Annotated in this window: 103 protein-coding genes, 1 rRNA gene, 1 riboswitch and 1 other annotated feature (1 of these 106 running past the window's edge); of the genes, 50 read left to right on the plus strand and 54 right to left on the minus strand. The window is 52.7% G+C overall.

Going from position 1 to position 115,343, the window contains the following annotated elements; genetic code table 11:
* Nucleotides 1-1,685: 1,685 nt before the first annotated feature.
* Nucleotides 1,686-3,128 (minus strand): hypothetical protein, encoded by a 1,443-nt coding sequence (locus VFA09_25500; protein HZU70655.1) that lies wholly within the window; start codon nucleotides 3,126-3,128, stop codon nucleotides 1,686-1,688.
* Nucleotides 3,129-3,326: 198 nt separating this feature from the next.
* On the opposite strand from VFA09_25500, the gene VFA09_25505 reads away from it, so the two are divergent.
* Nucleotides 3,327-3,812 carry a peroxiredoxin gene (locus VFA09_25505; protein HZU70656.1) on the plus strand — a complete coding sequence of 162 codons (486 nt, stop codon included), beginning with the start codon at nucleotides 3,327-3,329 and terminating at the stop codon, nucleotides 3,810-3,812.
* On the opposite strand, the gene VFA09_25510 is transcribed toward VFA09_25505, so the two are convergent.
* Together VFA09_25510 and VFA09_25515 are read right to left on the minus strand one after the other, a co-directional pair.
* A complete protein-coding gene (locus tag VFA09_25510) occupies nucleotides 3,813-4,397 on the minus strand; it encodes a TetR/AcrR family transcriptional regulator (GenBank protein ID HZU70657.1) in 585 nt (194 codons plus the stop codon).
* 49 nt (nucleotides 4,398-4,446) lie between these two features.
* Nucleotides 4,447-5,169 carry a glycine/sarcosine/betaine reductase selenoprotein B family protein gene (locus VFA09_25515; GenBank protein ID HZU70658.1) on the minus strand — a complete coding sequence of 241 codons (723 nt, stop codon included), beginning with the start codon at nucleotides 5,167-5,169 and terminating at the stop codon, nucleotides 4,447-4,449.
* A 160-nt stretch (nucleotides 5,170-5,329) separates the two neighbouring features.
* Between VFA09_25515 and VFA09_25520 the strand changes: the two genes are divergently transcribed.
* The gene (locus VFA09_25520) at nucleotides 5,330-6,652 is read left to right on the plus strand and encodes an MFS transporter (protein HZU70659.1); all 1,323 of its coding nucleotides are present in this window, start codon (nucleotides 5,330-5,332) and stop codon (nucleotides 6,650-6,652) included.
* A gap of 120 nt (nucleotides 6,653-6,772) precedes the next feature.
* Here the strand turns inward: VFA09_25520 and VFA09_25525 are convergent, their stop codons facing one another.
* From VFA09_25525 to VFA09_25555, 7 genes are all read right to left on the minus strand, one after another.
* The gene (locus VFA09_25525) at nucleotides 6,773-8,209 is read right to left on the minus strand and encodes a DUF4129 domain-containing protein (GenBank protein ID HZU70660.1); all 1,437 of its coding nucleotides are present in this window, start codon (nucleotides 8,207-8,209) and stop codon (nucleotides 6,773-6,775) included.
* Complete coding sequence (locus VFA09_25530) at nucleotides 8,163-9,527, minus strand: DUF58 domain-containing protein (GenBank protein ID HZU70661.1); 1,365 nt, start codon at nucleotides 9,525-9,527, stop codon at nucleotides 8,163-8,165. Before VFA09_25530 ends, VFA09_25525 begins: the two co-directional genes overlap by 47 nt.
* 12 nt (nucleotides 9,528-9,539) lie before the next feature.
* A complete protein-coding gene (locus tag VFA09_25535) occupies nucleotides 9,540-10,535 on the minus strand; it encodes a MoxR family ATPase (GenBank protein ID HZU70662.1) in 996 nt (331 codons plus the stop codon).
* A 1,210-nt stretch (nucleotides 10,536-11,745) separates the two neighbouring features.
* The gene (locus VFA09_25540) at nucleotides 11,746-12,306 is read right to left on the minus strand and encodes a TlpA disulfide reductase family protein (GenBank protein HZU70663.1); all 561 of its coding nucleotides are present in this window, start codon (nucleotides 12,304-12,306) and stop codon (nucleotides 11,746-11,748) included.
* 39 nt (nucleotides 12,307-12,345) lie between these two features.
* Complete coding sequence (locus tag VFA09_25545) at nucleotides 12,346-12,876, minus strand: MauE/DoxX family redox-associated membrane protein (GenBank protein HZU70664.1); 531 nt, start codon at nucleotides 12,874-12,876, stop codon at nucleotides 12,346-12,348.
* Nucleotides 12,877-13,045: 169 nt separating this feature from the next.
* Nucleotides 13,046-14,305, minus strand: a complete 1,260-nt coding sequence (locus VFA09_25550; protein ID HZU70665.1) for an ISKra4 family transposase — start codon at nucleotides 14,303-14,305, stop codon at nucleotides 13,046-13,048.
* A complete protein-coding gene (locus VFA09_25555; protein HZU70666.1) occupies nucleotides 14,259-14,681 on the minus strand; it encodes a hypothetical protein in 423 nt (140 codons plus the stop codon). The genes VFA09_25550 and VFA09_25555 overlap by 47 nt, the downstream gene beginning before the upstream one ends.
* 658 nt (nucleotides 14,682-15,339) lie before the next feature.
* Between VFA09_25555 and VFA09_25560 the strand changes: the two genes are divergently transcribed.
* Both VFA09_25560 and VFA09_25565 read left to right on the plus strand, forming a co-directional pair.
* On the plus strand, nucleotides 15,340-16,788 hold the full coding sequence (locus tag VFA09_25560; GenBank protein HZU70667.1) for a nodulation protein NfeD: 1,449 nt from the start codon (nucleotides 15,340-15,342) through the stop codon (nucleotides 16,786-16,788).
* A gap of 15 nt (nucleotides 16,789-16,803) precedes the next feature.
* Nucleotides 16,804-17,658 carry a slipin family protein gene (locus VFA09_25565; GenBank protein HZU70668.1) on the plus strand — a complete coding sequence of 285 codons (855 nt, stop codon included), beginning with the start codon at nucleotides 16,804-16,806 and terminating at the stop codon, nucleotides 17,656-17,658.
* Between the two features lie 83 nt (nucleotides 17,659-17,741).
* Here the strand turns inward: VFA09_25565 and VFA09_25570 are convergent, their stop codons facing one another.
* Nucleotides 17,742-18,407 carry a phosphoribosyltransferase family protein gene (locus VFA09_25570; protein ID HZU70669.1) on the minus strand — a complete coding sequence of 222 codons (666 nt, stop codon included), beginning with the start codon at nucleotides 18,405-18,407 and terminating at the stop codon, nucleotides 17,742-17,744.
* 290 nt (nucleotides 18,408-18,697) lie between these two features.
* Between VFA09_25570 and VFA09_25575 the strand changes: the two genes are divergently transcribed.
* Nucleotides 18,698-20,431, plus strand: coding sequence for a hypothetical protein (locus VFA09_25575; protein ID HZU70670.1), 1,734 nt, complete (start codon nucleotides 18,698-18,700; stop codon nucleotides 20,429-20,431).
* Between the two features lie 74 nt (nucleotides 20,432-20,505).
* Here VFA09_25575 and VFA09_25580 read toward each other — a convergent pair whose 3' ends face one another.
* Nucleotides 20,506-21,897, minus strand: coding sequence for a CUAEP/CCAEP-tail radical SAM protein (locus VFA09_25580; GenBank protein ID HZU70671.1), 1,392 nt, complete (start codon nucleotides 21,895-21,897; stop codon nucleotides 20,506-20,508).
* Nucleotides 21,894-22,232, minus strand: coding sequence for an oxidative damage protection protein (locus tag VFA09_25585; GenBank protein ID HZU70672.1), 339 nt, complete (start codon nucleotides 22,230-22,232; stop codon nucleotides 21,894-21,896). The genes VFA09_25580 and VFA09_25585 overlap by 4 nt, the downstream gene beginning before the upstream one ends.
* A 63-nt stretch (nucleotides 22,233-22,295) precedes the next feature.
* Between VFA09_25585 and VFA09_25590 the strand changes: the two genes are divergently transcribed.
* A complete protein-coding gene (locus tag VFA09_25590; protein HZU70673.1) occupies nucleotides 22,296-23,225 on the plus strand; it encodes a formyltransferase family protein in 930 nt (309 codons plus the stop codon).
* Between the two features lie 35 nt (nucleotides 23,226-23,260).
* Here the strand turns inward: VFA09_25590 and VFA09_25595 are convergent, their stop codons facing one another.
* The 3 genes from VFA09_25595 to VFA09_25605 all read right to left on the minus strand — a co-directional run bounded on the left by VFA09_25595 (nucleotide 23,261) and on the right by VFA09_25605 (nucleotide 25,825).
* Nucleotides 23,261-23,680: a response regulator gene (locus VFA09_25595; GenBank protein HZU70674.1), complete on the minus strand. Its 420-nt coding sequence runs from the start codon at nucleotides 23,678-23,680 to the stop codon at nucleotides 23,261-23,263.
* Between the two features lie 370 nt (nucleotides 23,681-24,050).
* Nucleotides 24,051-24,503, minus strand: a complete 453-nt coding sequence (locus tag VFA09_25600) for a universal stress protein (protein ID HZU70675.1) — start codon at nucleotides 24,501-24,503, stop codon at nucleotides 24,051-24,053.
* Between the two features lie 11 nt (nucleotides 24,504-24,514).
* Nucleotides 24,515-25,825: an ArsB/NhaD family transporter gene (locus tag VFA09_25605; protein ID HZU70676.1), complete on the minus strand. Its 1,311-nt coding sequence runs from the start codon at nucleotides 25,823-25,825 to the stop codon at nucleotides 24,515-24,517.
* A 166-nt stretch (nucleotides 25,826-25,991) separates the two neighbouring features.
* Between VFA09_25605 and smc the strand changes: the two genes are divergently transcribed.
* Both smc and rrf read left to right on the plus strand, forming a co-directional pair.
* Nucleotides 25,992-29,774 (plus strand): chromosome segregation protein SMC, encoded by a 3,783-nt coding sequence (gene smc, locus VFA09_25610; GenBank protein ID HZU70677.1) that lies wholly within the window; start codon nucleotides 25,992-25,994, stop codon nucleotides 29,772-29,774.
* Nucleotides 29,775-29,892: 118 nt separating this feature from the next.
* A 5S ribosomal RNA gene (rrf, locus tag VFA09_25615) occupies nucleotides 29,893-30,009 on the plus strand.
* 24 nt (nucleotides 30,010-30,033) lie between these two features.
* Here the strand turns inward: rrf and VFA09_25620 are convergent.
* Nucleotides 30,034-31,197 (minus strand): aminotransferase class V-fold PLP-dependent enzyme, encoded by a 1,164-nt coding sequence (locus VFA09_25620; protein ID HZU70678.1) that lies wholly within the window; start codon nucleotides 31,195-31,197, stop codon nucleotides 30,034-30,036.
* A gap of 156 nt (nucleotides 31,198-31,353) precedes the next feature.
* Here VFA09_25620 and VFA09_25625 point away from each other — a divergent pair, with 156 nt between their 5' ends.
* On the plus strand, nucleotides 31,354-31,674 hold the full coding sequence (locus VFA09_25625; protein ID HZU70679.1) for a TIM barrel protein: 321 nt from the start codon (nucleotides 31,354-31,356) through the stop codon (nucleotides 31,672-31,674).
* A gap of 83 nt (nucleotides 31,675-31,757) precedes the next feature.
* On the plus strand, nucleotides 31,758-32,297 hold the full coding sequence (locus VFA09_25630) for a GNAT family N-acetyltransferase (protein ID HZU70680.1): 540 nt from the start codon (nucleotides 31,758-31,760) through the stop codon (nucleotides 32,295-32,297).
* Here the strand turns inward: VFA09_25630 and thyX are convergent, their stop codons facing one another.
* From thyX to glnA, 7 genes are all read right to left on the minus strand, one after another.
* The gene (thyX, locus tag VFA09_25635; GenBank protein ID HZU70681.1) at nucleotides 32,298-33,218 is read right to left on the minus strand and encodes an FAD-dependent thymidylate synthase; all 921 of its coding nucleotides are present in this window, start codon (nucleotides 33,216-33,218) and stop codon (nucleotides 32,298-32,300) included.
* 91 nt (nucleotides 33,219-33,309) lie between these two features.
* Nucleotides 33,310-33,531, minus strand: coding sequence for a helix-turn-helix domain-containing protein (locus VFA09_25640; protein ID HZU70682.1), 222 nt, complete (start codon nucleotides 33,529-33,531; stop codon nucleotides 33,310-33,312).
* Nucleotides 33,532-33,755: 224 nt separating this feature from the next.
* Nucleotides 33,756-34,751 (minus strand): GTP 3',8-cyclase MoaA, encoded by a 996-nt coding sequence (gene moaA, locus VFA09_25645; protein HZU70683.1) that lies wholly within the window; start codon nucleotides 34,749-34,751, stop codon nucleotides 33,756-33,758.
* 76 nt (nucleotides 34,752-34,827) lie between these two features.
* A complete protein-coding gene (locus VFA09_25650; GenBank protein ID HZU70684.1) occupies nucleotides 34,828-35,760 on the minus strand; it encodes an LLM class F420-dependent oxidoreductase in 933 nt (310 codons plus the stop codon).
* Between the two features lie 116 nt (nucleotides 35,761-35,876).
* Nucleotides 35,877-36,185 carry a hypothetical protein gene (locus VFA09_25655; protein HZU70685.1) on the minus strand — a complete coding sequence of 103 codons (309 nt, stop codon included), beginning with the start codon at nucleotides 36,183-36,185 and terminating at the stop codon, nucleotides 35,877-35,879.
* Between the two features lie 109 nt (nucleotides 36,186-36,294).
* Nucleotides 36,295-37,785, minus strand: coding sequence for a carboxylesterase/lipase family protein (locus VFA09_25660; protein ID HZU70686.1), 1,491 nt, complete (start codon nucleotides 37,783-37,785; stop codon nucleotides 36,295-36,297).
* A 182-nt stretch (nucleotides 37,786-37,967) separates the two neighbouring features.
* The gene (gene glnA, locus VFA09_25665) at nucleotides 37,968-39,398 is read right to left on the minus strand and encodes a type I glutamate--ammonia ligase (GenBank protein ID HZU70687.1); all 1,431 of its coding nucleotides are present in this window, start codon (nucleotides 39,396-39,398) and stop codon (nucleotides 37,968-37,970) included.
* Between the two features lie 307 nt (nucleotides 39,399-39,705).
* On the opposite strand from glnA, the gene VFA09_25670 reads away from it, so the two are divergent.
* On the plus strand, nucleotides 39,706-40,338 hold the full coding sequence (locus VFA09_25670) for a hypothetical protein (protein ID HZU70688.1): 633 nt from the start codon (nucleotides 39,706-39,708) through the stop codon (nucleotides 40,336-40,338).
* Between the two features lie 9 nt (nucleotides 40,339-40,347).
* Here VFA09_25670 and VFA09_25675 read toward each other — a convergent pair whose 3' ends face one another.
* The 5 genes from VFA09_25675 to VFA09_25695 form a co-directional block, all read right to left on the minus strand.
* On the minus strand, nucleotides 40,348-40,554 hold the full coding sequence (locus VFA09_25675; protein ID HZU70689.1) for a PfkB family carbohydrate kinase: 207 nt from the start codon (nucleotides 40,552-40,554) through the stop codon (nucleotides 40,348-40,350).
* 63 nt (nucleotides 40,555-40,617) lie between these two features.
* Nucleotides 40,618-41,733 carry a glucose 1-dehydrogenase gene (locus VFA09_25680; protein ID HZU70690.1) on the minus strand — a complete coding sequence of 372 codons (1,116 nt, stop codon included), beginning with the start codon at nucleotides 41,731-41,733 and terminating at the stop codon, nucleotides 40,618-40,620.
* A 94-nt stretch (nucleotides 41,734-41,827) separates the two neighbouring features.
* Entirely contained in the window at nucleotides 41,828-43,909 is a 2,082-nt protein-coding gene (locus VFA09_25685; protein HZU70691.1) for a glycogen debranching N-terminal domain-containing protein, read from the minus strand.
* Nucleotides 43,906-44,265 carry an SCP2 sterol-binding domain-containing protein gene (locus tag VFA09_25690; GenBank protein HZU70692.1) on the minus strand — a complete coding sequence of 120 codons (360 nt, stop codon included), beginning with the start codon at nucleotides 44,263-44,265 and terminating at the stop codon, nucleotides 43,906-43,908. Before VFA09_25690 ends, VFA09_25685 begins: the two co-directional genes overlap by 4 nt.
* 42 nt (nucleotides 44,266-44,307) lie before the next feature.
* Nucleotides 44,308-44,808: a DUF1269 domain-containing protein gene (locus VFA09_25695; protein HZU70693.1), complete on the minus strand. Its 501-nt coding sequence runs from the start codon at nucleotides 44,806-44,808 to the stop codon at nucleotides 44,308-44,310.
* 93 nt (nucleotides 44,809-44,901) lie between these two features.
* On the opposite strand from VFA09_25695, the gene VFA09_25700 reads away from it, so the two are divergent.
* Nucleotides 44,902-45,264, plus strand: coding sequence for a hypothetical protein (locus VFA09_25700; protein HZU70694.1), 363 nt, complete (start codon nucleotides 44,902-44,904; stop codon nucleotides 45,262-45,264).
* On the opposite strand, the gene VFA09_25705 is transcribed toward VFA09_25700, so the two are convergent.
* From VFA09_25705 to cofE, 5 genes are all read right to left on the minus strand, one after another.
* Nucleotides 45,248-45,652 (minus strand): PPOX class F420-dependent oxidoreductase, encoded by a 405-nt coding sequence (locus VFA09_25705; GenBank protein ID HZU70695.1) that lies wholly within the window; start codon nucleotides 45,650-45,652, stop codon nucleotides 45,248-45,250. The genes VFA09_25700 and VFA09_25705 overlap by 17 nt on opposite strands.
* Nucleotides 45,653-45,680: 28 nt before the next feature.
* Nucleotides 45,681-46,319, minus strand: coding sequence for a 2-phospho-L-lactate guanylyltransferase (gene cofC, locus VFA09_25710; GenBank protein ID HZU70696.1), 639 nt, complete (start codon nucleotides 46,317-46,319; stop codon nucleotides 45,681-45,683).
* Nucleotides 46,320-46,385: 66 nt separating this feature from the next.
* A complete protein-coding gene (cofD, locus tag VFA09_25715) occupies nucleotides 46,386-47,318 on the minus strand; it encodes a 2-phospho-L-lactate transferase (GenBank protein ID HZU70697.1) in 933 nt (310 codons plus the stop codon).
* An 8-nt stretch (nucleotides 47,319-47,326) separates the two neighbouring features.
* Nucleotides 47,327-47,977, minus strand: coding sequence for a nitroreductase family protein (locus tag VFA09_25720; GenBank protein HZU70698.1), 651 nt, complete (start codon nucleotides 47,975-47,977; stop codon nucleotides 47,327-47,329).
* A gap of 147 nt (nucleotides 47,978-48,124) precedes the next feature.
* The gene (gene cofE / locus VFA09_25725; GenBank protein HZU70699.1) at nucleotides 48,125-48,880 is read right to left on the minus strand and encodes a coenzyme F420-0:L-glutamate ligase; all 756 of its coding nucleotides are present in this window, start codon (nucleotides 48,878-48,880) and stop codon (nucleotides 48,125-48,127) included.
* A gap of 152 nt (nucleotides 48,881-49,032) precedes the next feature.
* Here cofE and VFA09_25730 point away from each other — a divergent pair, with 152 nt between their 5' ends.
* The 8 genes from VFA09_25730 to pcaB all read left to right on the plus strand — a co-directional run bounded on the left by VFA09_25730 (nucleotide 49,033) and on the right by pcaB (nucleotide 57,181).
* Nucleotides 49,033-49,983 (plus strand): metallophosphoesterase, encoded by a 951-nt coding sequence (locus VFA09_25730; GenBank protein ID HZU70700.1) that lies wholly within the window; start codon nucleotides 49,033-49,035, stop codon nucleotides 49,981-49,983.
* Between the two features lie 130 nt (nucleotides 49,984-50,113).
* Nucleotides 50,114-50,467 (plus strand): DoxX family protein, encoded by a 354-nt coding sequence (locus VFA09_25735; protein ID HZU70701.1) that lies wholly within the window; start codon nucleotides 50,114-50,116, stop codon nucleotides 50,465-50,467.
* Between the two features lie 104 nt (nucleotides 50,468-50,571).
* Nucleotides 50,572-51,306: a PIG-L deacetylase family protein gene (locus tag VFA09_25740; protein ID HZU70702.1), complete on the plus strand. Its 735-nt coding sequence runs from the start codon at nucleotides 50,572-50,574 to the stop codon at nucleotides 51,304-51,306.
* Nucleotides 51,307-51,371: 65 nt separating this feature from the next.
* Nucleotides 51,372-51,533: riboswitch (FMN riboswitch) on the plus strand.
* Nucleotides 51,534-51,783: 250 nt separating this feature from the next.
* Nucleotides 51,784-52,650, plus strand: coding sequence for an ABC transporter permease (locus VFA09_25745; protein HZU70703.1), 867 nt, complete (start codon nucleotides 51,784-51,786; stop codon nucleotides 52,648-52,650).
* Between the two features lie 50 nt (nucleotides 52,651-52,700).
* Nucleotides 52,701-53,813 (plus strand): ABC transporter substrate-binding protein, encoded by a 1,113-nt coding sequence (locus VFA09_25750; protein ID HZU70704.1) that lies wholly within the window; start codon nucleotides 52,701-52,703, stop codon nucleotides 53,811-53,813.
* 172 nt (nucleotides 53,814-53,985) lie between these two features.
* Complete coding sequence (pcaH, locus tag VFA09_25755) at nucleotides 53,986-54,714, plus strand: protocatechuate 3,4-dioxygenase subunit beta (protein ID HZU70705.1); 729 nt, start codon at nucleotides 53,986-53,988, stop codon at nucleotides 54,712-54,714.
* 2 nt (nucleotides 54,715-54,716) lie between these two features.
* Nucleotides 54,717-55,298, plus strand: coding sequence for a protocatechuate 3,4-dioxygenase subunit alpha (pcaG, locus tag VFA09_25760; protein HZU70706.1), 582 nt, complete (start codon nucleotides 54,717-54,719; stop codon nucleotides 55,296-55,298).
* A 14-nt stretch (nucleotides 55,299-55,312) separates the two neighbouring features.
* A complete protein-coding gene (gene pcaB / locus VFA09_25765; protein ID HZU70707.1) occupies nucleotides 55,313-57,181 on the plus strand; it encodes a 3-carboxy-cis,cis-muconate cycloisomerase in 1,869 nt (622 codons plus the stop codon).
* Here the strand turns inward: pcaB and VFA09_25770 are convergent.
* The 3 genes from VFA09_25770 to add all read right to left on the minus strand — a co-directional run bounded on the left by VFA09_25770 (nucleotide 57,178) and on the right by add (nucleotide 60,846).
* A complete protein-coding gene (locus VFA09_25770) occupies nucleotides 57,178-58,014 on the minus strand; it encodes a GNAT family N-acetyltransferase (protein ID HZU70708.1) in 837 nt (278 codons plus the stop codon). The two genes, pcaB and VFA09_25770, sit on opposite strands and share 4 nt — an antisense overlap.
* A gap of 8 nt (nucleotides 58,015-58,022) precedes the next feature.
* On the minus strand, nucleotides 58,023-59,708 hold the full coding sequence (locus VFA09_25775) for a serine/threonine-protein kinase (GenBank protein ID HZU70709.1): 1,686 nt from the start codon (nucleotides 59,706-59,708) through the stop codon (nucleotides 58,023-58,025).
* A gap of 97 nt (nucleotides 59,709-59,805) precedes the next feature.
* Complete coding sequence (gene add / locus VFA09_25780; GenBank protein HZU70710.1) at nucleotides 59,806-60,846, minus strand: adenosine deaminase; 1,041 nt, start codon at nucleotides 60,844-60,846, stop codon at nucleotides 59,806-59,808.
* Between the two features lie 307 nt (nucleotides 60,847-61,153).
* Between add and VFA09_25785 the strand changes: the two genes are divergently transcribed.
* The gene (locus VFA09_25785; protein HZU70711.1) at nucleotides 61,154-61,495 is read left to right on the plus strand and encodes a hypothetical protein; all 342 of its coding nucleotides are present in this window, start codon (nucleotides 61,154-61,156) and stop codon (nucleotides 61,493-61,495) included.
* On the opposite strand, the gene VFA09_25790 is transcribed toward VFA09_25785, so the two are convergent.
* The gene (locus tag VFA09_25790; GenBank protein ID HZU70712.1) at nucleotides 61,492-63,291 is read right to left on the minus strand and encodes a glycosyltransferase family 39 protein; all 1,800 of its coding nucleotides are present in this window, start codon (nucleotides 63,289-63,291) and stop codon (nucleotides 61,492-61,494) included. The two genes, VFA09_25785 and VFA09_25790, sit on opposite strands and share 4 nt — an antisense overlap.
* Before the next feature lie 128 nt (nucleotides 63,292-63,419).
* Nucleotides 63,420-64,022 (minus strand): TetR/AcrR family transcriptional regulator, encoded by a 603-nt coding sequence (locus tag VFA09_25795; protein HZU70713.1) that lies wholly within the window; start codon nucleotides 64,020-64,022, stop codon nucleotides 63,420-63,422.
* A 338-nt stretch (nucleotides 64,023-64,360) separates the two neighbouring features.
* On the opposite strand from VFA09_25795, the gene VFA09_25800 reads away from it, so the two are divergent.
* The gene (locus VFA09_25800) at nucleotides 64,361-64,933 is read left to right on the plus strand and encodes a YceI family protein (GenBank protein HZU70714.1); all 573 of its coding nucleotides are present in this window, start codon (nucleotides 64,361-64,363) and stop codon (nucleotides 64,931-64,933) included.
* Nucleotides 64,934-64,979: 46 nt separating this feature from the next.
* Here the strand turns inward: VFA09_25800 and VFA09_25805 are convergent, their stop codons facing one another.
* Nucleotides 64,980-65,831: a dihydrofolate reductase family protein gene (locus VFA09_25805; GenBank protein ID HZU70715.1), complete on the minus strand. Its 852-nt coding sequence runs from the start codon at nucleotides 65,829-65,831 to the stop codon at nucleotides 64,980-64,982.
* 299 nt (nucleotides 65,832-66,130) lie between these two features.
* Between VFA09_25805 and VFA09_25810 the strand changes: the two genes are divergently transcribed.
* Nucleotides 66,131-66,706, plus strand: coding sequence for an XRE family transcriptional regulator (locus VFA09_25810; GenBank protein HZU70716.1), 576 nt, complete (start codon nucleotides 66,131-66,133; stop codon nucleotides 66,704-66,706).
* A gap of 45 nt (nucleotides 66,707-66,751) precedes the next feature.
* A complete protein-coding gene (locus VFA09_25815; protein ID HZU70717.1) occupies nucleotides 66,752-67,216 on the plus strand; it encodes a YbaK/EbsC family protein in 465 nt (154 codons plus the stop codon).
* A 7-nt stretch (nucleotides 67,217-67,223) separates the two neighbouring features.
* Here VFA09_25815 and VFA09_25820 read toward each other — a convergent pair whose 3' ends face one another.
* The 3 genes from VFA09_25820 to VFA09_25830 form a co-directional block, all read right to left on the minus strand.
* Nucleotides 67,224-67,670, minus strand: a complete 447-nt coding sequence (locus tag VFA09_25820) for a DUF4440 domain-containing protein (protein ID HZU70718.1) — start codon at nucleotides 67,668-67,670, stop codon at nucleotides 67,224-67,226.
* 96 nt (nucleotides 67,671-67,766) lie between these two features.
* Nucleotides 67,767-71,063: an isoleucine--tRNA ligase gene (ileS, locus tag VFA09_25825; GenBank protein HZU70719.1), complete on the minus strand. Its 3,297-nt coding sequence runs from the start codon at nucleotides 71,061-71,063 to the stop codon at nucleotides 67,767-67,769.
* Between the two features lie 24 nt (nucleotides 71,064-71,087).
* Nucleotides 71,088-71,807, minus strand: a complete 720-nt coding sequence (locus tag VFA09_25830; GenBank protein ID HZU70720.1) for an alanyl-tRNA editing protein — start codon at nucleotides 71,805-71,807, stop codon at nucleotides 71,088-71,090.
* 55 nt (nucleotides 71,808-71,862) lie between these two features.
* Nucleotides 71,863-72,198 (minus strand) — a binding site (T-box leader).
* 111 nt (nucleotides 72,199-72,309) lie between these two features.
* On the opposite strand from VFA09_25830, the gene VFA09_25835 reads away from it, so the two are divergent.
* From VFA09_25835 to VFA09_25860, 6 genes are all read left to right on the plus strand, one after another.
* Nucleotides 72,310-75,096, plus strand: coding sequence for a 2-oxoglutarate dehydrogenase E1 component (locus tag VFA09_25835; GenBank protein ID HZU70721.1), 2,787 nt, complete (start codon nucleotides 72,310-72,312; stop codon nucleotides 75,094-75,096).
* 5 nt (nucleotides 75,097-75,101) lie between these two features.
* Nucleotides 75,102-76,427 carry a 2-oxoglutarate dehydrogenase complex dihydrolipoyllysine-residue succinyltransferase gene (gene odhB / locus VFA09_25840; GenBank protein HZU70722.1) on the plus strand — a complete coding sequence of 442 codons (1,326 nt, stop codon included), beginning with the start codon at nucleotides 75,102-75,104 and terminating at the stop codon, nucleotides 76,425-76,427.
* A gap of 168 nt (nucleotides 76,428-76,595) precedes the next feature.
* Nucleotides 76,596-78,035 carry a protein kinase gene (locus tag VFA09_25845; GenBank protein ID HZU70723.1) on the plus strand — a complete coding sequence of 480 codons (1,440 nt, stop codon included), beginning with the start codon at nucleotides 76,596-76,598 and terminating at the stop codon, nucleotides 78,033-78,035.
* Between the two features lie 80 nt (nucleotides 78,036-78,115).
* Nucleotides 78,116-78,655 carry a DUF6391 domain-containing protein gene (locus VFA09_25850; protein HZU70724.1) on the plus strand — a complete coding sequence of 180 codons (540 nt, stop codon included), beginning with the start codon at nucleotides 78,116-78,118 and terminating at the stop codon, nucleotides 78,653-78,655.
* A gap of 97 nt (nucleotides 78,656-78,752) precedes the next feature.
* Nucleotides 78,753-79,625 carry a sulfurtransferase gene (locus VFA09_25855; protein ID HZU70725.1) on the plus strand — a complete coding sequence of 291 codons (873 nt, stop codon included), beginning with the start codon at nucleotides 78,753-78,755 and terminating at the stop codon, nucleotides 79,623-79,625.
* Between the two features lie 28 nt (nucleotides 79,626-79,653).
* The gene (locus VFA09_25860) at nucleotides 79,654-80,736 is read left to right on the plus strand and encodes a phosphotransferase (GenBank protein ID HZU70726.1); all 1,083 of its coding nucleotides are present in this window, start codon (nucleotides 79,654-79,656) and stop codon (nucleotides 80,734-80,736) included.
* A gap of 373 nt (nucleotides 80,737-81,109) precedes the next feature.
* Here the strand turns inward: VFA09_25860 and VFA09_25865 are convergent, their stop codons facing one another.
* Both VFA09_25865 and VFA09_25870 read right to left on the minus strand, forming a co-directional pair.
* Nucleotides 81,110-81,421, minus strand: coding sequence for a hypothetical protein (locus VFA09_25865; GenBank protein ID HZU70727.1), 312 nt, complete (start codon nucleotides 81,419-81,421; stop codon nucleotides 81,110-81,112).
* Complete coding sequence (locus VFA09_25870) at nucleotides 81,422-81,769, minus strand: hypothetical protein (protein ID HZU70728.1); 348 nt, start codon at nucleotides 81,767-81,769, stop codon at nucleotides 81,422-81,424.
* A 233-nt stretch (nucleotides 81,770-82,002) separates the two neighbouring features.
* On the opposite strand from VFA09_25870, the gene VFA09_25875 reads away from it, so the two are divergent.
* Nucleotides 82,003-83,571, plus strand: coding sequence for a hypothetical protein (locus VFA09_25875; protein HZU70729.1), 1,569 nt, complete (start codon nucleotides 82,003-82,005; stop codon nucleotides 83,569-83,571).
* A 17-nt stretch (nucleotides 83,572-83,588) separates the two neighbouring features.
* Nucleotides 83,589-84,311, plus strand: a complete 723-nt coding sequence (locus VFA09_25880; GenBank protein HZU70730.1) for a PKD domain-containing protein — start codon at nucleotides 83,589-83,591, stop codon at nucleotides 84,309-84,311.
* Nucleotides 84,312-84,321: 10 nt separating this feature from the next.
* Here the strand turns inward: VFA09_25880 and VFA09_25885 are convergent, their stop codons facing one another.
* The 4 genes from VFA09_25885 to VFA09_25900 all read right to left on the minus strand — a co-directional run bounded on the left by VFA09_25885 (nucleotide 84,322) and on the right by VFA09_25900 (nucleotide 88,801).
* Nucleotides 84,322-85,221 (minus strand): 2-dehydropantoate 2-reductase, encoded by a 900-nt coding sequence (locus tag VFA09_25885; GenBank protein HZU70731.1) that lies wholly within the window; start codon nucleotides 85,219-85,221, stop codon nucleotides 84,322-84,324.
* Between the two features lie 10 nt (nucleotides 85,222-85,231).
* Nucleotides 85,232-86,200, minus strand: coding sequence for a hypothetical protein (locus VFA09_25890; protein ID HZU70732.1), 969 nt, complete (start codon nucleotides 86,198-86,200; stop codon nucleotides 85,232-85,234).
* On the minus strand, nucleotides 86,166-88,103 hold the full coding sequence (locus VFA09_25895; protein HZU70733.1) for a serine/threonine-protein kinase: 1,938 nt from the start codon (nucleotides 88,101-88,103) through the stop codon (nucleotides 86,166-86,168). Before VFA09_25895 ends, VFA09_25890 begins: the two co-directional genes overlap by 35 nt.
* A 173-nt stretch (nucleotides 88,104-88,276) precedes the next feature.
* A complete protein-coding gene (locus tag VFA09_25900) occupies nucleotides 88,277-88,801 on the minus strand; it encodes an Lrp/AsnC family transcriptional regulator (GenBank protein ID HZU70734.1) in 525 nt (174 codons plus the stop codon).
* Between the two features lie 191 nt (nucleotides 88,802-88,992).
* Between VFA09_25900 and VFA09_25905 the strand changes: the two genes are divergently transcribed.
* A complete protein-coding gene (locus tag VFA09_25905) occupies nucleotides 88,993-90,132 on the plus strand; it encodes a class II histone deacetylase (protein ID HZU70735.1) in 1,140 nt (379 codons plus the stop codon).
* A 129-nt stretch (nucleotides 90,133-90,261) separates the two neighbouring features.
* On the opposite strand, the gene VFA09_25910 is transcribed toward VFA09_25905, so the two are convergent.
* The gene (locus VFA09_25910; protein HZU70736.1) at nucleotides 90,262-91,086 is read right to left on the minus strand and encodes a GNAT family N-acetyltransferase; all 825 of its coding nucleotides are present in this window, start codon (nucleotides 91,084-91,086) and stop codon (nucleotides 90,262-90,264) included.
* Nucleotides 91,087-91,475: 389 nt separating this feature from the next.
* Here VFA09_25910 and VFA09_25915 point away from each other — a divergent pair, with 389 nt between their 5' ends.
* The 6 genes from VFA09_25915 to VFA09_25940 all read left to right on the plus strand — a co-directional run bounded on the left by VFA09_25915 (nucleotide 91,476) and on the right by VFA09_25940 (nucleotide 96,263).
* Nucleotides 91,476-91,799 carry a hypothetical protein gene (locus tag VFA09_25915; protein ID HZU70737.1) on the plus strand — a complete coding sequence of 108 codons (324 nt, stop codon included), beginning with the start codon at nucleotides 91,476-91,478 and terminating at the stop codon, nucleotides 91,797-91,799.
* A 37-nt stretch (nucleotides 91,800-91,836) separates the two neighbouring features.
* Nucleotides 91,837-92,844 carry a M48 family metallopeptidase gene (locus VFA09_25920; protein ID HZU70738.1) on the plus strand — a complete coding sequence of 336 codons (1,008 nt, stop codon included), beginning with the start codon at nucleotides 91,837-91,839 and terminating at the stop codon, nucleotides 92,842-92,844.
* Nucleotides 92,845-92,846: 2 nt separating this feature from the next.
* Nucleotides 92,847-93,767, plus strand: coding sequence for an EamA family transporter (locus VFA09_25925; GenBank protein ID HZU70739.1), 921 nt, complete (start codon nucleotides 92,847-92,849; stop codon nucleotides 93,765-93,767).
* A gap of 75 nt (nucleotides 93,768-93,842) precedes the next feature.
* The gene (locus VFA09_25930; GenBank protein HZU70740.1) at nucleotides 93,843-94,889 is read left to right on the plus strand and encodes a proline racemase family protein; all 1,047 of its coding nucleotides are present in this window, start codon (nucleotides 93,843-93,845) and stop codon (nucleotides 94,887-94,889) included.
* A gap of 103 nt (nucleotides 94,890-94,992) precedes the next feature.
* Nucleotides 94,993-95,643 carry a GNAT family N-acetyltransferase gene (locus tag VFA09_25935; protein ID HZU70741.1) on the plus strand — a complete coding sequence of 217 codons (651 nt, stop codon included), beginning with the start codon at nucleotides 94,993-94,995 and terminating at the stop codon, nucleotides 95,641-95,643.
* Nucleotides 95,644-95,666: 23 nt separating this feature from the next.
* Nucleotides 95,667-96,263: a hypothetical protein gene (locus VFA09_25940; protein HZU70742.1), complete on the plus strand. Its 597-nt coding sequence runs from the start codon at nucleotides 95,667-95,669 to the stop codon at nucleotides 96,261-96,263.
* Nucleotides 96,264-96,327: 64 nt separating this feature from the next.
* On the opposite strand, the gene VFA09_25945 is transcribed toward VFA09_25940, so the two are convergent.
* The gene (locus VFA09_25945; GenBank protein ID HZU70743.1) at nucleotides 96,328-97,233 is read right to left on the minus strand and encodes a TIGR00730 family Rossman fold protein; all 906 of its coding nucleotides are present in this window, start codon (nucleotides 97,231-97,233) and stop codon (nucleotides 96,328-96,330) included.
* Entirely contained in the window at nucleotides 97,220-99,247 is a 2,028-nt protein-coding gene (gene glgB, locus VFA09_25950) for a 1,4-alpha-glucan branching protein GlgB (protein HZU70744.1), read from the minus strand. The genes VFA09_25945 and glgB overlap by 14 nt, the downstream gene beginning before the upstream one ends.
* A gap of 225 nt (nucleotides 99,248-99,472) precedes the next feature.
* Here glgB and VFA09_25955 point away from each other — a divergent pair, with 225 nt between their 5' ends.
* From VFA09_25955 to VFA09_25995, 9 genes are all read left to right on the plus strand, one after another.
* The gene (locus tag VFA09_25955; protein HZU70745.1) at nucleotides 99,473-100,534 is read left to right on the plus strand and encodes an L-erythro-3,5-diaminohexanoate dehydrogenase; all 1,062 of its coding nucleotides are present in this window, start codon (nucleotides 99,473-99,475) and stop codon (nucleotides 100,532-100,534) included.
* A 16-nt stretch (nucleotides 100,535-100,550) separates the two neighbouring features.
* Entirely contained in the window at nucleotides 100,551-101,639 is a 1,089-nt protein-coding gene (locus VFA09_25960; GenBank protein ID HZU70746.1) for a hypothetical protein, read from the plus strand.
* Between the two features lie 219 nt (nucleotides 101,640-101,858).
* A complete protein-coding gene (locus tag VFA09_25965) occupies nucleotides 101,859-102,413 on the plus strand; it encodes a hypothetical protein (protein HZU70747.1) in 555 nt (184 codons plus the stop codon).
* A 182-nt stretch (nucleotides 102,414-102,595) separates the two neighbouring features.
* On the plus strand, nucleotides 102,596-102,994 hold the full coding sequence (locus tag VFA09_25970) for a TraR/DksA family transcriptional regulator (GenBank protein ID HZU70748.1): 399 nt from the start codon (nucleotides 102,596-102,598) through the stop codon (nucleotides 102,992-102,994).
* 95 nt (nucleotides 102,995-103,089) lie between these two features.
* On the plus strand, nucleotides 103,090-103,701 hold the full coding sequence (gene lspA / locus VFA09_25975) for a signal peptidase II (protein ID HZU70749.1): 612 nt from the start codon (nucleotides 103,090-103,092) through the stop codon (nucleotides 103,699-103,701).
* A complete protein-coding gene (locus VFA09_25980; GenBank protein ID HZU70750.1) occupies nucleotides 103,688-104,641 on the plus strand; it encodes an RluA family pseudouridine synthase in 954 nt (317 codons plus the stop codon). The genes lspA and VFA09_25980 overlap by 14 nt, the downstream gene beginning before the upstream one ends.
* 280 nt (nucleotides 104,642-104,921) lie before the next feature.
* Nucleotides 104,922-105,737, plus strand: a complete 816-nt coding sequence (locus VFA09_25985; protein ID HZU70751.1) for a hypothetical protein — start codon at nucleotides 104,922-104,924, stop codon at nucleotides 105,735-105,737.
* 857 nt (nucleotides 105,738-106,594) lie between these two features.
* Nucleotides 106,595-109,651: a Tn3 family transposase gene (locus VFA09_25990; GenBank protein HZU70752.1), complete on the plus strand. Its 3,057-nt coding sequence runs from the start codon at nucleotides 106,595-106,597 to the stop codon at nucleotides 109,649-109,651.
* Nucleotides 109,652-109,682: 31 nt separating this feature from the next.
* On the plus strand, nucleotides 109,683-110,528 hold the full coding sequence (locus VFA09_25995) for a hypothetical protein (GenBank protein ID HZU70753.1): 846 nt from the start codon (nucleotides 109,683-109,685) through the stop codon (nucleotides 110,526-110,528).
* A 1,366-nt stretch (nucleotides 110,529-111,894) separates the two neighbouring features.
* On the opposite strand, the gene VFA09_26000 is transcribed toward VFA09_25995, so the two are convergent.
* Nucleotides 111,895-112,848, minus strand: coding sequence for a tyrosine-type recombinase/integrase (locus VFA09_26000; protein HZU70754.1), 954 nt, complete (start codon nucleotides 112,846-112,848; stop codon nucleotides 111,895-111,897).
* A 283-nt stretch (nucleotides 112,849-113,131) separates the two neighbouring features.
* Nucleotides 113,132-113,296 carry a hypothetical protein gene (locus VFA09_26005; GenBank protein HZU70755.1) on the minus strand — a complete coding sequence of 55 codons (165 nt, stop codon included), beginning with the start codon at nucleotides 113,294-113,296 and terminating at the stop codon, nucleotides 113,132-113,134.
* Here VFA09_26005 and VFA09_26010 point away from each other — a divergent pair.
* Together VFA09_26010 and VFA09_26015 are read left to right on the plus strand one after the other, a co-directional pair.
* Nucleotides 113,284-114,204 carry a hypothetical protein gene (locus tag VFA09_26010; protein HZU70756.1) on the plus strand — a complete coding sequence of 307 codons (921 nt, stop codon included), beginning with the start codon at nucleotides 113,284-113,286 and terminating at the stop codon, nucleotides 114,202-114,204. The genes VFA09_26005 and VFA09_26010 overlap by 13 nt on opposite strands.
* Nucleotides 114,205-114,217: 13 nt before the next feature.
* Nucleotides 114,218-115,343, plus strand: the 5' portion of a protein-coding gene (locus VFA09_26015; protein ID HZU70757.1) for a hypothetical protein. It continues 17 nt past the right edge of the window; only the first 1,126 of its 1,143 coding nucleotides appear in the window; it begins with the start codon at nucleotides 114,218-114,220; its stop codon lies beyond the right edge, outside the window.

A 115,343-nucleotide genomic window follows, 5' to 3' on the forward strand; every position in this document is an offset into this window, starting at 1 on the left:
AAGCTTTTAGCCGTATCCGTGGGTATTTGTCCACGTTGCGCAAACAAGGGCTTCCTCTCTTGTCGGCTTTGCAGACCACGCTCTCTGGTCATCCGCTTCTTCCCTCTTTTGAGGCAACTTGAGCGAACCTAGGCAGTTACGTTTCCAGTCGCGCTAACAGTCAGAAACATAATGAAATTTGGATACGTTTCGCCTGTTAAGTGGTGATTTGTATAGTGGCAAACAACACAACCAACCTGGTCGGTGTAATACGCTGTATCAGTATCCTGCCATGAAATTTCGAATTCGTCGTAGAGAGTAGATGGACCGGTTCCATATGAACCCTCACAACCATTGGTAACGAGCATTTTCTGATTAACATTCGTAACGACACCGGGACCACCACAAGTACTATATGTAGAACCTGAGAGTAATATTTCATTAGGTCCATCATATGATATACCCGCAGCTTCAGAGAGACAGGGGGAAGTATAAACAAATTGATGGGGGTGCTTGGCGTGAGGGTGTGGCTTGGTAGTTGCAAGGGCGGATGATACTCCCGTGAAATCCAGAGGAAGTGTAACAATGCATGCTAGTAGTAAAGCGAACAAAAAGCTCTTCATGATAGTGCGAGTAGTTTTGAACATTAGAGTTTCCTTTCTTTGTGTCCACAGGGTGTGGCGTGTAAATGTTTAAGGTTTCCCGGCAAAAATGCAGGCTAGATGAGCGGCAAGGGTTAAGTTTAAAGATTGCTCTACACCTTACCCGTTCTGCTAAGCAGAGCCAATAGGCAAAGGATACTTGAAAATTCTACGAAAAAGAAGAGGAAAAAAGCCCCTCTGAGGGGAAAAAGCCCCCCAAAAAAGAGGATGTATTGGGGAAGCAATCAAGCAAATAGGCAGAAAAGGCAAAACAAAGATCAAGACTGGGCAGCGAGGAGTAAATAGCCATATCTCGAAACACGATGTATACTCAGTCCTGCAAGCTGCAATTTATTGCGAATCTTATCAATATGCTTATTCAGTCTCTTTTGAGTACTTCGATCTAATTCACAAGAAAACGCTTCTCGGGCAAGTTGAGAATCCGCTACAGGGTGCCCACTCAGCAGGGATAGAAGCAACTGATACTCGATAGGAGTAAACTTTATTATAAGTGAGTCTACAATCAGGATCCCACTCTCATCATTCCGGTAAATGCGACGTGTTCCAATGGAGGGGCAAGAAACAAGCTCCGATGATATAAGGCACTCTCTCATCATAATAAATTTCAAATTCCGGGTCGACGAAAACCAGCTTGCTCTCTGCATCAACGGGCGAGCTTAAGGCTCTAATCAGTAGGGTTCGTGCGTATGCAAGAGAGAAGAAAAGTTGAAAGTTATAGATTCACTTTCTTAAACGAAAGGTTATATGGCTGTATTTATCATAATATACTTATCGGGTGATTGTCAATGGTATTTCTATTAAAATAAGAAAATCTAGAAATCTTGTTCAGGACAAGCATAAAAAATTTCTCTGAACTTTTGTAACATACTCGTGGATATATGGTGGTTAAGGAGAAGTTCCAGATGCTAAATTGACGAATTTTTTCCGGGAGGTGAAGAACTGGCACGATATTTACCTATTCTTCCTGCTTTGACCTAACGTGAGAGCAGTTCTGTATGTAATCAGCCTGGTCCCTCTATTCTAAAGGGAAGTTAGACGTATTGGTCATGGTACGGCCAGGGGCTGTGTCTCTTTTCCCGTAAATACCGGTGGCAATGGCTTGCGCCGGCGTAGCTGGAACCAGTTGAAGAGATAGGCGAGGGTCAATAGCAGAAGTAGCCCGTCACGCAAGGCAACCGCCGGAATGAATCCCGGGACATAAGGTGCCAGAGTAGCGTCCGCGGTACGCAAATAGAAGTAAGGGTAAATCACGGTAGTGAGCAGCGAAATAGTGGTCCAGCTAAGCACCCAGAAGCGATTGTATGCGCCGCTGTAGGCCAGCAGGGGAATGATCCATATCAGGTATTGCGGGCTGAACACTTTGCCGGTGACAATGAAGACAAGCAATATGGCAATAAAGGCCTGCACAACATCAATTTTCCCGCGCCACTGCAGCCAGATTGTGTAGACGTAGCCCAGCACTAACAGTACATCAAACAGGAGTGATACGGGTTGGCCTAGAACACTGACCAGGTTGACCGAGCCATAGGTGTAGACGACCTGGACGGGAAAGCCGAGTTGCGTTCCTAACCAGACGAGTGTGCTGCCGGTAGCCTCGACTTGAACAGGGCGGTTCGCGAAATAGCTCAACTGGCTCAATACGGCTCCATTGAAATCAAAGAGCGCGAAGAATCCGGTAATACCTATAATAACGGCGAAGAAGATGAGCGTATTTTTCCAGCGCCAGTGAGGTATGCCTCGCACTAAACGGCCCAGTTCACCTGGCAGAGTTTGTATTGTCAACGATCCGGGTGGGATAGAGAGCATCTGCGCGTCATGTTGTTCAGCAATAAAGAGCGCGGGCAGGAGCAAAATAGGATAGATTTTGAGCAGGAAGCCGAAAGCCAGGGCAATATATGCCGCCGTCCAATGCTTGCGTTCTGCCGCGATGAGACATAGGAGTGTGAGCACGGCGGGTACGAGGTCAAAGCGCGCCTGGGCGGTGGCCCATGCACCAATTAACAGGAAGACCGCGAATGCCAACGCCGCCCCGCGTGGAGCGTAACGCAACAATAGCCAGTAAATCAGCACGGACATCAGCGCCATGAGTATAGCAAACATGAGCTGGTAATAGTAGAGCGGCGCGATGAGGGCTAACGAGAAGACCACGACGGTGAGCGGGGGGTACTCCAGGGGAAGCATATGAAATGGTGGCTGCGACTGGGCTACGGAAGAGGTATTCAGAAATGCGCATTGAACACCAGGCAGTAACTTCTCGCCGCTGCTGCCTAGCCAGTAGGTGAGGGCGTAGCATTCGTAGCGCGCCCCATCGGTATGAGTCCAGAAAAATTGCCAGGACGCGCCCAGAAACATCAGGATAATTACTACGATAATGGGTAGATAGGCGATAATACCCCTTCGCGCTACCAACGCATTCCAGAAAATAGTAAGGGGTCTGTCATTATTCGATTTGACTAACGCTTTCTCCGAGGCTTTTTCTTGTATCATTTTGAATTTCGCTCGTGCAATAATCGGTTTGACAAGATCTTCCGGGCGGTGCTAGAATACTGGACGATAGACCGTCGTGTCGCTTGTGCGTTTATTTCATAACTTCGCACATTGTGCAAGACGATTTGCCGGCTTAGCCAGTAACGTTTCTATCCGCTAAGTTTCACACTAACAATACGTCTGGAAGGATACATGCGAATGAGTACTGCTACCCATGCAGAGACAAACACATTAAAAGTTGGTGATGTCGCACCCGATTTCACACTGAAGACGAATAACCGTGAAGATTGGCGTTTGAGCGATTTTCGTGGCAAGAAAAATGTCGTACTTGCCTTCGTCCCTTTTGCTTTCAGCAAGGTTTGCTCGGCGCAGCTACCATCATATGAGGCCGAACTGGATCGCTTTAAGGACTTTGACGCGGAAGTCGTCAGTATCAGCATGGACAGCACCCATGCCTTAAATGCCTGGGCTAAATCGATGAATACCTCGTTTCCCTTGCTCTCGGATTTTTACCCCCAGGGAAAAGTGGTCGATTTGTATGGGTTGCGCAACCCGGCTGGAATGTCGAATCGAGCGGTGCTCGTCATCGACAAAGAAGGCATCATCCGCTTTATCGAAGTGCAGGACAGTCCCGGCAATATGCCAGACAATGAGAATTTGTTCGAGGCGCTGCGCAAGCTGTAGCTAAACATTCTCCGGGTTCAACGAATTCGGACTGAATGCTATCGAAAGGGTGGGCTGGAAGACAAGCTCATGGAAAATGATGCCCATGCGCTCGGGTGGATAAGGCATATCGTGTTCCAGCCACCATTGGAGCAGGCCGATGGAAGAGTTGACAAGATGGTAAGCCGCGACCTCAGATGGTACAGCACTTCCCTCTAAAGGAATGTTCTGATTCAATACTTCATCGGTAGCGATATCGATGATGTGTTCCATCAGGGGAGTGCTGCTGCGACTGCTCAGTAAGACGCGGATTATGCTATTGTTTTCCTGTACATAATGGAACAGGGTTTTGCCGAGAGCAACCGCATCCTCGCCCGGACCCATTGGTAAAAGATTTTTTAGCTCGGCAAGCACTACTTCCGATACTTCTTGCAGCAAGGCATCCTTATCGTGGTAGTGGCGGAAAAACGTGGCGTATCCTACATCAGCCTTGTCGGTAATATCACGGATGGTGACGGCATCATAGCCTTTCTCCAGCGTCAAATCGATGAGAGCTTTCGCCAGCAGATGCTGTGTCCGTTTTACTCGTCTATCCTGCACATCCATGTCAAAAATTCCTCCCAGAAGTTTATTTCATAACATCATATCATGTTTTTCAGTTACTTTCCTGCTGGCGGATTGGTTGCCAATCGCTGCTGTCATAATCTGGATAGGTGATTTCCCAGGGATGCCCTGGTTCTTCGCGCGCTTCCCAGCGCCTGAGCGCATCCAGCAATACTTTGCGCTGCAAGTTGTTCTGGTGTGGCCCACCGAGGCTATTGCCCAGCTTGAAATGATATGGTGCGATTGAGCGAGGCGGCCCGGCCTGCTGCGATTGTTCGGGGGCGACGGTAATCAGGACGGTCGGAATGCCAACCATCTCTATTTCGCGCTGGATGATGGCGCTTACCCTGTGGCAGAGGGGGCAGCCTGCCGTAAGCACAACACCATCGGCTTTGGAGCGTAAGATTACTTTAGCCATCTCAGGAGCCGCTCGCTCATACAGATCGCGGAAGTTCTGTGTGTAGCCCATGAATCCGAGGTGCTTATCGCTTACTCCGGCGATGATGCCCTCTTCTGCCAGTTCGCGCAAACGGTCGATGGGAAAAACGACATTGATGTCCTCATCAGCATCGTGGTGGTCGTAATGATCGTGCGTAACCATTAATTGCTCGCTCCGCACATCTCCCGGTATAACACGCCAGCTATTATCGCCGTCAACATTGAACGGTTCCTGGTCTTTTAAATGAACGCCTGCCGTTGTAACGAGCGCGAACGAGGTCTGATTCAATTCGCGAGAGCGTGGGGTATAAGGAATGCAGCGTTTTGACATTGCCATGATTTGATCGTCCTTTACCGAATTTTTTGCTATAGTCAGGTGTTCCTAATAGTATATATCAGTTTTGCCCGCGATTGCTTTTTTGTGCTACTATAAAACTCGCAGGCACTATTTTTCTTTCTCCAATGGTGCCGGCAAACAGCTTGAGAAGGCAGGTTCTATGGATGTGTCTAATGCTCCTCGTAGACTGACGGTTCGCCAGCAACTGATCCTCAGCGTCTTCTGGTTCTCACTCAATGCGCAATCTGCCGCCCTTTTGCCGATTGTAATACCGCTCCAGATTTTGCTATTTGTGCCGCGGGGTGAGGTAGGAAATGCTCAGCAGGCGGTGCTGCTGGGCTGGATTTCGGCGGTGGGAGCGGTTGTCTCGCTGGTTCTACCACCGGTCTTCGGCATGTTGTCCGACCATACAACCAGCAGGTATGGGCGCCGGCGGCCCTATATTGTTGCTGGAACTGCACTGCTGTTGCTGAGCGCTTTGTTACTGGCGCTGGCCGGTAATGTCATCATTTTTGTCCTGGCCCTGGTCATCAATCAGATTGGCAGTAATGCAGCCAATGCTGCTTACCAGGCGCTTTTGCCGGATCGCGTGCCAAAGGAGCAGCGCGGTGAGGCTTCCGGGTACGTAGGCCTGATGACGATCATCGGCAATGTCGGCAGCCTGGGAGTGGCGGCGTATCTGCTTGGCTCGGTCAGTTTGACTTCGACGAGCGCCGGTATTATACGGCAGGGAGCCGGCCTCTTTTATTTGCTGACTGGCATCGCCCTGTTTGTGGGTTTGGTCATTACAGTTATCGGGGTGCGAGAAAAACGCTACGTACTCCCACCAGCTGAAATGACACTTGGGCAAGAGAAGGCTTTAGTCCGTTTTCGCCGTTGGTTTGCGCATAACTGGATCAAACCGTGGCGTGATTATAATTTTTCGCTTATCTTTGTGACGCGCTTCTCCGTCATGATGGGGCTTTCCTTATTTATGACCTTCATCGAATACTATTTTGCGAATGTAGCCCACGCGACGAATTTCGTGCAGGCAACGGCGGGTGTGGCAATACTTGCGCTGGTGGGAGCGCTTTGCAGCGCCCTGGCACTGGGCATTTATTCTGATCGAGTGAAACGAGCGCCTGTGGTTTGTGCCGCTACCGTATGTATGGCGCTGGCCTCATTTTCTTTTGTGATTTCGCCCGGCAGCTTCCCTCTCTGGACGTTGGGTCTGCTCTTTGGTGTTGGCTACGGCGCCTATAGCAGCGTCGACTGGGCTTTAGCGATTGACGCTATGCCTTCGCTGCAATCCATTGGGAAAGATTTAGCGTTGTGGGGCGCGTCCGATAATTTGCCATCGATCCTTGCTCCTCTTTTAGGAGGCATCATTATCGCCCAGGTGAGCATCTTTGCGGCAACTGCCCTGGGTTATCGCGCTATCTTCGCGGTGGCAACGCTCTTTCTCCTTTTTGGCGCGGCCCTGGTGCTGAAAATGCGCATGTAGGGGAAATGCGCGATACTGGCATGAAGTGAGAGTAGCTGCTCACTTGCTTTCCTCATCATCTGAACCATTTCTCCTACAAGCTGCTTCTTACTTGCCTTTTCCGTGTTTGCAAGCTACACCCTATTTTCTCAGTTGCTTATTTCGTAACCTGGGTATCAGTCTCTTGATCAAAAGCGGTACCCATCTGCGTAAATAGGTCAGCTTCCGTGGATCCACATCCTTTTCGCCATACCGTTCTAACAAGTACGCCTGCGTCAACTCCTCTAGAATCATCGCATCATCAGGTGACTTGCCTGCATATGTTTGTCTCGTCGGTTCTAGAGCGGCCAAAAGGCGATATTGATACTCGAGTGGCGTTTCGTTAGCGCGTCGTCTGCCTGCATCTTCACCTCGCCAGGCCATTGCTTGCAGAAATTCACGATAGCGGGCGCGCGCCGATGCGGCGTTGAGCGGTTCGCGTGCTTTTCTGACTTCCTTTGGCGGGCGGCGTCTCGCGCTAGCTGGTATGCTTTTTTGTATCTCATTCTCATCAATGCGACCTCGCAAGATGTGCAGTATCATCCACACCACAGCTACCAGCACAACCAGCGTCAACAAGGCAATGCCTATGATCGCCAGTAATCGCAATGCCTCATCAACAAGAGGAGAAACGGGTGGCGCATGCTTTTCTGGTTGCGCATCTATCCCCGGCGTCGGAGTGAGTTTGAGTTTGAGAGGGCGGGGCGGGGGTCCCGGCTGCGCAAAAAGGAAACCTAGCAGCCAGAAATACCACGCACGCACTATCGTGAGCAATGGCGCAAACAACGCTTCAAGCGGTCCAAATGCTGCCACACTCAGGATCATCGTGAAAGCCGCGATTGCCGCCAGGAAAAACAGCGTCAACAGCCCCGTTCTCGCGAACTGTGTACGCAACCCTCTGCTCGCGTTCGGGCTGCTATACTTCGTATTCAAATAACTCACCGAAAGTGCCGCGAAACCGCTCAGACCAAACACCGGCAGAACCATTCCGAGCGCATCAAATAGCGGTGTATGAGAAAACGCGGGATAGACTACTACTAACAGCAGCAGGGCCAGGAGCGTTCCAAATCCGATCTGAAAAATAACCAGCAGCGACTCTTCCTGCCCACCTTTTTCAACACGCACCTTCCCACGCCACCAGAAGCTGAGGCTCAGAATACCTGTAGCAATGAGCTGTGGAATACCTGCCGCAAACGGGGGATGCAGGCCCACTACCAGGAGATAGATCACTGGTAACGCAGGAACATAGACCAGCTGAGCGCGCTCTTCCCCTAGCCGTGGCTGGATCCCTCGTTTTACCACGAACGCCCACCAGTAGGTACTCCACCAGATGAGTATCACGCCACCCTCGAGTAGAAGTGGTGGTTCGCTCTTGCCTGTAAAAAGCAGCGCCCCGATCACAAATCCCAGCACCCCGAACTGCGCTTCCATCACTCCCACCACCATCGGAACAGCCATGGTGTCCAGCCAGTTGAAACGGGCAGGCCTCCGTTCAGTCAGGCGCTCGCCTTTCGTTAGCAATGGCGTGAATAAGCGCATGCCATCTCTCACTTCCTCCCACAGCATATATGGGGAAATCAACCGCCTCAGCAAGGGTCAGCATATCCTGGTCACCTACCAGTACACATTGGACAACACTCCCTTTTGAACGCACTTCCTGAAGCCGTTCGATGGTGACCGGAGACAAGGTCTGTACCGCACTTACGAGTATGACGGATGTTCCTCTGGTGAATATCTCGTCTTGCCTCTCCAACACCTCTTCCATCGGCACGTTCAGGTAAGGCACGAGCCGCGCAAAGGTGGTCAACAACCGCTCGTATTGTCCTGCGTCACGATCAAAAGGCACATATATCCCTTCAGGAACAAGATCAGCCGCCATACCTGGTTCTCCCCAGTGCTGCTTCGCTTGCCCGACAGTCTGGCCGCTCAACTCCCGCCCGGTCAGCGCGGCACAATTTGTCAGCAGGCCTACCATATAGCCTTCATCGAGCGAGTAGATCGCAACCGAGGCAGCCACTGCTATCGCAAACTCCTGCATCTCCCAGCTCAAAGCGACCAGTGTTTTCTCCGGCGTTCCCATCTCCAATATGACAAGCACCCGGCGTTGATAACTGTACTCGTACACTTTACTACGTAACTCGCCAGCGCGGGCGCTGGTCTTCCAATGAATGCGGCGCGGATCGTCATCCAGTTGATACTCACGCACGCCTACTACATAGAGCGGATCCTCGAACAGTCCATGTGTCGTATGTGCTTCTCCCATCAGATGCAGCCCTGGCAGTCCCAGGTCTTCCAGGGAAGCCAGAGGCGGGTAGACCAGCAGCGTGTCATACAGCGGCAACGTGATCCGTCGTTTCATCCAGCCAAACGGATCACTGATTTCTAAGGTAAACGGCCCCACCATGTAGAAGCCACGCCCAAAGCAACGCAGATGATAGCGACGAGTCGTTCGCTCAAATCCCCACAGGCTTCCAACATAATCTATGGCCCCCAGCGTCTCGCGTTGCGCCTCTTGCAGAGAGAAAAACGGCAGCGGGGGTCGTAACGGCACCTGACAGGCCAGCCCGATCAGGGGCAGTCGTTTCTGGTTCTCAATCGTCACCGTGAGTGCCACATCTTCCCCAAAAAAGAGGCGTTGCGGGTGGACCTGTTGGCGCGCTTCAAGCGAGCGCAATGCATAGCGATACCACCAGGCAGGCACACAAGCGATAACCAGCGCGAACAGCGCGGCCAGGAACAACAGCGGTTGTTCAATTACCAGGCTCATGATAGAGAGGACGCAGCCAGGCACATACCAGAGTCGGTGCAGGCGCAACGGTTTCGTATCGAGCGGGTCAAGAACATCATCGGTCTGCACGTATCCCTCTTCCTACTTTCTGGCCGGTGGTGGCGCGATTTCTTCTATAGGTACAGGGATAGCCTCGATAATTTCTGCTAGAATTTCTTGTTGTCGTTTTCCCCGCAGCCGAGTGCGTGTGGTAGTGAGTAATCGGTGCGGAAGTAAGCTGGGAGCCAGCCGCTTCACATCATCCGGCAGCACATACGCCCGCCCCTGCATGGCCGCAAATGCCTGGCTTGTCCGGTAGAGCGCCATGGTGCCACGCGGGCTAATGCCCAGTGCTACCGCCGGATGCTCCCGCGTTGTCCGCACAATAGCAAGCAGATAGCGTTCAACCTGCGCCTGCCAATGAACTTGCCGGATCACGCGTTGCAGTTCTATCACCTGCTCCGCTGTTACGACCGGTTGCAAGCTCTCCAGCGGGTCTTCCTGTTTAAAGCGGTGCAGGATGGCCTGTTCCTCATCTTCGGTAGGATAGCCAAGCCGGGTACAAAGCAAAAAACGGTCCAGTTGCGCTTCAGGAAGCGGAAACGTTCCTTCCAATTCGATTGGGTTCTGGGTCGCCAGGACCAGAAACGGCTTTGCCAGCGGCATTGTTTCCCCATCCACCGTTACTTGCCGTTCCGCCATCGCTTCAAGCAAGGCCGCCTGCGTGCGCGGTGTAGCCCTATTAATCTCATCCACTAATAAAATATGCGTAAAAATCGGACCTGGACGAAAGATAAAGGCTTGCTTGCGCTGATCAAAATAACTGATGCCGGTAATGTCCGTCGGTAACAAATCCGGCGTTCCCTGAATACGATGGAACGAGGCCCCCAATGAATGTGCTAGCGCCTTCGCTAGCATCGTCTTGCCCATCCCCGGCATATCTTCAATCAACACATGTCCATCGCTCAACAAGGCTGCGATCACCAGGTCAATCACCTCGCGCTTGCCAATCAACACTCGCTCAATATTCTCTCGCATCGCCTTCGCCGCCTGTTGCACTTGCCCCACCTGGGCGGCAAATGCCTCGTCAGCTAGCATAGGCCTTGCCTCTTCCACGTGTCAGCATAGACTCCTCCTCTGTCATAGAGAAGCGCCGTTTAAAATTCCTGAATCGTAAAGCTCCTCTAACACATTTTGTTATGTACGCTTCTCCTTTACCTCGCCTCCAATACCCGACAACTTCCTAACTACTATTCCTCCTACTTGGTCAAAAGAGATGGGACCCCACAAGACAGAATCTACACTTTCTGCTTGGTTATCCCCTTGAACAAAAAGATGTCCTGGAGGAATATGCCACATGCGCTGGTTTCCAATATGGTGTTGAGCATGCAGCGATAGTGTAACATGTTCTGAAAGATCAGAAGGAAAGGTAATTATATCACCAGGGACTCCGGTAATACGCTTAATGTATGGTGGGAGTCCCTTGAATCGCTGACTTTCTTGCTGTAAGATAATGATTTGACCTCGTCGTAAAAATCTGGCCGGCCAAAAACGCCAGATGAGTACACGATCACGCTCGCAAAGAGTGGGAAGCATACTCCGGCCTTGTATTGTAATCACTACAAAAGCAACACGTATTATCCCAATAATAACACATATCAAGAGTAAGAGGAATATGTCGCATATGAATAAAAACGTCATCACGAGCTTTTCTCTTCTTCATCAATTCGGCAAGCATTCGCGATCCTACGGAAACATTAGAGCATAAAGCTAGGAGCTATGAGCGATGGCCCTCCACACCTAAGCGCACGTCAGGTGTGGAGGACAGGCTTCATAAGTCCATTTAGATGCAAAAACCGCGCTCCCACATTAACTAGTCGCAATAACCTCCCCCGCAACAACTGGTGTACTGGGTACAATTGAATGCCCCTGACTCACACTGGTTAAAACCTGCTGCATAATAGTTTACAGTGACTGGGCAGCCAAGTGCCTTATAACAAGCTGAGTCATAATGCCACTCGCAATGACTCTCGCAGTATGTTCCACTGCAAGCGACGGCGATAGATTGTGGAGCAATCACAACCACAATACGGTCGATAAAGGTACTGAGCGGATTGATCTTCGATATGAGGCGATCAACCATCGAAACAAGAGTGTTCGCGAATGATTTCATAAGAAATCTCCTTTGTTGAGGTTTAGTTACTTTGTTCGGTTAGCGAACACACCAATCAAAGCTACAAAAACTGCCTGAAGAATTGTTTCACAAGAAGCTTCTCAAATCACCTCCCTTCGTCCGTTTCATGAGACATTAAACTGTACTTTGTTCTACCTGCCTTTCCCAAGCTTCTGCAAGCCCCTTCCATTTTCCCCATTTCAAGTTCGGCGACCCAGTAGACTGCACTTTGCCTTCTGTATCAATCAAACAATAGGCTGGAGTACCTGACACTAGATAATCCTTCGTAAAGGGATTACTATCGTGAGGTGCTATCAGAATCGGCAAGGTGATGTTGAATTCGTCAACAAAACGGCGTGTTCGTTCACTGTCAGCCGTACTCACTAGCACAAGATCAACGTTCGCTCGTGCCGCCTTCGGACCGAGGTATTCGTAACTCGGCAGGGCTTCACGGCATGGCCCGCATGCCGGTTCAATAAATATAAAAGCTATATTTCTTCCTGTAAATGATTCTAAAGTCACCGTTTCGCCACGGAGGGTTTCAGCAGAAAAATGGGGTGCTGGCTGTCCTTCCTTGAGACTGTTTCTCGGCTGATACATAGAATTTATTCTTCGCACAAGCGCAAGGGTTAAGATCAGATTCACTAACACAAGCACCCAAAGTAATATTGAACTTAGCAGAAGAAGTTGTTGCATGTTTCATCCCTTGTTTCTGGACACCTGTATTCAGCGGAACTACCCCTGCTGAAAAAGCTGTACAATTTCGTCAAGATGAAGCCAGAGAAACCAAAATACCGCTGCTCCAAGTCCAATCACTCCCCATTCAGCCGGACTAAGGTATGCCTGGCTAGTATTCGGTTCGGCAAGAATAATGCATCCAGCACAGGCGCATACGATAAAACCTACATTCCTCCACCCTTCAATAGCGGACACCATTTTTTTCGTCGAACCAAAACAATTGCAGGATGTTCTAATATGTCGTCGCAAGACCGAAATAAGGGCGGTACAGAATATGCTCAAAAGCAAAATACTTAGGTAAAAACCAGGTTTCAGAAATGGCCCTCCTACGGTAACGAGCAGAGCAACAACACATTCTCCAACTAAGAAAAGCAAAGCCACTGCGCGCGTAATAGATCGAGGCAAGATGTCAAACTGAATGATTGTTTGCTCAAATGCGGCCATATTCATCATCTTTTTTACCGATGAAAAGCCAAAGACAAGTGCTATGACGATACGGCAGAACGACAAAACAAAGAGCAGAATCATCAATGAAGTATTTCTCCTCTTTATAATGAGCTAAATTGCCATTGGCCGAACAAAAAGTTTGAGAGGTATCTATCAGGAACGAACTACAGGGTGCATAATACAAGCATCTTGATAAAGCATACCTGATATTTCTTTATTTATCAAGTGCAATAAGTATGAAGGGTGTGTTTCATTTTTTTGCACCAACCAGGGGCGAGCTCGTCGAGGGAGAAGAAGGACGCCTCAAAAACGGTTTGCGCCAGGAATAGCCAGGGCTCACCCGACGAACAGTCGGCTGGGCCGCAGCCTCAACTGCTGGGGAAGAGGCAGCGGCCACAGGTGGTCGACCGAGTCGCTCCAGCCGGACTTGCCAGTACATCAGGCTCCACAAGACAGAGGCGAGTCGCTGTTGGCTCTTGGCCTCTCGCCGTTGGCTCCGTTGGCTGCGCAGCTTCGCCTGAACTTGCTTCCACGTTTGGCTCCAGCGTCGATTACAGACCGCATTGCGCAGCACGAGCATGGGATTGACGTTCTGCTCCTGCCACCGCATGCCTGCTCCTTTTAAGCGGGCTTCCACCACCAGCTTGTTGGCGCTCTCGACGCTGCCGGAGCCAATGGGCCACCCGGCGGCCTGATAGCTGGGGTCTTGCATCTGCCCCTCGCGCTTCTCTAAATAGGCCAGATGGCTCTGGATGGTGGCACTGGGAAAGTGAGCGGCCACCCCCCTGAGATGGCGCAGCACGCGAGAGGGTCCCTCATGCTTGAGCCGATGCAACGCCCCTTGCAGCCACCACTGGGGCAAGTGGCCTCCCTGCGCTCTCACCTCCTGCCCGATTTCGTTGAGGTATTCACTGGCATGGGCAAAATCTAGGATGCGCACCGCATCAGCGCGATGGTAGTCGACCAGGCCTTGCAGCCACAGCGCCCCATCTTGCACCGCGCACACCTCCTTTGCCCCTTCCAGCCCTCGTCGATGCGTTTCCACCAGGGCAGCTTGTTCAAAGCTGGTGGCCTCGGCCAGACGGGAGAAGTAGGAGAGGTGTTGGGTGCAGACCTCCCCTCGTTTGTTGCGTGCCACTTCCCCCAAAGCCAGGGTCTTGATTTCCACCCATTCCCCCCCAACCAGATGCACCATCGCTCCATCCGCACTGAGCTGCTGTTTGTCGGCTCCAGCAGGAGCTTGGGGCAACTCCTGCTGGAGGCGCTCCTGCTCGGCCTCATCGAGTCTAAGCCCGATCTGTGCATTGTTCAGGGTGGCGCGTCGAGCCGTCGCCTTGCTTACCCGTATCCCTACCAGGTCAGCGAGCAGCTCGGCAGCTTGCTCAAAAGGCATCCAGATGCACAACCGCACCAACGTTTCCTCCCCGCGTGGACTCAGCCCTGCACTGCCCAGGCCTAACTGCTCATCGAGGGGGAAAAAAGCCTTGCCCACATTGTGGGCAGGTGCCATAGGTGCGTCTCACCTTGACCGCTTGCCCTCCGCTCGTTTCTACAAAGCGGCTGTGCTCTCCTCGCGACACCAATGCTTTGCCACACGTCTCACACCTCGGGCGTTGCTCTTGCGGCAGCTGACTCCATGACTGGCTCTCTCCCATCTGCACCAGATCCTCGATCACTTGCGCCCGCACCTGGTTCATTTGCTCATCGACCGCCGCTTCGATCTCAGCCCACGTCGCCGCTGGGTGCTCTTTCCTCCATTGGCTCATCCCTAGCAGGTCGCGCAAACCGGCGCTCACTTGCTGGATCTGCTCACTGCGCTGCCGTTTGTTCTTCTTAGCTTTCCTGCTCTCATCTCCCTCGGCTTGTTTTTCCCTGTATTGTACCACCTCCTTCGTGCAAAAAAATGAAACACACCCAAGTATGAATTATCTCTATGTGTTTGCTCTTTTGAAAGGAAAATAGCAAGAAAGGACATCATGTAGTAAAAGTCGTCCAGACTGCGTGTCTTTTCGCCTCCACTATGGTGGGAGGGAAAGCAAAAAGACAAGCAATCGACAACAAGCAAGGACTTCTGGCTTGTGCCGTCGATGTGTGGGATCATCCTGAAGGCGAAAGCAACGCGACCTGACACATTCGTTAAGAAGGAAAACTCCCAGCAGATGACAACTTCAGCCGCGAGATTTCTGCTACGAGTTTTTTTAAAGAAGATGCACTCAAAGCAGATAAGAAGCGAGAGGAAAAGAAAATCTTCAAGAGATATGATGGAAGAATCTTGCGCTCCTGAGACCTGATAGACTCCCCTCGTCCTGGAGACTGCTGGGAATCACTACAGGAAAAAGGCTTGACAAGGCCATAGCAGTATGTTATATTTGTTTATAACAATTCGTTATGAAAGCTGGAGTATAACCTGGGCGCGTATAGCTGTTGCAGGGGAATCCTACAACTTTCGAGCCTACATTGAGCTTGTGGTATGATACTGATGGAAATTGAATACTAAATGGAGCGCGTTGTTTTTGCCGGGTGTTTACCGGTTGGAGGGATACTATGTTTTCGCATCGCGCCGGTCGCAAGTCATCCGCGTTGTCGCTTTTGCCCTTAACGGTTATTATCCTGGGGCTGGTCATTGTCGCTCTGTCCTTTGGCGCTCGTCCCGCGCAGGCTTCATCTACAGCTCCGCATGTCGATGTCATGCAGCTCAATAGTGAAATTGATCCTGCTTCGCTGCGCTATCTCACCAACAGCATCAATATTGCTGAGAATGACGGCGCGACGGCATTGGTGGTCGAGATCGATACACCTGGGGGTGACATCGAATCAATGAACCAGATGTACGAGGCTGAACTGAATAGTACTGTACCGATTATTGCCTACGTTTCTCCGTCAGGTGCTCAAGCCGCTTCCGCGGGCGCGTTTGTCACGCTTGCCGCGCATGTCGCCATCATGGCGCCGACTACGCGTATCGGCGCATCCAGCCCTGTGACGGATACAGGTGGTGATATTGGCAGCACGCTCAAAGCCAAGATTGAAAATGACCTGGAACAGCTGATGACCAGCGTTCAGACGCTCTATGGGCGCAACGTCAATCCGGCTTTATTGATGATTACGCAGGCAAAATCTTACAATGATAGCGCCGCGGAGAGCCAGCATATTGTTGATTGTGCCTCTCCTTACAACGATCAGGTGATAGAGCAAAAGAACCTGCCATGTACTGGCGCAAATAATCTGAGCGACCTCTTGAACATGATCAATGGGCGTGTGGTTATGCTGCATTCCGGGAAGTCCGTCACATTGAATACAGAGGGGATTGCGGTTCAGAATCTCTCGCCGGGCATTGTTGATACGCTCTATTCGCTGTTGATTGATCCGAACATTGTATTCCTGCTCTTCATTGTTGCGGTCGTAGGCATATTCGTTGAGATTTCGCATCCGGGTGCGATTGTGCCGGGCGTTACAGGAGGTATTGCGCTGATCCTTTTCCTGTTTGGCGCCGGCTCGCTCTCGCCAAACTGGGCAGGTCTGGCGTTAATGGCGCTGGCATTCGTACTGCTTGTACTCGATGTCAAGCTGACAACCCATGGAGTGCTGACGATTGGTGCGGTGGTCTCGCTGATCGTCGGGGCTTTGCTGTTCTTCAATAGCGGAGGGCCGTATTCGGGACCCCAGGTGAACCCCATCATTGTTTATGCGATGGGAGGTCTGGTTGGCCTGGTTGGCCTGTACGTTGTCACTTTGATCATACGAATAAAGCGCAGGCCTGTTTCTACAGGAACAGAGGGTATGATTGGTAATACTGCTGTCGCCGTCACTCCTCTTCTACCCGAAGGACGAGTAAATTACGAGGGTGAGGATTGGGCAGCTGTGTTGGACCCGCCTGCAATTTCCGTCGATCCTGGCTCTCAAGTTCGTATTGTTGCCGTCGAGGGTTTACGTCTACACGTAAAACCTGTTGTTGATACACTTAATAATCCTACCCCTAGCTATATTGGGGGGTAATAAAGGAGGCGTTTCATGGACCCAACCACTGCAATCCTGGTTATCATTGGCGTCATTGTTGTTATTGCGATCTTATTGTTCCTGTCTGCTATCCGGGTGGTGCAGCAATACGAACGAGGCGTGATCTTCGTGCTTGGTCGTTTGACAGGCGCGAAAGGACCAGGAATTTTCCTGGTGCCACCATTCATCTCGCGTATGATCAAGGTTGACCTGCGTATCGTTACGCTAACGGTTCCACCGCAGGAAGTGATTACGCGCGATAATGTGACGATAAAGGTCACAGCGGTGATCTACTTTTACGTTGTTGACCCGGCCCAGGCCGTTGTAAATGTGATGAACTTCATCCAGGCCACGACGCAAATTGGTCAGACGACGCTGCGTAATGTGCTTGGTCAGTCCGAACTTGATGAATTGCTCTCACAGCGTAACAAGATCAATCGCGAATTGCAGACGATTATTGATGAGCATACCGAGCGCTGGGGCGTGAAGGTTACTGCTGTAGAAATCAAAGATATTGAGCTGCCTGTTACCATGCAGCGCGCTATGGCGAAGCAGGCGGAAGCGGAACGCGAGAAGCGAGCCAAGATCATCCATGCCGAAGGTGAATTGCAGGCTTCGGCCCAACTGGCTCAGGCCGCTCAAATGATCGGTTCGCAACCTGCTACCTTACAGTTGCGCTACCTGCAGACGCTGACAGAGATTGCGGTTGAGAAGAACTCGACCATCATCTTCCCACTGCCGCTTGATCTGATCGAGCCGTTCCTCAACCTGACAAAGCAGAACGGGCATCTGGCCGCTGCTACTGATGGACACGATATGCCGACTGCGCGAGAAGTACCGCCGGTGTACCAGACGCCACGCCAGGGATAGCGTCGATAGCTTTCTGAAGAACATGAAAAAGGGAAGTGGTTCGCAAACATTGTTGCGAACCACTTCCCTTTTTTCCTGGATGTTTAAGAATAGTTTTCCCCTTGTTTGCTGCGTAAATATTCAGCGCAGGTCTGGTAGGTTTCCTCGGAAATCAAGCCACGGGACATATAGTGCGTGAGCATGACATCGAGTTTGAGAATGCTGATCAGATTGTAGCCGCGGTGTCTTAAACGTTCGGCTGCTCCATGTTCGCGGTCAACAAGGACGATTACATCCTTGACTTTCAGGCCGTTCTCTTCCAGCAATTCGGCGGTTTCCAGGATGCTGCTGCCCCGGGTGACCAGGTCGTCGATGATAAGGGCGGTATCACCCCGTGTGAAGCGGCCCTCAATGCCGCGTTTGCCCGTTCCTTCGGGCCGGATACGTGCATAGATAAGGGGATTATTGGTTTCTAAAGAATAGGCGGTTGCTAATAACAATCCTCCCACCGGCACCCCTGCGACAACTGCAAAGGGGTGAACTCGCGGACGGCGTAATGATTGTGCAAGGTTGATTTCTTGCTGCATGAGCTTGCTAGCAACGCGTAAAGCGGTTGGATTGCTTATAAGGACCTTAGGATTCACAAAGACAGGGGAGCTAACCGCCGATTCGCTGACGGTAAAGTTCCCAAATTTTACGCCCCCGAGGTCAAATAAGGCCTGTGCCAACCAGAGATTATCCAGAGACTGCTCTTTCGCCACCTCTCTCATCCTTTCTCGATCAAATGGGCTTGCGCTGTACCAGTATACCATAACTTGTGTGAGCAGGGAACTGTTTTGGGCTAATCTGGCGACAAATAATGGCCTGACCTCTTCCTTTCTTTGGCTTGATGAGGTATACTTACCAGGGGGTGTTTGAGTTTCAGAAGAATGTTTCACTATATACCAAGGTAATGGGAGATGTTGGGGAGTGGAACCCGAGACAATTCTTCAAGTGTAATGTACCACCTCTATGCGTAACCCCTGGATTAAGGCAGATTAACGAAAAGGAGATTCCGTCCATGCAAAAGAAGCAGAAGTCCATCCTTGCCTCGTTTCTCGTCCTGGTAGCGCTGTTGGTAAGCACAATTAGTCTCAATGCGGCAGGCGCGCATGCGCAAAGCCAGAACTCCGCGCCCAATCTTATGAAGCCGGCTCAGGGGATTAAAACCCTGTCGGCAAAAGTGAAATTTGTCGGCGCGGTCAATATGCAAAAGGTTCCCAAAGCAAGTCCTGGAAAGGCGCAGAACGATTTCCAGGTGCCCTTGCTAACGGGCACCAGTGCAGTGCAGTACGCGAAAGAAAAATCTATTGCCGCGCACAATACCTCTTCGCCGTTCATTCCGAACGCCTTTCCGTCTGGCTCGGTTGGGGCAAACATTCCGGTTGCGCAGAAGAATTTTGATGGCCTTGCCAATTCAAATTCAATCTGTCCCTATTTCAAGCATGGCTGCCAGCCCCCTGACATGGCCCTGGCCGCTTCACCGCAGTGGATCTTAGAAGGTGTCAATATGTCATTCGGCGTGTATGATACCCTTGGAAATCTGCTTTCCGGCTGGCCGAAGAACTTCTCGCAATTCTTTCAGGTCAGCGCCCCTTGCGACCCGAATGGTCCATTTCTCTATGATCCACGTGCTTTCTATGACCCGAACCAGGGCCACTTCTGGGTAGCGGCGCTGCAGGTAGAGGGGGCCTTTGGGATAGGCAAAAATTGTCCGTTTACCACCATAACGTGGTTTGCAGTCACAAAAACGAACAACCCCAACGGTATCTGGTATGTCTACAACATCTTCGGTGGTTTTGACGGGACGGTTTCTGACTATACTCAATTTGGCTTCGATGACCACAATGTGTACTTCAACCTCAATCAATTCAGCGCCGATGGCTCGACCTTTGAGTATGACCTGCTCTGGGTGGGATCAAAAGCAGAATTTGAACATCCTAACGGTTCTTTCCAATTGTTTGGCTATGGCGACCTTATGGCGCCGGATGGTACGCTGGTCGATACAGTGCAGCCGGTGGAGAGCGAAACAAGTCCCCATGCCACGTCTAAAGATGCCCTGTTTGTCAGTTCGTTCAATATCAACTCAGGTGGCGGCAATTGTGTCAACGGCTGTAGTGGCGTCATCCTCTGGGATTTCGAGAATCCTTTCTCGTTTGGGGGAAAAGTGCTTGAGATTGTGGTGCCAACAATCACCTATGCGCTGGCGCCCAATGCAGACCAACCAGGTTGTACCCAATGTATCGAAACGCTCGATACGCGCATCAGTGCCACTCCGGTCTATCATGAGGGGCTTGTAACCTTCGCGCTTGAGACGGCGGCGCAGAATAAGTCACAGGTAGTGCCTGCCATATTCTGGGCGCAAATCCAGCCGCAGTTTGTAAAAGGCCACGTACAGAGTGCGAGCATCTATCAGAGTGGTATTGTGGGCTTCGAGGGCGACCAGGCAGCTTCCTTCGGCGCTTTGATGCCCGATTACAATGGTGGCCTGCTAATGGTCTACGATACGATGAGTAGCGGCATCAATCCCAGCATTCTCTACACCGGACGTAAAGTAACGGATCCGCTTAATACATTCGAGGGTCCTGGGCATTATCTCCAGGTGGGAGTAGCTCCTACGAAGGATTCGCGTTGGGGCGATTACGAGGCTACATCGTATGATGGTCCTACCTATGACCATATCTGGTTTGCCTCGCAGTACTCCAATAAGAAAGGCGATTGGACGACTCGCATTGGAGAAGAACTGCTTGGCTAGTGCAATGAATGAGTTGGGCGGTGAGAGGCCACTGCTCAGCTAATCGGATCCAACTGATCCTTGCGTGGTTCTGCTCAGCAGAACCACGTTTCTGTCAGGTGTGGCAGCACCTTCTTAGTCCCGTAAGCCTGTGTAGCGCATGAAACGCACATATCCTGCCCATTTGCTGCCAGCGCCAGAGACTTGATGTGGAAGAAGGTCTCGATGGGGTCCGACTGAGCGGCCAGCGCCTCTTCAACCAGCGCGGCAACCTGGCATTGAAGCGCGTCCATGCGTGGGTCGGGATGCCGCCAGTTGTAGGTATAAGCGGCAGGATCAGGTTCTCCCAACCAGGATTCACCCGCAACTGTATGAAGCAAGGCAGAACCGGGTGGTATCAGCAGGCGTATCGAGAAATGCACGGGATCGACATGCTCGATCAAATGCCGCTCCTCAAAGAAGTTCAAAAGCGCAATGTAGCTGTCGAGCGTTTCCCAGGGAGAGAATGGCAGTAGCGATGGGCGCAGCGGAATACCCACCTCGTCCATCAGATCGAAAGCGGCAGCAACATCCGAGGCAGAATGCCCCTTATCGAGATGGTGTAGCACATGATCATTGATGGATTCGACCGCCGAGACGATGAAGGCGCAGCCAAGTTCGCGCAATTCAGGCAGCAATTGATGATGCTTCAGCAGGTGTTCGATCTTGATCGTCGCATCGAAAGTCACTTCAGGAAATTCCTCGTGCAAGGCGCGGATAATACGCATCGCGTGTGTCGGCCCGTTGAAGAAATCCGGGTCGCCAAATGTAATGTGGCGCGCGCCTGATGCGATCTGGGAGCGAATATCTGCCAGTACGACTGGAAGCGGTATGGCGAAGAAACGGCCCTTGTATACGGGCGAAATAGGACAGTGCAGGCAGGTGTGTTTGCAGCCACGTGTTGTTTCGGTATAGCCTGCCAACATAGTATTGCCATGCAATTCAAGATGGGCATAATGATCGAGCGATGGCAGCTGATTGCGCTCCGGCACCATGTAGGAAGTTCGTTGTATCCAGGGATTGCTCGTATGGTGACGTGTACTCACGCCCGCTATTGTATCATCTTCCCCCCGTTCCAATGCCGCGATAAGCTCTAAAAGTGGTGTCTCGTATTCTCCCCCAATAGCAGAATCGATGGTTCCCTCCAGCAGGTAATCGGCATTGAGCGAGGCGTAGAGGCCGTAGAAGCAAATGTGGGCAGCAGGATTGAGCGAGCGCACGCGGCGCACTATTTGCTCTCCCAGTCTCAGAGCAGTATGCATGGGTACGGAAATACCGACGAAGCGAGCTTTGAGGATAGCTTCATCGGTTAATGATTCCACAGCTGCATCTACCGGCAGTGGGGCGTATCCTGCCGTATGCAACCTCGCTTGTAGAGAGGCAAGATGCAATGGCTGGTGGCCGAGTTCGTAGCATGAGATGAGCAGGATGTCGCCTGGATCTCTCATTTCTTACGAGGTGCCCCGGCTCCGCCCTTCCGGCTTTGCCCTCCTGGTGCGCCTCTGCCAGCGCCGGCATTTTCAGGTATCCACCCTTCCGGCATTTTGGCATTGGGGCCGAAGAAAAACTCTTCCATCTGTTCGCGCAGGATTTTGCGCGCCTCCGGATCGGCCAGATTCAGCCCATAATGGTTGATGAGAAGTGTACTCTGAGCAGGCCACATATCGTAAGCCTGCTGGGAAATGTTCTCATAGATGCGTTGCCCCAAAGGACCCGGAAAAGGTGGTTTCTCCAGCCCCGGAAGTTCGCGCCCTAATTTGACACAATAAACCATACGTGGCATGATAATAACTCCCTGATCATTAAAGGATATATCCTATACAGATACTACAAGATCACTTGTGCTATGTCAAATGCAACGGCATCTAAACATCCCGAGGTTCTGTTTTTTGGCATGACGGGTAATTTTTCAGCCCTTTCATTGCTCGCTCTCCTGGAGCATGGTATTGAGGTAAGCGCCGTCGTCATTCCAGCCCTGCATTCCGGTCCTGATCAACCGGCAATCCGGCACTTAGAGCAGAAAAGTAAAGCGCGCTCGATGCTGCCCATGCTGCATCCTTCAGCGCCTGCTTCCATCCTGGAAATAGCATTTGAGCGGCAGATTCCGGTATGGGAGGTATCTGGCCTGGCGCGCCCGGAGGCGGTTGCTTTATTGAAGGATTACCAGCCTGACGCAATCTGTGTGGCCTGTTTTTCACAGCGCATTCCTGAACCAATCTTGCGGATTCCGCGTTTTGGCTGTCTCAATGTTCATCCATCCTTATTACCGGCCAATCGCGGCCCCGAACCGCTCTTCTGGACGTTTCGCGAGGGTAACAGGCAAACGGGCGTGACCATCCATTTGATGGACAGGGGTATGGATACAGGTCCGGTACTGGCTCAAGAAGTGGTAGAGGTCCCTGATGGTATCAGCTATGCACAGCTGGAAATGCAGTGCGCAAGACTTGGAGGGGCGCTGCTTGCTCGCAGCAGCTGGGAGCTGTATAGGGGCACAGCGAGGGCTGTAGCGCAGGATGAAGCAAAGAGTAGTTATCATCCATATCCTGCTGCCAGTGATTTTATTGTGCCCGTAGCGGAATGGGATGCGCGCCATGTCTATAACTTTATTCGTGGCCTGGAAGCGTGGGGCGAGCCAATTACCTTACAAATTGGAGATAGGTCGATGCAGGTGAGAACCGCTATTTCTTATAGCCATGATACAAAGCAATATTCTCTAGGGGGAGAAGAGTTATGGGTGCCATGTCGTGTTGGGTCGGTCCGAATAAGGAGGAGTTAACAATGCAAGGCTTACTCTCGTCTTCTTCAGCATTATTAACCACCCAATAACTCTTCTATCGTGTGCAAAAATTCGTCCAATTCCAATGGCTTATTCATGCCAATGATGTGACGCTTATCGATTTCTGCTTTAGGGAGTCGCGCGCTGATGAGAATGGCCGGAACGGTTTCCAGGCCCATAATGGCATGGAGTTTATCATACAGCTCAATGCCGTTCATTCTGGGCAGTTGATAATCCAGAATGAACAGGCTCGGTTTGATATCCATCACCGTTTTTAGCGCCTGGAAGCCATCGGTCACGAGTAGCGCCTGGTGATGAGTCTCCTGTGAAATAGCCTGGGCCAGGAAGGAACCAATGCCCACGTCATCCTCGACTACCAGAATTGTTTTGATGGAAGCGCTTTTATCGGTTGGTGTATTTTCTTGCCTGACTGACTCGGCAGAGTCGGGAAGCATGCGCCAACTCCAATACTAGTAAGAATTTAGCGAACGCAAGCTTTCTTGCAGTTCGTATTCATTACAACAGACGTTATTACTAAATGGAATGTGAGCGTTAGATTCTTACATTGATTACGATAGCAGGTTACGCATTATGTTTTATGGGCGCTGTGGATGAAGTCCAATTGAGCAATAGATAATGCATAACCTCATCTTGCAGTTCGGCCATAGCCGAAATACGTCTGCCGTGATTATAACATTTCAATCACGTTTTGGGAAGATACATAGTTTCAAGTTCAAGAGTTCTTATCCTTTTAGGCCAAACTGATTGAGAAGTGAACTCAGCTTCAATGCATGAAATCAAGATATCTTATGATTGACTTCCTGTTCAGCGTACTAAAAGAACCGGGCATGGAGCGTGGTCAAGCACGAAACGCGCTACATGGCCAACAGACTTTGGTCCTATCGGTGGACCAGGATTTTTAGGTGAGCGTGGGCAGATGACGATAAGATCAGCCAACCAGTCTGCGGCGCATTGAACGATTTCGCGTTCAGGGCGGCCCTCACGCTGCAAACGTTCCGCATTGGAGAAGTAGCGCGCCCCCTCCTCAAGAATATCCTGGGCGGATGCTACTTCCGCCTGTCGCATCTGTTCGCGCCTGGGAGCAGGAGGATGGGGTGGGCGTAGAAATCGCTCGCGCTGGCGCTCCATTTCTCCCTGTGGGCCACTATCGATCACGTAAAGTAGCCCGATAGTGCGTGCTTCTGATTGCAGCATTGTGGAAACTGCTTTGCTGATCTCTTCAATATTCGTTCCATCCAGGCAGCAGAGTACGCGCATTGATTTCCTCCTCAAAGCAGCAATAGCCAGATAGTAATGGCCCCTGCCAGTAACATGAACGGTGTTACCATTATACCAACTTTAAAGTAATCCAGTCCTGATACATCCAGGTTGCGACGTCGAAGAATTAATAGCCAGAGGATAGTCGCAAGCGAGCCAACCGTCGTCAGGTTCGGTCCCAGGTCGCAGCCGAACATGGTCGCGGCGATAAAGCCCAGGCGGGCAGATGCCGCGATATGCCCCGTAGCTCCAAGCGCCGATCTCATCACGATAGCCATCGGAATATTATTAATCAAGTTGGTGCCGATTGCCGACCCGGCGGTGCCGATAGCAACTGCTCCCAGGCTAGTGCCGCCTGAGAGGTGAATCAGCAACTGGCCAAATTGTGCTGTCAGGTGCGTGTTCTCTACCGCTTTTACGACGATAAACATGCCTCCGATAAACCCGAAAATGGACCACGAGATTTGCTTGCCCAGGTCATTAAATGCCAGTTGTTTCCACACCAGAGCGCCTATGAGCAGGAGAACTGCTCCTCCCAATGCGACCAGAGAGAGCGGCACCTGTAATGCCGAGGCAATGATATAGGCCACTGCAACGAGTAGCAAAACGCTACAGGTGTAGCGGAAGTAGGTTCGATGCCGGATCGATTCGGCTGCCGAGGGCAGGCGCTTGGCATCGAAAGTGCCCCGCACCTGCCTGCGATAGAGCCAGAAAAAGAAAGCGATATTGATGCTGATGACTACCAGGCTGGGCAAAAACAGGAGGCGCAGGAATGTCCAGAGGTCGAGCCGGAACGATGAAAGAATGATGATATTGATAGGGTTGCTGACCGGCAGCAGGAATGAGGCGGTATCGGCAATGAAGGTACACGCAAAAAGGAAAGGCAGGACAGGGAGCCGCAGCCGTGTCACCAGAGTGTAGACGATGGGCGTCAAAATCAAGGCCGTGGCATCGTTGGAGAGTATCATCGAAATCAAACATCCCAGCAGGAAGGTGTTCAGCAAGAGTCGCCTGGAACTACCACCTGCCAGCCTTGCTGCCTGCGCTGCTAACCAATCGAAGAGGCCGGCAGCTTCGGCTAGCGCAGAGATGGACATCATGCCGAGAAAAAAGAAAAATGTATTCCAATCGCTTGCCAGCGTAGCCAGCGCATCAAGGGGATTGATGAGGCCAATGATGAGCAGCAGCGCGGCCCCAGCCAGGGCAATCATGGCCTCGTTCAATTTGAACGGACGAACCATGATGCCAATCAGCGTCAAGAGTGCTATCAGCGAGATAAGTATGGTTGTAGTAAGTGCGGGTACATGAAAGAACTGCAGCATAGAAATAGCATAACCCACTTTAGAGCGAAATGGTAGACGTTAAAGCTATACATAACACGAATTTACGGCTGAGAAAGAGACATTTGCTAACTCTCTCGACGCCTGGGCTTCGCTGTGGTATCATCGGTGCAATCATACAACATTTCATAGAAGGATCGGCTGTACTGTGTATCTCAAGCGCTTAGAAATGCTCGGCTTTAAGAGCTTTGCGAACAAAACCACGTTGGAGTTCAGTACGGGTATCACCGCGGTTGTGGGACCGAACGGTGCGGGGAAATCCAATGTCGCGGACGCGGTGCGCTGGGTACTGGGCGAACAGAGCATGCGCCAGCTACGTGGCAAGAAGAGTGAAGATATCATCTTTGCGGGCGGGCATGGAAAAGCCGCGCTTGGCATGGCCGAGGTTTCTCTGACGCTGGATAACAGTAGCGGTTGGGTGCCTTCCGAGTACAGCGAAATTACCGTCACCCGCCGCAGCTATCGTTCGGGTGAGAATGAATACCTCATCAATAAGCAGAAAGTGCGCCTCAAAGATGTCGTTTTGCTGCTGGCCCAGGCTCGTATCGGCCACGACTCTTATACGGTTGTTGGTCAAGGTTTGATTGATGCTGCGTTGAGCCTGCGTGCTGAGGAACGGCGCGGTTTGTTCGAAGACGCGGCTGGCATACGCCCCTTTCAAGTCCAGCGTGTCGATGCTGAGAATCGCCTGCGCCAGACCGAGCAAAATCTGGATAGGCTGCGCGACATCGTAAGCGAGATAGAGCCGCGCCTGGGACCTCTCGCTGAACAGGCACGCCGCGCCGTCGAGTACCGCCAGTTGAACAACGAGTTACAAAATGTGCTCCTCACCTGGTATGCCCTGCAATGGCGACGTTTGCGCACTACCAGAGAGCATTCTGAGAGCGCGGAACAAGAACAGGCGTTGAAAGTCCGGCAGGTCGAGCAGGCATTGCAGGCAGTGGAGCAACAGAAGGATGCCCTGCGAGCCAGGAAACAAAGCGCGCAGAATGCCATTATCGAGGCGCGTAGAGAACGCGGTGAGGCTAACGAAGTTGTCCAGCGTATAGAGCGCGAACTGGCGGTCAGCGAAGAGCGGATCGCCAGCCTGGAACGGCAGCAGAGCGAGCAACAGCAGGAGGAGCGGCGCCTGCGCGAACGCCTGATAGTCGCCCAGCAGCAGGTGATTGATCTTGAAGAACAATGTGACCTTGCCGATGAAGCCGTGGATACAGATGCAGCATCCTTGGCAACGCTGGAAGCGCAGGTGGCAAAGGCGCAAAAAGAATACGAGATGGATGAACGGCGACTGCGCAGTGCCCAGAGCGAACTCATCCAGGTTCAAGCCCGCCTGGGTGCCAGCCAGTCCGATCTTGGCAGGCAGCAGAAGCATCTTGGAGAACGCAATCGTACCCTGGCGGCGAGGCGCGATAGCATCGCGCAAACGCAGCAATCCCTGCGCGCCCTGGAAACACGCCTGCTCGATGAACGAGCTCATCTCACCACCGCCCGTAACGAGGAACAGCAGTTTGTTCAGCGCAAATCGGCGCTTGCTCGTACTCTTGCTGATGCACAGCAGGAACTCGAACGCTTGAAATCCACACTGGCCGAGGCGGATCGGCAGCGCCGGACCGTTTCAGATCGGCTCAATATGCTGAAAAACTGGCGCACGAGCCTGAGCGGATATAGCGACGGCGTGCGCGCTCTACTACGCCCGCCATCCGCTAACATCTCTGGAATAATTGGTCCGGTTCCCCAACTTGGAGTTGCAACCGCTGGATTGGAAGCTGCATTAGAAGCCGCGCTGGGGCCATATTTGCAGGCAGTAGTGGTTGCGACCTTCGCAGATGCCCGTTCGTGCCTGAATTATTTGCAGTCTTCAAAGGCGGGGAAGGCGATGATCGTGTGGCTATCCCAGAATGAAAAGCAACGAGAGGGCGAAGAGACCTCAGATGCCGCAAGCCAGCAGGTAGGGTTGGAAGAAGAGAGATTACATCGGTTTCTCGAAGGTATACCTGCGTTGAGAGATCGGGTGATTGGTTATGCCTGGCGCTCTATCCAGAGCGAAGCCCGCTATACACAGTTATTTCGCACGATGCTATGTGGCACAGTCATCGTGCATGATCTGGAAACTGCGCGTACTGTACTTGATGCACTGCTGCTCGTGCGAGGAACTGCCAATGATCCCCACATCGAAAAGCTGGTAACGAGAAATGGTGAGGTGCTCCATAGAGATGGCTGGCTGGCTGGAGGAAGCACTAAAGATGCTGGGCAGCAAGGTTTGCTTGCATATGAACGTGAATTACACGAGTTGCCGGAACAGCTTGAAAAACATGTGACCCTGGTTAACCAGATAAACGACATGATCAGCGAGGTGCAGCGCAGCCAGGAGGTACGGCGTGTCGAGCAGAATGCACTCGAGAAACAGTTGCAGAAAGTAACTGCTCGCATCGGTGAATTGAATAAGGCCGTTGGAAATACGCAGCGCGAACAGGAGCGCCTGCAAACCGAATTGCAGCTATCGACCTCAATCGAACAGCAGTTAGCCGCAGAACTGGCCGGATTGGAGCAGGAGGTACAGGCTGCGACTGAACGCGTGCGCGCTCATGAAAAGTCTCAACGCGAACTGGCCGGGCTGGTCGAGGAATTGCAAGCAGAAGTAGAGGAGCGCACGCAGGCCTACCGCTACCAGCAGGATGAACTGGGCAAGGCCCGCACTGCCCTGGCATTGAAACGGCAGGAGGCGAAGGCACTGCGCCAGCAACTGGCCACTCAGCAGGCACAGGTGCAGGATCTGAAAACGCAGGTCGAGCAGCGCGTGTCACGTGTCAAACAGGCGGAGGAGCAAAAGCAGGCTTTACAGCAGGCTATCGCGCTGAACCGGGCAGAACTGGAACAGGCTCGCGAGCAGGTTCTGCTGCTGTCAGAAGCGTTACACGTTGCCGAAGAGCAGGCAAATAAGATTGACGAGCAAATCCTGTCTTTGGAACAGGAGTCGTTGCAACTGCGACATACGATGAACGAGCTGGAGGTAGCCTACCGGCGCTGCCTGCTGGAAAGCCAGAAGGCGCGGGACGCCGTTGAGGCCCTGTTGGAGCAATTGCGTGAAGAGATGGGCATCAGTGATCCAGGAGAACTGCCACGCTATACTGCTACTCAAACTGAATCAGGTCTGAATGGCGTAGATAGCCCAGAAGATGATCTAGAAGTTTCTTCTATCGAGGTGGGTGTGCTTTCGGAGGAGGACGAAGCCCAACTGCGAAAACTGCGCAGGCGTGTTGACAATTTGCGCGCCCGGCTCAAGGCTCTTGGAGGCTCCGATCCAGACGCGCCGCAGCAATATGAGGAGACGCGCACACGCTATGAATTTCTTTCGACGCAGATCGCAGATATGGACCAGGCCGCGCAGCATTTGCGCTCAATCATTAGCCAGCTGGATGCAATGATGGCGCGCCAGTTTGAAGTCACCTTCGCTGCCGTCAATGCGCGTTTCCGCGAACACTTCACGACGCTCTTCAACGGTGGTACGGCGCGCCTGGAACTGATCTCTGCGAGAAATGAAGACGAGGATGGCGCGGCCCCAAATGCTATGCCTGCCGGAGTGGAGGTGATAGTGCAGCCACCGGGGAAGAAGGTGCAGGACTTATCGTTGTTATCGGGCGGCGAGCGAGCGCTGGTTTCGGCGGCGCTGCTTTTCGCCTTGCTGGAAATCAATCCGCCGCCGTTCTGCTTGCTGGATGAAGTCGATGCCGCCCTGGACGAATCGAATGTGACGCGCTTCTGTGAGATTTTGAAGCGTCTCGCTCGCAACACGCAGTTTATCGTGATTACGCATAATCGTGTTACTATGATGGAGGCGCAAGTGATCTACGGCGTCTCAATGGGCGGTGATAGCGTATCAAGGCTGATCTCCATGAAGCTGGAAGATGCTGTCGTTGCCGGAGACCGCTAGCTTTGCAAATTTTTGGAATTTTACGAATTTGCAAAATTCCGCAAAAAAGGTATTGACATGGCTCCCGAATAGTAGTATTATACACCCTGTCAAGAGAACCGCCTGTATGTGCAGGTGAACCGGTGACAATAGCGAAGAGGGTACACCCGTTCCCATCCCGAACACGGAAGTTAAGCTCTTCAGCTCCGATGATACTGAGGGGGCAGCCCCTCGGGAAAATAGGAAGTCGCCGTTTCACCCGCCCACATAGGCGGTTTTTTCATGACTTTATATGTTTCAGCGCCTCCACCAGCATATCTATCTCATCCTCCTTATTATAAAACCCCGTCGATATCCGCAGTGAATCCATCGTCGGAATGTTGCGAATATAAATATTGTGTTCCTGGCTCAGGTATTGCACGACCTCAGTAGTATTGCGACCATCCAGTTTGAAGGAGAGCAGGCCGCTTGCACCGGGCTTTGGAGTCAGAATAGTAATGCCAGGCAATGATTTAAGCGCGTTGCAGGCATAGGTGTTGAGCGATGAAATACGTTCGTAGAGCCAGTCGTAACCGACGGTCTTCTCAAGCCAGTTCAGGACGGCAGCCTGACCAGCCAGTGCTGCTGTCTGGCGCCCGCCGACCTCAAAGCATTGCGCGTTCTCAAGCAGCTCCCATTCAATGCCTTCTTCGTGTTTGATCGACCAGTAGCCAACATAAGTGGGTCTGACATAGTGAAGCGATTCTTTGCGCACGTATAACGCGCCTGTGCCGTCGGGTCCACAAAGCCACTTTTGCATAGGGATGGCGTAGAAATCGATACCGAGCGCTTTCACATCGAGCGGTATTGCGCCTGCCGATTGCGCGCCATCGATTAGCACAGGAATGCCCAGTTCGTGGCCGGTGCGTGCGACTTCGCGAATATCGAGAACGGCCCCGGTCGTCCAGGTAACATGAGAAATGGAGATCAGGCGCGTGCGCGGCGTTATCAAGTCAGTAATGGCTTCAAGAATGGGACGGTCAGTATTCGGCCCCAGGTCGGCAAAACGTATCACGACTCCTGCACGATCACGAAGCTGGTAGAGCGGGGCAAGCAGACTCATATGCTCGTGATTAGTGGTAATAACCTCATCTCCAGCATGCCAATCAATACCATAGCTGATGATATTCAGGCCCTCGCCGGTGTTGTCGGTCAGAGCGATCTCGCCCTCGTGAGCGTTGAGCAGACTGGCTACACGTGTGCGGGCCTCGGCGTAAATTTTTCCCATCGACTCGAATGCGGCTGCTCCTAAACGGCCATTGCGCCATTCGCTATCTATACGTTCCTGCATAGCAGAAATAACGCACGTGGGCAAAGGGCCGAATGTGCCCGTGTTCAGGTAGATATGAGATGTGGTGGCAGGCATTTCCTGGCGAATAGACTGTAAATGTGTGAGGTCCGGCAAAATAACGCTCCTTCGTAGCTCCATCGTAGAAGTATCTTCGTTGCGTGTGGGTTCATCGCCTGTTTTCGCTATTGGGTTGCTGCAAACGATGAACGAGCGCTGACAACTATTCAGTGTAATCAAAGTATATCTCAAAGTTTAGAGAGGTTGCCAGTTGTGAGCGTTCGTGACAATTGTCAATTACGGAGTTTCTGGCATGGCATAATCAGCTTGAGGCTGTCCTGGCTCTGGCAGGGAAAGGTAGTACGCCATGTGCATCTAAAAGACCACGACGGTCATTTCGGTCTGAGGGAGGGATTGAACTATCTGCACCCGGGTGAAGGACAGATCGATTTTCGACGCTTTGTACAGCAGTTGAAAGCGGCAGGTTATGATGGCGCTTTGAGTCTGGAAGCGCGAGCAATCGATTCCGAAGGGCAGGTCGATGTTGAACGCATCCAGGCGAGTCTGCAATTTATGAGGCAATTGATTGGTTGATAAGAAGGCCTGCGTCTACGCCTGACTTGAAACGTGCGATAATGTGAATAGAGAAAAAACCTTTAACCAGGAGATAGCGTCTTATGCGCATACGCAATTACAGGCCGGGAGATATTCCGACGCTTTTACATATACAACAGGTTTCCGCCCAGGCTGATGGTACCGAGGCGATGAGCGAGGCCGATTTCGAAGAATGGCTGGAGCAGCCCGATCTTGCTGCACCCATGAATGTGTTCAGGATTACTGACGATGACGAAGATGATCCAGATGAATGGGGGCAGGCGGGAACGCTGGATGGTCTGGAAGGTGAGACAATTGGGTATACTGTGCTGCAATTGCGCCGGAGTCAGCACGCCTATCACTTTCTTTGCGAGGGAGCGGTGTTGCCACAGCACCGGCGTAGAGGCGCCGGACAAGCCCTGCTGATCTGCGCGCTTAATCATGCCCGTATGCGAGCATCAGAATTTGAATTTGAGGCGCAACAGGAGGGCTTTCCTATCTACTTTGAGGCGTTGCTGCCAGTTCGCGATCCTGCATCGGAGAAACTGGCGGCGAAATTCGATATGCAGCCAACCGATGAGCAGGCTTTGAAGGGTATGAGGCTGTATCGTTTCAAATTGTGATTACACTTTTTCGAAATCCGTTTTCACGGTGTAAGTGCCATCAGAAATTTCTTCCAGGGTATAATCGCCAAAGAGAACGGGATCGGCCTGATAGAGGCAGAGGAAGGCGCGAACTGCCAGTTCGCGAATCTCGGTCTCGGCATGTGCGCTGGCTCGCATCTCGATAATGTGTCGCCAGGCGCGGGCATTGCCGGTGACGACGATGGGGGCCTCTGTTTCGTTGGGCAGGATCGAACGGGCAGTCTGTTGCACTTTTTTGCGCAGGTCGGTGCGGACCTCGGCGCTCAGAATCTTTGTTCCTGCCTGCTGCATCTCCAATAAGCGATTGGTTAGAGTCGCATACTCACCGGCGGCACGTTCGATGCGCTCTAGAAATTGCGCGTGCAGCTCCTCATCACCCTGGTATTCGGGACGCTCGACGAAGCGTAGCATGCGACCGGATACGTAGCGCTGGCTCAGCTGGGAAAATCCGAGTCCAGCACGATGTCGTACCAGTTCGTGTGTGACGCTGCGCGAGATTCCATACAACAGGAGGCTATAGTTAGCATGTTCAAAGACCGAGCCGTGCCCTGAAGACTTGAGGTTGTTGAAGTAACGTTCCGCGTTAACATTAAATGTTCGACCGCGACCGAAGCTCATATAGCAAAGCTGGCCGGCGATTTTGCACAATTGCGCGCCGTCCGGCAAGGGTGTCGGGTCGTCCAGGTACTCGCTAAAATGGAGCGATTCGTCGAAGCCCGCGAGGAACCCTTGCAATCCTGCCGGATAAACGTGTGGACGCGCCAGCATCACTACCCCTGGTTTCAGAAGGTACGCAATACCGCCAGGTGAATGCTGTATAGGGGAATGAATTGTGGCGAATCCTGCATCCTCTTTGCCGCTGAGATCGCGGAAGAGTGTTTCAGGCATGATTACAGACATAGATGCCTCCTGATTTACTTGCTCATACATATTATCCTGCTGATAAGTCTAGCAGGTCGGAAGCGGTCTGGCTACACTACAGTACAAACAGCTATTTGTTCTCTGTAGATACCTCCGCGGGCTTCTCTGGTAGAGCAAGTAATGCATCTAATGTAGAGCGACGAACACGGTAGGCCTGGCGTGTGCCACGGTGCGGAAGGGTAATAGCTTCCAGAATACCATTTTTGATCCAGCGGCGTACCGTTGTATCATCGACACGTAATTGTTTGGCAACTTCACGGACCGTCAACAGGTCTGATTCGTCTTTAGCCACGTTGCCCTCTTTCTGGTCGTGTGCTAGAAAGGAGAGCAGTCCTGTTTTAGTGCAGCTAATTGCAGGACTGCATACATCATATATTTGACTATAAAGACGAACATCCTGTTTTTTAGTAACTCTGAGGATTAAAGCCGCTGCTGACTCTATTGCATTATTCGTGTAGTTTCAACGAAAAAGCCACCTTTATGTGCTAATGAATGAAATCTTGTGTGTTATTGTTTCTATCCGCCAATCATCGACATACTTCGGTTGGCACGTTTGAAACGCTTATCACCAATATAGTGCTTCAGTTCTTTGTTCCAAACGGCCTTGCGTATGACGTTGGCAAGCTCTTCGTCCGTAGCATCTGAGCGGATTACTGCCCGCAGGTCGGTTTCTTCGGTGGCAAAGAGGCAGGTACGGAGTTGACCATCGGCAGTCAGGCGAATGCGGTCGCACGATGAACAAAATGGCTCGCTGACAGGATTGATGAAGCCGACTTCGCCAATGCCGTCGCTAAAAGTATAGCGGCGCGCTGTTTCGGATGGATCACCTGAAGTGATGGGAACGAGCGGGCCATACTCAGCTTCGATGATGGCTTTCAGTTCAGCACCGGTCAGGATATCTTCCTTGCGCCAGATCTGGTCGGCATCGAGCGGCATAAATTCGATCCAGCGTATGACATACGCTTTGCGCCGTGCCAGGCGCGCGAAATCGAGCACCTCATCTTCACTAAATCCGCGAATGGCGACAGCATTCACTTTAATCGGATGAATAGAGGGATATTTTTCGAGTTCTTCCAATCCTTGCAGGACGCGGTCGAGTTGATCGCGGCGCGTCAACTGCGCGAATTTCTCACGAACGAGCGAGTCCAGGCTGACATTGATGCGCGTCAGGCCGGCTTCGGCCAGTGCAGCTGCCTGTTGTTTCAGCAGGATGCCATTGGTGGTCATACTGAGGCTGTGTAGACCTTCGATCTGGCGCAACTGTCGCACGAGTTCAGGAACATCGCGTCGCACCAGCGGTTCGCCGCCGGTCAAACGTATCTGCTCTATACCAATGCTGACTGCGACCCTGGTGATGCGCACAATCTCTTCATAGGAGAGAATCTCGGCCTTTTTGAGCCAGGGCAGACCCTCTGCGGGCATGCAATACGTGCAGCGAAAATTGCATTTATCGGTAATTGAGATACGCATGCTTTTGATACGGCGTCCATAGCTATCGACGAGCGGTTCCATATTTAAGTCTCCTGGGTTATATCTGAGTTGGCTGGTCGGTAATGTCTATGTATTACTATACCACATTTCGGCAGTATCAATCCCGTAGGAGCGGCATAACTTCTCGCGCAAAACGTTCGATCTGCTCCATACGATCTGGCCAACGTGGGACCATGAATTGGAGCGCCAGGTGATCGACACCAATTTCGCGATAGGCCTGAAGAGCTTCCACCAGTTGTTCAGGGGTGCCGCGCAGGTGGCTCTCATCCTGTGGCGCCGGTTCGCGCGTCACCTCAATCGGGCGGCAGCATGCCAGCCCCACCTGTTGCGGGTCGCGTCCAGCTTCGATAGCCAGGCGCTGGACATTGTCATAACCAGCCTTGAGTTCCGAGGGTGTGATCTGTACATAGTAGGGAAACCATGCATCGCCGTATTTTGCTGCGCGGCGTTGGGCGCTGATTCCTTCGCCTCCGACCCAGATAGGAATGCGCGGCTTCTGGATAGGTTTGGGATAGAAAGCCAGGTCCTGAAAATTGTAGAACTGGCCCTGGAAAGTTATATGCTCTTCTGCCCACAGCCGCGAAAGAATCTGAAGTTGTTCGTCGGTCATACGCCCCCGGTCCTTGAACGATACGCCCAGGGCGGCAAATTCCTCTTCCATCCAGCCTACGCCAATGCCCATAATGAGACGGCCCTTTGAAAGTTGCTCAATGGAAACGGCTACGCGCGTCCAGTACAGGGGATGACGATAGGGCAGAACGAGGACGCTGATGCCCAGGGTTATCTTCTGCGTGCAGCCGGCCAGAAATGCCAGGCATGTGAGCGAATCCAGGAATGGACGGTCGGGTGGGACGATAAATTCGTGGTTCTCGCTGTATGGGTAAGAAGTGGAAATATGCCAGGGCGTGACGACGCGATCTGCCGACCAGATGGCGTCAAATCCCTGCTCCTCGGCGCTCTGTGCTGCCTGCATCAGGGTATCCGGCCCCGTTGCTCTGCCCGAAATAGGAAGAAATACGCCAAACTTCACCGGCTGGCTCCTTTCAGTTGGAACTGTTTTCTGTAGTGAAGTGTACCATGGCTTTTAGGAAGGGGCAATGTACCGGATCTCCCTCGTAAAGAATCATATCTTGAGCCGGCAGATTCCTACTGTCTACCATCCAGGAGAATTTGCCATCGCTCGACTTTTGCGATGCGCCGCACTCCTTCTGAAATCCAGGGATCGCTGGCGAAGCGGGTCTCGATGGCTTGCCTGCTTTCAGCGTTGATGATCAGGAGAACTTTTTCTTCACTGTCAAGCGGGCCACCCAGGACAATGAAGCCATCATCGACAAAGGCATCCATGAGCTTTGCATGCTCATCCCAATACTTTTGCTCGCGCATCGAACGTTTGTTGTCCCAGTTATCACCTCGCTCTAGCGTGACAACGAAATAGGTTAAAGGTTGTTTCGGCATGGATCTCGCCTTTCTGAGCATATGACATTTTTCTTCTATTCTATGCTCAATACAGGACAAATTCCTTCCTAAACAACCTTGTGTGTGACAATATGCCTGCTAGAAACGATTAGCGCCGGCCCTCCCAAAGTACACGTTCTTCCGACCGTGGATCATCCACCACTTGTGAAGTGGTATCGAAGCGCATCGTTGCTCGTTGCTCCAGGTTATATTGCGGCCAGCCGGGAGTGCCACTGCTAGCAAAGGCGATCCAGGCGGTATGCATGGCATCGGCGAGCTGCTGTGGAGGGTTGGGTCCTGCCAGTCCTTCGTAGCCTTCCTTGTCCAGATTGTCGAAGATGAAAGGAACATCCAGCGCATGGCATGCACCCAGGCGCCCATCGAATGAGGGAGATTGCCAGGCGAACTCGTACATATAGGTGCCCCCGGTACCCTGTTGAGAGTGGACCTCGGCCATGCGGATGGCCGGGATGCGGAAAAACCAGTCGGTGATGATGGTGGCAAGCAATTCACCGGGTGTGGCGTCCTTACGATTTGCGCGGTAGGTGGCAAGGGTTTCTTCAACCGGCATTCCATACCCTGCGATAGCAGCACGGAGCATCTGCTCATTGACAAGCTTGATCGTTCCTTGAGGAACCACATAGAGCCGGAACTCGTCGGCGTTGGTTCCAACCAGCACATCGATGTTCGCACCCGCTCCGGCGGCAATAGCGTCGATGGGAAGTGTTGGCAGCGACTCTCCATCGATCACCGGCAGGAAAGGTACGCCGTTGATCGCGGCCTCTCCCCAGCGCTCCGGGTTGGGATTCGCGGAGATTTCGACTCTCATTTGCTGCTGGGCTTGAACAAGGCGGCTGATGGGGACGGTTGCGATAGCCTGGAGTGTTGGTTCAACGCCCAGCTTCTCAGCCAGCGCGTGGCCGATCTTTTTTGCTGTGGCAGGTGAAAAGGCATGGTGAGCTGCTCCGCTCTGAGCGATGCCGCGGCGAAAGAGGCCAGAAGCGGCAGGCATCGCCATCAATGTGCCGACGCTCATCCCGCCAGCCGATTCGCCAAAGATGGTGACGTTGTTGGGATCACCGCCGAAGTTGGCAATGTTTTCCTGCACCCAGGTGAGGGCTGCGATCTGATCGAGCATACCGAGGTTGGCAATGCCATCCCCAAGATAGAGGAAGCCATCGGCTCCCAGGCGATAGTTGATGGTGACGCAGACGACCCCGTGCTGGGCGAAGCGCGTGCCATCATATGTTGGCCATGCCCCTGACCCGTTAAGGAAGGCGCCGCCATGAATCCAGACCATCACCGGCAATCGCGCGCTTCCTAATTCCGGTGTCCAGATATTGAGGTTCAGGCAGTCCTCGCCGGGGATATCTACTTCTGGCAGGAGAACATCGAAAGGGGGAAAATATGGGGCCTTGGGTGCTGTCGGGCCAAAGTTGAGCGCCTCGCGCACTCCATTCCATGGTTCTGCGGGCCGTGGCGGCGAGAAGCGGTTGGGGCCAAAAGGTGGCGCTGCGTAAGGAACACCCTTGAATGCTGCTACTCCATCAGATACACTTCCCTGTACGCTTCCCTGGCGGGTTCTGACGACTGTTTGCATCCTACATCTCCTTCTAATTTGGGACATGTAAAATATTAGAAGCTGAAAAGGTTTAGAGAAAGTATATCATATTGAAGCGGTTGGTAATTGGTTACCACTTTTGATTGCTACTGAACAAAAGGCACGCTAGCCGGGAGATAAGCTAGCGTGCCTTTATCCGTTAGTCTGGATGTTTTGTGAGCCTATACGTCGTAGTAGAGCGCGAACTCAATCGGCGCCGGTCGCAGGCGCACCTCGTCGGCCTGCGCGCGTTTCATTTCTACATAATGTTCGAGGACATCGGTTGTGAAAACGCCGCCTTCGAGCAGGAAGGAATGGTCATCCTCAAGCGCGTTCAAGGCTTCGTCGAGAGAACCGGGAACGGAGCGAATCTCGCGCAACTCCTCTTTCGACATATGATACAGGTCGCGATCAACCGGCCCGTAGCCATAATCGCTGGGATCGATGCCGCGCTTGATGCCGTCGAGACCGGCCATCAGTAGAGCGGAGAAGGCCAGATAGGGGTTCGCAGTCGGATCAGGCGGGCGGAATTCGATACGCTTGGCGGATGGGCACTCCGTCAATGGGATGCGTACTGCCGCGCTGCGATTGCCCTTGGAGAAGACCAGGTTGACAGGAGCTTCGAAGCCGGGCACCAGGCGCTTGTAGCTGTTCGTGGTCGATGCCACGATTGCCAGCAGCGCGGGTGCGTGTGTCAGCAGGCCACCAATGTAGTAGCGGGCGATCTGTGAGATGCCGGCGTAGCCTTCCATATCGAAAAACAGGGGTTTCTCGCCTTTCCACAGGCTCTGGTGGACGTGCATGCCGGAGCCGTTGTCGCCAAAGACCGGCTTGGGCATGAAGGTAACGGTCTTGCCATACTTGCGCGCGGTATTCTTGACGACATATTTATAAAGCATGACATTATCCGCGGTCTTGAGCAGGGTATTGAAGCGGATATCGATCTCGGCCTGTCCAGGACCACCGACCTCGTGATGCTGGGCCTCGACTGGCACGCCTAAGTCTTCGAGCAGTAGCGCCATCTCGCTACGAACATCCTGCAAGGTATCGTTGGGGGCGACCGGGAAGTATCCCTCTTTCACACGCATACGGTGACCAAGGTTGGCGCTACCATTGCGAGAGCTATTCCAGTGTGCCTCGTCGGAGTCAATTTCCGCATACTGGATATTTGAGGTAGAGTTGTATCGCACATTGTCAAAAATGAAAAATTCGGCTTCAGGGCCGAAGTAGCTGGTATCGGCTATGCCGGTAGAACGAAGATATGCCTCGGCTTTGCTGGCAATATAACGCGGGTCGCGAGAATAGGGTTTTTTACGACCGGCGGGTCCGGGATGGGCGATATTACAAACCAGGCTCAATGTTGGTACTGCGGTGAAAGGGTCCATAATGGCGCTATCCGCATCGGGGATAACCAGCATATCACTTTCGTTGATGGTCTGAAAACCACGGATACTGGAACCGTCAAACGCTTTCCCTTCCACGAACGTCTCTTCTCCAAGTTCACGCAAAGGAACACTGAAATGCTGCCAGGTTCCCGGTAAATCGACAAACTTGAAGTCCACCATTCTAGCACCGTGATCTTTAGCGAATTCTAATACCTCTTCAGGGGTCATGTTTTCTGCTCTCCTTTTACTTACATCTGTAACTGCCTGATTGCTGGAAGAAAAGGCCTGCGATATCATAGAGATTTAAATTGGTTAATTTGTACAGGAGATAAACATGCGCACTGCATGATACCGTCCTGTTCAACTCTTCTGTAATATTACGCGGTTTAATCGGTAAATTCTATGGCTAGATTACCTAAAGCACTCTCCCTTGATTTATGCAATTTGCACAAGTCGGGGGAGAAAAACGGATATGGCTTGCATACGTGAAAGGGAGTGTATAATATAAGCTATAGATTGGTAAGAGGAGAATATTATGAAGAAGCCGGACCTACCACTATCGACCCCGCTATTGCCACCTCCCAGGCCTCGTTTTGTTTATAGAATTCGCGCCTGGCTGCGTACCCGAACCGGGCGCATCGTCTTTCCCCTGATTACATGGTTCATTGGTTTGCTGATTGGGATTATGATCGTGCTATCCATCGCGCTTGGGGGGGATGGACAACTGCACGCGACTCCTAAATTGCCGGTATCGGGAGATATTATTGTAGAAGCCGATAAGACGTATCTTACTGATCTGATTATGCAGGACCTGCAAAGCGCCGGATTACCCGGCACGGTCAAGAATGTGCGAGTCACGCTGGTCAATGGCGATCAAATGACCATTACCGGTGATGATGAATTTAGTTTTTTAGGCTTTGGCATGACGCGCAATTTTACGGTTGTAGTGCAGCCATATGTGACTTCATGCGTACTCCAGGTACATGTTGTACATGTTGATTTGAATAGTATACCGGTCACGGGCTTTGTATCCGCTTTTGAGGAGAATATCAATTCACAATTGCAGATGAAACCGACCGGGCTTCCCTCCGGTTTTACCTACTGCACCGTGGGGGTGCGTACAGAAACCGGAGGGTTGTTTATAAGTTACGCGGCAACCCCGGTTTAGCCTTTATCCTTATCGTTGCACGCGCCCGGTCACATCGCCACTCATCAGGTGTTGCACCTCAGCGAGGGTCACCAGATTCAAGTCCCCTGGAATCGTGTGTTTGAGCGCAGAAGCCGCGACTGCGAAGTTCAGCGCCTCTTGCTCATCCATACCTGTCGTCAGACCATAGATCAATCCGGCTGCAAAGGAATCCCCGGCTCCAACGCGATCAACGATATCTCATAAGGGCCAGATTCAAGACTTTTGTCAAAGTTTGATCATCCAGGAAATCCAGACCTATTAATTACAGGAAATGACGCTCTTAATGCCCGCAGGTCGTTCAAGAATGCGCTCGGCGGCCTGTTCAATCGGAGTGCGCTCCGCCATCAGAGCACGTACAGCATCGGGCCAGCGCCGGTGGAAGGTCTCCAGATCTGCGATTGCAGCGTTGAAAGCTTGTGGTCCCGCGTTGACCGTTCCCAACACCACCTGATTCTTCAAGACCATCTCGCGAAAAAGGGAGGCTGGATCGGCTTCAATCAGGGTTTGTCGGCCAGGGACGCCCGTCAGGATATAGATTCCATTCGGACCCAGTGCCCGTAGCACGTCCAACGCGAGCGCGGAGTGACCGACCGCCTCATAGACTAGATCGATCGCACCAATCTCTGCTTCAAGCTGAGATGGCAAGAGCGTCCGGCTCGAAAGGTAGGTCGCGCCAATGGCTTTCGCAACTGCGATACGGGGATCTGGTTCTTGCTCCCGCGAATAGATGAACGTCTCGAATTCGGCTGTTCGCAGGGCCATCGCGCCTAACAAACCCACCGGGCCTGCTCCCAGAACCAGTGCTGTGTGCCCACGACCCTGCGTGCGCGCAGAGACTGACGGGTCAATCCAGGGAGGACGACGTTGCGTGAGTCCATACAACTGATATTCTGCTTTTTCGATGATGGTCAGCGGCTCAACCAGCACAGCGCTCTCACGGAGGTGATGTGGCACGAGATGCATGTAGCATGCCTCATCCACAACCAACTCAGTCAAATAGCCATGCACCCCTTTGATGCCGCGCTCGGTAAAATCCCCCGTTTCGCAGAAATCCTGATGACCGGCACGGCAGGAGCGGCACCTGGCGTGAGGACAGGGACGGCGCACCGTTGGCACGACCAGGTCACCCGGCGCAAGAGAAGTGACGGCTGCCCCAGCCTCGACTACTTCACCTAACGCTTCGTGACCGATGACCAGGTAATTGGCGCCCGCTGGAGGTGTACCATAGGCAAAGGTGCAGATCTCTTTATCCGTGCCACAGATCCCAATATCCAGCATGCGGAGCTTGACCTGATCCGGTTGGGTGATGACCGGCTCATCCTGTTCAATGAGCTTCACTTCCCGGCTCGCGGGAAACACGGCAATCGCTTTCATCCGTTCCTCCTTAAAAAGGTATCCAGCAACAACCCGCGTATAAACTTGGGACAGCGTGGTTAGAGACTCCAAAAGAGATGTGGGGCACCTTTGATTAAATCATGAGACGTTCCAGGTGATCAACGGATTCAGGAACCACAACCCTTCCTTTTCCGAAAATATCGGTATGGCCCCAACGACCGGGGATGCCTGACATCTGCAGGTAGCCCAATGTTTTTGGGACAACCGGGTGAGCTGTGAGACGGTCACCTACCGGTTCCAGTCCGAGCATTGTGCGAATCAAGAGCAGGGGCGTTCCTGTCGCCCAGGCTTGAGGACTGCACGCCGTTGGGTATTCGACTGGAAAGCCCGTCAGGTTTCTTGCATAGCCCGCAAATGCCTCCGGTAAACGGCCCTCAAAGAATCGCGCCGCTTCTAGCATGGCAAGCGCAATGCGCGCCGCTTCCTCATCATATCCATAGCGTCTGAGTCCCAGCGCAATAATCGAGTTGTCATGGGGCCAGACGGTGCCAATGTGATAGCCAAGAGGATTGTACCCGCCCTCTCCCTCGGCCATAGTCCGTATGCCCCAACCGGAAAAGAGTTGGTCACTCATCAAATGGCGCTTACATGCTTCTGCCTTCTCCTTTTCGACAATGCCGCTCCAGAGCAGATGTCCGATATTGGAGGTGAGTGAATCCACCTGACGACCATCGCCATCGAGAGCCAGCGCAAAAAACTCCCGCTGCTCGACCCAGAAATCCTGGTTAAAGTGGCGCTTGAGTTCTGCTGCTTCTTTCTCCAACCGCCTGGCCAGTTCCGGGTCGCCCCAGAATGTTCGCGCGAGGCGAGCGCAGCGCACCTTCGCATCGTAGACATATCCCTGGATCTCACAGACCGCAAGAGGGCGACGGGCAAGACTCCCATCGGCAAAGAGGATCGAGTTCCAGGAGTCTTTCCAGCATTGATTTTCTAACCCGGTTTCCTTGTTTCGGCGGTCATACTCCACGTAGCCATCCCCATTGAGATCACCAGAGGTATCGATCCAGGTCAGAGCGGTCCGCGCTTCCATTTCTAACTCACGCACCAGGTTCTCATTACCCGTCCAGCGTTCATATTCATCCAGGCAGACGAGGAACAGCGGTGTGGAGTCGGCGGCTCCATAGTAAGGGGAGTGCGGGCGCTCCTCAAAGGCTGTCATCTCGCCAAAACGGACCTCGTGGAGGATTTTCCCCGGTTCCTCGTCTCGGAAATCATCGTAGCGTGTGCCCTGTTGTAAGGCAAGCTGCCGCAGGGTGGTTTCGAGTATCTCCGGATAGAACGGTAGGGCCTGGAGACCGGTGAGCAGGCTATCGCGCCCAAAGATGGTCATGAACCAGGGTAATCCGGCAGCCGGTAATGCGCCACCAGGCACCAGGTAGGAGTGAAAGCGCAGCGCAGCGAGATCGACCAGGCTGCGCTGATAGATGCGACCCAGCCAGGGCCAGCCGGAGGTGATCTCGGGTGCATCCTGGTGCCACTTTGCCAGTCCCAGTTGCATATCTGGTCTGACGCGTAACGCGCTGTGTTGATACCGCACCGCATTGTGGAGAATATGCATATTGGATATCTCTACATCAACTTCCAGGCAGGCATGCCATTCCTTGTGAGGCTCAATATGTACAGAGAAGGTGAAACCATGCTCATCAATAGCGGCCTGTGCCGTGGTAGAAATCCATGTCTCACGGACATAGCCCTCGCGACGATAGCCCAGGATTAAGAGGCGATCCTCAATGTGGTGGAAGTAAGTTCCTTTTTTCGGAAGCGCGTCTTTGACTTCAAAAAGATCAGCAAAATCGGCTGCGACATCGAGACGAACCTGAAAATCAACCGGCTGCTCTTTATGATTAGCAATCGTCAGGTCTTCGTGAAAACCGTTGCCAACGGAGCGTTTGCGTATTACGGAAAGATCCGCATCGACATAGGTGGTCCCTGTTCCCGGTGCAAGAAAGAACTGTGCGCTAAAGTAGCTGTCAAGCTCGTCCGTTGACAAAATAGCCAGCTGTTTCCCATCAAGCGCCAACACCCAGCGCGAAAGGAAGCGCGTATCCCACGAGAACAGACCTGTCGGTTCACTTGTAGAGGCATCAATGTTTCCGCGCCGATCACTCACAACAAACGTATTGCCTTCAAGGATGCTGATCGTATTTTCGCTCATGACTCTCTCCTGCTGCTTGCCATGTGCGTGCTCTTGCCTGGCTGGTTTTCAAAGACCCGCTGGAAAACGTGGGCCAGTCCAATATTTCCCTGAATAGCCAGCTTGCCCTGAAGGAAGGCGGTGAGCGGATTTTGCACGCCTCTAGCAAGAGCAAGGAAGGTGTCTTCACTACAGGACATGACACTATCGGGGAGCATGGCATCACGATTGACGGTGATGGCACCTTTGTTGATCACCACATTCCAATATCCTTCTCCCTCAATGTTCCACCGGACAGTACCTGAAACACTGTGAAGCAGGGGTTCGTAACGACGCGTTGCCAGTGCTGTGAAGAATTCCTGGACTTGCTGAGACATTATTGCTTTCTCCTTGCCAACCCTATGGTCTGCATGTTGCCGTTATGCCCGCGCGGGGATCGCTGGTCCGAGCATTTCGTGTAAGCGAGCCTCATCTTCCTGTGAGAGTGAAGTTCGGATCACTTCAAACCGGTACTGTTTCAGTGCCGGCAACACCCTATCGGCAACCTCGTTACTGGTGAGCAAAAACAGCGCGGCTTCGCCGGGATGGATCGCGCTGCCCACCTGTTTGATAAAATCATCGTTGATTCCAACGTCGCTGAGTCTGCCTGCAAGCGCGCCCGCTCCCGCGCCAATCGCAGCGCCCAGCAAAGGGGATAGGAACAACAACCCTATCAGCATGCCCCAGAAGGCTCCTCCCAGTGCGCCTTTTCCCACCAGGTCATTTTCCTGACGGATTTTTGGCCTGCCATTCGGTTTCAATGTCACAAGAGCGGCATCTTCCACTGTGATCAGGTGCTGCTGGTTCAGGCGCTTCAGCGTATCGAGAATGTTGTCCGCAGTAGTCTCATCCGCGCATTTGAGTACAAAGAGATTACTCATGGATATGCTCCTTTTCGAGGGGGGTATTTTCTCACTCCGATGTATCTCGTCCCCTCTAATGCTAGTATGAGGAGGAAGTATCATGAAAACATTATGAGCATCGTTATGGGCAATGGCCTGGGTACTGATCGAGATGCAGTTTCCAGACCTGATGCGTCTGTTCCTGGCCATCAAGGATGGCACAGCACTCTGGGAAGCCATAACAAAAAAAACTTTTCTGGAACGGTTAAGCATCTTGACCGTCCCAGAAAAGTGACCAAAACTGCGCTGTTTCTGACTTCTGATGATGCATCGTTTGTGCTAGGATTAGAGGTTGCTGCGGATGGTGGCCGACTTTTAAACGCCATGCGGCCGGGTTTTCGACGATTTACCTCCTATGCTTTTAGCGGGACCTTTCCCGCTAAGCTGTATCTCTCTGTTTCCCTGCCCTCAACAAGTTTCAAAAGTGTTCGATAACGTGTTGTATTTTCAAATGGATGGTTTCCCGGGGTTCGCTCGAGAAGTGGGCCTCCATTTGCTGCTTCGCCGATTCTTCGCCATCGTAACGGACGGCCAGCCGGTAGATATCCCGCTGGGCGATTTCCGAGTCATCAATCAGTTCGGCAGTGCCGCTGACGGTGACGTAATTGTATCCATCTGGTACGCATACCGAAATGCGTGGATCGCGGCGCAGGTTACGATCTTTGAGGCGACCGATTTTCGTATTCATGACGATGGTATCACCCTCAAGCAGGTACCACATGGTGGTCAACTGGACAGAACCATCGACGTTGATCGTTCCCAGTACGGCAAACCGGCGCTCTTGCAAGAACGCACGCGCTTTTTCAGATAGTTGAGTAGCCATAAATATTCCTCCCTTTTTTATTGATAATTCACAAGTTCGGGGTTGCAAGCTTAGCATAATTCGCTTGTTGGCAAATACAACCAGCGTCTTGTATCTCGTGGAGATCATCAATCGTGTCAACATCCATAGCGAGGCCACGGCTGTTGTAGATCAAGTAATGTAAGTTTCTCTGTATTGCTGCTTGTTTATGGAGGTGCAGGCTGTTGGGGCCAAAGAGATATGGCAACGCCAGCGGCGGGCGTACAAGGACAGCGTTGGTTCCAGTTCCCTCCCTTGATGCCGCAAGTACGACTTCATACTGTGCAGATTGCCTGGCGAGAGCGCGAATATCGCAAACCGTCAGCAAGGGAAGGTCTGCGGAGATCGTCAAAAGGGCAGCTGAGCCTGCTGCGAGTTCTCGCCGGGCGGCAGCTTCCAACGCGGGGTTATGTCCATCTCTCTCTTCAGGCAGCGCGTGTGCCCCCCATTGCTCGGCCTGGGATAGCACCCGAGCATCGGCGCTTACTACTGATATATGTTCGAAGCATTCGCTCTGGCGCAGAATCCGCAGCACATGATGCAGCATATCCAGAACTAATGTTTCGCGTTCGTGCTGTGTTAAAGAGGGGACCAGGCGACTTTTAGCCAGGGCGAGCGATTTTACCGGAATAAGAGCTGTATACTTCATAATTTTCAGGTGAAGATATTTCCTATAGCCATAAACTATTCGACTAAACTCCTTCAAAAAGGGAATTTAAAATGCCAGGCCCGCTGCCTCCAGGACGTACCGCGCCAGGGCAGCTTTTGCCTGGCTATCGCGCATAATAGTATTGGTTGCCATCGCCGGTATGCCCAGGTCTTCGATTCGTTCGATCAGGTGAGCATCCTGTTCGTCGATGACCATTACATCCAGGAAATCCCGGTAACAGCGGGCAACACCAACAGGTGATACTTCCATTCCCAGACCGCGCATCAACTTGTCGGCAGGTCCTTTGATCGGCGTTCCACCGACAATCGGGCTGACGGCGACCACCATGCCGCTAGCTTCGTGAAGCGCATCATGGATACCGGGAACGGCCAGAATGCTACCGATACTCACGATAGGATTGCTGGGCGCAATCAGGATGGCCTCGGCCTCCTTGATGGCATCCAGAACTCCTGGAGCCGGTTTCGCTTCGCTGGTGCCAATAAAGACGACATCCTGTACTTCATCTGTGCAGTGCCGTTTGACCATGTATTCCTGGAAATGAAGCAGGCCTGCTGGCGTCTGAATATGTGTCGCTATGGGTTGATCGCTCATAGGTATGATACGGATATTCAGGCCAAAATGCTGACGCAGGTTCTCGGTGACTTCGCTCAGCGTCTTTCCCTGCCTGAGCAGGTTCGTGCGATGTATATGCGTGGCAAGATCGCGGTCGCCGAGCAGGAACCAGTCTTCATTGCCATAGGCCGTCAATTGCTGCATCGTATTGTAGGTATCGTTGCGAATGCCCCAGCCACGCGTTTCATCAACCAGTCCGGCGAGGGTATAGGTCACGATATCGATGTCGGGCGAGACATGCAGTCCGTAGAAATCGCGATCATCGCCGGTATTGACGATGACGGTGAGCCTGTTCTGAGGCACAACCTGTACCAGGCCTTGTAAGAAGCGGGCCGCACCTACGCCGCCGGCAAGAACTACAATCATAAGATCCTCTAATCAAAGCGAACTATTAAGCTATTCAATGGCAGACGCTCACGTCGTTGTGGGTCAGCGGCTGCGTATCCAACGGTAATCAATGCGTGTGGGATGAGTCGTTTGTCCAGGTCGAGCGAATTACACACCACTTCCGGGCAGAACAGTGGGGCACACATCCAGCCGCTATCAAGTCCTAGGTCGTAGGCCATCAAGAGCATGTTTTGAATGGCCGCTCCCAGGCTTTGTATCGCCATGATCGTTTCGTCGGCCTGCCTTTTTTCATCCAGGTAATGGTCGAGGTCTTCAAGATACAGGCATGGAATAATGATGACGGGTGCATTCAGGATGCGCTGCCGTGATTTCTCAAGCCGGATGTTGACAATCTCCTCGTCCTGACCATCCATGCGCAGGTTTTGCTGCCAGGTCTCGCCCATAGCCGCGGCAAGCTGGGCTTTGACGGCCTGTTTTGTCAAGACCACAAAGCGCCAGGGTTGCCTTCCATGCGGCGATGGCGCCCAGCGAGCCGCCTCTAAGATCTGTTCGATCAGGTCGCGCGCTACCGGGCGCGCTAAGTATTTACGTACACTGCGCCTGCCACGCAACAGGGATGCCAGATTATCCGTCCGGCGAGGTAATGTTACCGCTCGCTGCTCAGATTGTATTGTCACGTTTGCCATTCACCTTTTTTACTGCTGCTTACAGGAAGTTGCCTGATGCATTTGCCCTTCACATGATCGGGTTTGCCCGCTATACTCTCCCTTGCAGAGAAGCGGCGGGACCTGGATCTTTTCACGACTTCCCGGCAGGGATTGAAACTAGCGGAACATATCCATCGAGGGGTCGCGCAAAAGCATTTTCATGCTGGCCTCTCCTCGGTGATACGGATAGCCACGAATGAGGGCGACAGGCACACCATCGACCTTCCCCATTACCAGCTCCGCCGCCGATGCCAGTTCATCGACTACCGCAATCACGCTGGCATGTAATTCATAGCCATAGGGGTCATATTGTCCTCGATAATCCGCCAGGGGTTCAATTCCCGCTATCCCGATGGCCATGTTGACCTGCCCATTGCGCCAGGGACGCCCCCAGGTGTCTGAAATAATAATGGCAATATCAAAATCTGATCCTTCGCCTGAAAGCTGCTGCAAACGCGAACGTAATTCTTGCGCTGAGCGATCGGGATCAACCGGCAGCAGCGTGATGGCGCGATTCCCATCCACATTCGATTCGTCGACGCCCGCATTGGCGCAAACGAAGCCATGCCTGGTCTCGGTCAACAATACTCCATGATCCATGCGCACGACACGACGGCTTTCACGCAATACGACCTCAATGTAGGGTGCATCCTTTCTGCTCTCAAGAGCAGCAATGCGAGCGAATTCTGATGGTTCTATCTCATCAAGATTGACGACTCTGCCCTCGGCTTTAGAGACGATTTTTTGCGTTACAACGAGTATATCACCTTGCTGGAGTGTTAGTTGCTGCGTTTGCATGGCTTCATAGATGAGAAGTCCCAGGTCAGCGCCTGGGGGAATCTCGCCTATGCCGGTAATGGGTAAGATGTGCAATTCCGTGATCGTATGCCTCCTGGTAGACTAATAAACAATGCTATTATACGTTCTGCCCTCCTGGTACTGCAAACAGTGAAGTATCGAATATCTGGCCAGCGTTAATGTTTTATAATAGGGGCAAAAGCTTTCGAAAGGGGGGAAAAGTTCATTTGAACGAATTGCAATCATCCACAGCAGGTAACACTCCTGACCAGGAACTTCTCTACTTCTGGGCATTGGGCGATTTGCATTATTGCGCTATTGATTCATGGCATGCAGTCCATACCCAGCGATTAGCACCCATGTTTCGAGACCTGCGTTCGCTCTGGTCCCGCGAAGGCTATCCTGCATTTTGTGTCTCTCCCGGCGATATTATTGAGAGGAGTGCGCCGGAGAACTTCGAACTGGCGAAAAAGGAACTTGAAAACCAGCTTGGAAAGGTTCCATTTTACCCCGGACTCGGTAATCACGAGTTATATGCTGACGGCGATGAGAGCGTCGAGAATCTGATTCAAGACTATACCGTTTTCTGGGGCAAGCCTGTGCGTTACTTCTGGGTGGAAAACAGCGTCCTGTGCATCATGCTTGATGCCATAGGATATCCAGAGCCGTTCTATACGCAGGAAACGCTGGCCTTCCTGGAAACAGCGCTGGCCAAGCACCCGAAGCATCCCGCGGTCATCTTTTCTCACTGCCCGCTCTACAATACCGTTCTGGATCGTGGAAGTGGGAGCGAAAGCCAGCTCGATTATCACACGTTGGACCCGTTTTTTGCCATTCAAAATTCTGACGAGGTGCGAGCTATTCTTGCGCGGCACAGGAATGCGGGACTCTACCTCAGCGGGCACACACATTCTGGCTGGCAGGCGCCAAATCTTGTCTATACGGAGCAATTGGGCGACCATGATGTCACATTTATTAATGTGATGTCACCATGGTACACGGGATTTCATAAGGGGCCGCGCCTGAGCAGTGATCATACCCATTGCGATTATACACCTGATGCGCCTGATGTTCTGGTTTCGTTCTCCGTCCAGGTGTATCGCGATAAAGCGCTCATTCGCTTGCGCGATCATCGAGGGAGAAACTGGCTGGCAGAATGGGTGGTTCCTATTGGCTAGATAGCCAGGAGAGCATAGGCCAGCGCTCAGTGAAACTTGCCTTTCATGGAAAACGCTTTATATCTAGAGAATGGTATGACTGTTACCATTGCTTTTGAGCTATCACTACATGAAAGGAGTATGCATATCTATGCTACAATCACTGGCACGTTTATTACTTTCGGGTATCTTCATCACGGGAGGGGCCGAAGCATTTTTGCACCCCGGTGGGCGAGTCAATAAGGTTTCTGATGCCGGTATTCCCCAACCGAAGCAATCTGTAGAGTTGAATGGACTGGCGATGGTCGTTGGTGGAACGATGATGGGGCTGGGGTTGGCACCCAAATTGGGAGCTCTTATTCTCCTTGGCACCCTCTTGCCGACCACATTTGTCGGGCACGCGTTCTGGAAAGAGGAAAGCGAAGCGGCAAGAAAGGGCCAGGCGACTCAGTTCTACAAGAATCTTGGCTTGCTAGGTGGTTTACTGCTTGTGATTACCGAATAGTGCAGGTTGGGCGTTTTCAGGCTATAATAGGCTTATACTAACTGCAAGGGCGCATTTTATGCGTCCTTTCTACTATTTTATTCAATCATGAGAAAGGGACCAATATGAGCGAGCAGGAGCAAAATAAAGTCGCGCTGGTAATTGTAGCGCATCCCGATGATGCAGAATTTGGGGCCGCGGGAACGGTTGCTATCTGGGCAAGGGAAGGCTGGGATGTCTATTATGTTATTTGTACGGATGGTGCAGCAGGCGGCCCTGATGATGCGACCGATGTCGGGCCTGCCGCGAGGCGCAGGGATTCTGAAATACGCAAGAACGAGCAGCGAGCGGCTGGTAAGATACTTGGACTAAAAGATGTTGTCTTCCTCGATTATCCCGATGGTCTATTGGAGCCAACGATTGGACTGCGGCGCGACCTTGTGCGTGTGCTGCGCAAGTACCGGCCATCGCGCGTGATTTTCCAATCGCCGGATAGAATCTGGACGCCTGTATTGATGATTCGCCGCTTCCATCCAGATCACCTGGCGGCGGGTCGAGCTGCGATGGCGGCAATTTATCCCGCGTCACAAAACCCATGGGATTTTCCAGAACTGCTGGAAGAGGGATTGATGCCGCATAAGGTGACGGAAATTTATATTATGGGCGCGCCTGTGGTCAATCACTTCGTCGATATCTCCAGTGTAATTGATCAAAAGATCGAAGCGCTGCTTGCGCATCAAAGCCAGTTTCCTGGCGGGGCCGATGAGATCGTCAAGATGATTCGCAAGCGGAGCCACGATCTGGGCGAAAAATACGGGGTAGAATACGCCGAGGATTTTCACTTTACTGAGAATAAGTAAGTTTCTCAAGTTTTTGTTAGATCGTCCCCTTGCATTGTGCGATACTTTGTGCCATACTTTTATATAGAGACCTTCGGGGCAGGGTGTAATTCCCGACCGGCGGTATGGTGAGCGCCCGATGACGATTACCAAGCCCGCGAGTTCATGATCGGTTCTATATCGGTCATGCGACTGATCCGGTGAGAGGCCGGAGCCGACGGTTAAAGTCCGGATGGGAGAAGGTTTGGCAAATCTGCGGACTGTTTGACTTTGTTGCTTGCTCTATAGCAACGAAGAATAAGGAAGCAGGTGATTGCGAAGATTGCCCATATCCTATGTGAGGGTAATCGTGTAATCGCCTGACTTGTTGTTATCCGCTATGCTCTCCTTGCGTCTCCCTCACATGCCTCTCCAGGTGAGTTGAATTGGCGGCTTTTCATGGAGTTTTCTCTCAGGATTGGCTGTCGATATAGCTTTGACCGAGGGAAGTTGATGAGCGTGACAACCTCTACTTCACAAGACGTATCTCTGGAGATACGCACAAGTGCGCGCGGCGGCAAAAAAAAGCCATTGTCGTCGTCATATACGAAAGCGCGTGCCACTCTGAATGCTACCCAGCGCCTGTTGCTGGTAGTGCCCCCTGTTGTGCTGGCTCTACTTTTATTGCTGGGCTGGTACGTGAGTACGACGTATGGGCATGTTTCCAATTTGATACTGCCGGCGCCCGCGGATGTTTTCGCCGCGCTGTCTGATGGCCTCACTGCCGGTTGGTTGCTGAGCAATGCATGGATAACCATTCAGGAGAGCCTGCTTGGTTTCCTGCTCGCTGTCGTTGTCGCACTGCCGCTGGGGTATGGATTGGCGAAATCGCGCCTCATAGCGGCGACCGTCCAACCCTATCTGGCGGCGGGGCAGGCTATTCCAGCCATCGTGATTGCTCCCATCCTGATTATATGGGTTGGCTATGGCCTGGTGCCTATCGTCATCCTCTGTATGCTGGTTGTGCTGTTCCCCATGGTGATTACTACCGAACTGGGAGTACGGTCAATCGATCCTGCGCTTGTTGATGCGGCGCGGGTCGAAGGAGCGTCCGGCTGGGCAATGCTTGCTCGCATCGAGTTCCCGCTGGCGCTACCGGCTATTCTCGCAGCAGTGCGTACTGGATTGACGCTTTCAATTACCGGCGCGCTGGTAGGAGAATTTGTCAGCGCCGGCGGTACTGGACTTGGCGGTTTGCTGTTGCAGGCGCAGAACCAGATCAATACGGCATTGCTGTTCGCGACGCTGATCATCTTAGCAGTGCTGGCTGCCCTCTATTACAGCAGCTCATGGCTCCTCATGAAATTGGCAGCAATGATCTATTAAGCCGTGTTCCACTACATCATGCAGAATGTATGTGAATGGAGAGTATTCAGATGCAGAATTATCGTCGTCCCAGCTTTGTGCTGTCTTTTTTGCTGGTGTTCAGTATGCTAGGGGTGCTGTTAGCTGCCTGTGGTGGTTCAAGCAGCGGTAATACTGGCACTGGCGGGTGTAAATCGCCTGCGGATATTTCTAGTACTACGAGCAATTCGCCTGTCAATTCGTCCGTCTCGTTAGATGTGCAGGGTCATAAGACAGGCGGTGCGGCGAAGGCATTGCAAAATGTTTCTATCGGTCTAGGCTACATTCCAGATATCCAGTTTGCGCCTTTTTACGTCGCGAAAAGTAAGGGGTATTATGCTGCTGCCGGCCTGAATGTGACGCTGAATCATGGTATTGTCAACAACCTGCTTGCGGAGCTGGCATTGGGCCATAATACCTTTGCCTTTGCCAGCGGCGATGAATTGCTGGTCGCACGCAGCCAGCATTTGCCGCTGATCGATGTTTCTACGATCTTCCAGAAATATCCGGTGAGCCTGATTGTACCCGCCAATTCTCCGATCTGTACGCTTGCCGATCTGAAGGGTCATACAATTGGCGAGCCTGGACCATTTGGCGCAACCTACATAGGATTGTTAGCGCTCCTGTATCACGCGCATCTCTCGCTATCCGATGTGCATGCCGAGTCGATTGGTTTTACGCAGGTAGCAGCGCTGGTGGGGCACAAGGTCGATGCGGTGATGGGCTATTCGAACAACGAAGCGCTGCAACTACCTGAACGCGGCTTCCCGGTGCGCACATTCAATGTCTCCGATTACCAGCCGCTCGTTTCCAACGGCATCATCACGACTGAGAATACATGGCAAACCCAGCCTCAGCTGGTACGCAGCTTCGTGCAGGCAACAATCCAGGGGCTGCAAGAGGTCATTGCGAACCCGACCGAGGCGGTTCAGATCAGCCAGTCGTATGTGCCCGGTATGAATACCACGACGGCGATGTCGGTACTGCGGGCAACCATTCCAATCTGGAAAGGCGACGGGGCACATCCTCCTGGCTATAACGATAGCGCGACATGGCAGTCGATGCAGCAGTTCCTGGTCGCTGAGAAGATCATCCCATCCGCGCAGGATTTGTCGCAGGCTTTTACCAATGTGAGTACTTCGTAGGTCCCGCCTCGACAAACGGGCACTGATATTGTTAAATAGAAGCAGTTGATGATAGAAAGCACATTGGCATATCCTTTCTTTATGGATATTGAGCCTGCAGGGATGAAGATGCAGGAATCACAATTTAGCTCTGGCATGTAGTAGTATAACCAGCACAACCTCAGGAGGATATATGAACTACACCACTATTGGCGACATCGTGCGGGGAGATCGAGAAATTTTTCCGCCCTACCTGTATGAAGCCTATCAATCGACACGGCGTCGCGCGCCGCTACTCCCACTCATCGAGGTGCCGCTGACCCTCTCGGAACTGACCGGCCCTGGACCGGCCATCAGTGCCATCACCCCGGAGGATGCTGATCTCACGCGCAATGCCGGAACCGGTGGTGAGGCTATCGGCCAGCGCATCATTGTGACCGGGCGCGTCCTGGATGAACTTGGGAATCCAGTACCCCATACACTGCTGGAGATCTGGCAGGCCAATGCAGCAGGACGCTACCTGCATAAACGCGATCAGTGGCCAGGGCCACTTGATCCCAATTTTCTGGGTATGGGGCGTTGTTTGACCAATTCTGAGGGTGTGTATCGCTTCCTGACCATTCGCCCGGGAGCCTATCCCTGGCTCAATCACCCCAACGCCTGGCGACCGGCCCATATCCATTTCTCGCTGTTTGGCCTATCGATGCGCTCGCGCCTGGTCACGCAGATGTACTTTCCCGATGACCCACTGCACGCGCTCGATCCCATCCTCAATGCTGTGCCGACCGAACAAGCCCGCCAGCGCCTGATCGCCTCTTATGACCATAACGTGACCGAGCCAGAATGGGCGCTGGGCTATCACTGGGACATTGTACTCGCCGGGGCCTCTGCCACGCCATTTGAGCCAGTAAAGGAGGGATAGATATGAGCAAGCTCATACTGACCAGCTCGCAAACGGTCGGGCCGTTTTTTGCGCCCGCGTTGCTGCGCGCGGATGCGGAACGTCACATTCTGGTTGAACCGCAGACTGTCGGTGAGCGTATTCGCATTGAAGGACATGTCCTGGATGGCGACAGGTTGCCTGTTCCTGATGCCCTGGTGGAAATCTGGCAGGCCAATGCATATGGTCGCTATAATCATCCCGGCGATCAGGGGCCAGCATCGTTGGATCCCTCATTTGTGGGCTTTGGTCGCTCTGGCACTGAGAACGAGGGGTTCTACTGGTTTGAGACCATCAAGCCGGGACCCGTTCCTTTTGATGCGGAGCGCTGGCAGGCGCCCCATATCTGTATCACTATATTCTCGCGTGGCCTGCTCAACCACCTGGTGACGCGCCTGTACTTCGCCGATGAACCGACCAATGCCAGCGATCCCATCTTACTGCGCGTGCCTGAGAATCGACGCGCGACCTTGCTCGCGCCCCGTTACCAGGAAGGAGCGGACGTAGTCTACCGCTTTGATATCATTCTGCAAGGTGAGGGCGAGACCGTGTTTTTCAACGTCTGAGCAAGGAATGCTGTATGACAGAACCGGGTGATATATCCTTCTTCAGCATGCCGGGTATGGCGACTATCTTCTCGCCTCAGAGACATGTACAGGCCATGCTCACATTTGAAGCGGCGCTCGCTTCCGCGGAGGCCCGTGCCGGAATCATCCCACACGAAGCGGCAACCGCTATTGCTGCCGCTTGCAAGGTGGAGTTGTTCGATGTCGCAGCGCTCTACCATGAAGCTGCGCTGGCCGGAACTCCCGCGATTCCCCTGGTACGCATGCTCACGGCCCGTGTAGGGGGAGAGGCGCAGCAGTACGTGCATTGGGGAGCCACGAGCCAGGATGCAATCGATACCGCCTTGATGCTTCAAATGCGCGACGGGCTTGACTTGCTGATAGCCGAACTGCTCAAGGTGTGCGTGGCATGCGCTGCCCTTGCTGAAAATCATCGCCAGACGCTTATGGCAGGGCGGACACTGCTCCAGCAAGCGGTGCCAATTACCTTTGGCCTCAAGGCAGCGCGCTGGTTGGCTCTTGCAGTACGCCAGGTGAAGGCACTGTATGAGCATCGGGCGAGGACGTTAGCTGTGCAACTTGGTGGAGCTGCCGGTACACTGGCCTCACTGGGAGATCAGGGAATTCAGGTGCTTCACTTCCTTGCTGAGGAGCTAAAATTACCGGCGCCCGATCTGCCGTGGCATACTGAACGCGACCGCGTTGCCACAATCGCCACGACTCTGGGCATAGTCGCGGGGGCGATGGAGAAGATTGCCTGCGATGTGATTCTCCTGGCGCAAACTGAAGTCGGTGAGGTCTCCGAGGGTGCCGCGCCGGGAAAAGGAGGGTCATCGGCAATGCCCCAGAAGCGCAATCCCGTTGATGCGGTCGCTGCGATTGCCTCAGCACGATTAGCCATTGGAGTAGTGCCAGTCATCTTGTCGGCGATGGCGCAGGAGCATGAGCGGGCAGCCGGTGGTTGGCAGGCGGAATGGGAAGCTATCCCGAACCTGTTTCGCTACACAGCAGAGGCCATCGAACGCGTTCGCAGTGCGCTTGCCAATTTGCAGGTTGATACTGCGCGCATGAAAGCCAACCTTGATCTGACCGGTGGGTTAATTATGGCCGAGTCTTTAACAATGGCGCTTGCTTCACACATGGGAAGACCCGAGGCGCAGCAGCTTGTCAAGGCGCTCTGCGAGCGTGCGGTAAAGTCAGGCACAAGCCTTCAGCAGGTCGCCCAGGCAGATGAGCAGGTGTGTGCTATTCTTTCCTCTAAAGAGATCGACCATGCCCTTGATCCCAGCAAATACCTGGGCAGCACTGATACATTTATTGACCGTGCTCTCGCATCCTACAGCGAGGTCAAGGTGTTGCAAACGAACTGGAGGAAGAAATTGATACAGGTACGCAAAGCAATTCTTAAGGATGTTGATGCGATTTGTCGTATCTGCGCTGATGGCTGGCGTAATACTTATCAGGACATCTACTCGCGAGAATACATCGAACGTACTATTAACGAATTCTATAATCCTCAACGGGTAGAAGGAGAGGTTCTTCATCCAGAAGGCTGGGATGGTTGGCTTGTTGCGGAACAGGATGGAGTGGTTGTTGGCGCAGGTGGAGGCGGAATGATAAGTCCTGGCGTAGGAGAGGTCTTTGTCCTGTATGTAGATCCCCAACGACGAGGAAGCGGTATTGGAACGGCTTTGCTTGAGGCCATTACAAATCAACAGCGTAAGTCGGGAGCCAAAGAACAATGGGTCTCTGTTGAAGCAAAAAACGATAAGGGTCTGCCGTTTTATGAGGCACGCGGTTTTATCCGGCGAGGCGAACGCACTGCTTATGGAAGTAAGCCTGAAGAAAATATAATCTCTCTTCGCCTCTACCGGCCTATCTAGACGGACTCATCGACCCATACCGTCATCAAATACGCAATCCGTAACCCTGCTCGTTCCATATTGTTCTGGCTGATTGAGCCGAATGTTCCGGCGAACCCGATCGCCAGCTCGCAACCTGCCTCTGCCGCATCACGCATGCGGCGTTGGGTTAATGCCGTGTGGCACCCATGTTTGCGGAACGCGGGCAATGTTGCGCCACCGCTAAGATAGGCAATGCCGTCATGGATATATAGACCGGCCATAGCCGCCGGAGTTTCGTTAACAGAGGCGATGTAGAGGCGAGAGCCGGGAGCAGAAAACGCGCCCTTGCGTATGTCCATTATTACTTTCCTCTGTGGCCCGGCAGGAAATTCAAAACCATCCGCCCAGAGTTCAAGGAAAAGATCAATGTCGTCCAACGAAATCTCTTTTATCGATACTCCCTGTGAAAGCGCCTGGTTGCTCACCTGTGGCCAGCCATAAAGGACCGTACCGTTGGGGGTTGGATAGAGTCCATGCTGAATGAGTAGCTGGGCGAATTCTGATGTAAATTCTGTGGGGGCCAGGTCGATATTACATTGCAGGTGCTGCCCACGAAAAAAGCCCAGGATATCATCTAATTTGTCGCTCTCTTCCAATGTGAGGCCGACAACCCTGTTCCACCAGCCGGAGAAGGGTATGCCACACGCCATATAGGCAGTAGCATTGCCAAAGCGTTGAACGACGAAATCATAAGGGTTGCCGGGCTGTTGTCGCACCTGGATGGTACCATCCAGGTGCGATGCATCGATAACTGCCTGGATGCGACGCGCGAGCTGTTTGGTTATCACCGGTGGCTGCATGCTATTTCTCATCTCAATAGTTAGCTTCCCTTGCTTAACGAAGCGTTGAGCAATTTCCATTGTCCATTCTCGGTTCCGACCACGTAATATCCCTGGTACGTACTGATATGCGTACCACCGCCAGAACTGTTATCCTCAGTAGCAGTGATGGTGACCGCAACTTTAAAGGTGCCGTCCGAGTTGGATGTTATGGCGCCAAATTGAACGTCATCGTGTTCGGTATGAGAGTAACCGCTTGCGAAGCTATTATACGATTGTTTGCTTTGGAGATAGCTTCCGAACAGGTTGTAGGCATCAGCATAATCTCGAACATTGATATAGTCGAAATAACTCTGAACCGTTGCCTGGGCCTGTTGCATGGGAGTGGGCGTCGGCGGAGTTGTCGCGGTTGGCGAGGGTTGCGTCGTCGCGGTTGGATTCGTTGTGGGAGTGGTTTGCACGACGGGCGTTGGAGTCGGTGAATTATTGGGCGAGGACTGCCCTGTAACGATCTTCAGGCCGAAAAATGTTCCGCCCGCAACTAAAACAAAGACTACCAGGGCGCCAATAACCAGTAACGGTGTATTAGATTTGCTTTTCTGCCCGGCTGGTGCCTGTACATATGGGGCTACAGGAGCATTGACACCAGAGATTGGCCTTTCGATACCCGAAGCACCAGCTCTTAGGACCTCTGGTGACTGAGAAACAGGAGTGACAGGCAAGGCCTGGCGAATAGCCGGTAGAGGAGTATTCTGGCGCTGGGTAGCGGAAGATGCGCTGATCTCCTGCACAATTCCGGGGTGAGAGGGCGATGAACCAGGAACCGGGAGCGTATCGTTGTCCGGCACGTAATTGACGGAATGAGGTGTGTTAATGGCAACCCGAAACGCCTGCGCCAGGTCCAGGGCCGACATGTAGCGGTCTTCGCGTCTTTTGGCGGTGGCCGTCATCAATACAGCATCCACGGCAGGTGGAATGGCGGGATTAATTTGAGATAACGAAGGCAATGGCTCCTGAAGGTGTTTTACTGCCACCATCAGAGGAGTGCTACCGATAAATGGAACGCGCCCGGTCAGCATTTGAAATACCAGGATACCGAGTTCGTAAATATCGGCCCGCTGGTCGATTTGCTCGCCATGTGCCATTTCTGGGGCCATGTAATCTGGTGTGCCTACCATCATCCCGGTACCGGTCAAGGTGGATGCTTTCGAAATGCTATGCTCCTGCATGATGCGAGCGATGCCGAAATCGGCCAGAACCAATCGCCCATCACTATGAATCAGGAAGTTGCTGGGTTTGATATCGCGGTGAATCACGCCCTGGGCATGGGCATAACTGAGTGCGTAGGCGGCCTGGTCGAGATAAGTGGCCGTTTCCTGCATAGAAAGCGCGCCGCGCCTGGCCAGCAGATCGCGCAAGGTGCCACCGCTGAGATAGGGCATAACCAGGTAGGCAAGACCATCTTGCTCGCCGTATTCATAAATTGGCATAATGTTGACATGTTCGAGTTTAGCGATCACATCGGCTTCGCGCCGGAAGCGTGCCAGGAAGTCGCTATATGCGCTGCTCGAAGGGGGAACATTCGGCTGCAAGACCTTAACGGCTACCATGCGAGCGGGGCGAGCCTGCTCCGCGAGGTAAACAACCCCCATTCCTCCATGCCCAAGGAGTTTTATTAGCGTACATGTTCCCAGTATTTTACCTACGAGATCGTTTTCATTCCTCATTTCATACCCTGCCCTTGTATCAGGTAGTTCTGTCTCTTCTCCTCAATATTAATCTATATCGATGCAATTGTATAGTTCATATTTCACAGGAGACTTGTTAGTGCATTGCCTTCAACCGGCTATATTCCTCACGAAATGTCTTTTCCATTGCTCGTTTTTGTGTCTCAGGCAGGAAACTGGCACGAACTCCATTGAGCGCGATCTGATCAATTGCACCGGTTTCCAGTCCGAATTCGGTTGAAAGCAAAACATACTCATCGTTGAGGGTTGTGTTGAAGAGAGGAGGATCATCGCTGCTGATGGTGACGATAGCGCCTGCACCATGGAGCCGTGGTAATGGATGAGATGCATAGTCGGGATACATTCCAAGCTGGATATTGCTTGTAGGCGTGATGTCGAGTGGAAGGCGGTGAGCGACGAGATATTCGACCAATCCTGGGTCTTCGATGGCGCGCACACCATGCGCAATACGCTCGGCTCCTAGCGCCTGTATTGCTCCCCAGATGCTCTCCGCGCCCGCCATTTCACCGGCATGGGGAACACTGTGCAGGCCCTCAGAGCGGGCCTGCTCGAACCAGCGGGCGAAAGGTTCCGGGGGCGCACCTGCCTCTGAACCGGCCAGACCAAGTGCCACGACGCCATCATTTTTCCCCTCAATAGCCACGTGTGTGACGTAATCGGCCATTGAGCCGGTAATCGATGGCTCGGCCCATTTGCGCACAATATTGAAAATCCAGTTGAGAGTAATGCCGAAGTCGTCCTGGACGCGCTTTCGCCCTCGTTGTATACCTATAAACCAGGTATCCTGCGGAATGCCGAACCGGTAGTGCGTACTGGGCGTGACCGTGACTTCGGCATAGCAAACGTTTTGCCTTGCCAGTTCCGCGCCCAGTTCGTAGACGATCAGTTCGTAATCCTCGACCGTCTTCAAACAGCGTGTCACTATGATGAACATCTCAACAAAATGATCGAAGTCGCGGTAGGTGAATGACTTGCGGAGCGCGGCCTCATCCTGATAAGGTAAGTCGATGCGATTGCGCCGGGCAAGCCCCAATACGGTAGCGGGTTGAATAGCGCCCTCCAGGTGGATGTGCAATTCAACTTTGGGCATAGCGCGTAAGTAGCTCTCAATAGACATGCTTTTTACTACTCTCTTTCTCTACCATGTCGCCTCCATTATACACATTTTGTAGCAGAGCCAGCTAATCCTGTTTAAATGCGAGCCCTTGTTTTGTAATAGACAACGTCGTGATGGATAAAGCCGTCCTTAATCTTATAGAATACGACTAAAAATAAATGGAAGCGGTGAAATTATACTAAATATTGACAACAGCCGGCTCTTCATGGTATGCTTTGCTTATCGCTCAGATGAGGGGTTGTGGACAATGCGACGAAGGACCCATTCTGCCCTGGTATTTCAGAGTTTTGAAAGGAGGATCGCCCACATGATCGATTTCACGACTGCTCCCAGCTTTGAGGAAATCACATCCTTCGTAAAAGAAAAATTCGATGCGCTGAGGGTACCTTACATGCAGTGGGCCAACATTGCCCGCCTTGCCGTTCAAGGACTACCTTACGATGCAGAGAGACTCGCGCAGCTGAAGCTCTATATAGACGGTGTGCGAGCCGAACTGAGACGGGTTATTGTGGTAGCCTCTGAACATTTCTCTGAAGAGCAACTTGTGCAGCTGCGAGATCGTGCGGGCATGAGCAAGACTGCCTGGAAGTCCCTCAAGAAACGCTGCGGGATTACGATCAAGAATGGGTTTTCGCTTGTGAGTTATTAAGGGGCGATACGTTTCTCCGGTTCGTATACAATGTATCCGTTTGCGTGGAACTCCTTGTAAGTAATGTGTTCTTTCGCGGCTACTTGCTCGAAGTATTGCGCCTGGACCGAGCCTTCTGCTAGCACATAAAATGGTTGCGGTGCCTGGGCAACCATGGCTCGATAAGGGAAATAGCGGTCAAGGCCGGGTCGCAATCCTTTATCGAGCGCGGCGCAGATAATCTGTTCGTTGCTGAGAAAGGTGATGCGGTTGCAGTCATCGTACTCCATGTAGACCCGCGTAGCTCCTAAACGAAGAAGGCTCTGGATCAAGGCATACTGGCGCCGGAAGCTTGCCTGCGCCGGGGTAACTTGCTGGGTGAAGATCGTGATGGTTCCTAACAGGCATGTCCCCAATATGAGCACAATCACTCCATAGCGGCCGATTGCTTTGAGACGCCCGCTCCAGCTTTGAAAGGTTTTCACACTGTGTTTCTTTTCCCACAGCGGAGCGAGCACAGCAGGTATGGCTATCAGAAGTCCGATCAGGTAGCGCGCAGAAGTGTAAGGAGTGACTGCCGATGCCTGCGGGTAGAGGATGAAAGCTAGCAGTGTCGCGCCTGCGCCTACGAGGATCATGAGGCGGCCAGCGTGACGGATAGCTTCATGCCGCAGTTCTGGAGAATAGTGCTGCCCATGCGGCGGTATTTTCTGCCAGTACTGCCAGAAACGACGCGCGGCAGTAATGGCCGCAACGCAAAACAGCAGCAGAAAACCCAGGCCCCAGATGCCATGAACGCCTGTGCAGAAGAGCGTCGCTGCATTCGATTGGTTGGAAAGTGGCCACTCATTTACTTCCGCGATGGGGCACAACGTATTACCACTGGTAATCAGAGGAACCGAGACCAGGAATGTTCCCATAACTTCCTGGAGCGGGCGCGGACCAATGCCTTGCGGCGAAATAGTTGCCACCTGCTTTGACAATCCGTTCAGCGAAGGATAGGAGGGCTCGCGATATCCCCCAGAAGAAAATAGCGCGTTCTGGTTCGGAGTTACCGGAACTGTGGCTTTGTAAATGAGGAATGGCGATAGGCCAATCAGAAAACATACTGCCAGCAACGAGAGCGATGGTAGGCGCAGCTCTCTACGGCAGAAGAGTGCGAGCAGAAGACCCGCGACCAGAACAAATGGCAGGCACAAGGGATAGCTCCAGAGATCAAGGCCCGCGCATCCTCCCCAGGCAGCATAGGCGATGATACGAGACCATGACAAGCGCTTGCTCTTTTTCGCTGAAAGTGTCGTATCGTTCTCATCATCCCTCTGTTCAAGTGGATTTGCGCTGAAAGCAAGCCAGGCAGTGAGTAGCAGGAGCAGGGCCGTAAAGAACAGGTAATCGGGATCGCCTCCATTCGCCAGCAATTGCCGGAATATCACGTCGGGCGCTCCAAGAGACAGGATGACAATCGAGAATAGCGCCAGGGATTTTGCATAGAGCCTCGAAACCAGGAGGTATATGCAGAGCAGAAAGAGCGCGAAAAGGAGAACCGTCGTAAGCCTGAGCGCGAAGGTCGATGGCCCAAAGAGATGAAAAAAGAAGGCGCCGATATATGCTTCTGCTGATCCCAGGTAATCTTGCCCGTAGTAGACCAGTGGATGGGCCCCATGATAGGCGACATCGAAAGCCATCAGCCCCATCGTTCCTTCATCGTTATATGGAGCCGGCCAGCTTAAGGCGATGAGAATCAGGCGGAGCAGTGTTCCTGGCGTGAGAATAACGGCGGCACAGCGATCATAGCCATCAAGACGACGGCCTGGCATTAGGAACTCCTCGTACAACTTATTTTATCAGCGAGCTGACAGATCGGATACTACCCTACTTTGGAGTTCGTGTCAACCTGGGGAAGCGTGGAATGAGGGGCCATCGCTTTGGCTAACGCTTAAGCCTTTTATCCAGGTAAAAAGTCGGGCGCCAGGTGTGCCAGCCCCTCGGTGATCACCAGCAGGGTCTGATCGGCCATCTCATCAGCGGAGGGTGTGCGTTCTTTGCGACCCCATTGGACGGCGGGACCGAAAATGGCCCAGCTGACTACAGAGGCGACCAGTTCCAGGCGTATACCTGGGCGTTTACCTGCAACCCTGGCTTGCTTAAGCCATGCCAGTAAGACCTCGGCCAATTCCTGCTGTACTGCTTGTTCTACCCTCGGATCGAATTGACGGTCGCTGGGTTTACAATTTGCATGAAACTCGTCCATGAAGCCAAACGCTGCTCTGACCAATGCACGCAGGCTCTGCATGTTCCAAGCGGGCGCAGGAGGAAGATGCCGGATCAGTGCTTGCTGAAACATCTCACGAATGATTGAATCGAGCAGTGCGTATTTATCAGGAAAGTGAGCATAAAATGTGGCACGGTTGACCGTCGCACGATCAGTAATCTCCCCAATACTAATCGAGGCCATGTCTTTCTCTGCCATCAGCTCCATAAACGCCTGTTGGAGTAACTTGCGCGTGCGCTTCACACGGGGATCCACGCTTTTCTCTAAGAGTACCATAAAAACTCCTTTTTTAGTATCCGCAGGATGAGACGTATTTGTTTCCTATTGAATTTCCCAACAATTCTGCACGGCCTGTTGTCTAAACAACAAAATTGTGCGATTGCCTCTTGATCGTCCTCCCAGGTATGCTGTACTATTATAAACGGCTATCGTCGGTTACACAATAGTTGTTACATATTTGACAGGTGTTGTTTTGTGACCTATTGTTCGACGGCTGTACAGTTTTTCCGGTACACGCGCTGTTCAGGTAGGAAAGAACAACATCGTGTCAAGAGAAGTGAGGAGAACTCCGTTCGTCATTTCTACGAGAGTTCTAAGGACAAGGAGAAGAAAAGATGACCACACAGAATCAACCTGCAGCTGAAGCCCAGACGCGCTGGGTATTTGATCCTTTCCACACACAAGTCGAGTTTGCTGCGAAGCACCTGGGAATGATGACGGTGCGGGGAAACTTTCTCGATGTTCAGACTTCGGGTGAGATCTATCCCGATCATCCCGAGGCGTCCTCGGTAGATGTTACGGTCCAGACTGCCAGTATTCGTACTCATAACCCCCAGCGAGACAATGACCTGCGCTCGTCGAATTTCCTGGAAGTTGACAAGTATCCGACCATGCACTTCAAGAGCACGAAGATCGAACAGACCGGGCCGGATACCTACAGCATGACCGGCGACCTGACCATCAAGGGCAATACGCGACCGGTGACCTTTAAGGTGGTGAAGTACGGGGAATTCAATGATCCCATGATGGGCCACCGCATTGGCTATAGTGCGGAGACGAAGATCAACCGCAAGGACTTTGGCCTCACATTCAGTATGATGCTCGATGGCAGGTGGATCGTCAGTGAGGAGGTTGAGATCTTCATCGAGGGCGAGTTTGTTGAGCAAAAGCAAGAGCAAACGGCCTAGATGAATGGTGCCAGAGGACTCTTTACCCGGCGTCAATTACATATTTTCACCTTGATGCAAACGAATAGCGCAAAAACAGGTGGTTCGTTTCACGTTTGACGCTGACTAATGACCCCCACAAGGGGAATTCGGGCGCGAAGAGCTTACCGGCGACCAGGCCAGGTCGCTTAATGGTCTCGTCGCGTCCGGCAACCTGTGGAGCAAGTGTCAGGAATAATTCATCCAGGCAGTACTCCGCGAAGAAATTGGCCAACAACTGTGGACCACCCTCAGTCAGGATCAAATCAGAGGGTCGTGCTCGCTGCACGACTTCCAGGATGGCCTTTGCGCTCAAATCGCCCTCCCCAGTTGGCTCGCTAGCGATGATGCTTGTCGAAGATGCAATAGTTTGCTGGCGCAGGCGCTGTTCGCCCTCGCTTGTGGTAATAATCAGCACCGGAACTGCGCCGGATTGAAATAGCCGCTGATTCATGTCGATATTGCCCTCACGCGTGACGATCACGTTCAAGGGCGGTTCAGACTTGCCCAGGGCATGGCGAAGCTGCCGGTACAGAGACGCGAGCGGTGGATAGATATGTTCGGCAGTCCATATATGTCTCGGTGATTTGCGCAGTGTACCGGCCCCAACGATGATAGAATCGGCAATTGCGCGCAGGATGCCCATCACCATGTGGTCATGCTTATTGTTGCCGCTAATGTCACCTCCACCTGCTCTCTCCGGCGCTTCCAGCGAAGTCACACCGTCCAGGGACGTGACAAAGTTGGCGAAGACATAGGGCCGGTCAGGTTGTAGTGGGAACCGCAGTTGACCGTAGAGCGCTGCAAGTTCTGGCGGTAGCGGCATCTCAGTTCCTCGCTGCGCGTCGAAGAGTGTTTCGAGTGGTGGTAATGTGTTCATGCGTGTCCCTTATTATTGATTAGCACAGGTATCATATAGACCTATTATAGGCACATTTCATCATGATAAAATAGCGCTGAAGTGGTATGTTTCTCTCGTTCAGTAACATTTTCATTTGAGAGAACCATGACACTTTTACTTTCTTCCCTATGTTGCTTATTCCCTTGTTTTCATGATAAAGATAGGCGTTCATTCAAGTTATCCTGACCTGGTAATTCACGAATCTTATTGACGGATGGACATTTGTCCATTATAATGAACACGTAAAGATTGAGTATAAGAAACTTTCGGAGAGAGTTATGGTTGCACTGGATGTTACAACCAACCGTCTTGCGCGGGCTGTAAGAGCGCATCGGGAGAGTCGAGGATTATCATTAGGTGTGCTCGCGCAAAAAGCAGGCATCTCGAAAACGAGCCTCTCAAAAATTGAAGCGGGGCAGGGCAATCCCTCGCTTGAGGTCTTGAACAGCATTGCTAATGCATTGAACGTGCCTGTCAGTACTCTTTTTGGAGAGGAGAATCATCCTCAGGTCCATATTATCCGTCGCGAAGAGGGGCAGGTCACAGCATCTGATTCTGGATTACATGTCCGAACGCTACTTGTTGATGGCCGCAGTCATCGTATGAGCATCTATGAAATGCACCTCCCTGCGAGGGCAACTTACCGTGCGCCCGCCCATCTCCCTGGTACGCAAGAATTCATTCTTTGTCTCGAAGGAGAAATGCTTCTTGGGCCAGAAGGGCAAGAAATAGAGCTGCACCCGGGAGATGCTATTTGCTTCGCTGCCGATCTTCCCCATACCTATGCTTCGATCACCGGTGCGAAAGCATTTCTGGTGATGCAATATCCTCCGGCTCAAGGCATCGAGTTGTGAAATTGCCAGATATATTCCATTCTCCTCAGTATGAAAGGAAGTTCAATGAACGACTATGAGCAACGGCTCCGCGCCTATCTTGAGGAACAGCAGATAGACGCCGAGCATCTATCATTCGATCAACCCTGTCATTCGGTAGCAGAGGCAGCTCGCGCTGTCAATGCGTCTCCTCAGGAGCTTGTTAAAAACATTTGTCTTCTTGATGGCGATGGTCAACTGATTACTGCTATTGTAAAAGGTGAAGATCGGGTAAGCGTCTCGCGGATTGCTAAAACATTGCAGAAAGAGGGACTGCGCCTGGCGACCCCGGACGAAATCCTGGGAAAAACCGGCTATCCATGTGGAGGCACACCCTCATTCGGGTATGCAGCAGTGTTTCTGATTGATCCAAAAGTGATGGAACGAGAGGTGGTTTATACAGGAGGTGGCAGTGAAACCTCCCTGGTTAAGATAAGGACAGAAGAACTTGTACGGGCCAATCGAGGCACTCTTGTCCGTATTCGCCAGTAAAAGCTTGTCAGCCTGCTCCTCTGCTGCTTTCATCGTCATTCGTCTGAAACTGGAAAGAGGGAGCATCGACAACCTGTGCCCATTGGCCCTCTTGTTTTTCATAAATGGAAACCCAGGCGCAGTGGAAAGAGAAGTTCCGCTCTTTCTTATCAGGCCCCTCCTGAGAAGCGCGAACGTGAATTTCGCCGATCACCCATGCCATACTGGCATCCGCTGAGATATGGATGATTGGGGCAGCAATCTCACTGATGTCATAGAAGTGAGTCCGCTGGAAATATTGCTCGATGGCAGGGAGCGCTTCTTCTTTTGTGCGAAGCCGGACGCCTGCATTGCGTATCTCATACCACTGTGAGGCATATTCAGCCAGAAATGTTCTAGCATCATGCTCAAAGTGGGCTTGCAGAGAGCTTTTGTATAGTTGCAAGAGCCTGGATTTTTCCTGCTCGCTATTCATAGATATCCTGAGTCGAACCTTTTCCTGGAGCCATCTGCATCATTTCTAACGGTGCCTGATGGCTCCAGGAAAAGGTTATTGGGCAACCTGTACTTTTTACTTTATTCTCCCTATTACCACCTCAACCCGGTAGTTCTCCAGCTTCTTCATCTCATTCGGCGCGACCGTTTCGCGGTAAACCTCGTTGAGTGCGGGAACATCCTGACCACCGGTGCTGATGTAGAGCACGTCGGCCAGCGTCTCGGATTGCAGCGTCTCGCGGTGGCGATTGAGGATCGAAGCCAGCTCGTCATCGGTATACAGGGCCAGCGCGATATGGTTCTCGATGTTGAGACCGGCCTTTTTACGCATATCCTGAATGTAATGAGTCAGATCACGTACCAGGCCCTCCTCGCGCAATTCGGGCGTAATCGTTGTTTCGAGCGCAACAACGTAGCCGTGCTCCTCGGCAGCAACAAAGCCTGGACGAGCAGTCGCAACTACCTCGACTTCATCAGGCGTGAGTTCAACCGACTGGCCATCAAGCGTGAAATTGAGCTTACCAGTTTCACTGAGGAGCTTCGCTGCCTCCTGTGTGCCGTGCGCATCGAGCGCTTTGAATTTTGCCAGGATTTTTTGTACCAGCGGCCCGTATTTGGGTCCCAGTACCTTCACCTGCGGTTTGAGCGTGTAGGCCAGCATATCGCTGTTCTCGCCTATTAATTCCAGGTGTTTGATGTTCAGTTCTTCAAGCACCTGGTCTTTGAGGCGCAGTAAAGCTTCCTCTTCTGCCTGATCTGGAACGCGTACATACAGGGCGTTCAATGGTTGGCGTACCTTGATCTGTGCTTTTTCACGAGCAGAGCGACCAAGGCTAACGACGCGCATCACAAGGTGCGTCTCGCGAGTCAATTGCTCGTCGATCAGATCTTCGTTTACCTCTGGCCAGTCACACAGGTGAACGCTGAGCGGAGCCTGCTGGTTCACGCTGCGCACCAGGTTCTGGTACAGTTCCTCGGTTGTGAACGGGATGAATGGCGCGAGCAGGGTGATGAGCGTGGTCAGGCACTCGTATAGTGTCAGGTATGCTCCCAGCTTGTCGTTGTCCATCTCCGTTTTCCAGATGCGCTCGCGGCTGCGCCGCAGGTACCAGTTGGACAGGTTTTCCAGGAATTCCTGCATTGCCGCGCCCGGTGCCGCGCTATCGTAATGCTGCAGACCCCCGGTGACAGTGCGGATGGTCAGCTGCAATTCTGAGAGAATCCAGCGATCCAGTTCGCTGCGCTGCTCAACGGGCAACGAATGTTGCGTGGGATCAAAACCATCGATATTGGCATAGGTCACGAAGAACCAGTAGACATTCCAGATTTTATCCAGCGTCCGGCGCACAAGCATCCACTTTTCGCTCAGGCGCACGGGCATGCCGGTTCGCGCTGCCTTCTCCATATCCTCTTCGGTAGGGATACGTGGGAAGTTGAGGTTTTGCTCAGGAACATGGTTCATAAAGAGCCAGCGCATGGTATCAGAACCGACCCGCTCAGCCGCATCGTCAAACACGACGAGATTGCCCTTGGATTTGTGCATAGGCGAGCCATCTTCGCCCATGAGCGTGCCATAGCCGAAGAGCGTCTTGAATGGGGAGACCTCGGCCAGTTCCGTACTCATCACCAGCAGCGAATAGAACCAGTTCTTGAACTGTCCGGGGAAAGATTCGGTGACGAAGTCCGCCGGGAACCATTGCCGCCAGTATTGTGGGTCGGTGCGATAATGCAGCGTCGAGAATGACACAATACCGGCATCAAGCCATGGATTGCCGACATCTTTGATGCGCGAGACTTCCGCGCCGCAGTTCTTGCAGCGAATTTTTACCGCGTCCACATATGGACGGTGAGGAGAATGTCCTTCGAATTCCTCCCATCCGGCTACCGCGCGCTCCTTTAATTCCTCTTTGCTGCCGATGACCTCAAAGGTGCCGCACTCAGGGCAGTCGTAGATAGGAAGCGCGAGGCCCCAGTAACGTTTTTTGGAGATCATCCAGTCATCCATGTTGCGCAGCCAGTCAAGCTCACGTTCCATGCCGAACGGCGGAATCCAGGTTGCCTGGCGTACTACCGCCATGATTTCGTAGCGCAACTGGTCCATGGAGATGTACCATTCATCGACCAGGCGGAAGATCAGCTCGGTCTTACAACGCCAGCAGATGGGGTAGCGGTGCTTATAGTTCTGCGTGCGATACAGCAGGCCCTTCTGGGCGAGATTCTCCGCGATCTCCTGTCCCACTTCGGCAGCGCTTTTGCCGGTCAGCCAGTCGAAGTCCTCCATGTAGACGCCGAATTCGTCGACGGGAGCGATAACCGCCAGATTGAACTCTTTGGAGAGCGCGAAGTCTTCACTGCCACAACCGGGAGCGATATGTACGATCCCGGTACCCTCGGTGGCGCTAACATCTTTCCAGGGGATGACAGTATGTACCACGCCCTGTTCCGCGGGCAATTCGTCGAACGGGCCGGTATAACCCCAGCCCAGCATGTCGCTGCCCTTGAGCGTCTCTACGACATGGTAATCTCCCTTGTCGCGTCCCTTAAGCGCTTTCAGCACAGGCAGTACTGCCTCTGCCAGGTAGTAGTAGTCACCATCCTGCTCCACCTTCACGTAGGGCAGATCGGGATTCACCGCGGCAGCAACGTTCGCTGCCAGTGTCCAGGGCGTGGTTGTCCAGACCAGCAGGTATTCGCCGGGACGGTTCAGCAATGGAAAGCGTGCGTAGATGCTGAGGTGTGTCGTTTCCTGGTAGTCCTCAGATAGCGTTTCCATGTTGGAGATGCCGGTGGCGCAGCGCGGGCACCACGTCATCACATCATGACCTTTGTAGATGATGCCCCGTTCGTAGCACTTCTTCAGGAAGTACCAGATGGTATAGTTGTTCTCATCCGAGAGCGTGTAGTAATCGTTGCCCCAATCCATCCAGTAGCCCAGGCGGATGGATTGCTCGGTCATGCGTTTGGCGAACTTGAAGACGCGCTCTTTGCACAGTTGTACGAATTTGTCGATGCCAAATGCTTCGATATCGCGCTTGTTTTTGAAGCCAAGCTCTTTCTCGACCTCGACCTCGACCCAGAGGCCCTGGCAATCGAAACCGTTCTGGTAGCGCTGCTTGTAGCCCTGCATCGTCTTGAAGCGTTGGTACAGGTCTTTATAGGTGCGGCCCCAGGCATGATGGACGCCCATAGGGTTGTTGGCGGTAATCGGACCATCCAGAAACGAGAATTGCTTGTCACTATGGTCATTACGATGTAGATACTGTTGCAATACGTTGTGTTCATCCCACCATTGCTGGATTGCGTGTTCCAGGGCCGGATAGTCAACCCTATCCGCGGGGATGACGGGCTGGAACACACTTGATTTCACCGACACGTGAGCCTCCTCCTCATTCACAGGTCAATCCGTGAGTTTGATTTCCAGGCGTTTATTGATCTTGCCCTTATTTTCAGTCTTGACGATTTTAATGCCCCCAACCTCTTTGGTATGGCTGACATGGGTGCCGCCGTCGGCCTGCAGGTCGAGGCCTACTATTTCAACAATGCGCACCTCTTCAATCTCAGGCGGCAGCAAGTTAATTTTGGTGCGAATAAGATCGGGTATGGCGAATGCTTTCTCGCGTGGTAGTGTATAGACGCGAATGGGATAATCCGCCTCCACTGCCTCGTTAATTTTTTCCTCGATATACGTGATACGATCCTTGTTCAGGTTTTCCATCGCAAAATCCATGCGCGCGCGGTCTGGATACATCTGGCCGCCTGTCACCTGGACGCCGAACTCTTTCCAGATGACGCCGCATAGGATATGCAGCGCCGTGTGCGTGCGCATCATGCGGTAGCGGAAATCCCAGTCAATTGTGCCGACGACTTCCTCGCCGACTGCGGGGGGCAGAGAGTCAAGCGTATGCCAGACAACGTCGTCGCGCTTGTTCATAGCGATAACCGTGGCTTCGCGCTCGCGGTTATCCCAGGTAATAATGCCGTGATCTGGCATCTGGCCACCGCCGCCAGGAAAAAACACGGTGGCGTCGAGCGCTATCTCATCACCTTCAACCGCGACAACCTTTGCGCTGCACTCAAATGTGTAACTGTTTTCATGGTAAAGCAGTTTCGTCTTCATGGCGTACGCTCCTTTGCATACATTTTTTCATTAAAAAACCCCTCGTCCAATATGTGAAAGGGACGAGAGGAACTCCCGCGGTACCACCCTGATTAGCCACGCAGCAGGCATCAAAGCCTGGAAGTATGGCCCACTCAGTTTTTGTTCTCATTTATAGGGGGCGTGGATGCGCAATGACAGCAATTGCTAATCACTCGGCGTCATTGCAGTACTTAGCGCCCTACGAATGAGAGACCTTCGTGATAACGGGAAGGGTCCGGCTGGCTCTACTAGAGGTGTTCTGCCAGCAGGCTCGGGAGTGATTTTCGGCTCACTACCTGTATCCGGTCGCACCAGGCCCGGACTCTCTACAACAGGAAATGTGGCCTACTCGCTCCGTCTTCGCCAGGTAACTTACTTGTTGAAATATAGCAAGAGTATGATATCACAAAACGTGATAAAATACAACTGTTAGAGCCGATCCGCCCTATGAATAAACGATATGAACCAGGGAAACTTCGTTATGTACGATCTCAATACATTTTATGGCCCCAATGCGGGCTATGTGCTTGAACTTTATGAACGATACCGCCAGAATCCAGCGTCTGTCGATCCCGCGACACGCGCAGTTTTTGAAACATGGTCGCCGGAAAGCCAGCTTCCATCAAAACCGGCAGTCCCTTATGATGTGAAGAACATCGTTGCTACTGCCGCGCTTGCTCACTCCATTCGCGAACGCGGGCACCTGGCGGCGCACCTTGATCCTCTGGGCAGCGAGCCGCTAGGAGATCCGGCGCTTTTGCCCGAGACGCACGGCATTAGCGAGGCTATCCTGGCACAACTGCCCCCTAATATTGTAGGAGGACATGCTGCGGAGGGTGCGCAGAACGCGCTGGAAGCGATTAGCAGGCTACGCGCCATGTATTCTGGCACCATCAGCTATGAATTCGACCAGGTGAAAAATCCGCAGGAACGTGGCTGGCTGCGTGACGCTGTGGGCTTGCAATTATATCACGAGCGGCCTTCCGCTGATGAAAGCCGCGCTCTATTGAAACGCCTGACGCAGGTCGAGGCGTTTGAACGCTACCTGCACCAGACCTATCCCGGCCAGAAACGCTTCTCAATTGAGGGAACTGATGTGCTGGTGCCTATGCTGGATAAGATCATCGATGGCGCCGTCGAGGAGGGCGCGCGTGAGGTAATCATCGGCATGGCCCATCGTGGTCGCCTGAATGTACTGGCCCACGTGCTGGAAAAGCCATATGCTAAAATCCTCAGCGAATTTATGCATCAGAAGCACGAGGAGGGCGTTCCGCTGACCGATACATTCGGCTTTGGCTGGACGGGCGATGTTAAATACCATCTAGGAGCCGAACATATTCTGGGCGAGGGTGCGACTGTAGAACTGAAGATCACCTTGTCTCCCAATCCCAGCCATCTAGAATATGTCAATCCGGTTGTAGAAGGCATGACGCGAGCGTCGCAGGAAGAATGTGATGTCCGTGGCGCTCCCGAACTGAGCGTGGATCACACCTTGCCCATTCTCATTCATGGCGATGCCGCTTTCCCGGGCGAAGGTATTGTTGCTGAGACGCTGAATCTTGGAGAGCTACGCGGCTACTGGGTAGGTGGAACCATCCATATCATCTTGAACAACCAGCTGGGATTTACAACCGAACCGGAAGATAGCCGCTCTACGCTCTTCGCAAGTGATCTGGCCAAAGGATTCGAGATGCCCATCATTCATGTGAATGCCGATGACCCTGAAGCGGCTCTCACGGCTGTGCGTATAGCGCATGCTTACCGCGACCGATTCCATAAGGATATCTTGATCGATCTTGTTGGCTACCGGCGCTGGGGACACAACGAGGGCGATGAACCGGCATTTACCCAGCCGATTATGTATGAACAAATCCGCAGCCATCCTACTGTGCGCGAACTGTACGCGCGGCGCCTTGAACAGTCCGGCGTAATTATACAGCAGCAAAGCGAGGCAATGCTCAAGAGCGCTTTCGAGGCGCTGGAAAGCGCCAAAAAAGAAGCTGAAAGTGACCTGCAGCAGCTTGAAAGCGAGGAGATGAACGGGGCAAATGGACACTACGAGCAGTTGGAGCTACCCCCGCAAGTACCCGCCGAACAGCTGATTGCTTTTAATAACGAGTTGCTAAAGTGGCCTGAAGGCTTTTCACCCAATCCCAAACTGGCGCGCCTGTTGCAGCGTCGCGCTACCACAATGGGGCCGGAAGGAGGAATCGATTGGGGCCAGGCGGAGGCGCTGGCATTTGCCTCTATTCTGGCTGCTGGCACGCCAATTCGACTGAGCGGGCAGGATAGCGAGCGAGGCACGTTCAGTCATCGCCACGCGGTACTGCATGACCAGCATAGCGGCGACAAATACGTGCCCTTACAGCATCTTTCGGAGGCACAGGCGCCATTTGCGATTTATAACAGCCCGTTGAGCGAGAGTGCGGCGCTTGGCTTCGAATATGGCTATAGCGTTCACTCGCCAGCTTCTCTCGTGTTGTGGGAAGCGCAATTCGGCGATTTTGCCAATGTCGCGCAGGTCATTATTGACCAGTTCATCTCTTCGGGACGCGCCAAATGGCGGCAGGATTCCTCGCTGGTGCTCCTGCTGCCACATGGCTACGAGGGACAGGGGCCAGAGCATTCGAGCGCGCGCTTAGAACGCTATCTTGAGCTTTCTGCCCAGGACAACTGGCGCGTAGCCATCTGCTCCACCGCGTCACAGTACTATCACCTCTTGCGCTTGCAGGCATATAATTTGCAGCGCGTTCCAAGACCACTAATTGTTCTGACGCCGAAGAGCTTACTGCGCCATCCACTGGCCTCTGCCAGCTTGAAAGAACTGGCGGAGGGACGGTTCGAGTATGTGATCGACGACCGGGAGGCGCTTACGCATGCGGGTGATATACGGCGCGTCGTGCTTTGCGCGGGTAAAATTGCTATTGATCTGCTTTCCAGCGAGGATCGCAAACGAGCTCAAGATGTCGCGATTGTGCGGGTTGAAATGCTGTATCCGTTTCCTGAAGATGAACTGAAAAAAGCGCTTGCTAACTATCCTAACCTGAGAGAAGTGGCATGGGTGCAGGAGGAACCGCAGAATATGGGAGCCTGGACGTACATGTCGCCGAGGCTTTCGGCAATGCTTGACTCAACCGTCGAATTGAATGTCATCGCGCGCACGGCGAGGTCAAGTCCTGCCACAGGTTTCTCGGACCTTTTCCAGTCAGAGCAGGAATACATTATTAAAGAGGCGCTGCAAGCTTCAGCTAAGCAAGTGCGGAGGTAGGAGATATGTCCGTTGAAATACATGTCCCAGAATTGGGGGAATCCATCGTTGATGCTGTCGTAGCGAACTGGCTCAAGCATGAGGGTGATACGGTCAGCACCGGTGATGCACTCGTAGAACTGGAAACCGATAAGGTCAATGTCGAAGTCAGTGCTGAGCAGAGCGGCGTGCTGCAAAAAATTGTCAAACAGGAGGGCGACGTGGTATCCGTAGGCGATGTGCTGGGGATAATAGGCGAAGGCGCGGCAGCAGCGACTACATCTGCCCAGGCAACGCAGCAGACGCAGGAAGCGCCTGCGCAAGGGGAATTAGATGGACAAAGGCTGGTGGAGGAACAGGCGCAGGTGCGTGCTGGCCAGGAGGCTAAGGGTGAACAGCGACCGTCTTCTCCCCTGGCGCGCCGTATCGCTGCCGAGCATCATATTGACCTGGCGCAGGTGAAAGGGAATAGCCCGCATGGCCGCGTAACCAGGGAAGATGTCATCAGCTACCTGGAGCAGAATAAGCAGGATTCGTCGCAACAGGCTACCACAGCAGCTACGCAACAAGCACAGCCATCTACGCCGGCTGCCGCACCGCCCGCGCCTGTAGGGAAGCCATCGCCGGTTATTGCTGCTGCACCCACGCAGCCGGGTAGAGAGGAGCGTATCCGGCTCTCGCGCAGACGGCAAACGATTGCGCAGCGCCTGGTTGAGACGCAGCACACGGCGGCTATGCTCACGACCTTCAATGAGATCGATATGAGCGCCGTCATGGAGGTACGCAATAGGCGTAAGGAGTCCTTTAAGGAAAGATATAATGTCTCGCTTGGCTTCATGTCCTTCTTCACCAAAGCGGTGGTAGGGGCGCTCAAAGCTTTCCCACGCCTGAATTCTGAAATTCAGGGCAATGAGCTGGTCTTGAAGCATTATTATGATATCGGTATAGCGGTTGGAGCAGAGGAGGGCCTGGTTGTGCCGGTGCTGCGGGATGCCGACCGCAAGAGTTTTGCTGAAATCGAGCGTGAAATTGCTACTCTTGCGAAGAAAGCGCGCGAAAATCAGTTGTCGTTGGCCGAGTTGCAAGGAGGGACGTTTACGATCACCAACGGTGGGGTGTTTGGTTCGCTGATGTCTACGCCAATTTTGAACGGGCCGCAGGCCGGTATTCTGGGTATGCATAAGATTGAACAGCGCCCGGTGGTTGTCGCGGGCCAGATAGTCATTCGACCGATGATGTACGTCGCTTTATCGTATGATCACCGTATTGTAGATGGTCGGGAAGCCGTACAGTTTCTGGTGCGCGTAAAGGAATTAGTGGAGGACCCGGAGACCTTGCTGTTGGAGGGATAAAACATCCCGGCCTGCACTCTCGACATAACTTGTCTCAACCTGTATAATCTAGGATGTGCCGGGTATAGCCCTGTTTATTCCTGATGGTACAATAGACGAAACCATTTGGGGAGAGATCTGGGAGTGCATGCTTAATCGGGTGGTACGAGAAGAGGAATTCGCCATACTATGCAACAACATGGAAACACGGATGAAATGGATGCCCTGATTGGCAGGACATTGGGGCAGTTTATCATAAGGGAGCGTATAGGTTCAGGTGGCATGGCAACGGTTTTCAAGGCCTACCAGTCCACCCTTGAGCGCTATGTTGCGATCAAAGTTCTACCCGCTTTTCATGCGCACGACCAAATTTTTGTGAAACGCTTCGTGATGGAGGCGCGCTCGGTAGCGAGGCTGGCCCACCCGAATATTGTCCAGATCCATGATTTTGGACAGGAAGACGATAATGTCTTCTACATTGTGATGGAGTATGTCGATGGTGGAACGCTGAAAGACCGGTTGAAGATGAGGGCCTTAACGGTTCCTGAGTCGATTGATTTTGTGATCCAGGCAGCTGAAGGCCTTGGTTGCGCCCACAGCAATGGTATTATCCATCGCGATGTGAAGCCTGCTAACATGCTGCTACGCAAGGATGGGCATCTGCTGCTCTCTGACTTCGGCATCGCGAAAATGCTCGAGGGAACGACGAATCTCACACGCGCCGGCACCGGAATCGGCACGCCGCAATATATGTCGCCGGAGCAGGGCACCGGCCAGCCGGTTGATCGCCGCAGCGATATTTATTCGCTGGGCATCGTGCTCTATCACTGTTTGACAGGGCGCGTCCCTTTTAACTCGGATAACCCACTCTCGATAACGGTAAAGCACCTGAATGAGCCATTGCCAATCGAGAACCTGCGCAAGATGGGCGTGCCTTACCCTGTTGAGCAGGTGGTGTCGAAGATGACCGCGAAGTCTCCATCAGATCGCTACCAGTCGGTAGATGAGCTCATCGATGCGTTGACGGCGGCGCTTTCAGCTTCCCACCTGTCTTTACCGCGCTGGCGATCAGGTATTCAACCTATCGCGGCAGCCGTTCCAGAAGTGCCGCCACAAGCACATAAAGCATCCGGCCCGCTGCTATACACTCCCCCTGTGGGTTCACAGCCCCTGGCTCCTATTTCGCGGCCATCGCTGGTAACAGTACCATGTTTCCGCTGCGGTCAGTCGAATCCGAGCGACCGCCTGTTTTGTACATCCTGCGGATATGAGCTCTCGGATAGGCGCGCGGCGGCTGATCGCTTTATGGGGCCAAATGGTCGCCCTATTCTTGCCCGGCTTTCCATTCAGAATGGGCCAATGGCCGGGCGCTCGTATATGTTTCACCAGGATATCACAACAATTGGCCGCACGAATGGCAACGACCTTATCATCTCGGGGCGCACTGTTTCGCGAAATCATGCGCGCCTCTGGTTTGATAATGGCCGCTGGTATATCGCGGATATGAAGAGTGCGAACGGAACGGTGGTAAACAATGTGCGGCTCCAACCGCACGTGCCAACGCTATTAAACGATAACGACGTGATCAATTTCGGTGACGAGGTTGTTGTCTTTAACATCGTGTATTAGTTGTTTCAATGTGCCTGTCCTTATCCGGGTCGCTAAACCCGCAAAGGTCAAGTGTAGATATATTAGGAAGGTTCAAACACATGAGTTCCATCAATCCTGTAGTTCAGGTAGCGCAACAAATGCTGCTAGGAGGTGCGGTCAAACAAAATCATGCGCTCGAACACGCAACGATTGTGCTATTGAGCAGAAAATATCCCGAAGTCCGCTTTGCAGGCATCTCTTTTGCCGCCGGCTTTTTCGTGTTCGGGGATGTGCCGACGGAGGCAATTCTGCCGGCAGCGCAGGAAGCTCTTACCCTCTTGCGTACAACCACGCCTGAGCTGGCGATTCACGAGCGCTGCGGCACCAATCTCGCTGTGTCGGGAATGCTGACAGGCCTATCGGCAATGACGGTGGCTCGCATGCGCAAGCCATTCAGCACGGCCAATAATGTGATCCTGGCCGCGACTGCTGCCCTGATCCTGGCACGTCCATTGGGGCTAATGGTTCAGCGCTACGTTACAACGCAGACTCCTAACGCGTCCATGAAGATTACCGGCGTATCACGCCGCGTGTTCTTTGGCACTCCGGCTCATTTTGTTAGCACGGATAATCCAGAAGCTGCCGGCCTGTTTTCTTGATACCTGTGAGCGGTAAACAATTGCAGCTTATAAAAAATGTGGGGCGCATGTGTTGCGTCCCTACGTTTTGTTATTTCATCTAATCCAGGAGGTCTATATGGAACGCAGCCGTTTTCTCGTTGAAACGACCTGGCTGGCCGAGCATTTGAATGATCCTCACCTGCGGGTTGTCGATATGCGTGGCTATGTGCGTACAGTAGAGCGGAATGGGGTTCAGGATGCAGTGTATGTGGGGGCGCGAGACGAATATGAACAGGCCCATATTCCCGGCGCTTTGTATATCGATTGGACGAGCGATATCGTTGATCAGGATGATGCTGTAGAGGCCCAGGTGGCGCCCGCGGAGCGTTTCGCGGAGGTCATGGGGCGGCTGGGCATTGGCGACCAGCACCTTGTGGTAGCCTATGATGCGCATCCTGCCTCGCAATTTGCCACGCGTCTGTGGTGGGCGCTCAACTATTATGGCCATGACCAGGTTGTGGTATTAAATGGGGGATTGCCCAAATGGCAGCGCGAGCATCTTCCATTGACCGCTGACGTGCCTGTCTATCCTCCCGCGACATTTACCCCAGTTGTCCAACCACAACTGCGCACCACTGCTGAAGAAGTCTTGTCTTTGCTTGGGCAGCAGGGGGTGAGGCTGATCGACGCGCGCGATCGCGGCCAGTATACGGGAGAGATTGTGCGTGGGCATGGGCGTCCAGGCCATATTCCGGGCGCTATCAATATTCCACGCGAGGAACTGGTTGATCCGGCGACGGGGACGTTTCGCAGCAATGAAGAACTCGCCCAGGTTTTTTCCTCGGCAAATGTGTCACCAGAAGAGCGCGTGATTGCGTATTGTAATGGAGGCGTAGCCGCGACGACAGTTCTTTTTAGCCTCGCCATGCTTGGCTACCCTCAATTGACCAATTATGACGGCTCGTGGAATGAGTGGGGCAAGCGCCAGGAACTGCCGGCGGAATTCTAGTTGCAATGGAGGGTACCGGGTCGCTCTTATGCTAGAAGATGGACTAGAAGAGACAGCGCAAGACCTGATCGATCTCAACGAGGTGATGCATGCCTTTGGTGTAAGCGAATGGCATAACCTTGGGCCTGTTGATGCTGGGCATGATGGATCATCAGGTCTGCTGGTTGAGATTGCAGGCCTGCGCTATATCCTCAAAGAACAGCCTGGCGGATTGCTAGAGGAAGATAGCAGCCATCGTTATGAGTTTCAACGCTATCTCCGCGAGGCCGGTATTCCGGTACCTTTCTTGTGGCTGACCCCACAGGGAGAGCCTACAGTGACAATCGGCGAGGATGTATTTGAACTGCGGCAATGGATTGATGGCGAGGTATATGATTCGAAGAATCCTCGTAGCTTGCGGTGGGGAGCTGCTGCTGGAGAGATGCTGGCTCGCATCCATCAAGCCTCGCATCGTTATCCCGGTTCGGAGCATCGCTGGCCTTCCGAGGTGCAGGCGGGTGGATTGGTGCAGGGCTGGCTGAACTTCGCGCGTGCCATAGTGGAACAAAGTGAAGTGCATGCCATTGCCGCGGCTTTGTCGAATGTAATCGATCAATGGGAAGCAGTTCTGCCTGCTGCCATGATGTCCATCGGCTCCGGTCGTGGCTTGCCTGAGTTCAATATTCACGGCGACTATACCCCGATGCACCTGCGTTTTGAGGGCGAGGCAGTGTGTACTGTTTCAGGATGGGATGCATCGCGCTGGGAAAAACGCCTGATTGAACTTGCCTACGCTCTTTTTTCATTTAGCGCGTTAGAATGGCGAAACGATGACGTTTTGACAAGACCCCTGATGAAACGTGGCTTCGATCCTGAACGTATGAGGAATTTTTTAGCAGCATATGGTGCCCTCTATCCACCTACCCCCGGCGAAGCCACGCTCCTCGTCGATGCCTTGATGCTGGTTACTCCTATTCTTACGGCCAACGGCCCGCTCGAAGACATCTTCTATGCTGAGGAGAACGTCGAAGAAATGTTGATCGACGACGTAATGGAAAGGCTTGCCTGGGCAACATCCCTTCCTGCCTGGCTTGCCCGCATGCGCGGTACGATTGCCGAGATGTGGCAGTGACTCTGAAGTAGCGCATTCATTGAATCCTTACTTCCTGACTTCGCCTTTTGCTTGTGCAACTTAATCTCTCTTAAGAAGTAACATATCTTTGCATCGTTAATGGAATGTCCTTTATTTTCTTTTGTATCCTGCTTGTTTTTCCAGTTGATCTCTGCTATACTACTTCACGGGTTTTTATTCCTATATCTTTTCGAAAAAAGTACTCGGAAATGCAAGTATGCATAAGTGTAGAGGAGGCAATGTATGTTTTGCCTGAATTGTGGTAACAAGCTTCCCGACGATGCTAGCTTTTGCAATAGATGTGGCAAAGCCGTCAATATTTCACAACCTCCCGCGACGAATCCCCCTCCTTCTAGCAGAGTGACCAGGGATTTCAATAGCATGATCCCTCCATCCCAACTTCCTTCACCTGGAAACTATCAACCACCGGCGCAGGCAGGCTTCCCAGGTCAGTCATCTTCACCGCAATGGCAGCCACAGTCGAATCCAGGCTATCCGCCGGTGATGCAGCCCGGGTCGCCTCAGACCTCACAATCGCATCCGGGATATCCGCCGGCAGTGCAAGCTGGTTTTTCTGGACAACCACAAACGAATCCAGGATATCAACCCCCGGCACAGGCCGGTTTTCCTGGGCAGCCATCTTCCCCACAATGGCAACAGCAAGCAAATCCAGGTTCTCTTCCAACTATGCTCCCCGGACAATCCCAGCCGTTGCCACAGCAATCAGGCTCTGGCTATCAACCAACCATACAAGCCGGTCCGTCATCATTGCCACCCTGGACCTCGCAGCCGAATACTGGATATTCACCAACAATGAGAGCGGACCCGCCCTCCCAGCCCTACCTATCCTCAATTCAGCCAGGAACAATGCAATCCGGCCCGGTATCTCAACCCTATTCTTTGCCCGGGCAGGTCCTTCCGGGTGTGCAGGTGCCTTCAACCAGCTATCCAGGCGTGTCATATCCGCAGGGTTATCCGGCTGCTGTTCCCCCTCCTCAAAGACCTGCTCCGCCACCCAATGTATTTCAAGCATGGATGATACGAGTCTTTTCTCCCTCGCTCGCAAGCAATCCGATATTAGGCATCATAGCAGGTAGTCTACTTGCAGTAATCGTTGGTGTTTTGATTTCGGTCATCTTTGTATCTATTGCAAGTGGCATAGCTCCTCATTTTGGGATAGACGGTGCTTTCCCAGCTGGGCAGGATGCGTTAGATGCATCCCTCGGCTTTTACTCTCTGCGTTCTTCTTTCAAAGATGGCCTGCAGTTGTTTTTCATTATGCACGGGGCCGCGAACCATATCCAGTTTGCTTACTCGAATAGCTCCAGTTCCAACCTCTCTACTTTCAATGCCTCATTTAATTCACTTTTAAGCGGCCTATTACTCATACCTGCATTGCTCCTGACTCTGGGAGGCTATGTGGCCGCGTGTACCGATTTCCAGAATCGCCCTCTAAGCAGCCTCTGGCGTGGAGCGGCGATAAGTGTTCCCTATGCGATTCTGCTGGTAATACTCACCAGCCAGGTTAATGGCAGTAGTATAACCCTACCACTACAGTACGATCAAAATGGTGCTGTCACTCTTACACCTACCTTTGATGGCACATCCCTATTTCTCTTTGGACTGTTATGGGGCGCCATTTTCGGAGTACTGGGAGCCTCTATCAAGTTGAGCCGCGGTCAGTGGAGGCATATGGTTTTCCAGTATTTGCGTGCCAACGGCCGGGCGAGGGTAACAGGCATGATTGCCGGCGCTCTTGCGGCTTCTGGCCTGGGTATCGCGCTTTCTCTGCTCTTCGTTTTGGGATTCCTTGCCTTTAGCACTTATTCCATACCTTTGTTCACCCATAATCTGTGTGATTACAACTTTGGTTATGGGGATTGGCAGATTGTAACTGCCTGGGGAATCGCCCAGGGGCCGCTCATGGCTGCAAATCTGTTCTTCTACTCTTTTGGCGCACCTTTTACAGTCAATGTTCCACAGGCCATTGGTGATGCCTGTTTTTTTACAGGTAATCCACATACTACACACCTGGCTTTGAGTATGTTTGGCGGCACTCCTCATTTGCCACAGTGGACGTATGCCTTGCTGCTTATCCCGGTAGTGAGCCTTTTCCTTGGTGGCAGGGTGAGTGCTGCTATTGCCAGACCAAGGGGAGTTGGTCCTGCTGCTGTTCAAGGAGCGCTGGTGGCGGTTCCATTTGTTGTTCTAATGATGCTTTTAACCACTATCACTTCAATTTCCACGCAGGAGACAGCGTTTGGATCGTCCTCTGTACAGAATATTTTCTATACGCTGACAGCCGGTGTTGGGGCATTTGACCTGGTATTATGGGCATTATTGTTTGGTGTAGTTCTTGGAGCGCTGGGAGGAGCGTACCAGGCAAGTAGCTTGAGAACAGGCATTGCTAAGGTGTTGCGGGGGCTCATTAAGCCACTGGGTCTGATAACAAAACCATTTTTCTCCCTCATCGATCGCTTTACAGGGCGGCCCGTTGCTACACCCAGGAGCGCAGCTCGTAGTCTTGTCTACGGCGCGTTGCTCTGGGCGCTGTTACTCCTGGTAGCAGTCGGAGTGGCCAGCATAATACTTATTGCGAACAACCAGGTTATTGAGCTCGCAACAATTTATCGTGTTAGAGATATACTTAGTGTATTGCTCGTAGCATTGCCAGGATTATTCCTCATCAGCGCTGCTGCTTCCGCGCTTGTAACGGATCCACAGGGCAGTCAGATTACGACAACCGCGCCTGCTCCAGGTTTTCAGGTGGGATACTCGATCCCACCAGGGCCTCCACCGCCTCGTACACCTTTTATTCCCGGGCAGCAAATGTAGACGAGAGGAGTATAGCGATGCAAGGGCCAACTTTTTATTCTAATATTCCGGCAGGAAATCAGCAATTTGCGCCGGCGCCAGTACCTGTACAGCCTGCTAGTCGTGGAACGGGGCGTTTGCGCAGCCAGCTTTCTTTCCTTGCCTTATTTGTTGTAATAGTAGCGCTCATTGCGGCAGGTATGTCAGTGATGCAGTGGTCAACAATGCGGACTGTGACCCTGGGATTTCCCAAACCAACAGTACAGATTATATCGTCTAATACAGGTTCGTATAGAACATCTGATAGTGTGCAATTCTCGGCTAGCGGTAGTGGAAGAGATCTCAGTTACTTCTGGGATTTTGGAGATGGAAGCACTGCAAATGGTTCGGATGTCAGTCACATATTCGGCAGGGCAGGCTCTTATACGGTTGTAGTGACTGTGGTAGACGCTATCGATCAGTCGAGTAGAGCCAGTGTCTCGGTCACTATTTTACCGATATTGCCAACTGGAACGTTCACTATTTCCTACTCCTATGGCTATTACGTCGGTTTCGACGCCAGTGGTTCAACTTCCGACCCGAGTACGAGTATAGCCAGCTACTCCTGGAATTTTGGCGATGGGAGCACCGATACTACCTATACCCCGTCAGAATATCATTACTATAATTCAAGCGGCCCATACACGGTTACTCTGGTGGTGACTGATGCTGCGGGACAAGAGAGTAGCGCATATTCTCAGACGGTGTACCCTCAATATTGATGCAGTGGAATCACTTTATATAGAGGTCATATGCCTCTTGCAGCAGCGGGCAATTCACACCATGCTCCTTGGCGCGCCGCAGCAATGGAGCAAAAAGCGCTTCTGCCTCGTGTGGTCGATTGGCCCATACATCGCGCGCGAACGAGGAATCGGCCTGTGGGTCGAAGCGCTCCGCGACGGCAAGGCTGGCGGCTCCGGCATCTTCGGGCATGGGGATACCACTGGCTTGTGCAATATTTCCGATCTCCTGCGCTATTTCTGCCCAACGGGAACGCAAACGAGCATCTTCGCGAATTCTGCCGATGGGCAGGCGCGTCTCGGCATTGATGATGGCGAAAGGTACCAGAAAGAGTTGCTTCATCCACATGCGCCGCTCGATGTCGTCTACCAGCGCGGCTTCAACGCCAGCGATTTCGAGGGCATTGACTATCGAAAGCAGCCTGGCACGATGCTGGACCGGCAAGAAAAATTGCGCTACACCTGGCTTGATATCGATCACGCCAGGAGAGATGATATTGGCCCCAACATATAAAACTCCCATTGCCGCGCGCTCGTTGCCATACATCGCGGATACAGCATCATATGCGGCGAAACCATTCTGTACGGTGACAAGCAGCGTTTCCGGCGCGATGCGCGAGGCTATCTCTTCCAGTAATGCCGGGATATCGTAGGATTTGGTTGTCAGTAAGATGACGGGGGCGAACTGCTTGACATCATCAAGCGCGACACTCACTACCGGGGCAAAGATAGTGCGTTTATTCTCGGATACAATCGTCAGGCCGACCTGTTGGAGCTGGCGTAAGGCGTTGCCGCGCGAGATGATGCGAGGAGGCAGACCTCCGCGATGCAGGGAAGAAGCCAGAAATCCTCCCGCTCCTCCTATACCGATGATATCGATAGCTGTTTCCATACTCTCCTCCTTAGAAAACGAGCGATGCATTGCGGAGTTGCTGGATAGCAATCAGATCACTGAGAACGCCATATGCCGTCTGTAAAACGCCTGTATCGTGTTCGATCAGAGTAATTGTCCCCATAGCCTCGGTCTGAATTGATATGATGCCGGTTCCACTTTTGCCTATATACAATATGTCATCGGAGCTGATGCGTTGGGGACGAACTTCAGCGACGAGGATGCCATGTTTACGCCGGGCCTGGCTGACCAGGCGATAAGGCGAACCGGCCAGAGCCGCTGCACAAATATCGTCAGGGGTGAGATCTCGGATGCCTTCACGCTCGACCATGGATGGTCGCAACTGGCCTTCGAGCAGCGTATTGGCGAGAATGGTTGTTTTCATTACAGCGTCCCATCCATCCAGGTCATACCACGGATCGACCTCTGTTACTCCTGCCTGTTGCGCTCTACCGATGGCCTCATCACGTGAATAGCCCTGTTCCATCAGGTTCAAGACAATACTACTGGTGGTATTGAGGAGCGCCCTGAAGGACTGTATGCCTACGGCCAGCAATGTGAACTGTGAAAGGTTAATCAGTGGCAGGCCATCCATAACTGTCGATTCGAAGCGGAATTGCACATTATTGCGGCGTGCCAACGCTTCGAGTTCGTCCTGCGCAAAAGCCACCGGCCCCTTATTCGCTGTTACCACATCCATACCCGCTTCCAGAGCTTGCCGGATATGCGCCAGCGCCGGCTGCCCGCTCTGCGGATTAAGCGTAGTGAGCTCGATCAGTACAGTGGCCCCGGCGGATTTTCCGGCCTGAATGAACTTTCCGGCATTTTCCAGGCGGTTACTCGTGCTGCTGAGCCAGCCTTGTGGGTCCTGTTCGCGCGCAAGATCAGTGGCATCCACACCTTCGGGGTGGACGTAGAATCCCTTGCTGCGCGAGCCAATGCCGCTAATAACCGGGCGTATGCCTAACTCGCGGCCCATCCATTCGCTCCGTGATGCGAGAAGTGGGAGGAATGCCTGGGCCACGTGCCCATATCCTAGCAAGAGCAGGCGCAATGGAGGGAGTAATGCAGAGAGAGATGTTTCGCTCATGGGTCAATACCTGTGCTTGAACGGAGTGGAAGAGCTCCTGGAAAGCCATGGCCGCTTGCTGAGCGTGGCCTTTGCTTGCTATGAACAAAAGAGTGAGAATGGCGAGCAGAATAGCCGCCAGAATAAGAGCGGTAAAGATAAGAATTTTGCGGTTTTTAGTTGAAAGGCCGGTATGCGCATGGTCGGTGGTCTGGGAACTTGAACCACTCATCTGCCCGATTGGTGCCGGCGGCTGAGGCTGTGTTGCTGATGTCGTGGCCGGAGCAGAAAGATTGGCCTGCATGAAAGGTTTCGGTGGAACCTGTGGTGGAGCAGAAAGCGCCAGGTCCTGAATGGCTAGATGAGATGCCCGGTGATTCTGCCGTGATGCATCACCTGAAAGGCTGGCAGATGACGCTTGCATGAGTGATGATGGTCCTGACCCGGATGATCTGGGTAACGGCGGAGTAATGACCATTGTTGCTTCCCCTGAAATATCTTGTGGGGTCGCGGCGTTATGTCCACCAGTTGACGGATTACCAGGTGCAGCTGGCGGCAGATTCGAATTCATGCTTGAGCCGTTTGCCAATGATTTACCGCAGTGAGGACAGAAAGACGCGTTTCTGTTCAGATCTCCATTGCAATATGGGCAATGTATGATGGGTGCCGCGGGTGCAGGGGGCTGTGGGTCCGGCATTGCGGTCGTGTCCAGAGTTGCCGGATCAATCGGTCCTTTTGTATTTTGCATTTGCTCGAAGAGCAGGGGTAGATCGGGCTGCGTACTATGCGGATCGACATTGCGAGGAGACCTGCTTGATGAGGGCTGCGTAGATGAAGGTAACGCGGCCAGTACCGAACGAAGGTCATTGCTGAATTCCGCGACTGATTGGTAGCGATCCTTTGGCTTCATTTCCATAGCGTGCTTGATGATCGAGTTCAGTTTCTCAAGCAGTTCTGGTGGAAGCATTCCTAATTGTGCCAGGTGCCGGGAATGCCGCGGGGCCGGCTTTGACGGTTTGGAGATGCCGAGACGAAATTGCCGCCCGGCATTAGGATCCGTACTTCCCTCGGGTGGGTTGTGCGCGAGCAAATCTTGCAATGAGGGCAAATCCGGTTGATTTTGTTGAATTGCCTGATTGCGCGTGGAGACACTTGGGGGCTCATGGGTTGTGAGTACAAAATAGAGTGTGCCGCCCAACGCGTAGACATCCGAACGGGCATCTGTTCCTGCTCCTCCGGGGTATTGTTCCAGCGGGGCATAGCCGGGCGTACCCTGGTGCCGGATGAAGAAGAGGGTGCGCGCCCCATCCGCGGCGGCCTTCGCGTTACCCAGATCGACCAGGATTGCCTTACCATCGGACGTAATACGAATATTATCCGGTTTGATGTCACGGTGAATAATAGGTGGTTGCTGGCTATGCAGGAAGCTGACTGCATTGGCGATGGAAAGAATCCAGGTTAGAAGCTGGGCCAGGGGGATGACTTCGTTTTTCTGCCGCGCGATGCGGATATAGTCGGTCAGATCATTTCCCTCAATATAACCAAGTACCATGTAGTATCGCCCTCGCTCGTCGAAGGCGTCCTGAAAAGCAGGGAGATTTGGATGGTGCAGTTGGCTGAGCACGCGCTCTTCGTGTTCGAGTTGCACCTTGCCGCTCGCCCCGGTGACAAGGTATTCTTTAATTGCGTATTGTGCTTTCGTCTGCATATCTATCGCGATGTAGACATGCCCAAAGCCTCCGCTGCCCAGCACCCGTTCGATACGGTAGCGCCCGTGCAGTAGTGTGCCTGACGGTAGCGTTTCCATCGCCATAGAGGCTAACTCCTTTTTGGGTTCTAAAATTCTCAACAAGGCAACGGGGCAAACCGAATAATGGCAGTATCACATCATCGTGTTGTTCGTGCCACCTACATCCCCCGGCATTATAACACTTGATAGGAAGTGTGTCATGTGTCTTATGACCTGCTTCCTACCAGGAAAAAGTACTACTGCGCCGATTCGTTATGCGAGCGCGACTTGATAGGTGATGGTGATGGCAAAAGCCGCGCCTGAGATAGGAAAGCCCAGTTATTCTGTTTGCACACCCGCAAATACATATATGTTTCTGCCTGTTGCACCCCCTGTACTTTGTAGAGCTTCTCGGTAAGAAACTTCAAGAGATGATCGTTATCGCGACATACAACTTCAGCCAGCAGGTCAAAACTGCCCGTTGTAATGATCAGGTAGATCACTTCATCAAACGCAGAGATTTCTTCGGCCACTTGCAGAAGCCGCTCACCTGATACGCGAATGCCAATCATACTTGCCAGGGAGAAACCCAGTTTGATGGGATTGGTAACGGCGACGATTTGCATAACCTGGGTATTGATTAAGTTAGCAACGCGCTGCCGCACGCTGGCCTCCGATATACCTAGCTCAGCTGCCAGTTTGGTAAATGGGCGCCTGCCATCCAATTGTAGCGCCTCGATAATGCTTTGATCGATTTCGTCTATCCCATTCTTATCGTTCATTCTAGCAAAATATCCCTTACACCTTTTCCATGACTGTCCACCCTGGCATCTCGAAAGCCCCGCAGTTCTCATGCCAGAAATCAAATGTTCAAGTTCAATGTGGCTATACTACCATCTCAGGCACAGATGTGCAATAATCTGTAAACAAACTGCTCAAAATCCAGTCTCCAATCGCAGAAAGGATGGCTTGTATGCCTACTCATCGCACCGGCTTTGTTTTCGACGAACATTATATGGGACATGATACGGGAGTTCAGGCGACCGTCGTCACGCGCAATGGTTCGTTCGAAGTCTCGCCCGAACCACATCCCTCTTCGCGGTATATCATCAAGCGTATCAAAGAATTTCTCGATGGTTCTGGCCTGACGGCATTGATGCACCCGATTCCGGCGCGTGCCGCCAGCGAAGATGAGATTGCGGTTTACCATACCCGGAAGTATATCGCGGGGATACGTGCGCTCTGTGCTGGAGAGACTCCAGAAGAAGGCTGGGGCGAGATCGATGTAGAGACTAATCTCAGTCCTGGTACGTTTGAGGCGGCACTCTACGCGGCAGGTGGTTCGATGAATGCTGTGAGCGCGGTCATGGGTGGTGAGGTTCGTAATGCCTATGCTCTCTTGCGGCCTCCCGGCCATCATGCAACAAGCAATCAAGCCCTGGGCTTTTGCATCTTTAACAATACCGTTATTGCCGCTCATCATGCCCGCAATGCTTATGGCCTCGAACGTGTCATGATCGTAGATTGGGACGTGCATCATGGCAATGGTACACAAGATGCGTTTTATGCCGATCCGCATGTACTCTTTGTCTCACTGCACCAGCAAAACTGGTTTCCCAAACTGGCAGGAGAACTAGAGCAGGTAGGAAGTGGCGCGGGTGCTGGCTACACGGTCAACATCCCACTTCCGGCAGGCACCGGTGATAGGGGCTACCGGGCAGCATTCGAACAGCTAGTGCTTCCCATCGGCCTGCAATACCGCCCGGAGTTGATTATTATCACAGCGGGTCAGGATGGAAGCTGGCTGGACCCGCTTGCCCAGATGATGCTAACCATGGCCGGCTTCCGCACCATGTCCGAGCTGATGCTTGGACTGGCGGAAGAGGTCTGTGACGGAAAACTGGTGATGCTGCAAGCAGGCGGCTACAGCACCGCCTATGTGCCATATTGTACGGTTGCCGCCATTGAACCATTAGTAGGTGTCGATCTCGGTATGGTCGATCTCTACGACACATCTTCAGAACTTGAGCGCAGCGCGACCGTTTTTTCACAGGAGACACGGGATGCGCTGGCGGCAGCACGAAAGTGGCACAGCAACTGGTGGAAACTGTGATTTCTTATAGCCATAGGATATACAAATAGCAAAACAAAGCAGAGCACCCACCTCCTACAACCGGATTGACGGGAAAATAGAAAAGGGATCAGCACAGCAAAATCTTTGATGGTAACTGCCGTCGTCCAATTACTCAGTTGTCCCTTGCCAGAAGTAGGCCTGAAACGTGCAATACTCCTGAAATCCCAGGCGGCGATAGAGGTGCAGACCCATCGGCGAGGATTGTAACGTGCCAATATGATAGCCCCAGGTTCGCGCTTGTAATAATGGAGCCACCGTCAGAGCGCTTCCAATCCCTTGATGCCGGACTTCTGGTAGCGTGGCCACATTGTATATTCCCGCCACACCTCCCGCGAGATACAGCAATGAGGTGGCTACTGGCTGATCTGCAAGCAGACCAAGATAATAATGAGCGGATGGATCATCCGTAAAACCATGCCTGGACACCAACTCTAAGAGGAGCGCCAGCCCCTCCTGTGGAATATCCGAACCGGCGGTCATGATACGAAGCCAGATTCGCAATGCTTCAGCGTCATGGATGCGTTCGATGGTTAGGGATGGTGGCAAGAAAACGGCTTCATCCAGGGCTTGCAGTTCAATGGCCATTCCAGGTGCCTCGTCCCCAAGCATCCAGCCACGCGCCTGGAGGTGACGGCCTAAATCCACTGGACGAGTGGATGGACCAATTAACCAGGCCATAGGAACCTGTTTAGTGGAGAACTCTCGCAGGTGCGCACCCAGAATCTCCTCCAGGCGGTCCTCCGGAAAGCGAGCATTGACGATTCCATTGGCGAGATGAAAAGGAAGGCCTGAAAAAAACCAGAGCAGATGAGGCTCTTCATATACCTGTGCTCCAAGTCCATGCGCGAAGTGTATCCATGCCGCGTGGGTATTGATCTCCATAGCATTGACGAGGGAAGAGGCAGAGAAATCTTTCAACACCGGATGTATCATATACTTTTCCTTCTTCTAGTGGAGCAGCAACTCCCAATCTCTCATGAGCTACTTTTCTTCAGGATACGGAGAAAACAGATGGCGAGCGTGATCAATGCTTCGCCCTGGGATAGACAAGCATACGCGTGAAAGCCAGATTGGCGCGCGTTCTTTACAGAAGAGCATAGCACATGATGGTGTATTTGTCAATGTTTCTACATAAATATAGCATGTATAAATAATTGTTACACACTATTCTAGTAGAAAATAGCGAATGAAAAATGTGAAAAGGCATGAGCGTCTCCAAAAACGCAATCTTTCGACATTTACCTCGTAGCTCTTGCTCAGTCTGGGGAAAAATATGTTATACTCTAAATATGCCGGTCCGTTATTAGACGAGGAGGGCCTCCATGGAGCAACCTGCGCCGCGTGCCAGATATGATGAGTTTGCCGAACAATTTACATCTGTCCTGTATGACAACTGGTCAGATATTCTCGTGATCATCAATCGACAATCGCCCCGTATTGCCGCTCTGCTGAAAGTGGCAACGCCTTCGGGCCTGAAACGCATCAATGGGAGCTGGCATATACAGGTAATGATCAAACGGGTGGTGCAGCGTGACAAGCTGCGTCAACCACGTGATAATGAAGTCGTGGCCCAGGCGATCCGGACATGGGCGCACTCAGCAGCTCAATTGAAACTCCCACGCGTGACGGTGAATTTCGAATTCTAAATCATAACAATCGCCTGGCTTAAGAAGGAGCCTCCCTATGTCTACGGCTCAACCGAAAGTGCGAAGGCGCTTTCCCGGCTTGAATGTTGCTGCCCTGCAACACCCTTATGACCGTGCTGCCCTTGGCGCGCTACAGAAAGTTCCTGGCCTGGATATTGTGGTGCGCAAATTCATTGAACTGTATCCCGAACGTGTTGCCTATATTATCAATGTCGCGCAAACAGTGCGCGTCTCCAAATTGCAGTGTTCACAATTGTATGCCCAACTCCAGGAGGCCTGTGCCATCCTTGATGTGGCTGAACCTGAGTTGTATGTCGCTCAAAATCCTATCCCCAATGCCATTACAAGTGGGAGTAGTCATCCCTATATTATTTTAACTAGCGGTCTGCTCGATCTATTGAACGAAGATGAGATGCTGGCTGTGATTGCTCATGAACTCGGCCACATTAAATCTGGGCATGTGCTTTATAAGACGATGGCTCGCGGTATCAGCCGGGGGCTTTCGATTATCGGAGACTTGACGCTAGGCATCGGACGCCTGGTCGGGCGAACGCTGGAGGCCACATTGCTCGAATGGGATCGCAAATCGGAATTTACCGCCGATCGTGCTGCCTTGCTGGTCGTACAGGACCCGCATGTAATGCTCACGCTGCTGATGAAATTTGCGGGTGGCTCGCTTTTCCAGCGTAATGAAATGAATCCACAAGAATTTTTAAAGCAGGCCGATCTGTATGAAGAGGTCGATGCAAGTATGCTCAATCGCATCTATAAACTGATGGTAGTAACAGCCGTGAACCATCCTCTCACCATTGTGCGCGCCAGGGAGATTCTCAACTGGTCGGACAGCCGCGAATACAAGGATATTCTCGAAGGCAACTATCCGCGCGCGAAAAGCTCGATAGAGAATCTTTCCGGCAATGCGGCAATGAATAATGCTACCGCATCACCAAAATATGCAGAGAATGGCCTGATTCGCTGCCCGCATTGCAACCGCGAACAAACGAACCAGCGCTTTTGCAGCCTCTGCGGAGGTGCCATAGCATAAGCATGCGGGGGAGAAAGAGTAACAGCTATCGCCTGGTCGGTTATCTGATGATAGCTACAGCGGCAAGTCTTTTCGGCCTCAATGGCAACCTGTCACGGCTTCTTTTCGATGATGGTATTTCTCCTATTACACTCGTCGAATTTCGCATGCTGATTGGCGCGCTATGCCTTTTCTCGGTTTTACTCATTAGCCAGCGAAAAGGATTGAAGTTGCCACGTCACAGCTGGGGATGGATTGTGGCATTTGGCCTCTCGTTGGCATTGGTTACCTATACCTATTTCGTCGCGATCAGCCGTTTGCCGCTGGCAATAGCGCTGGTCATACAATTTACTGCCCCGGCATGGATGGTACTTGGGGTGGCAATCTGGCGCAGGCATTTACCCTCGCTCTATGTACTTGCGGCACTGGGACTGACCTTCGGCGGTGTTTTCCTGCTGACTGGCCTCTGGCACGCCAGCCTTAATGGTCTGGATCCGTTAGGCCTGGTCTATTGTCTGTTTGCTGTCGTTGCCTACATCGCCTATCTCCTGCTGGGACGCCAGGTCGGTAAGTATGTACCGTCACTGACTGCCACAGCCTATGGTGCATTAGTAGCAAGTATATTCTGGTTTAGCGTGCAGCCACCCTGGGCTGTTCCGCACAATACCTGGAGTGCAGGTCATCTCTTCTTGATTCTGTTGGTAGGTATCATTGGTATGGCAATCCCATTCTGGCTTGTACTAGGCTCGCTCAGACGTATTGATGCGCCGCGTGTTGGCATCGCAAGTATGCTCGAGCTGGTAGCGGGCGGGATCATTGCGTACTTCTGGTTGGGCCAACTACTGGACGTATTGCAGATTGTAGGATGTGTGCTGGTGATGGGAGGCGTAATCATTTTACAATATGAAAGTTCGGAGGTTCCCGAAGTGAAAATTGTTGAGTAATTAAAATTTCTTATAGCCATCTGCTACAAATTCAACACCGCTAACCGGAAAAAATAAAGCCAAAGGAGCTACCCAATGGAACTCAACTGGAATCGCTACCGGCCAGCAGCAGGTGCCAACATCATCACGACGCTGGATTTGCACACGGCAGGCGAACCTTTTCGCATCGTTATAGGAGGAATGCCTGAGCTGAAAGGCTCGACGATACTGGAACTCCGGCGCTATATGCGAGAGCACTTTGATCATATTCGGCGAGCATTAATGTGGGAGCCGCGGGGTCACTTTGATATGTATGGCTGCATTCTCACACCGCCGGTATCGCCCGGGGCAGATCTCGGCGTGCTCTTCATGCATAACGAAGGCTACAGCACGATGTGTGGACATGGCACAATTGCCCTGGCAACCGCGCTACTGGAAACAGGTGCGTTAGAAGCAAAAGGGCGGGAAACGCCCGTCAATTTCGACACACCGGCTGGATTAGTACGTGCCACTATTCACCTGGACAGCGAGGGCCACGTAGAACATGTCTCGTTTCTGAATGTACCGTCATTCCTGTATGCTCGCGACCTCAAAGTGGAATTGCCGCGTTATGGACATGTCAGCGTAGATGTGGCATTTGGTGGAGCTTTCTATGCGATAGCCGCCGCCGAGCAGGTAGGCTTAAAAGTGGAGCCGGGACAAATCGAACAACTCGTTGCGGCAGGCGAGGCGATTACACAGGCAGTAAACACCACTCTGGCTATCCAGCATCCGATTGAAGAGGATCTCGGCTTCCTCTATGGTACAATTCTCACCGGGCCGCCTGAAAATCCTGCCCATCACAGCCGCAATCTCTGCGTTTTCGGCAACGCAGAGGCGGATCGCTCACCCACAGGCACGGGGGTCTCTGCCCGGCTGGCACTGTTGCACGCTAAAGGCGAAATCGGTGAGGATCAGGAAATCGCAATTGAAAGTATCCTGGGGAAAGCAAGCGTGTTTGGTGGTAGAATTGTGGGACGAGCAAAAGTTGGGCAGTATGACGCGGTCATACCCGAAGTAAGTGGCAGAGCCTTTATTACTGGCCGCCACGAGTTCATTATTGACCCGCGAGATGAACTGGGACAAGGATTTCTGATTGTCTAGTGCCTTTCCGCTTGACTTTCTCAGGTTTGAGAGTATACTCTGCCTACAGAGAAACAGCAGGAACTGGACCTTTCCCAGACCTCCCGGTGGGGATTGAAAGGACATGACGCTTCCATTTGCAAATAGCGAGCAGCCTCTGGGCACTTTCTGGCAGATGAGCCTCGCCTCATCTCCGGCAGTTGAGATTTCACCTCGTGTGCCTGCGAACTTCAAGCAGGTCGGCGCTGAAGAGACTCCTGCGCTTGCCCAGGCGATGGGAAATACCGAAACAACAGAAGTGCTTCGCCGCTTCTCTACTGGACGGCGCTGTTACGCGGCTATGGTTGGCAATGTCCTTGCCGCCTATGGCTGGGTAAGCCTTGAGGAAGAGGAAATTGGAGAACTTCACCTGCACATCCGTCTTGCCAGAGGTGAAGCCTACATCTGGGACTGTGCCACGATACCAGCATATCGCGGACAGCGCCTTTATCCTGCACTACTAACCTACATTGCGAGACAATTGCAAAGCGAGGGCCTGAGCCGGATATGGATTGGGGCCGATAGCGATAATTACGCCTCCCAAACCGGCATGGCTCTTGCCGGTTTCCAGCCGATTGCAGATATCGTCGATACTTGCGTGCTGGCTCTGCGCCGCCTCTGGCTGCGGGGGCGACCAGGTGTGCCCGAAGACCTCGTGGCAGATATACGACGGATGGTATATGGCGATCGCGCTTTCGCCTGGCAAGAAGCCGCATCACACATTAGCCAGAAGTAGGGATGATTATTAAGGAGGCTCCAATGCCTATTGAACTGGAAACAACCATTATCACGGTTATTGTGGCACTGATCGTCGGGCTTCTGACAGCGGCAGGCTCCTATATCATTGGCTCCAGGCAACTGAAACAAAACGACGAAAAAACGCACCGGGAGTTGGAACTAGAACTCAATAGGCTTCGAGAGGAGCAAAAACAATGGATAACCAATCTGCAATCCGCCTATGAACTGGAAAAATACAAAGCTCGCATTACCTCATATCCCGAAGTATTCACCATTATCGGGAGGTTATCCCACAAAGCAAAGGTACCGGCAACAGCAGAACACGCGAAAGCCATTGCTGAAGAACTGAATGAATGGCTCTATTCGACCGGAGGCATGGTCGCAGAGCCAGGTACGCGCGGTGCTCTTTTGAAGCTTCGCGATGCCTGTTTCACATGGAATAAACGCAGAGAAAGGCCAGACGACCTCTATAAATGGCGAAGCTATTCTTTGCTTCTGCTGAGAAACGACTTAGGCATCAAGGGGCTTGAGTCTTTTGACTATGGTCAAATGGCCTCCCTCATTGAAAGAGTGAAAGAAGAGGTCAACCGGGCCACTCAAGAGGATATCTTCGTGTGAAGAATATCCCCTTCATCCCAGGATCGCGATAACGCTACTGCATCACAAAGTCACAAATTAAGGCTCAACGGATAAATTGTTCCCTGACGCTCCCCGGATGAACGCGTTCCTGGCGATAGCTCTCCTGGTAGGCATCGATGACAATCTTGCAAATCTCCCTGGGGTCATCGGAAAGCAGCAGTAATCCGGCATCCTGGGGCAGGATTTTTTCTGAGGCCAGCATTGTGTCGCGGATCCAGTTGATCAGTCCGGCCCAATACTTTGAGTCGTAGAGGATTACTGGAAAGTGGCTCACCTTCTTTGTTTGAATCAATAACAGGGCTTCGAAGAGTTCGTCCATGGTGCCGAAACCACCGGGGAAGATGATAAAAGCCTCGGCGTATTTGACGAACATCGTTTTACGCACAAAGAAGTATTTAAAGTCAAGCGAGATATCGAGATAATCGTTTGGCCCTTGTTCGAAAGGCAGCTCGATGTTGCAACCTATGGATACGTTACCACCCTCCTGCGCCCCCTTATTGCCGGCCTCCATGATACCGGGGCCGCCACCGGTGATGATACCAAATCCGGCCTGGGCAAGTAAGCGCGCCGTCTCCACGGCAGCAATGTAGGCCGGATCATCTGGCTTTGTGCGCGCAGAGCCAAAGATGGCTACCGAGGGTGGAATATGCGAAAGCGCATCGAAGCCCTCCACAAACTCGCTCATGATGCGAAAAACACGCCAGGGATCAGTGCTGGTGAAATCAAAATGTATGGCGCGATCAAGGGCATGCTCATCTTCCTTGACCTGCTCCTGCGGCTCCGGCTGTGATGGGCTGACTAGCTTTCTCGCGGGACGATAGAGTAAGCGTTCGTCCTCGGTTGAAGCTCCCTGGGGACGGAACTGACGATAGCGAAACGTAGATTTCCCATTTTTCTTGCCATTGTTGCGACCATTATTGTTATTGTTACGACCGTTATTTCGACTCATCGATACTATTCCCTTCTTCCGTACTAATTTGCCGCCGCTTCAAAATTACTGTACTAAGAGGTGGCAGGGTTAGTAGTATAGAATGCGGACAGGACTGCCAATAAATAGGCCCGCTCGGCATCGGTTGTTTGTTCTCCAGCCCGCTGCCACCATAGCGCTGTGCGTCACTGTTCATTATCTCGTAATATTCACCTGCCCGTGGTACGCCAAGTCGATACCCATGACGCGGTATAGGGGTGAAGTTACAAACGAATAGAAGCGTGTCCTCCGCCTTATGGCTGCGCCTCATAAAGGAGATGACGCTGTTATCTGAATCATGTGGATCGATCCATAAAAATCCCTCCGGGTCGGTATCCAATACTGTGAACGCAGGCTCCTTTTGATAGAGGGCGTTCAGGTCGCGCACGAAATCGCGCAGCTGGGCATGAAATGGGCTGCTGGGTGGTTCGAGCAGGTGCCAATCCAGGCTCTCCTTGAAGTTCCACTCGCTCCACTGTCCGAATTCGCCGCCCATAAAAAGCAATTTCTTGCCCGGATGCCCCCACATATAGCCGAAGAAGGCGCGTATACTGGCAAAGCGCTGCCAGAGGTCGCCGGGCATCTTGTTGATCAACGAGCCCTTGATGTGTACAACCTCATCATGAGACAGCGGCAGAATGAAGTTCTCTGAATATGCATACATGAGAGAAAAGGTAATGTAATTATGATGATAGCGCCTGTAAATGGGATCGAGATGCATGTACTCCAACATGTCATGCATCCAGCCCATGTTCCATTTAAATGTGAAGCCTAAGCCACCAACATAGGTGGGACGTGTTACCAGCGGCCAGGAAGTGGACTCTTCTGCGATAGTTGCCGTTCCGGGCTGCTCCGCATAGACGGCCTCATTCAATTGGCGCAGGAAATTCACAGCCTCCAGGTGTTCTCTACCACCATACTGGTTGGTGACCCATTCGCCTGATCTGCGCATATAATCAAGATAGAGCATGGATGCTACCGCGTCGACGCGCAGGCCGTCAATGTGGTATTCCCGCAACCAGAAGAGAGCGCTGGCAATGAGGAAGTTGCGCACTTCGCTACGGCCATAGTCGAAGACATAGGTTCCCCATTCTTTGTGTTCACCCTTGCGTGAGTCAGCATACTCATAAAGGTGGGTGCCATCAAAGTAGCTCAAGGCATAGCCATCCTTGGGAAAATGCGAAGGAACCCAATCGAGGAACACACCAATGCCCTGCTGGTGCATATAATCCACGAAGTACTGGAAGTCTTCAGGCGTGCCGAAACGACTCGTCGGCGCGTAGTAGCCGGTGACCTGGTAACCCCACGAGCCATCATAGGGATATTCAGTAATCGGCATAAGCTCGATATGGGTGAATCCCATATCTTTGACATATTGCGCCAGCTCCACCGCCAGCTCACGATAGGTCAGGAAGCGGTCTTCTTCAGGCGCTCCTTCAACATGGCGCTCAGGAATATGCTTCCAGGACCCCAGGTGTACCTCGTAAATCGAGATGGGTGCGTTCAAGTCCTGATGCCTGCCGCGCTGATCCATCCAGGCATCATCCCCCCATTGGTGCTGGTGGATGCTGGCGACGATGCTGGCATTGTTCGGACGCAGTTCGAAAGCAAAACCGTAGGGGTCGGTCTTATCGATGGCATAATGGTTGTAACGCGAGAGGATAGCGTATTTGTAGATGATTCCTTCCTTCAGGCCGGGGATAAAGCATTCCCAGATGCCCAGGTCGTTGTGCCGCAGGTGCATCGGATGAGCGCTACGATTCCAGCCGTTGAAATCTCCTATCACCGAGACAGTGCGCGCGTTGGGAGCCCAGACGGCGAAATTGACGCCCTCGACGCCATTGAAAGTGGCGGGATGGGCACCCATCTTCTCATAGATACGGTAATGCTTGCCCTGCCCAAACAGATACAGGTCAAAATCGGTGAAGATCGTCGGCATATCTTGCCCAATGACCTCTAGCTTTTCCGGCGCACCATGCTGCTGCGGTACTGTCATTACCTGAACTCCTGGCATTACTACAAATATTCTTCTATAAAACAAACGTTCCAAACGAGTTGGTATCAAATATATTTTGCATGCATAAGCATATCATAAGTGGGAAGAGTTATGAGTACGTTGCGCTGCAAGCTTTGCCCAGGGCTGTTAGCTCCCCCTTTACCATATTACGTTTGATATCGTATGATGGTTCCTGACGATATACATAACGCAGGAGAATCCTCTATGCAGCTAATTCCCGGCCAGGATAGTTTTTTTGATCTTGGCGTTCATCGTGTAATAGAACCAGGAGGAACGCTGCCCCAGCCTGCCTGGAAACTCGATAATACTCCTATTGCGCGCCCATCCGAAACGCTGGTTAACGTACATGCGCTGCACATCGATTCGGCCAGCTTCACACAGATAGCAATTGCATGTGATCGCGATTCCACCCGCATAAGAAAGCACATCCTGGATATTGTGGCACAGCGCGGCAAAATGCATAATCCCGTTACCGGCTCCGGCGGCGTCCTGATTGGGACAATACAGGAACTCGACGAGGTATTCGGCAAAACTCATGGATTGGCTATAGGAGATACCATTGTGAGCCTCACCTCGTTAAGCTGGTTACCATTGTATTTAGAGACTATTTTTGCTATCCACCCGGAGCGTTGCGAGGTAGAGGTTCGCGGCAAGGCGATATTTTTCCGCGGCAATCCGGTCAGCAAACTTCCAGGGGATCTGCCACAGTCCATCGTAGTTGCAGCCCTCGACGTGGCAGGCGCTCCCGCGCGAGTTTCGACGCTGGTAAGCCCGGGCATGCGCGTCACGGTGCTGGGAGCAGGAGGCACCGCCGGGCTACTGACCCTGTGCGCCATACGACAAAAATTTGGAAGGAATGGGCAGATCATTGCTATCGAGTACAGCGAAAAAGCGCTGCGAGATATCGAGACTTTAAAGGTTGCTGATGTCCTTGTCCAGGGCGATGCAACATGTCCGCTTGAACTGGTCGAGCGGGTAAGAACAGCTTGCGGGAAGTCTGACTACCAGGCGCATCTCGCGATCAACGTGGTGAATGTTCCCAATACTGAGTTTGCTACTATCCTGCTGACCCGGGCGGATGGTCGTATTCTCTTCTTCAGCATGGCCACAAGTTTTACTGTGGCAGCATTAGGCGCCGAGGGCATGGCCCGCCAGGTCGAGATGCATATCGGCAATGGCTATATGCCAGATCATGGAGGAGTTGCGCTACAACTCTTGCGCGACTATCCCGGCCTGCGTGAGATCTTTACGAGACGCTTTGGCTAGAGGATTATGAAAAGATATGGCACCCCACCTGGCTCAAATTGTAGCGAAAGCGAACGTATCAAGCCTCTCCCTTATAGGTCTGGCAAAAAACGTCGGCAAAACGACTACGACTAATCACCTGCTGGCATCGCTGCTTGCCCAGGGCCTCTATCGTGCCAGCGAACTCGCATTGACCTCTTTGGGCCTGGATGGTGAAGCCGTCGATGCATTGACCGGCCTGCCGAAACCACGTTATGTGCCGCAACCCGGAATGCTGGTAGCGACCACCGCCGAACTGCTACGCCTGGCCGAAAACGAAGGAGTGCAGGTCGAGCGCTTGCAGCAACTTCCTGGCAGGACGGCGCTCGGCCCAGTTGTACTGGCCCGTATCATAGAGCCTGGACGGGTGATCATTGCCGGTCCGACGCTGCTACGTGACTTGCGAAGTGCCCTGGACAAAATGCAGGAGTTCGGCGCTCGTCTAAGTATCGTCGATGGAGCGATTAACCGCCTGGGAGCGGCCTCACCGGAGATTACCGATGCCTGCATTCTCTGTACAGGAGCCAGCGCGGCAGCAACGCCTGCACTGGTAGCCAGGCGCACCGCCGGTATTCTGAGCCAGCTAACAATAAAGCAAACGCCATGGATACAGGCTCATAAGAATTATGCGTCCCAGGCTCGCCTCCTCATGTTTTGCCCTCATGATGCTGGCGAAACTATCGCAGTCTACTCAGGCTTGACCGAGCCTATGTCAGAGGCAGCATGGATCGTGACACAAATGGGCGCGTACAATCATCCCGTGTTTATCCTGAACGGCGCTCTAAGCGAGGAATTGGCGAAGGCCCTACTTGCGCATCTCTCGACAAGTCCTTCATATGCTCGTGGCTTGCTAACGATCAAAAACGCGACCAAAATTCTCTGCCATATCAGCACACTACAAAAACTAGAAGGAAAAGGGCTGCAAGTGCAGGCCCTTCAATCTATCAACATACTGGCACTCACTATTAACCCCTACACCCCAGAATATGCCTGCACATCTCAGCAGCTAATGGACGCGCTACTGGAGGAACTGCCGGCTCAGCATCCGCCGGCCATTGACGTAGTTTCTGGATTGTATAGCAGTTGAGTCATGTAACCGCGTAGCGTATGTATTTGCAGAAGGAAGCAAATAGCATTGTCTCATCAGCGCGATTTGCTTTCCTCCGGCAGAGCGACGGCAGCTCCGTTCTAGCGGCTCCGAATGGAGCCGCCGTCAATCGCTGCTCAAATACCTACTGTACAGTATATCCAAAGATACGATCAGAATAAACTCCTACACCGCTCTTTACTCTTATGGAGGTAGTATATGACTTATACGAAGCGCTTTTTGTTTATTATAACAGGCATTTTGATTGCAATGCTCATCGCCGCCTGCGGCAACAGCACAAGCAGCGGCAGTCGCTATGGCAGTAGCGGCGCTGGTTCAACGCCAACAGCCGGCAGCAATGGATCTACAAGTATCATTAAGACGGCCTCGATGACCATTAACGGCAAAACGGAGACGATCTTAACGAATGCGCAGGGCATGACGCTGTACTATCGCACAAGCGATACTGCCACATCAGTCTGTAGCGGTGCTTGCGCGCAGGCCTGGCCCCCACTGTTATTCAGCGGATCAGGTGCTCCCACCGGCTCCGGTACCCTGGCAGGGAGTTTGACGGTGAGCACAAACGTCAATGGGCAACAGGTCGAATACAATGGCCACCCATTATATACCTACACAGGCGATACAAGCCCTGGCCAGGCGAACGGTGAGGGATTTGGAGGTGTATGGTTCGTAGTTCCTACTGACCTGGCACCATCTAGTAGCGCAACCGGGACGCCCTCAAATAGTGGGTATGGCGGCTATGGTAACCCATAGGAGAAAATTTTCTTCGCTTGCTCTCGTCAACGGGAAGCCCTGGTATTGCTACTGCCAGAGCTTCCCTTTTTATTGCGAACAGGAGGGATAGTATCTGGCTTGAAACGCTAAAGTAAGATAAAATGTGTCATAGTTGACGAAGCGGATGGCAGAGATGAAGCAAATAGAAAGGAATATACGATATGACTATTGACTTACAAAAGATGCGAGAACGGCTTGAAGCCAGGCGCGATGAACTGCAAGCAGAAATAGCCGGGTTGACGGAGGCCCATCCAACGCCGGTTGATCCCAATGAAGCCAGCGAGGGTCCACAAGACTTTGAAGAGACCGCCGTGGATTTCCTGGAGACGCAGCAAGAGCAGTCCCTGCTGGTAAACGAGCAGGCTCTGCTTACCCAAGTATTGGGTGCGCTGAAGCGTATCGACGAGGGTACCTATGGGAAATGTGTGAATTGCGGTCGGCCCATCCCTGAAAAACGCCTGGAGGCAATTCCGTGGGCAGAACGCGATGTGCAATGCGAGGCACAACTTGAGCAGCGGAACCTGAGCAGGGAAGAGCTTTATCCCGACGATACCCAGTAACTATGAAAAGTTTGCACCATCTTTTCAACCCACGGTGAATCGGGTACAATACACGTACCCACTCACCGCGGGAGAAGGAAGGAAAAAGAGATATCGTGACTTTTACACGCGCGCGAATTTTTGATGCGCTGGCACTACTCACTGTAATAATCGTAGTTACACTGGACCAGTGGACAAAGGCCCTGGTCGTCCAGCATCTAAGCCCACCAGATATCGGCCCTCGCATCCCACTGGTAGGCGATTACCTTGTACTCTTCTACATTCGCAATAACGGGGCTGCATTCAGCCTGTTTGATAATAACAGTATCGCATTGGTTGTGCTGATCGCCGCTGCCATCGCTATCATTGTCTATCTCTACCTGCGCATGCTTAACTCGGGACCGTTAGTATATAAACTCATCTTCGGTATGATCATTGGTGGAGCTGTGAGCAACCTGATTGATAGGGCACATCATAGCGGGTACGTGGTCGACTTCATCTCCTTCCGCATTCCCCAGATCGGTTTCTACTTTGCGGTCTTTAACCTCGCGGATGCCGCCATCTCCGTTGGAGTTTTCTTACTCTTCGTCGTCGTCCTCTTCAGCAGCTTGCGCAGGCCAGAAGAGAAACAGGGAAGCGCGATTCCCCAAAAAATTGATGATGGTCAGGCTGCTACGACAGGTAGAAGCCAGATAAGCCACTCCAAAGAGCAAGATGCACAACCCTGATTCGCCCTTAGCAGATAGTGAGCATACCTGGAAGATCCAGCCGCAGGAGGCAGGTCAAAGGCTGGATCGTTACCTGGTAGGCGTGTTGCAAGACCTCTCGCGCACCGCCATCCAGCAGCTGGTGATTGATGGCAAGGTTCTTGTCAATGGAAGGCCAGGCAAGCCTGGTCATATGCTTCGCAGCGGCGACGAAGTAAGGGCATTGAAAACCACGCCTGAAAGCCGGCAGGGAAGCATCCGGCCCAGCAAGGCGCCCCTGGATATCGTTTATGAGGACCCGGATTTGCTGGTCGTCAACAAGGCGGCCGGCGTAGTTGTGCATCCTGCGCCGGGACATCACGAGGATACGCTGGTCAACGCGCTGCTGGACTATTATCCTGATCTGAAAGAAGTGGGCGCCGAGCTACGGCCAGGAATCGTACACCGCCTCGACAAGGATACATCAGGACTAATGATCGTCGCGAAAAATGCGCGCACGCAGGCGGCCCTGATGGAGCAAATGAGGCGGCACCAGGTCGTGAAACGATACCTGGCGCTGGTGGAGGGAGTTGTAGCGCTGGATGCGGGGAGTATCGATGCCCCTATCGGGCGAGATATACGTCATCGCCAGCAAATGGCTATCACTGCGGTCGGCAGCAGGGAAGCGCGCACCCACTTTCGTGTATTGGAGCGCTTCTCTCGCCATACCCTTCTGCTCTTGCAATTAGAAACCGGCCGCACCCACCAGATTCGCGTGCATTTGAAGGCTATAGGACATCCCGTTGCCGGCGATCCAGTCTACGGAACCGGCAGTACTATTCGCGGTGTGGAGCTTGATCGCCAGTTCCTGCACGCGTACCAGCTCAAATTCACTCATCCCATCACCGGCGCACCTGTAGAGCTAGAAGCGCCTCTCCCAGACGATTTGCAAAGGGTTCTTGATGCCAGAAACTTCTTATAGCCGAAGATGAGATACGTAGCCAGAACAGATAGGGAAACTTGCATTATAGTCCCTTGAATATCGCTTGCCTGGCATGCTATAATACGGATGACGAACAAATCATCACAGGTTTGCGCACTTCGTTCTCTTAGCCGTCTTGTACAGCGTGTTCATTGCTAAAATCACGCGGCAAAGCTCCAATCGCAACCATCGCAATCAGGCATAGTTTGCCCTTATTTCTTGGCTTCACTTCTTGATAAAGTAATAGTCTGTGCTAATTGAGGAAAGGAGCAGATTTACTATGCCAACTTTAGCATCCACCGGCGAGATCACCCCAAAAAGTGCGCTGCGGCACCGCCCTATTGGGAAAGATACAGATGACGAGGGAAAGAGCCCGGCTATTCCACCGGTGTTACCGGTGGCGCAGCGGGCTTCCCGCAAGCGGCCAAAACACACAGAAGATGACGCAGAGATGAAACCGCAGCAGACAGAAGATGGTGTAGAGGTAAACGAATGGCAACGAGCGAGCGATGACAAAACACAGGGTGCTCGTACCCCGGATTCTACAAAGCGCGTCTCAACTGCGCCCAAGAGTCTTCCTAAACTGCCGCGGGTGGCGACTGCAGGAAATAAAAGGAGCTTTGCCTACAGGGCACATCCTTTGCTCTACCTGGGTGTGGGAATGATTGTTATGCTGGCCCTGTGGACGCTGCTGACCAGTGTGATTGGCTGGGCGAACACGACGATGGACGATATCCGTTATGGACGCCCACGCACTTTCCAGATAGATGCAGTAGTAGGGCACAATGATAGCCCGGCAAATCCCAGCCACTTCATTGCCATCAATTATAATAGTCGCATTGAGGTCATCGAGTTCCCGGGGGGAGATGCTTCAAAGGCCCGCATCTACCTCGGGCCACAGTTGTTCGGGTCAGGAGAAGACCTGGTGCCGGTAACGCTCAGCTTCGTCGATGTCAATGGAGATCACCGACCAGATATGATCATTCATTTCCAATCAACTCAAATTGTTTTTATCAACGATCAGGGAGGATTTCGTCCTCTACGCCCCGACGAACAACCTGCGGTGGAGCAGCTTCTGCAAAAACATGGTCTGTAGACATTTGCCGCCTCTAACATCATAGGGCCGGGAGTGTTCAGATACTACGAGAAGTGCCTGAACATTGCGCCGGCCCTACAATCTATCCTGCCATATATGTGGACACTCCCAATTAATCGGGTGTAGAATTACAGGATGAAGGCCCTAAATGAGCGAGCGTGACATGAGCAGCAAAGTAGCTCTCATGCCATTTCTTCACTCAGAGGCTAAAGTCCCATTTGAGGGCGTTTTACTTTATCGACCTCGTAACAGAAATCTTGTACCAGAAAATGACATCCGGTACAAGTTCTTCCTCTACTCATCTTCGCTTGTACCTGTGACTGTCCGTGCTATGAGGAAGATCATAGGAGAAAAGTCCTGCTCGGCTTATGAATGCTTGCCCGAATAGCACTTCTTCGATAGAGTTTAGGCAAACGCAGCACAGAGAGTTACGGAATTAGAGCAACTGCGTCATCTTGTATATAGAAGTATATATATGTATGTTTGATTTAAAAAGGAAAGGGAACATATCGATGGCGAACACTCACAACTCTCTCGTATTTTTCGTAGCCACACGTATTCCGAACACGAGCATCCTCAAGATTTGTACTGAGGACGAATATTGGGCAAGAGGAGGACCGGACCAGATGCCCAACTGTTCCTGGGAGAAAGTTAGAGTTACTAGCAGGGAACAGATGGCAGCCTGGGTGAGTGCAAAAAGTCGTTGGTTAGTAGAAGCGTGGGGTGACCTGAATCGCCATTATAGCCTTCCTGACAGATCAATTGCGGAGAAACAAGAGAGTCTTCGCATCATGCGAGAATGTGAAGCCATTATGAAAAGTTTGCAGATTGCTCCGTGAGAGATTTTTGCACGAATCCTGGCCCTACGGCCTACCTCACATACGAGAGAGTCAAGGCATCGGATGAAACGTACCTGGGATATTGAAGAGTTAATTGAACATTTTACGCTGGTTCCTCCCGAGATGGAACTCCTCGGGAACAAGACCGGGGCAACACGTCTCGGCTTCGCGCTGCTGCTCAAATGCTTTCAGCTTGAAGGGCGATTCCCCGCCGCCAAACATGAGATTCCGCGATCTGTGATTGACTATGTTGCCCACCAGCTGAAGCTGGACGCAGCGCTCTTCAGCGAGTACGACTGGGAAGGGCGCACCATCACGAATCATCGCACGCAGATTCGCGAGCATTTCGCGTTCCGCGATGCCACCGCGTCGGATGGGGAGGAGGTGGCGAACTGGCTCGTCTCCACCGGTCAGGCAGCCGTACCCCACCTGGAGCGACTCAAGGCGATCGTGTACGCGCGCTTTCGTGAACTGCGTCTGCTTCCCCCAACACCAGAGCGCATCGAACGGCTCATCCACTCGGCATGTGCCACCGCTGAACAGCAGTTCTTTGTCGAGACCTTCGCACGACTCTCTGACACCTCCCGGACGCGGCTTGATGTATTGCTCAACAGTAGCCTGGAAGTAGAAGAGAGCGAGGAGATGGAGGCACCAGACGAGACAGGAGAAGATGCCGAGGAAGATGAGGAGACCATGCCACTCGACCATGTGACCTGGCATGACCTCAAGCTCAATCCCGGCCCCGTTGGGGTGAAAAGTGTGCGCCAGGAGCTCGCCAAGCTGCGCACCCTGGAGCACCTTAAACTACCAGAGGACCTCTTCGGCACTGTGCCGACCAGAATCCTTTCCCGCTATCGGCAGCGTGCCGCTACTGAGACTCTCCATGAGCTGCGCCGTCACCCTGATGCCACGCGCTACGCACTGCTGGCTGCATTTTGCTGGCAGCGCCGGCATGAGTTGCTTGATACCTTGATTGATCTCCTCCTGCTCATTATTCACAAGATTGGGACCCGTGCGGAAAAGCGGGTGGACAAAGAGCTGTTAGAGGACTTCAAGCGGGTCGACGGGAAAGGACGCTTGCTCTATCGGGTGGCTGAAGCCTCGCTTGCCCAGCCAGACGGAACGGTGCGTGAAGTGGTGTTCAAGGTGGTGGGAGAGCAGCGCCTCAAGGATATCGTCAAGGAATACAAAGCCAGCGGCAGCGCCTATCACGCACAGGTGCATACCGTCATGCGTGCCTCTTATCAAAGGCACTATCGCCAGGTCATCCCGCTCTTGCTATCTCTGCTCGACATTCGCTCCAACAACGACGTGCATCGCCCGGTGATCCAGGCCTTAGCGGTGGTCAAGCGGTACGCGCGGACCTCGCTTGTCTACTATCCACTCGACGAGCAGGTTCCCCTGGAAGATGTGGTGAAGCCGGGCTTCCGCGAGCTGGTGGAGGAGAAGGATGCGCAGGGAGAGCTGCGCATCAATCGCATCAATTATGAGCTGAGCGTTCTGGAAGCACTGCGCGAGAGGCTGCGCTGTCGAGAACTGTGGGTGGCCGGCGCCGGCAAATATGGCAACCCGGAAGATGACCTCCCGCAGGACTTTGACGAGCAGCGCGCCAGCTACTACCAGGCGCTCTCACTCCCGCAAGATGCGGAGAAATTTATCGAGGCGCTGCAAGCCGAGATGCGCGAGGCCCTGGCAGCCTTCAACCGCTCGCTTCCGCAGGAGAAGGTCCGCATCCTCGACAGAGGCGGCGGCTGGATCTCCCTATCCCCGCTGGAGCCACAAGAAGAGCCCAGGAACCTGGGCCGGCTCAAAGGGGAGATCGGCAGGCGCTGGCCGATGACGAGTTTGCTTGATATCTTAAAAGAGGCGGATTTGCGCCTTGATTTCACGCAGCACTTCAAAAGCCCTGGAACCCGTGAAGTCCTGGATCGCGAGGTACTGCGCAAGCGGCTGCTGCTCTGCCTCTACGCTATGGGGACCAATACCGGACTCAAACGGGTGAGCGTCGGCGAGCATGGGGAAGCCTACCAGGATCTCCTCTACGTGCGCCGGCGCTACATTCAGAAAGACCAGCTGCGTGCCGCTATAGCAGATGTGGCTAATGCCATCTTCCGTGTTCGTCGGGAAGACATCTGGGGAGAAGCTACCACGACCTGCGCCTCGGACTCCAAGCAATTTGGCTCCTGGGATCACAATTTGCTCACCGAGTGGCACTTGCGCTACGGTGGCAAGGGCATCATGATCTATTGGCATGTGGAGAAGCATGCCGTCTGTATCTACTCCCAGCTCAAGACGGTCTCCTCCTCCGAAGTGGCAGCGATGATCCAGGGAGTGATGCGCCACTGCACCGATATGCAAGTCCAGAAGCAGTTCGTGGACTCGCATGGGCAAAGCGAGATCGCCTTTGGCTTTTGCAGGCTGCTTGGTTTCGAGTTGATGCCCCGCCTCAAGAACATCTACGAACAGAAACTTTGCCTGGTGGATGCAGCCGATGCTGAACAGTATCCCAAACTGCGCTTGATTCTCTCGCGTGCCATCAACTGGGACCTGATCCGTCAGCAATATGATCAGATGGTCAAATACGCCACCGCGCTACGTCTGGGCACGGCGGAGACCGAAGCGATTTTGCGCCGCTTCACTCGCACCGGACTTGCCCATCCCACCTATCGGGCCTTCCTGGAACTAGGCAAGGCGGTCAAGACCATTTTTCTCTGTCGCTACTTATCCTCAGAGGCACTCAGGCGGGAGATTCATGAGGGACTCAACGTCATTGAGAACTGGAATGGGGCGACGGCCTTTATCTTCTATGGGCACGAAGGAGATTTCCAAACCAACCGGCTCGATGAGCAAGAGTTAGCAGCCCTTTCCCTCCATCTGCTCCAAATATGCCTTATCTATATTAATACCCTTTTGGTGCAACGGGTCCTGACTGAGCCGAAACACTTCCAAGCTATGCAGCCAGCAGACTGGCGTGGGTTAACACCGCTCTTCTATCAGCATGTCAATCCCTACGGAACCTTTCGCCTCGATATGAACGAGCGGATGCAGATTGACGAGGAAGAAGCAACCGCCTAATGAGTGTGAATTCAATAAATTAGGAGGGAAAATGATGCCTAACAAAATTTATTATTATGGTCCCCCTCCCAGTCGTGAAGACATGGAGCGTGGATTTAACGTCCTCAAATTTGGAATCGGCTGCCTGCTATTTGTCGGATTCTGGGGAATGGTGATAGGGGGATTGTGGTCGGCAATAGGAGCTTTTCTCAATCATGTTGGAGCAGGCGGCTTGATTAATCGCATTGGAGCCTTTTTTGAAGGTATAGGACAGCATAATACTACCGATCTACTTGTACTCCTTCTGCTCTTATCTCTGGTTTGTCTTGCCCTTTTCTGGGCGGTTTTCGTCATGAAAAGAAGGGAAAATAAAATCGGCTGCATAGCGTTTATAGCCCTCTGTCTTGTAATTCTGGTTGGAAGTATTGGCATTAGTGGATGGGAGCTTTTACAATCAGGGACAGCACATAGTAATGCAGTATCAATAAAGAGCAATGGATTGTATAAGGGTGAGTCTTGGACAGGCCAGTTAGATTTATATGGAGGGGGAGGGCAACACCTGATCCCGGCTACACTAACAATTCAATCGATAGAGGGTGGCGGTTTTAAGGGAACAATTAAGGAACCTTGTAGATTTCTTAGCGTAGGTGGGACTTTTGGGAGCAGTATATCCAAATTTAGTTCCGATGTCCAATCAGAGCTACAAGATGTGATTAGCAGCTATGGCGACGGTGAGTATGTAGAATTTACATTTAGTTCAGACACATGCCAGATCACACATGATATCGGTCAGTTCACATCAGTCTTGGGACAGAATGGAGAATTGAATGGTAATATCTACCCTTTAAATTATCCTTTTGGCTCAATCGGTACGTTTAACCTCCAGAAAGTTATATAGGGTGAGGGAACTAGCCTCGTCTAGCATCAGTTTACCCTACTTTTTCGAGTTAGCAAATGCCCTCTTAAGATGTAAAAGTTGTTCAGGAAAAGCAGATGTGCAACACGTTTGTAATCAGCCCAAAACAGTAAGAAATGGAGCGGAGCTCTGATTATCAAACCACACATTACTTCCATACGATCCCTGGCATGGTCACCGGATGGGACGCGTATTGTTTCGGGCGGTGGTTCAGATTCTTTTTTATATCCGCCGTGCCCGATATTGATATGGGAAGCTGTCGAGCCTCGTTCTCTGTTCCAGTCCAAAGGGCGAACCCTCATTACCTATGAAGGACATGGCGAGTATCAGGTAAATGCAGTAGCATGGTCGCCAGAGGGCAAATATATTGCATCTGGAAGTGAGAAACAGACTACAGCTCATGCAGAGACTCTTCAGGTCTGGAATGCCAACACCGGACAAATCACAATTGTCTATCGTGGTCATGATGATCAAAGTGTATATGCCTTGGCCTGGTCACCGGAAGGAAAACGGATTGCGATTGCCTTTGTAGGCCTAGCGCAGGTATGGGAAGTCGCCACTGGAAAGGTTCTAACAACTTATAGAGGCCATGATTCCTCACAAATGTCCACCTCAATACGCCCTCGGGTAGACTCCATTGCCTGGTCGCCGGATGGAAAGTACATTGCCTCCGCTACTCAATATGATAATTCCGTCGCAGTATGGGAAGCAGCTACCGGGATGCTCCAGTCTAAGTATAGGCACCACTGCCATGGAGTATGTTCCATATCCTGGTCCCCTGATGGAAAATTCATCGCAATAGGAAGCACCGATCGCGGAGTGTATATATGGGATGTCACTACACAAGTCATACGTTTGATGCATAGCCGTGCCGATGACAGGCGAGAGGAATTGGTAGTAGCCTGGTCGTCTGATGGTATGCGTATTGCTTCTAGCCTCCACAACAGCATAGAGATTTGGGATTCTTTGACAGGGAACACTCTTTTTACATATAACGGGCATCCACGTCTCAGTAAAGTGGATGCTTTGGCCTGGTCTCCTGATGGAAAACGGATTGCTTCTGGTGGAACCGATCGTCAAATACACGTATGGGAACCAAAGTAAAGATCGCAAAGATCAACACATTACTACTAGTATTCGGTGCAAAATGTCCTGGGAAGAAGATTGAGAGCAAGCAAGCGATGTAATAATGATGGGTTTTTCTTGTCCTATATAACTGAGGCTGATCTTGCCCTTTTTCTTCTTTCCCGCGCCTAAAAATCGAATGCGACGTGGTGTGTTTCTTATAACAAGGTAAACGCCTTCAAGTGGCGTACAAGACCTCTAGAGTGGCTTCACACTTCCAGGCCTAGCCCCTGAGTCCCTTTAACTTCTCTTTCACCTGGGCTCGACTGACCTGCGTATAGCGAGCCGTAGTCTGAATCGCAGGGGTCCCTTTGACCGTCACATGTCCGAGATAGTAGCCGATCTCTTCCAGCATCCATCCTGCTTCTCTTGCTCGATGGGCAAAATCATGCCGCAGATCATGAAACGAGAGGTCAGCAATCAGTTCCCATTGCTCCTTATTTGCCTGCCGTTTCAGCGACCGGAACCAGTGATGAATGCCCGCCTCGGTCAACTGTGCGTGACGCTGCGACGTAAAAACATATGGACTTTCGGGATCACGACCACCGTGTCGAAGATAGTCATAGAGGGGATGCCTCGCTTCATTGAGCAGATCAATATCACGGAACTTCTCCCCTTTGTGTCCCACATGGAGCCACCCAATCTTCGGCCCGATATGGGCATGCTCCATGCGTAAATATGCGATGTCGCTCACGCGGCACCCCGCCCAGTACCCCAGGGCGAAGATCGCTTTGCCGCGAAGGTCCCCATCTTTTTCAATGAGGCTACGCAAGACAAAGCGCTGATCCGGTGACAGGATTCGGGGAGCAAGCTGCTGCTGGACCTTGATTTCTACCCCACGGGTTGGGTTCCGCCTCAGTACCTCTTTGTCTTCAATCAACCATTGGCAAAAATGATTGATGACCGACTTGACACGGGTGCAGTGGCTCACGCTATAACCCTGCTCCTTGAGTGAAGAGAGATACAACTCCACTGAGGTCTGGGTCAACTGAGTCGGCTCGAAGTGTCTTCCATGCCCTGGCCGCTCGGCGATCCACTGCGTACATTGGCGGAGAATACGCAGATAGGCATCAATAGTGGCGGCATCTTTCTGCGCCAGTCGCGCTTGACGATACCCCTCAATCCACACCTCCGCTCCTGATTGAGGGAAGGGAATCACGTTTGAGGACGCACTCATTTGTTGTCATCTTCCCCTTGAAATATTTCTGGTACGTGTTTTTGCGCTCCATTTTTGGAGAGCGATCAACACTAATACTCCCTCTCTGAGCACACATTCGCCAAAATAGAATTGCCACTCATCGAGAAACTGGTAGCAGAAACTACTTTCTGGTACATCTTTTCTGCTACGAGTCAGTATAGCAGGGGCTGAACGAAAAGACAAGAGAGGCGATGTCATAGAAACAAACACCTGCTCCTTTAGAAAAGCTCATCAGCTACTTTGCGGGCTATGACAGTCTCGCTCATTTTACCCCTACGACTTTGCCTGGTACTTCTGCCATGACCAGGATGTCTACGACAACGTGATCGCCGCGCGACGGGATCATCTCCGGACCGATGACGAGCGCAAGCGCATTCGCATCCAGCTCGTCGAAAAGGAGAAAGGATGAGCGCGATGGCAGACCCACCAAACCACCTCTCGCAACAATCGCTGGCACCCTCGCCCACATCCTCCAACCGGCGCGCCAAGTGGGTCACGTTCGCCAGATGGACAGGCATCCTCGCCTTGTTTTACCTCCTCGGTCCCGTTGTCTTCTTCGGTCGCGACACGCAGCAGAAAGCCGGTGGGCGCGTCTGGCAAGCGGGGGAACGCTGGGGGCATGTCTCCTGCTCCGCTTACCTCTCGCTGCTCTGGTATGTCCCGGTGGTGGTGTTTCATAGCGCGCTGGCCGGATTCTGGCTTGCCATCTTTGAAGGCCTCGCTGCGCTGCTCCACCTCTCTTTCTTGAGCGTTCTGGGAGGGGTGGCCTTCTGGCTGCCTGTCCCGTCCAGCATGCTGCTGCGCTGGGTGCTGGCGCTGCCGCTCACCTCCTGGATCGCACTCCTGCTCGAAGAGATCCGGCCACAGATCACCTGGGTAGCGAAGCGCGTGGTCTCGCCCGACGAACACCTGCACCTGGCCGCTGAGCAGGAGGCCCTAGAGAAAAAACGCCAGGCGGCCCTCGCGCGCAGTACTTCTCGGGCGCAACTCACGGCGAGCAGGCGGCCTGCCTCCACGGATAAGCGGCCTCGCCCATCCACCGCAGGGGCGGCAAAACCGGCGACTCCACAGGCTTCGCCTACAGGCTCGCTATGGGATCAGATCGATTGGAGCCAGGTGCCAGATGACCACCCGCTGAAACAGGCCGCCTTCGAGGAAGCAGAGCGGCAGGCAGCAGTGCGCCGCAACGCTGAACGCACACGCTCAGTACTCTCCCAAATGGAAAAGCAGGAAGCCCGAACTCCGCCGGGGCAAGGCGCGACCAACGAACCGGCCTCTCCCCAAGCTCCAGCCTACAACTGGGACGAGGGTGAGGGAACCGTCACCGAGAGCTAGAAAGGAGTGCATCATGCGAAAGGCGGCAGCGGAACAGAAGAGCAACCAGGAAGCCCTCTACGCGCGCCAGGTCCAAGCAGCCAGTTGCATGGGCGCGTTCTTGTCGTTCTTTGTCGGAGCCTGCCTCGCTCCTTTTGTGTGGGCTGCACTCGCCTGGGGGTTCCATTGGCTCGGCTGGAAAGTCTTCGGAGGGGCCGAACCTGGAATCTTTCATGGCCTCCTCGATTTCATAGCTGCGCCGAGCCTGGGTGTTGGCCTGATCTGGCTGCTGTACTACATCGTGGGCTATGCTGCCTCGCTTTGGCGGCTCTCACCGCGCGAGAAAGCGCAGCTCGAGGCGCAGGTCGCTCAATCGATGGCAACCTCCTCTCGCCTTGGGACCGAGCGCGAAGAGGAGGAAGACGACGAGTGGGCTGATCCCCTGGGACTGGCCCCTCCTGCATCCTCGCGCAAAAGGAAACCGATCCTCTCGCGCGCTATTCCGGGGGAGTTGAAGCACCAGTTGGTGGAGCGCTGCTATGAGGAGTACCGCAAGGCGCTCCAGCGCTACGATCCACCGCCGGTTGACCTGAGAACGCCAGAGACCTTTGAGTACGCGAAAGGGGTCCACCTCGGATGGAACATGAAGGACATGCTGCCCATTCTCCCAGAGGAACTGCTCGAACCTTCGCGTATCCATCTCCTGCTGGCCCCGCTGGCGCAGCATCTGGCGTGGTACAACACCACTGATCCAGACCGTATGGTGCTGCGCGACTTTCCCGATTTCGTCCCCTGGCCGTGGCTGTTGTATCCTACCGGCAACTGTCTCTGGCTACCGGTCATGGTCAGGCATCACCTGGAGATACCGACGTATCTGGCCGAGCAGGAGGTACAACGCGAGCAAGTTCACCAGGCATTGCAGTTCACCTGCTACCTGGGGCAGGGACCCGCTCTGGAGCATCTCTATCGGCGGCTGCAGGCAGAATTGGAACGCCGGGGATTGGAGGACCAGAGCTTTCCCACGCTCAACGAACGGATCGGCTACCTGGAAGTACTCAATAGGCAGGAACGCGAGCAAATGCGCCAGCTCGGCCTCACGCCACAAGAGCCGCCGCTGGTGAAAGGGGAGATTCCAGCGCAACTCTACCCTGGAAGAACAC

The organism is Ktedonobacteraceae bacterium, assembly GCA_035653615.1.
Taxonomy (GTDB): Bacteria; Chloroflexota; Ktedonobacteria; order Ktedonobacterales; family Ktedonobacteraceae; genus DASRBN01.

Excerpts from the sequence above, each read along its gene's own strand:
- VFA09_25660 (HZU70686.1), bottom strand. The coding sequence starts at position 37,785 with ATGCAAACAGTCGTCAGAACCCGCCAGGGAAGCGTACAGGGAAGTGTA.
- VFA09_25630 (HZU70680.1), top strand. The coding sequence starts at position 31,758 with ATGCGCATACGCAATTACAGGCCGGGAGATATTCCGACGCTTTTACAT.
- VFA09_25605 (HZU70676.1), bottom strand. The coding sequence starts at position 25,825 with ATGCTGCAGTTCTTTCATGTACCCGCACTTACTACAACCATACTTATC.
- VFA09_25735 (HZU70701.1), top strand. The coding sequence starts at position 50,114 with ATGCTACAATCACTGGCACGTTTATTACTTTCGGGTATCTTCATCACG.
- VFA09_25855 (HZU70725.1), top strand. The coding sequence starts at position 78,753 with ATGGAACGCAGCCGTTTTCTCGTTGAAACGACCTGGCTGGCCGAGCAT.
- VFA09_25930 (HZU70740.1), top strand. The coding sequence starts at position 93,843 with ATGGAACTCAACTGGAATCGCTACCGGCCAGCAGCAGGTGCCAACATC.
- VFA09_25985 (HZU70751.1), top strand. The coding sequence starts at position 104,922 with ATGCCAACTTTAGCATCCACCGGCGAGATCACCCCAAAAAGTGCGCTG.
- cofC (HZU70696.1), bottom strand. The coding sequence starts at position 46,319 with ATGAAGTATACAGCTCTTATTCCGGTAAAATCGCTCGCCCTGGCTAAA.
- VFA09_25820 (HZU70718.1), bottom strand. The coding sequence starts at position 67,670 with ATGAATAGCGAGCAGGAAAAATCCAGGCTCTTGCAACTATACAAAAGC.
- VFA09_25600 (HZU70675.1), bottom strand. The coding sequence starts at position 24,503 with ATGCGCGTACTCTGCTGCCTGGATGGAACGAATATTGAAGAGATCAGC.
- VFA09_25860 (HZU70726.1), top strand. The coding sequence starts at position 79,654 with ATGCTAGAAGATGGACTAGAAGAGACAGCGCAAGACCTGATCGATCTC.
- VFA09_25705 (HZU70695.1), bottom strand. The coding sequence starts at position 45,652 with ATGGCTACTCAACTATCTGAAAAAGCGCGTGCGTTCTTGCAAGAGCGC.
- VFA09_25885 (HZU70731.1), bottom strand. The coding sequence starts at position 85,221 with ATGGAAACAGCTATCGATATCATCGGTATAGGAGGAGCGGGAGGATTT.
- VFA09_25980 (HZU70750.1), top strand. The coding sequence starts at position 103,688 with ATGCACAACCCTGATTCGCCCTTAGCAGATAGTGAGCATACCTGGAAG.
- VFA09_25550 (HZU70665.1), bottom strand. The coding sequence starts at position 14,305 with ATGGCACCTGCCCACAATGTGGGCAAGGCTTTTTTCCCCCTCGATGAG.
- VFA09_25945 (HZU70743.1), bottom strand. The coding sequence starts at position 97,233 with ATGAGTCGAAATAACGGTCGTAACAATAACAATAATGGTCGCAACAAT.
- VFA09_25970 (HZU70748.1), top strand. The coding sequence starts at position 102,596 with ATGACTATTGACTTACAAAAGATGCGAGAACGGCTTGAAGCCAGGCGC.
- VFA09_25920 (HZU70738.1), top strand. The coding sequence starts at position 91,837 with ATGTCTACGGCTCAACCGAAAGTGCGAAGGCGCTTTCCCGGCTTGAAT.
- VFA09_25940 (HZU70742.1), top strand. The coding sequence starts at position 95,667 with ATGCCTATTGAACTGGAAACAACCATTATCACGGTTATTGTGGCACTG.
- VFA09_25585 (HZU70672.1), bottom strand. The coding sequence starts at position 22,232 with ATGCCACGTATGGTTTATTGTGTCAAATTAGGGCGCGAACTTCCGGGG.
- pcaH (HZU70705.1), top strand. The coding sequence starts at position 53,986 with ATGAACTACACCACTATTGGCGACATCGTGCGGGGAGATCGAGAAATT.
- VFA09_25800 (HZU70714.1), top strand. The coding sequence starts at position 64,361 with ATGACCACACAGAATCAACCTGCAGCTGAAGCCCAGACGCGCTGGGTA.
- VFA09_25670 (HZU70688.1), top strand. The coding sequence starts at position 39,706 with ATGAAGAAGCCGGACCTACCACTATCGACCCCGCTATTGCCACCTCCC.
- odhB (HZU70722.1), top strand. The coding sequence starts at position 75,102 with ATGTCCGTTGAAATACATGTCCCAGAATTGGGGGAATCCATCGTTGAT.
- VFA09_25790 (HZU70712.1), bottom strand. The coding sequence starts at position 63,291 with ATGCCAGGCCGTCGTCTTGATGGCTATGATCGCTGTGCCGCCGTTATT.
- VFA09_25690 (HZU70692.1), bottom strand. The coding sequence starts at position 44,265 with ATGTCTCAGCAAGTCCAGGAATTCTTCACAGCACTGGCAACGCGTCGT.
- VFA09_25540 (HZU70663.1), bottom strand. The coding sequence starts at position 12,306 with ATGCAACAACTTCTTCTGCTAAGTTCAATATTACTTTGGGTGCTTGTG.
- VFA09_25750 (HZU70704.1), top strand. The coding sequence starts at position 52,701 with ATGCAGAATTATCGTCGTCCCAGCTTTGTGCTGTCTTTTTTGCTGGTG.
- VFA09_26010 (HZU70756.1), top strand. The coding sequence starts at position 113,284 with ATGGCAGACCCACCAAACCACCTCTCGCAACAATCGCTGGCACCCTCG.
- VFA09_25830 (HZU70720.1), bottom strand. The coding sequence starts at position 71,807 with ATGAAGACGAAACTGCTTTACCATGAAAACAGTTACACATTTGAGTGC.
- VFA09_25510 (HZU70657.1), bottom strand. The coding sequence starts at position 4,397 with ATGGATGTGCAGGATAGACGAGTAAAACGGACACAGCATCTGCTGGCG.
- VFA09_25935 (HZU70741.1), top strand. The coding sequence starts at position 94,993 with ATGACGCTTCCATTTGCAAATAGCGAGCAGCCTCTGGGCACTTTCTGG.
- VFA09_25505 (HZU70656.1), top strand. The coding sequence starts at position 3,327 with ATGAGTACTGCTACCCATGCAGAGACAAACACATTAAAAGTTGGTGAT.
- VFA09_25785 (HZU70711.1), top strand. The coding sequence starts at position 61,154 with ATGATCGATTTCACGACTGCTCCCAGCTTTGAGGAAATCACATCCTTC.
- VFA09_25590 (HZU70673.1), top strand. The coding sequence starts at position 22,296 with ATGTCAAATGCAACGGCATCTAAACATCCCGAGGTTCTGTTTTTTGGC.
- VFA09_25850 (HZU70724.1), top strand. The coding sequence starts at position 78,116 with ATGAGTTCCATCAATCCTGTAGTTCAGGTAGCGCAACAAATGCTGCTA.
- thyX (HZU70681.1), bottom strand. The coding sequence starts at position 33,218 with ATGTCTGTAATCATGCCTGAAACACTCTTCCGCGATCTCAGCGGCAAA.
- VFA09_25965 (HZU70747.1), top strand. The coding sequence starts at position 101,859 with ATGACTTATACGAAGCGCTTTTTGTTTATTATAACAGGCATTTTGATT.
- VFA09_25880 (HZU70730.1), top strand. The coding sequence starts at position 83,589 with ATGCAAGGGCCAACTTTTTATTCTAATATTCCGGCAGGAAATCAGCAA.
- glnA (HZU70687.1), bottom strand. The coding sequence starts at position 39,398 with ATGACCCCTGAAGAGGTATTAGAATTCGCTAAAGATCACGGTGCTAGA.
- VFA09_25995 (HZU70753.1), top strand. The coding sequence starts at position 109,683 with ATGATGCCTAACAAAATTTATTATTATGGTCCCCCTCCCAGTCGTGAA.
- VFA09_25910 (HZU70736.1), bottom strand. The coding sequence starts at position 91,086 with ATGATACATCCGGTGTTGAAAGATTTCTCTGCCTCTTCCCTCGTCAAT.
- VFA09_25955 (HZU70745.1), top strand. The coding sequence starts at position 99,473 with ATGCAGCTAATTCCCGGCCAGGATAGTTTTTTTGATCTTGGCGTTCAT.
- glgB (HZU70744.1), bottom strand. The coding sequence starts at position 99,247 with ATGACAGTACCGCAGCAGCATGGTGCGCCGGAAAAGCTAGAGGTCATT.
- VFA09_25575 (HZU70670.1), top strand. The coding sequence starts at position 18,698 with ATGCAAAAGAAGCAGAAGTCCATCCTTGCCTCGTTTCTCGTCCTGGTA.
- VFA09_25595 (HZU70674.1), bottom strand. The coding sequence starts at position 23,680 with ATGCTTCCCGACTCTGCCGAGTCAGTCAGGCAAGAAAATACACCAACC.
- VFA09_25525 (HZU70660.1), bottom strand. The coding sequence starts at position 8,209 with ATGCGCTTATTCACGCCATTGCTAACGAAAGGCGAGCGCCTGACTGAA.
- VFA09_25915 (HZU70737.1), top strand. The coding sequence starts at position 91,476 with ATGGAGCAACCTGCGCCGCGTGCCAGATATGATGAGTTTGCCGAACAA.
- VFA09_25685 (HZU70691.1), bottom strand. The coding sequence starts at position 43,909 with ATGAGCGAAAATACGATCAGCATCCTTGAAGGCAATACGTTTGTTGTG.
- pcaB (HZU70707.1), top strand. The coding sequence starts at position 55,313 with ATGACAGAACCGGGTGATATATCCTTCTTCAGCATGCCGGGTATGGCG.
- VFA09_25520 (HZU70659.1), top strand. The coding sequence starts at position 5,330 with ATGGATGTGTCTAATGCTCCTCGTAGACTGACGGTTCGCCAGCAACTG.
- VFA09_25905 (HZU70735.1), top strand. The coding sequence starts at position 88,993 with ATGCCTACTCATCGCACCGGCTTTGTTTTCGACGAACATTATATGGGA.
- VFA09_26000 (HZU70754.1), bottom strand. The coding sequence starts at position 112,848 with ATGAGTGCGTCCTCAAACGTGATTCCCTTCCCTCAATCAGGAGCGGAG.
- VFA09_25680 (HZU70690.1), bottom strand. The coding sequence starts at position 41,733 with ATGAAAGCGATTGCCGTGTTTCCCGCGAGCCGGGAAGTGAAGCTCATT.
- VFA09_25500 (HZU70655.1), bottom strand. The coding sequence starts at position 3,128 with ATGATACAAGAAAAAGCCTCGGAGAAAGCGTTAGTCAAATCGAATAAT.
- VFA09_25565 (HZU70668.1), top strand. The coding sequence starts at position 16,804 with ATGGACCCAACCACTGCAATCCTGGTTATCATTGGCGTCATTGTTGTT.
- VFA09_25835 (HZU70721.1), top strand. The coding sequence starts at position 72,310 with ATGTACGATCTCAATACATTTTATGGCCCCAATGCGGGCTATGTGCTT.
- VFA09_25775 (HZU70709.1), bottom strand. The coding sequence starts at position 59,708 with ATGAGGAATGAAAACGATCTCGTAGGTAAAATACTGGGAACATGTACG.
- VFA09_25845 (HZU70723.1), top strand. The coding sequence starts at position 76,596 with ATGCAACAACATGGAAACACGGATGAAATGGATGCCCTGATTGGCAGG.
- moaA (HZU70683.1), bottom strand. The coding sequence starts at position 34,751 with ATGGAACCGCTCGTCGATAGCTATGGACGCCGTATCAAAAGCATGCGT.
- VFA09_25895 (HZU70733.1), bottom strand. The coding sequence starts at position 88,103 with ATGGCGATGGAAACGCTACCGTCAGGCACACTACTGCACGGGCGCTAC.
- VFA09_25740 (HZU70702.1), top strand. The coding sequence starts at position 50,572 with ATGAGCGAGCAGGAGCAAAATAAAGTCGCGCTGGTAATTGTAGCGCAT.
- VFA09_25570 (HZU70669.1), bottom strand. The coding sequence starts at position 18,407 with ATGAGAGAGGTGGCGAAAGAGCAGTCTCTGGATAATCTCTGGTTGGCA.
- VFA09_25580 (HZU70671.1), bottom strand. The coding sequence starts at position 21,897 with ATGAGAGATCCAGGCGACATCCTGCTCATCTCATGCTACGAACTCGGC.
- VFA09_25770 (HZU70708.1), bottom strand. The coding sequence starts at position 58,014 with ATGAGAAATAGCATGCAGCCACCGGTGATAACCAAACAGCTCGCGCGT.
- VFA09_25515 (HZU70658.1), bottom strand. The coding sequence starts at position 5,169 with ATGGCAATGTCAAAACGCTGCATTCCTTATACCCCACGCTCTCGCGAA.
- add (HZU70710.1), bottom strand. The coding sequence starts at position 60,846 with ATGTCTATTGAGAGCTACTTACGCGCTATGCCCAAAGTTGAATTGCAC.
- cofD (HZU70697.1), bottom strand. The coding sequence starts at position 47,318 with ATGATTGTAGTTCTTGCCGGCGGCGTAGGTGCGGCCCGCTTCTTACAA.
- VFA09_25960 (HZU70746.1), top strand. The coding sequence starts at position 100,551 with ATGGCACCCCACCTGGCTCAAATTGTAGCGAAAGCGAACGTATCAAGC.
- VFA09_25890 (HZU70732.1), bottom strand. The coding sequence starts at position 86,200 with ATGGGCCGCGAGTTAGGCATACGCCCGGTTATTAGCGGCATTGGCTCG.
- VFA09_25795 (HZU70713.1), bottom strand. The coding sequence starts at position 64,022 with ATGGTACTCTTAGAGAAAAGCGTGGATCCCCGTGTGAAGCGCACGCGC.
- VFA09_25560 (HZU70667.1), top strand. The coding sequence starts at position 15,340 with ATGTTTTCGCATCGCGCCGGTCGCAAGTCATCCGCGTTGTCGCTTTTG.
- VFA09_25535 (HZU70662.1), bottom strand. The coding sequence starts at position 10,535 with ATGCTAGCTGACGAGGCATTTGCCGCCCAGGTGGGGCAAGTGCAACAG.
- VFA09_25700 (HZU70694.1), top strand. The coding sequence starts at position 44,902 with ATGAGCATCGTTATGGGCAATGGCCTGGGTACTGATCGAGATGCAGTT.
- VFA09_25655 (HZU70685.1), bottom strand. The coding sequence starts at position 36,185 with ATGCCGAAACAACCTTTAACCTATTTCGTTGTCACGCTAGAGCGAGGT.
- pcaG (HZU70706.1), top strand. The coding sequence starts at position 54,717 with ATGAGCAAGCTCATACTGACCAGCTCGCAAACGGTCGGGCCGTTTTTT.
- VFA09_25805 (HZU70715.1), bottom strand. The coding sequence starts at position 65,831 with ATGAACACATTACCACCACTCGAAACACTCTTCGACGCGCAGCGAGGA.
- VFA09_25815 (HZU70717.1), top strand. The coding sequence starts at position 66,752 with ATGAACGACTATGAGCAACGGCTCCGCGCCTATCTTGAGGAACAGCAG.
- VFA09_25695 (HZU70693.1), bottom strand. The coding sequence starts at position 44,808 with ATGAGTAATCTCTTTGTACTCAAATGCGCGGATGAGACTACTGCGGAC.
- VFA09_25900 (HZU70734.1), bottom strand. The coding sequence starts at position 88,801 with ATGAACGATAAGAATGGGATAGACGAAATCGATCAAAGCATTATCGAG.
- VFA09_25870 (HZU70728.1), bottom strand. The coding sequence starts at position 81,769 with ATGCTTGAAATACATTGGGTGGCGGAGCAGGTCTTTGAGGAGGGGGAA.
- VFA09_25545 (HZU70664.1), bottom strand. The coding sequence starts at position 12,876 with ATGATTCTGCTCTTTGTTTTGTCGTTCTGCCGTATCGTCATAGCACTT.
- VFA09_25810 (HZU70716.1), top strand. The coding sequence starts at position 66,131 with ATGGTTGCACTGGATGTTACAACCAACCGTCTTGCGCGGGCTGTAAGA.
- VFA09_25925 (HZU70739.1), top strand. The coding sequence starts at position 92,847 with ATGCGGGGGAGAAAGAGTAACAGCTATCGCCTGGTCGGTTATCTGATG.